The organism is Ensifer sp. LC11 (assembly GCF_001695835.1).
Classification (GTDB): domain Bacteria; phylum Pseudomonadota; class Alphaproteobacteria; order Rhizobiales; family Rhizobiaceae; genus Ensifer.
In genome coordinates this window covers 1-115343 of sequence record NZ_MBSO01000045.1, presented here as the reverse complement: position 1 = coordinate 115343, position 115343 = coordinate 1, and the positions used below count along the sequence as shown (strand labels likewise).

Sequence of the window (115343 nt, the reverse complement as noted above, 5' to 3'; positions counted from 1 at the left end):
TGTCTTGATCCTCCGCTCGAAGGCCATCGTAGTAGTCGATGAAATTCTTGTAATAGGCCTGATGGTCGCCAATCTCCAGGAACCTGCCGAAGGCCTGGTACTCGCGCGAAGCCAGTTGCGGCGACAGCCGATTGTTCCACTCGTCGCGCGTGAGCGGTGGCTGCCCTTCGGCCGCCTTCCGCGTCTGACTCAAGTAAAGCAGAGCATCGGCTGAAAGCGCGACGCGCGGCGTCGGATCGAAGAAGCTCGCCGCAAGCGCCTGTGCGGCCTGCTCGTCCTTGCCTGCGGCGCTCGCCTGACCGGCGTTGCGTCCTGCAAGATTATTCAGCCCGTCGCCCGATGCCGCAGCGGTCAGCCTGTTCGCGATCTGCATGTGCCGTCTCCGTCTACCTCACGAACTGGTCCCTGCCCACGCCGCAATAAAGCGACGACTCGCAGGCAGAACCTAATCCGCGCACGGCAGGCGTATGGCGCGAAGCTTGCGCGAGGCTGGATGCGATTAAGGATTTGTTAATACGAATGGCGCGAACGGCGACAGGCGGCCGCTAACCAAGGCGTTCAGCGGCTAAAGCACCCCGCAAGCAAGCGGAGGCACTGGAAGCGGAAGACGCTTTGGGATCGGAGTACTAGGACGTCCTTCGTGTGTTCGTCCGAACGCACGGCGTTCTAGAGAAACGACGCGAGCTGCGGCACGATCGCAAGGTAAGGCGCGTCGAACAGATCTTCGCGGTCGAAGCGACTGCCTGTCCGGTTGACACGAACAACCCGGCAATGGGTCTCGCTCATCATGATCGGAACCACCAGAGTTCCACCGGAAACGAGGTGATCGGAAAACATGCGTGGCAGGCTGTTGAAGGCGGCCGTGATCAGGATGCGATCGAAGGTGCCCTCGCCCGGCACGCCGGCGCTGCCATCCGCATGCCGGACGATGACGTTGCGAGTGCCTGCCTTTTCCAGGTTTTTCTGCGCCGAGGTCACCAGGGTCTGATAGCGGTCGATCGTCAGGACGCGTTCAGCCACGCGCCCCATCACAGCGGCCGTAAACCCGCTACCCGTTCCGACTTCGAGGATGCGTTGGCCGGCCTTGAGGTTCAGGCAATGCAGCAGACGCACCGCAAAATCGTACCCTTCCATGAACGAACCGCAATCGAGCGGGATTGTGCGCTGCGAATAGGCGTCAGCCTGGTACTGCGGTGGCGTAAAATGGCTGCGCGGCGTCTGTTCAACCGCCTTCAGCAGGTCATGGTTGACGATACCTTCGGCACGCAGCCGCAGCACCATCTTGGCAAAGCCTTCCTGTTCGGTCACGCGCGCGCTCAATCAACGGGCCCCTTCGCTGAGCGCCCGCACGAGACGATCCTGAACACTATAATCTGTCAGGTCGAGCTTGAGCGGGGTGACGGAGATCCGGTTCTCGCGCAATGCATGAATATCGGTGCCGGCACGAAAATCGCCGAAGCGCTCGCCGAAACGCAGCCAGAAATAAGGAAAACCACGGCCATCGGTTCGCTCGTCGATCGACAGGCCAAAGTCGAGCTTGCCTTGCGAGGTCACCTCGGTGCCATCGACCGCATCGGCCGAACAATTCGGGAAGTTGACGTTGAGCAGCGTGCCGTCAGGCAGATCCACCGCCATCAGCTTGCGGATCAGCGCCGGCGCGTGGGTCTCCACCACATCCCAAGCTACGGCTTTTCCCGCTCCGTGATGGTAGGCCTGACTGAGCGCGATGGAGCGGATCCCCTGCAAGGTTCCCTCAATGGCGCCAGCCACAGTCCCGGAATAGGTCACGTCGTCGGCCATGTTGGCACCGATGTTGACGCCGGAAAGCACAAGATCGGGCTTTCGATCCAGCACCTTGCGCACCGCCATGATGACGCAATCGGTCGGCGTGCCGCGCAGCGCAAAGCGTTTGTCCGCGATCTGCCGGAGCCGCAAGGGCTCTGAAAGCGTCAGCGAATGCGCAAGACCACTCTGGTCGGCTTCCGGCGCTACGACCCAAACGTCGTCCGAAATCGTCCGGGCGACCCTTTCGAGCACCGACAGGCCTTCCGCGTGAATACCATCATCGTTCGTCAGCAGGATGCGCATGATGATGTCCTTCCTCGGCGTCCGTTCAGGCTGCCTTTTCGATGCGCTTCTGGCCACCCATGTAGGGCACCAGCACGTCAGGCACCGAGATAGAGCCGTCGTCGTTCAGGTAGTTTTCGATGACAGCGATCAATGCCCGTCCGACCGCGACGCCGGAACCGTTCAACGTATGAACGAACCGGGTGCCCTTGTCTTCCTTGGTACGATAGCGCGCATTCATACGGCGCGCCTGGAAATCGCCACAGACCGAGCAGGACGAGATTTCGCGGAACGTATCCTGTCCCGGAAGCCAGACTTCGAGGTCGTAGGTCTTGCGGGCGCCAAAGCCCATGTCGCCGGTGCAAAGCGTCATCACGCGGTAGTGCAGGCCGAGACGCTTCAGCACCTCTTCGGCGCAAGCCGTCATGCGCTCATGCTCGTCGATCGAGGTGTCGGCGTCGGTGATCGACACCAACTCCACCTTGTTGAACTGGTGCTGGCGCAGCATGCCGCGGGTGTCGCGGCCGGCTGAGCCCGCTTCCGAGCGGAAGGACGGCGTCAAAGCCGTGAAGCGCAAGGGCAGCTTTTCGCCCTCGAGGATCTGCTCGCGAGCGATGTTTGTGAGCGGCACTTCCGCCGTCGGGATCAGCCAGCGGCCATCGGTGGTGCGGAAGAGATCTTCGGCAAATTTTGGCAGTTGCCCGGTGCCATACATCGCGTCATCGCGGACCAGAAGCGGCGGCTGTACTTCCGTGTAACCATGTTCCTGCGTGTGCAGGTCGAGCATGAACTGGCCAAGCGCCCGCTCGAGCCGCGCCAACTGACCCTTGAGGATCGTGAAACGCGAACCGGAAATGCGAGCGGCACCCTCGAAGTCCATCAGGCCCAGCGCTTCGCCAACCTCGAAATGCTCGCGCGGCTGATGGTTCCAGCTTGGCTTGGCGCCGACGACGCGCGTGACGACGTTGCCGGTCTCGTCTTCGCCAACCGGCACATCTTCTAGGGGCACGTTCGGGATGCGGGAGAGTGCGTCGTTGAGCTCTGCCTCGACCTTGCGGCTGTCCTCTTCAAGCGCCGGCATGGCGTTCTTGAGCTCGGCCACCTCGGCCTTCAGCTTTTCGGCAAGCTCGGCGTTCTTCTGCGCCATGGCCGCGCCGATATCCTTCGAGGCGGCATTGCGGCGCGACTGCATGTCCTGCAGCGATTGAAGGATCGAGCGGCGGCGTTCGTCGAGAGTGATCAGCGATGCCGACAAAGGCTCCGCGCCCCGCTTCGCCAGCGCGGCGTCCAGCATCTCGGCATTCTCACGGATCCATTTGATATCAAGCATTGTCGTTCCACGCGTTGGTCAGATCACGGCGCGAAATCTCGAATGCTCAGCCCTTGGCGGGACCGACCTCTCCGGAAGTTTCTTCCTGCGACTCGGCAACCTCGCTCTTGAGCGCGTCTGCTGCCCGCTGTCTTTCGACGAGTCGCGCCGTATAGATCGAAATTTCGTAGAGAAGGATGGCGGGCAGTGCAAGGCCGATCTGGGAAACAGGATCCGGCGGCGTGAGTACAGCCGCCACGATGAAGGCGATCACGATCGCGTACTTGCGCTTTTCCGCGAGGCCCTGCGAGGTAACGAAACCGACACGCGCGAGAAGCGTGGTGACCACCGGGAGCTGGAAGACGAGGCCGAAGGCGAAAACCAGCGACATGATCAGGCTCAGATACTCCGAGACCTTCGGCAGCAGCTGGATGGCCACCTGGCCTTCGCCACCGCCCTGCTCCATCGCCAGGAAGAACCACATCACCATCGGTGTGAAGAAGAAATAGACGAGCGCACCGCCGAGCAGGAACAGGAGCGGCGACGCCACCAGGAACGGCAGGAATGCAGCGCGCTCGTTCTTGTAGAGACCCGGAGCGACGAACTTGTAGATCTGCGCGGCGATCACCGGAAAGGCGATAACCAGCGCGCCGAACATCGCCACCTTGATCTGAGTAAAGAAGAACTCCTGAGGAGCGGTATAGATCAGCTCGACGTTGCGATGGCTGAGGCCGGCCCACCCCACCGCCCACTTGAACGGCAGCACCAGGAGGTTGAACAGGCCCTTGGCGAAGTAAAAGCAGACGAGGAACGCGACGAAGAATGCTCCGACGGCCCAAATCAGGCGCCTGCGCAATTCGATCAGATGCTCGATCAGCGGCTGCGGCCGATCCTCGATATCGCCGCTCATGCTTCACCTTTCTTGCGCGCAGTCGCGCGGGGCTTGGACGTCTTGGCAAAAGGTTCTTGCGCCGCTGACGTTGCCTTGCTCTTTTCGGCGACCGGCGTTGCGGGCACCTTTGCAGAAGAATTGGGGGCCGCAGTCTTGGGGGCCGCAGACTTGGCGGCGGCCGCGGCTGCCTTCGGCGCGGCGGTTTTCTTGGCTGCCGGCGCCGCATCGACCTTGGCCCTTGACGCACGCTTCGGCTTTTCGGCCGGCGCAGCGACTACCTCGGAGCGCTCCATCTGGCGATTGGCCGAACCGATCGCGGCGGCGGCGACCGTATCGGATGGCTTCGCCTCGACAGTCGCCACTGGAGCTGCAGCAACCGGTTCCGCTGCAGTCACAGGCTCAACACTGCTTGTCGGGGCGGGTCGGTCCGGCGTTGCCGCCTTCTGCAGGTCCGATTTGATCTCGTTGCCCATCTGGCGCAACGGATTGATCGCTTCTCTCAGGGCATTGGCCGGATTGAGGCTCTGCGCGTCGCTGATGGTTTTGCGGACCTCGTCGAGATCCGCTTCGCGCAGCGCCTCATCGAACTGGTGCCTGAACTCTGAAGCCATTCCGCGCAGCTTCGCAGTCATGCGGCCGAAAGCCCGCAGCATTGGCGGGAGATCTTTCGGCCCAACGACGACGATGAGAACGATTGCGATGACGACAAGCTCGGTCCAGCCGATATCAAGCATGCGATATGTCCTGCAAACCCGTGTGGAAGCCTATCCGTTCTTGGGAACGGACCGGCCCCAGTGACGCTAGAGCGTTAGCGAACTTCGTCAGACTTGTGGTCAACGGTCTTGCTGTCGAGCGTCTTGTCGGCTGCAGCCGCTTCGTCGTCGGTCATGCCCTTCTTGAAGTTCTTGATGCCCTTGGCGACATCGCCCATCAGTTCGGGGATCTTGCCGCGACCGAACAAGAGCAGCACCACGACCAGAACGATCAGCCAGTGCCAAATGCTAAAGGAACCCATGCTCTTACTCCTCTGAGCCTTCCCCGATTTAGGCTCTATCACATGTCAATTTTCAGGCGCGCTTCAAGCACGCATTTTCGTCGCGACAGAACCTAAGATGCAGAACCGCTTTTTTCAAACAGTAATATATCCCGCTCGTTAACTGAAAGCATTACATCGCGCAATCCATGCGGCAATCGGTCCGCGCGGATACGAGCCCGAACCACTTCTTCACAACCCGGCACAGCGAGCTCCAAAAGCTCGACCACCCCGATGAACCGCCTGGAGAGAATGCGGGCGGGTATGTCGCCATCCTCCTCGCCGACACGTACGCCGGAAAGTCTGACGGCGACCGACAGGCGCTCCCCGTCGCGGTGAGGACCGGCCGCCACGCTTCCAACCGGCGTGTCAACACGACCGTCGCGAACCTGCGCCTCGAAGACATTGATCTCGGAAAAGAAGCCCGCAGCAAAGAGATCCTTCGGTTGGCGGTAAAGCTCGTCGGCCGTGCCGACCTGCACCAGCCGCCCGTCTTTCAAGAGCGCAATGCGGTCGGCCATGCGCATGGCCTCTTCCGCGTCATGGGTGACGACGATCGCCGTCGCTCGCGTCTCGCGCAGAATGGCGAGCGTGTCGGCGCGGATCGAATCCTTCAGACGGGAATCAAGCCCCGAGAACGGCTCGTCCATCAAAAGCACCGCCGGACGCGGCGCGAGCGCGCGGGCAAGTGCGACACGCTGCTGCTCGCCGCCGGAAAGCACGTGCGGATATTGGTCGGCATAATGCGACAGCCCGACGCGCTCCAGCGCCGCGTCAGCCTGGACGAGGCCTTCCTTTTTGGGGATTGCGGTCAGGCCGAAGCGAACATTGTCGCGGATCGTCATGTGCGGAAACAGCGCGAAGTCCTGGAACATCAATCCGACGCCGCGCTTTTCCGGCGGCAGGAAAACCGAGGGGCCGGAGATCTCCTGGCCGTTGAGCATCAGTCGCCCGGCACTCTGGCGTTCAATCCCGGCGGCAATGCGGAGCAGCGTCGTCTTGCCCGAGCCCGAAGGGCCAAGCAAGCATAGGACCTCCCCCGCCTTGGCCGCCAGGCTGACGCCCTTGATCGTTTCCTTCGCGTGGTAGCTGTGGTGGATATCGTCGAAGGTCAGGCTCGCCGCAAAGGATACGCCGGCCGTCCGTCGCGTCGTCATGACGGGGGCGTCCTGCGGATATGAAACCATGCTCTTGCATTCCTTGACACCGGTGGCGCAAAGCCAGCTGGCCCGGCGCCACGGAAAGCCGATATCTCTAATCAGGTTTTTCTAATCGGCTTCTTCGCCCTTCGGTGTCAAGAGCCCCAACTCCTCCAGGTCGAACTGGGTAATGGGATCCTCATTCTCGGCAAGCTCGTCTTCGCCCACGGGCACGGGAATGTTGAGGTTCGACGGTACGCGGCCGGAGAGCAGGCCCGCCCCCTTCAACTCCTCGATACCCGGCAGATCGCGCAGTTCCTCCAGGCCGAAATGATCGAGAAAATCGCGCGTCGTGCCGAAAGTTACGGGCCGTCCAGGCGTGCGCCGGCGCCCGCGGAAGCGCACCCAGCCCGCCTCCATCAGCACATCCAGCGTGCCCTTCGAGGTCTGCACGCCGCGGATATCTTCAATTTCGGCGCGGGTAACCGGCTGGTGATAGGCGATGATGGACAGAACCTCGAGGGCGGCACGCGAAAGCTTGCGGACCTCGGGCTCGTCCGTCTGGACAACAAAAGAGAGATCAGCCGCGGTGCGGAAGGCCCAATGGTCAGCCACCTGAACGAGATTGACACCGCGCGTCGCGTAGAGCGCCTTCAACCGCAACATGATCCGGTGAACATCGGCGCCGCGGGGCAGCCGGCTTTCGATGTAGGCCTCAGACACCGGTTGGGCCGATGCGAAGACCAGGGCTTCAGCGATCCGTTCAGCCTCCTGCTCCAACCGGGAGTCCAGCAGTGCCTCTTCGATTTCGTCGTCCTCGTCGGGGACCCCCGGCAGGTACTTCTGGGCTTCAGCCACGGGCTGCCTCCATGTCGGCAAGCGTCTCGGCATCGATCGGGTTCGGTCCACGCCTCAGATAGATCGGCGCGAAGGCCTGCTCCTGTCGGATCTCCAGCCGGCCTTCACGGACCATTTCAAGCGACGCGGCGAAAGAACTGGCGATGGCCGTCGCCCTCTCTTTCGGGGTCGTCATGTAGCGGATCAGAAAATGATCAAGCGCGGTCCAGTCTTCGAGGTCGCCGATCATGCGGGCAAGGATCAGCCGCGCGTCGGACAGCGACCAGACATGGCGCTTCTCGATCGTAACCTGCGTGATGGCCTGTCGTTGGCGCAGGCTCGCATAGGCGCTCAGGAGATCGTAGAGCGACGCGTCGAAACCAGACGTCTTCTCGGCAACAATATGCTCTGGTGCACCCCGGACGAAAACGTCCCGACCAAGCCGGTTTCGATTGATGAGCCGCGTTGCCGCCTCGCGCATCGCTTCCAGGCGTTTCAGCCGGAAAGCCAGTGCCGAGGCCATCTCCTCGCCGGTAGGACCGTCATCCTTGGCCTGTTGCGGGATCAGCAGCCGCGATTTCAGGTAGGCGAGCCATGCCGCCATGACGAGGTAGTCGGCCGCAAGCTCGATCCGGATGCTGCGTGCCCGCTCGATAAAGGCGATGTACTGTTCGGCGAGCGCCAGGACCGAAATGCGCGACAGGTCGACGCGCTGGCTGCGGGCGAGATGGAGAAGCAGATCGAGGGGGCCTTCAAAGCCGGCGATATCGACCACGAGCGCTTCTTCGTGCAGCCCGCGCTCGGCAGTTTCATCCTGCCACAGCGGCTCCATCGGCGCCTTTGACGCAGGCTTGCCTTGTCTTTCGCCCGCATTGCTCACTGACGGTCTGATCCTTTCCTATCGGCCTCGCCTGCCCTAAACCGTTGCAAACAGACCGTTGAACTCGGCCCGCAAATCGTCTTCGTTCGCATCGTCAGGCACTCGGAATGCGGCCTCGGCCGCCCTTGCCCGGCGCAAGCTCTCACCGGCAAGAACCGGCACGACATCTGCGACGGCCTTCATTTCCTCCATTATGCCATGACAATGCAAGACGAGATCAAGTCCTGCGCCAATGATGTTGCGGGCGCGGGCCGTCATATCGCCGGCCAGCGCGTTCATCGAGACGTCGTCGGACATCAACAGACCATCGAAACCAATGTGGCCGCGAATGATCTCCTGCACGACCTTTGGCGAGGTTGTCGCCGGATTTTCCGGGTCGATCGCCGTGAAGACCATATGCGCCGACATCGCCATCACCTCGTCCTTCATCGCGACGAAGGGGAGGAAATCACTGGCTGCGAGTTCGTCGAAAGAGGCGCTGACAACAGGAAGATTGTGGTGCGAATCCACAAAAGTGCGGCCGTGACCAGGCATGTGCTTCATGACCGGCAGCATGCCGCCCGCCTTCAGCCCCTCGCCCATGGCGCGACCGATCGCCGTCACCGTCTCAGGGTCATGGCCATAGGCACGGTTGCCGATCACGTCGTGGCTGCCCGGAATCGGCACGTCGAGCACCGGCAGGCAATCGACGGTGATGCCGAAGCGCATCAGGTCGAACGCATGCAAGCGACCCATGAGCCAGGCAGCGCGCAGTCCCAGTCCCGCGTCGCGCCGGTAGATTTCGCCGATCGCAGCGCCATTTGGGTATTGCTGCACAAGCGGCGGCCGAATGCGCTGCACGCGCCCGCCTTCCTGATCGATGAGAACCGGCGCGTTCGGATTGCTGATGCTGTCGCGAAGTGCCGCCACCAGACCGGAAATCTGTTCCGCCTCGCCGATGTTGCGCCCGAACAGAATAAACCCCCAGGGACGCTCGCCCGCGAAGAACTCGCGCTCGTCGGTAGTCAGGGAAAGGCCTTTGCAGCCGGAGATAAATGCTTTTGATTCGCTCATGGAAAAAGCATAGAGCGCGCGCCGCCCGGCGCGAAGCCACAAAGACGGAGCCGGAGCCACTCATGCACAAGCTCATTGCAGACAAGGTCTCAATGAAGGCCCGAAAAGCAAAGGGCGCGGCTTTTGTACGCCGCGCCCTTAATGAATGCTATCGTAGATCCAGTTCTACTTGGTGACCAGGCAGCTGCCGCCCGCGCCCTTGTACTTGGAGCAAAGAGCGTTGGCCTCTTCCTTGGAGCCGGCCGGGATACGGACGCGATAGTAGGTGCCCTTGCCGGCGATCTCCGCCTTGCGGATATCGACGCCGCGGCCGCCGATGACGTTCGCAAACTTGTTGGAGAGGCTGTTGTAGGACTTCTGCGCCTCGGCTTCGGACGGCAGCGAAGCGACCTGGATGAAGTAGCTACCAGCCGGAACCGGTGCGGTTGCGACCTGCTGGGCCGGTTGCGTCTCGGCCGTGACCGCTGCCTGCTCTTCGGCCGGGCGGACATTCCCCTGATCCGTGACGGTGCCGACGACATTGGCCGGCTGCTCGGCAGGACGCGTCTGCGGCGTCGGCGCCTTGTCGCCACCGGCTGCCGTGGTCGTGACGTTGCGAACCGGAACCTGCTCGATATTGGCATTGCCTGTTGCAGCAAGCGCGACCTGCTCAGCGTTACCCGATGCCTGGCCGGCAGCAGCAACGTCGTTCGAAGGCGTCTCGGGCAACGGCTGCGTCGCGCCAGCGACGTCGGTCGCCGGGGCGGCAACCGGCTCTTCGCGAGCAACGAGCGTTCCGTCCGGCTTGACGATCATCGTGCGCACTTTCCTTGGCGCGACAGCCGGCGTCTTGTCGTCTTCCTGTGCTGCGGTCTCGCCATTGCCGCCGTCGGGCAGCAAGCGCTCGCCGGCCCCATCGGCGGGCAACGCCGTTTGCAGGCTTTCCGAGTCGTCGCTGCCTTCCAGCGGCAGAGTTTCCGGCGTCAGCGTTTTTTGAACGACATCCATCGGCTCCTCAGTTGAGGACACCAGGGCTTCCTGCTGCGGGGCTCCTGCCTGGGCACCGGCGACGCGGTCGTACACCGCCTTGTCCTGGTTCGGCACGGTCTTGCCGCCTTTTTCCTCGGGCACGACCTTTACCGGCGCCTTGTCGGCCAGAATGATTTTCGGGCCCTCCGCGGACGTCGCCGCATCACTACCGCCCATCCAGGCATAAACGGCCGCACCACCAAGAATGATGACGCCGGCAACACTGGCGGCAAGCAGCATCGTGCGCTGAGAGCGACGACCTGTGCCAAACTCACGATATTCGCCGCCATCTTCCTGGATCTGCGCCGCGGAAACCCTCTCTGCATCCCTCTTCACGGGCTGGCGCTCGACCATAGAGCGCCGGAAGTCCTCTTCCATCGCCTTCTCGAACTCGTCGAAATCAGTGAGCGCACCCGCTCCGAAGGACGGGCTCGCGTCCGCCGCGCGTGCGGGACGAACCGCCTCCGCCTTGTCAACGGCCGCAGGCCGCGCATCCTTGGCGGCAGGAACCGGCGTGCCGAAGAGCTGCGCCATTTCTGCGTCGATATCGAGGTCGTAGTCCGCAGGGTAAGCAGCGGGCTTTTCGGCCTCGATCACCGGCAATTGCGGCACGTCCATGTCGGCGATCGGCGCCACACCGTTTTCGGCTTCTGCAATCATCGTCGGATCGAAAGGCAACGCGCTTTCGATCGGCGCTTCCTGGGGTTCGACCGGAGCGGATGCTACGAAAGTTTCCTGGTAACGCTGCGGTTCCTGCACCTGCGACACGGCAAAGTCCTGCGGGACGAACGCCGGCCCTGCTGCTGGCTCTGCCGAGAGTTGCGGGGCGTCGACCACCGGCTGTTCAGCGGCGCCAAGATCCGAAAGATCGAGCTTCAAGGCAGCATCGGAGAGCTCCATTTCGAAGTTCTCGATGTCGAAACTCGGCTCGTGCTCAGGCTCTACGGTCGGCTGAGCAACCTCAGCCAACGGCATCGCGATCGGCGGCACAGCAACCGGGGAAGCAGCGACTGCCGGGGCAGACGCAGGCGTCACAACGGTGGCTACCGACGAGACCAGTGGTCCGGCGAAGGCGCGCTGTTGGCTGGAACCCGACGGCGAAGCGACCGGCGTGGCCCGACTAAAGGTCGGCGTGAACGGATAAGGGCTCTTTTTCACCGGCGCAGCGGCGATACTGGCCGGTGCAGCAGCGGGGGCGACCACTGGTTGCGCAGCGGCATGGAGAGCCGGGTGGGACTGAACGGCAGCCGCAACGATGGCACTAGCCGGCGGAACCGGGAAGCGCTCGACGTCTGCCAGCAGGTCGTCGCCACCAGGCTCTTGCGCGATTGCCGGGTTTACGTATGACACGTCGCCCAACCGCTCATCGGCGATATCAGGGCGCTCCTCAGCGAGGAGATCCAGGGCCGCAAGGTCGAAGCTCGGCTCCTCGTCAGTGGCAACCGGTTGTGCAACCCGGGCAGGCTCGATCCATGCAGATGACACGTCATCCCCCGGCGCCTGCCAGGCATCCACCGACATGTCCTGGGGCTGAGCGGCCGGCGTCTCTTGGGCATCGTCTTGCAGCAAATCGGCTTCGCCGAGCGACAGCTCGAGTTCGCGCTCCAAGTCGAAGGCGGGCTCGTCTGCGAACGACGTGATGGCCTGCTGTTCGGCAACCTGATGCACCGCCGAGAACGACTGCACCGCGGCGTATTCGTCAACAGCGACAGGATCTGGCAACGCTTCGATCGGCTCCGGCTGACGGAACACGGGCTCTTCCTGCTCGATCGCGACCGGCTCCGGCTGGCGAAACACAGGTTCTTCGAACTCGACCGCAGCTTCGGCTATCGGTTCGAACTTGGGCTCGTCGACGGGTTGTGGCGCCGGCTGCGGCACAGACCGCGGCGCATCATAGTTGTCGAAAGCGCGCAGAAGCTCGTCTTCGAGATCGAAGGCAGGGTCCTGACGGACCGCCTCCTGATGTCGTTGCAACTCCTGCAATTGCTGGACGGCCGGCCGGGCATCGTAACCGACGATCCGGGCGAGTTCGGCCAACGGATCATCGTCTGCCAATACATCGAATTCAGCCGGCCCGCTTCGTGCGAATTGTTTGTCTGCCATGCTCTCCACTCACAATTGCCTGTATCGCTGTGCCAGTGCATTGTGGGAAAATGGTGACAATACTTATCGCATTTCCTCCGGTGCGGAGGTGCCTGTAATAGACAGGCCGGATTTCAATACCGAAGCGACAGCATGCACCAGCCCGAGTCTGGCAGTACTTAATTCTCTATTTTTATCGTTAACAAAACGTAATTCCGGATTCTCTTTACCTTTGTTCCAGTGTCCGTGGAAGGCAGCGGCAAGATCATACAGGTAAAACGCGATGCGATGCGGCTCCTGGGCCAGTGCTGCGGCCTCGACGACGCGCGGATATTCTGCAAGCTTGGCGACGAGCTGAAGCTCGGCCGGATCGACGATCTGACCGTTGATTGCACCGGCAAGATCGAGTGATTCGACATTCAGGCCCGGGAAGGCCTCCGCGGCCTGGCGGAACACCGAACGGCAGCGCGCGTGCGCATACTGCACGTAGAAGACCGGATTGTCCTTGGACTGTTCTGTGACCTTGGCAAAGTCGAAGTCGAGCGGTTCCGAATTCTTCCGGTAGATCATCATGAAGCGAACCGGGTCGCGCCCGACTTCGTCGACAACATCGCGCAACGTGACGAAATCGCCGGAGCGCTTCGACATCTTCACCGGCTCGCCATCGCGGAAGAGCTTGACCAGCTGGCACAGGAGAACCGTAAGCTTCGACGAACCGCCGGAGACTGCCCGCGCCAAGGCCTCGAGACGCTTGACGTAGCCGCCGTGGTCGGCGCCGAGCACATAGATCATCTCGTCGAAGCCGCGGTCGAACTTGTCCTTGAAATAGGCAACGTCGGCGGCAAAATAGGTGTAGCTACCGTCCGACTTGATCAGCGGCCGGTCGATATCGTCACCGACTTCCGTCGAACGGAACAGCGTCTGCTCGCGATCTTCCCAATCCTCCGGCAACTGCCCCTTCGGCGGCGGCAGGGTGCCCTTGTAGACATGCCCCTTGAAGGTCAGGTCGTTGATCGCCGTGCGGATAGCAGCAGCACCATTGGCGTGGAGCGTACGTTCGGAGAAGAAAACGTCGTGATTGACGTTCAACGCCGCAAGGTCCTCGCGGATCATCGCCATCATCGCGTCGATTGTCCGGTCCTTGACGAGCGGCATCCACTTGTCTTCGGGCATCAACCGAAGGCTCGTACCGAATTCATCGGCAAGCGCCTCGCCGACCGGCACCAGATAGTCACCCGGATAGAGGCCCGGCGGAATCTCACCGACGTCCTCACCGAGCGCCTGGCGATACCTGAGGAACGCCGAGCGGGCGAGCACGTCGATCTGCGACCCTGCGTCGTTGATGTAATATTCCTTCGTCACCTGATAGCCGGAAAAGGCAAGCAGATTGGCGAGCGCATCGCCGACGACGGCGCCGCGGCAATGACCGACATGCATCGGGCCCGTCGGGTTGGCGGAAACGTATTCGACGTTGACCTTGCGGCCGGCACCGAGGGTGCTTCGGCCGTAATCGAGACCGGCACGCACCACCGTCGTCAGCAGCTTCTGCCAATAGGAAACCGACAGCCGGACATTGATGAAGCCGGGCCCGGCAACGGAGACCTCGACGACTTCCGGATCCTGCTTGAGCTTGTCGACGATGAGTTCGGCAAGCGCGCGCGGGTTCATGCCGAGAGGCTTTGCAAGCACCATGGCGGCATTGGTCGCGACATCACCGTGGCTCGGATCGCGCGGCGGCTCGACATTGACACGTCCGAAATCAAGTTCGGATCGCTTTTCTCGAACGCTTTCAAGCGTTTCGAGAATATCCTTAATTCTTGATTCGAAGTCCGTGAAGAGATTCATCTGATCCGTCCGCTTTTCCCGATCACATGTGATCGGTGCAAAACTCAAAAAGGAGGCTCGGTTCGGCCGAACCGCAAGCCTCCGGGCGGGGGGTCCCTACCGCAAATCCGGCGTATGGTCAAACAAGCGCTTGTGCACGCTGATCGCGAAGGTATCGGTCATGCCGGCGAGATAGTCGCCGACGTGGCGCGCCCGCGCCGGCTCGGCCATGCCGGCGATCTGATCGATCCAATAGTGCTCGCGCATCAACGACGGATCGTCCATGAAAGCCTGATAAAGGTCGCTGACGATCGAGGCGGCATTCTCCCGCACACGCATCACTTCAGGATGGCGATAGATCCGGGTCATCAGCAGCCGCTTGATCTGCTTGTCAGTCTCTCCCATTTCGCCCGAGAACGTCGCGATCACGGTGCCCGCCTGGCGCACGTCCGCTGCGCTCTGCGGGCGGATTGCGGCGATACGCTCCTGGGCAACACCGATCACGTCCTCGACCATTGCCGTGATCTGACGGCGCATGATCTCGTGGGTAAAGCGGCTGCTTTCGAGGCCCGGATAGCGATCATGGACCTCGCGCATCAGCGCGGCCAGAAACGGCACGTCTTCGAGCATTTCGAAGGTAAGATAACCCGCCCTCAGCCCATCGTCGATGTCGTGCGTGTTGTAGGCGATATCGTCGGCGATGGCGGCGACCTGCGCTTCAAGGCTCGCAAAACTCGCCAGCTCCAGATCATGAACAGCACAATAGTCGAGGATCGGCTGCGGCACCGGTCCATGGGTGCCCTGCCCGTCAGCCGTCAGCAGCGGACCATTGTGCTTGACCAAGCCCTCCAGGCTCTCCCAGGTAAGATTAAGCCCGTCGAACTCGGCGTAGCGGCGTTCGAGCTTGGTGACGATGCGAAGCGACTGGGCATTGTGATCGAAGCCACCATAGGGCTTCAGCATCTCGTGCAAAGCGTCCTCGCCCGTATGGCCGAAGGGCGTGTGGCCGAAATCGTGCACGAGGGCGACACCTTCTGCCAGGTCTTCGTCGAGCTTCAGCGCGCGCGCCAGGGCGCGGGCAATCTGCGCCACCTCGATCGTGTGCGTCAGGCGGGTCCGGTAGTGATCGCCGTCGGCGGCAATGAAGACCTGCGTCTTGTGCTTCAGTCGGCGAAAGGCCGTCGTGTGCACGATGCGATCGCGATCGCGCTGGAAGTCGGAGCGCGTGGCGCTCGTTGCTTCAGGGTAGAGTCGGCCGCGCGTCGCCCAGGGGTTCGACGCGAACGGCGCATGTTCACCATAACCGAAGCCCAGCGCATTTTTGTCGAATGTCATCTTCCACCTTATCGTCGTCCCATTGACGGGACATTCAGGCCTTCATACCTATAGTGAAAGCCACGGAAACGCGTCATGCAAGCATCGACCGATTCCGCAAGCGGAAGCAACGGCTTGGCCGCCGGTGCTGAAAGAAGCGCCGAAGCGTGACAAGCAAGTGCACCAGCACAGGACAATTCTCTCCGGATCTTGACCCCGGCAGGAGGCAGATATGACGAACGAAACCGTGACCCTCTCGGATGCAGCCGCAAAGCGGATCGCCACGATCCTGCGCTCCGACAGTCACAACAACGCCATGCGCGTTTCCGTCGAGGGCGGTGGCTGCTCGGGTTTTTCCTACAAGTTCGACCTGGTCGACAGTACCAATGAGGATGACCTGGTGCTGGAGAAAGACGATGCCAAGGTGCTGATCGACAGCCTGTCACTCGTCTATATGGGCGGCTCGGAAATCGACTTCGTCGACAACCTGCTTGGCCAGTCGTTTCAGATCAAGAATCCGAATGCGGTTGCAAGCTGCGGATGCGGAACGAGTTTTTCCATCTGACGCCAACCCGCTTGCCTGGCGGATTGACGGCGGATCTCCACGTCGCGACCGTCAAAGATATGGCGACCCTAGCCAGAGAAGACGGTTGGCCAGACGGTCAGCAAGAGACATCTTGCGCAATCCTTCGAGTGTAACTGGTTCGGCAGATGCAAGAACGTCGGCTATCGTACCGTTGATCGACTGGGCGAAACCGTGATCCAGCACCTCCAGATCGAATTCGAAATTGAGCCTTAGCGAACGCGGATCGAGATTGGTGGATCCGACATAGGACCAACGTTCATCGACCGTCAGAAGCTTCGAATGGTTGAAGGCGCCCTTTGCGCGCCAGACGCGGCAATGCCCTTTGAGTACCTGATCGAACTGCGCGGTCATCGCCCGGTCGACCAGAAGCAGATTGTTGACGGCGGGAACGATGATATCGACTTCCACCCCTCTGCGGGCAGCGGTGACGAGCGCGCTGATCAATTCGCGGTCCGGCAGGAAGTAAGGCGACATCACGCGGATGTTCTTCCGCGCGACCGAAAACGCACCCATCAGCATCCTGTGATTGGTCTCATTGGTGGCATCCGGCCCGGATGGCACGGCGCGCATCAGCAACGAGGATTCACCGGCCACGAGGGGCGCCTCTTCGATCCGCCATGCGGCTCCTGTCAGGACTTCACCGCTTGAAAACTGCCAATCCTCGGCGGAGACCTGGAAAATATCGGCCACCACGGGACCAACCATGCGAAAATGCGTATCCTGCGCCGGGGTCTGTTCGGCGATCTCGCTGGTAAAGCCGGCGCGGATGTTCATTCCGCCGGCGAAGGCGACCTGGCCGTCGATCACGAGAAGCTTGCGGTGGGTGCGCAGATTGGCATAGGGCAGCCGCAAGCCCATGATAATGTTGCCGTTGAAGACGGCGGTGGGAACGCCAGCCGCTTCCAAGTGACCGACAATGCTCGGCACTGAGTAGCGGGCACCAACCGCATCAATGAGCACGCGCACCTCAACGCCGCGAGCCACCGCCGCGATCAGCGCATCGGCGAAGCGCAGGCCGACAACGTCACGATCGAAGATGTAGCTTTCCAGAAGGATCGAACGTCGCGCCGCGGCAATCGCTTGCAACATGGCAGCGTAAGCCGCATCGCCTCCGGAAAGGATCGAGATCTGGTTTCCCGTGCACATGCGATGCCGGGAAACACGATCCCCGAGAATCTTCATTGCCGCAAAGCGTTCACCGAAGCGCCCACCGATGGTCGTGTCAGAAACGTCGAAGCGACCGAACTGATCGGGTCCCTGCCCGCGCAGCAGGGCGCGCTGTGATCCGATCGAGGACCGCCGGATGCGATTGATGCCAGCAACGGCGTAGATCAACGCCCCGACGACCGGCGACAGCAGGACGACGCCGACCCAACCGGCGGCGGCGCGAACATCGTCCTTTGTCATCGCTGCATGGATGGCCGCAGGGATGCCGAGCGCGAAAGACAAGAGCGCCAGAATATGCGGCCAATAGTTCTGCACGAGATCGATCATGGGCGGGACTATAGCCGGCCGCAGGGCGGAATCAATTCGATGCCCCACACCATATACCGTTTAGACCGACCCTTCGTGACACACCGCCGCCGATGCCCGTCGCCTGGCACGCCAGACACCCGCAGGTATCGGATTTGTCAAAAGAATCCGGAGCGGCTAGAAAAGATCCCACGCACGGACTCACCGATATGGAAGGGCTTTTCGAGCCATGAAGATTGCCACCTGGAACATCAATGGCGTCAAGGCGCGAATCGACAGCCTGCTGGCATGGCTGAAGGAATCCAGCCCGGACATCGTCTGCCTCCAGGAGATCAAATCGGTGGACGAAGGCTTTCCACGTCTCGAGATCGAGGCGCTTGGCTATCACGTCGAGACTCACGGTCAGAAAGGCTTCAATGGCGTCGCACTGCTGTCCAAATTGCGTCCGGACGAAGTCAACCGGGGCTTGCCCGGGGACGATTCGGATGAGCAATCACGGTTTATCGAAGGTGTCTTTTCCGTCGAAGGTGGTGTGATCCGCGTTTGCTCGCTCTACCTGCCGAACGGCAATCCGGTCGACAGCGAAAAATACCCCTACAAGCTTGCCTGGATGCGCCGGCTTGCTGCCTATGCGGAGCAGCGCCTGCTGCTCGAAGAACCGTTCATCCTTGCAGGCGACTACAACGTGATCCCGGAAGAACACGACTGCTGGGACATCAAGGTCTGGCAGAATGACGCCCTCTTCCTGCCGGAGACGCGGGCCGCCTTCCGCCGTCTGCGCAATCTCGGCTTCACCGACGCGGTGCGCGCGACAACCGATGCGGTGCCGCTCTATACGTTCTGGGATTATCAGGCCGGCTGCTGGCCCAAGAATTTCGGCATTCGCATCGACCATTTGATGCTGTCACCGGAGGCCGCCGACCGCCTGGTATCGACCTCGATCGACAAACATGTTCGTGCCTGGGAAAAGCCCTCGGATCACGTCCCCGTCCTTGGGACATTTCAGTTCGCACCGGCTTAGGCCCGGGCTTGGCACGCGACGCGTCCATTTCGATTGTCTCGATTTTGCCCCGAGCCAATGGCGGTCCGGGATTGCGCCGAGACGCGCCTAGTCGTCGTCGCCTTGCATGTGCAGGTTCTGCGACAGCGAGATCGCCGTGCGCCGATCGTCCTCGGTCGCGATGGAGAAGGCCTGCTCCTGCATCGACTGCAGCCACGGCCGATCCTTTGGCGAACACTGGTCAAGGGCTGCGGTCATATAGGCGAGACCGCGCACGGTCTGCCCCTCCTGGAAGATAACGTTGCCAAAGACACCCATGGCGCCGGCATGGCCGCTCTTGCGCGCCCGGTTGAGCCACTTCTTGGCCTGCTGCACATTAACGCTACCGCCCTCACCCGACAGCAGCATGCGCGCCAACTGAAACTGGGCCTCAGAGACCCCGAAGGTCGAAGCCGCCTGGAAATAGAGTTGCCGCGCCTGGGCCATGTCTGACTTGATCGGGCTATCGGGAATGCCACGGCGATAGTAGCCAGCCAACGAAATCAGCGCGTTGACGAAATAGCCGGTGTCCTCGGAACCCGGCTCCACACCCTGCTGGGCGATCTCGCTGTAGATTTTGAACGCTTCCAGGTCATTCTCGGCGACGCCGTCGCCATAGGCGTACATATTGGCCAGAGCCCAACGGGAACCGGTGTGGCCCTTCTCGGCGGCGTATTTGTAGGCTTCGACGGCCTCGTCCTTGCGGCCGTTCTTGTAGGCGGAAAAACCGAACTTGAAGAGGGCGAAGGGACCGGATTCCTTGGTGACGCCCGCACCGGGATCAAACGCATATACCGGCATGGCGATGGTCCCGCAGACCGCCAGCGACACGCCGAGTATCGCACACTTCAGTGACTTCAGTTCACCCGCAAGCATCACAGTCTATTTCTTCCGTTCCAGCCGGCCACGCCGAACTCATCACCGCTGCAAACACAAACGCCCGGACGGCCCGCCGCCATCCAAAACATCAACAACTCCGCCGACAATGTCGGCGCAACCTTCACCCAATAAAACTTCGACACGGCTTCCAGAACGATCAATTCAGCCAACCACTTGCGCCAAGGTGCCAAAGGTCACATCTGAAGTAACGGTCGACGGTCCAAGCTGCATTTCACTCCAAACGCTTACTTTGCTCGTTTGTCCCTACTATCGCTGCTCCCTGTTTGTGGCGGGAAATGGACATAGCCGGGACGAGTCTGATCCTAGCAAACTCTAGCATCAAAAGTGTTGCTGAATCGTCACATTGCGGGGCGCTACGGCCGCTTGGTTAAACGCCTCCACATCAAAAGAAAGGCCCGGTCGAAACCGGGCCTTGAGCAATCAGATAGACGAAGGATCAGAACTTGACCTTAAGCGACGTGGAGATGGCGCCGACGAAGTCGTCATCGAAATCATAGGACGCCCGGTTGCCGTAAGGGAGACCATCCTTGAAGACGGTGCCGGAATGCCCGCCTGTCAGGATGCCAACCGCGCCGGCCACGCGCCACTCGATGTTCTCTGTGGCTGCGTAGGAAACGCCAGCACCCAGGGTCCAAGTGTCCGTCTGCGTGCCGAGACCGGTGCTAGTGCCGCGGTCCCAGGTCAAACTTGCCGCACCGCTCCACTTTTCATTGAACTTATGTCCGACACCACCGGAGATCGTCCAACCATCACGATAAAGAAGGTCCAACGTCGTTGCCTCTACGGGGCTGCCTGCGCGGCACGCCATAATGCCACGGGTCGAGGTGGGGCAGAATGGCAAAATCTGAAGCTGGCTCCAGTCCGTCCATTTGACCGACCCGAAAACAACCCATCCTGGCGCGACGCCGGTTTGAATTTTCAGCTCCAGCGAGTCCGGCATATCGGCGGTGCCGTAAACATCCGTAACCCTGCCAGCCAAAGGGTTGCCGCCAAGCCCGAGCGGGAGCTGCCGCAAATCTAGCGTACCGGTTACGTCTCCAAGGTCGACAGCACTGTTGTACACAAGGCTTGCGCGAACCGCATATTCCGGAATTTCGTAGCCGACGCCGGCGCGCCAGCCCCATCCGTTGCCTTCAAGATCCAGGCGACCAATGCCCGACAAGCCCAAAAAGCCGGGCAGTTCCTGTACGAGGCGCTCTTTGAAGCCGCTCACTTCCTGGTAGAAGACACCGCCAATAACACGAAACTGACCCTTCCCCATATCCCACTTGTAGGAGCAGGTTGCCGCATAGTTGTCACTGTCGATCTTTGTCTCGGTGTTATCGTTGGCACCCGCCCAATTGACACCGGGCTTGGTATGCGCCCCCCAAGGCTGAGAGTAGTCGGCCATGCAGTCAACATTGCTGCCGAGCGCGGCCTTCACTCCGATACGCGGCACCCAATAGCTTTCCGTATCGCCGATACCGGAGTTCGGACGGCCGTTCAGGTTACCACCCCCCGCAGCATCCTGAACGTTGTTCAGTTCGCGCTGCGGATTGACGTAGGTCGCCGATGCTTCTGCGGCATAGTCCGACGGGTCGAACAGCAGGTCGATATTGTAACCGCCGCGCTCAAGACCGCCAGCGTGCGCGGCAGACGCAAACAGCAAACCAGCCGCCACTGCCAGGACGCCCCGCTTCAAATTCATATGAGCCATCCAGCTCCTCCCCTGCACTGCAAACTGCGACATTCCACCTCATGCCGCCTGTGCTGGGAGTATTCTCACGAACGCGTGAAATCGCAAACGCCAGATCTTGGGGTCCAACCGACGAATCCGCCACAGAATTTACGTAAGATTCTCATGATTTAGACACATTCGCGGAATTTCGAAATTAATTTCCCAACCAGACAGGATAAAACCCATGAATTTAGGACAATGTTCCAATCTAATGGAAAGCTGTGTCGCCAAGACAACAATATCGGTTTTTGCGATAGATCAGCGAAAACCGCCGTTGAAACTCGACAGGATGCCTACAGAGGAATTCAGAACGGACGAGAGGTTCAACTGAACGAATCGATGGGGAAACTCGGATGCAAAAGCCTATATAGTATTACTAAAATACAAGACCCACGGCATTTCTGCCGCGGGCTACAATCATTTGTCGCCAAGCGTTCCTTCGGCGCGAACGTTCAATTCGCGCCGAATTGCCGCTTTCAACCGGCTTCCGCCACACGCGTAAGAGCGACGCCGAGCGAGTCCTTCTGAAGATCAAGCTCGACAAGGCGCTCGCGCTCGGCCTCGACCAGCTCGGGTTTCGCATTGGCAACGAACTTTTCGTTGGCGAGCTTGCCAAGAATGCGTTCGCGCTCTGCCTCCACCTTGGCGATAGCCTTTTCCAGGCGTGCCTTTTCGGCAGACAGGTCGATCAGGTTGCCAAGCGGAAGGCAGGCCGTCGCCTCACCAACGACAATCTGCGCACTGCCGCGCGGAGCAACAGTGGCATGGTCGATGTGCTCGACACGGGCCAGACGACCGATGGCCTGGGCATGCTGCTGCAGGCGTTCGCGCGTCAGGTTGTTCGCTCCGACGACGATCAGGGGTGCGGTCGCTGCCGGAGGAACATTCATTTCCGAGCGAACCGAGCGGATTCCCGAAACAAGGTCGATCAGCCAGTTGATCTCGTCGGCGGCCGTATCATCGGCGTAGGACGGCGCCGGCCATTCCGCGTGGCAGAGCAGCGACGGGCGTTCCTGCCCCTCGCCTGACGTCTGCGCCCAGAGCTCTTCCGTCATGAACGGCATGAACGGGTGCAGCAGCTTGTAGATCTCATCGAGAACATAAGCGACGCAAGCCTGCGATTCGCGTTTGGCCGCTTCGTCCTCACCGCCGAAGACCGGCTTCAACAGCTCGAGATACCAGTCGCAGAACTGGTTCCAGACAAAGCGGTAAAGGCTTCCGGCCGCGTCATTGAACCGATAGGCCTCAAGCGCCTCGGTGACGTCGCGGATGGTGCGCGAAAGCTCCGTCAGGATCCAACGGTTGATGGTCAGCGAGGCAGCTTCCGGAATGAAGCCGTCACTGCTGCCGACGCCATTCATCTGGGCAAATCGTGTGGCGTTCCACAGCTTGGTCCCAAAGTTGCGGTAGCCGGCGATACGGGCCGGATCGAGCTTCACGTCGCGGCCCTGGGCCGCCATGATCGCCAGCGTAAAGCGCAACGCGTCGGCGCCATATTCGTCGATGAGCTCGAGCGGGTCGATGACGTTGCCCTTCGACTTCGACATCTTCTGGCCGTTCTTGTCGCGAACGAGCGCATGAACGTAGACCGTGTGGAAGGGCTCGACGGGCGTGCCGTCGGCGTCCTTCATGAAGTGCAGGCCCATCATCATCATGCGGGCGACCCAGAAGAAGATGATGTCGAAACCGGTCACCAGCACGTCGGTCTGGTAGTACTTTTCCAGTTCCGGCGTCTCGTTCGGCCAACCAAGCGTGGAGAACGGCCAGAGCGCCGAGGAGAACCAGGTGTCGAGCACGTCCTCGTCACGGGTCAGGATTTCGCCGGGCTTGAAGTTTTCGAGCAGATCCTCGACATAGGCCTTCATCGGGCCTTCATGCGCGAGATAGTGCTGGATCGCCGCGTGCAGCGCCTCTTCCTCGGTCTTTTCGACAAAGACCTGGCCATCCGGGCCGTACCAGGCCGGGATCTGATGCCCCCACCAGAGCTGACGGGAGACGCACCAGGGCTGGATGTTTTCCATCCATTCGAAATAGGTCTTTTCCCAGTTTTTCGGAACGAAGTTGGTCCGCCCTTCCTTGACGGCCGCGATTGCTGGCTTCGCAAGCGTCTTGGCATCAACGTACCATTGTTCCGTCAGACGCGGCTCGATCGGCACGCCACCACGATCGCCATGCGGAACCATGTGCTTGTGCGGCTCGATCTTGTCGAGCAGACCGGCCTCTTCAAAGATCCGGACGATAATCTTGCGGGCCTCGAAGCGATCCTTGTTTTCCAGTTCGTCCCACGCGCCGTGCAAGGCGGCCGGATCTGCGAGCCCTTCGAGGAAGTCCTCGTTGTCCTTGAGGGTGATGCGTCCATCGATCGTCAGGACGTTGATGGCGCGCAGGCCCGCGCGCTTGCCGACATCGAAGTCGTTGAAATCATGCGCAGGCGTGATCTTCACCGCGCCGGTGCCGGCGGTCGGATCGGCATAGCTGTCCCCGACAACGGGGATGCGGCGGCCGACGATCGGCAGGATGACGTGCTTACCGATCAGCGGCTTGTAGCGCTCGTCCTCCGGATTAACGGCGATGCCGCTGTCTCCGAGCATCGTTTCGGGGCGCGTGGTGGCAACGACCAGATAGTCGCGCCTCTCCCATTCGGTCGCCTTGCCTTGCTCGTCGAAGGCAACGGGGTGTTCATAGGTGACACCCGGCTCAAGCGGGTAGCGCAGGTACCAGAGATTGCCGTTGATCTCGTGCTGCTCGACCTCAAGGTCGGAGATCGCGGTCAGAAGCTTCGGATCCCAGTTGACCAGGCGCTTGTCCTTGTAGATCAACCCTTCCTTGTAGAGCGAAACAAAGACCTCCAGAACCGCGTCCGAGAGACCATCGTCCATGGTGAAGCGCTCGCGCGACCAGTCGCAGGAGGCGCCGAGCCGCTTCAGCTGATTGAAGATCAACCCGCCCGATTCGGCCTTCCATTCCCAGACTTTTTCGATGAAGGCCTCGCGCCCCATCTGCCGGCGATGCTGCTGCTGTTCCATCAGCTTGCGCTCGACGACCATCTGAGTGGCGATGCCGGCATGATCCATGCCCGGCTGCCACAACACGTCCTTGCCGCGCATGCGCTCGAAGCGAACCAGCACGTCCTGAAGCGTGTTGTTGAGCGCATGCCCCATGTGCAGCGAGCCGGTCACGTTCGGTGGCGGGATCACAATGCAGAAGCTATCGGCGCCGGGCTTGGCACCCGCCCCTGCACGAAACGCGTTTTCTTCGTCCCACTTCTTGGCGATACGCGGGTCGACGGATGCGGAATCGTAGGTCTTATCAAGCATTTTGGAGCCAATTTAGGAGAGTGATGTCTGCGTCTTGTAAACCGGAACGGCCGGTGCAAGTCAACATGAACGCAAAAAGCCGCGACAGTCGCGCGGCTTCTTTGATTAAGGTTTCGAATTTTAGCGGCGAGGACCGCGGGCCACGCGCTCGATTTCCTCGCGAACGAGCCGCTCGACAAGCGTCGGCAGATTGTCGTCCAGCCATTCCTGCAGCATCGGCCGAAGCATGTCCTCGGCAATTTCATCGAAGGAACGCCGGGTACCCTGGTCCACCGCGTGAGCAAGATCGCCGAAAGACTGCGCGACCTTCCGGCCGACCTCCGGCGAGACGATCGCGGCAAGCGCCCTCTCGGGCAATGGCACGTCCGCGACGACCGATGCTACCGGAGCCGGAAGAACGTCGCGGATCTCCGGCGCTGGCGAGGTTGGTGCAACATCCAGATCCTCGTGCACCTCGGAGGCTGCGACGGGCTGAAGTGCCGGCGGCCTCGGCGCGGAAACCGCAGCCATACGGGAGGTGACCACCGGGCTGTCCTGGATCGCCGCTGCCGACGCAACAGGCTGTGGGTCGCGCGCCGGAAAGCCCGTTGCATGACGTTCGGAGGCAGCGCGAACGCGCGCGGCGACGTCGGCGAGCGACAGCGGTGGCTGCGCTGCGGAATTCACTTCGGAGGGAATGGCCGCAACCTCGATGGCGGGCACAGCAGGCTGAGGTTTGGGCGCTTCACCGCGCTCGTCCCGCCGGGCGAATGCAATCGTCTCGATTTCGCTGTCGATGGTCAGTTCGATTTCGTCGGTCGCCTCGTCCTCGAAAAGTTCCTGCGGCGAAAGCCCGGCCTGACCGGGCTCGTTGCTCTCAATGATCTTGCGAATGGACGCCAGGATTTCATCCATCGAAGGTTCACGCGCGACATTGAGCTGTGCCATTTCCATCCTCGTTTGACGCGGCTGACATGTGTGCCAAAAACGGACATGCGCCGGTTACCGACAAACCTTAAGTGAGTTCGCGGGCGAAACATACGCCACGAATCAGCCACTCAGATTCTTGCACAGATTTGTTTTCAGGGGAAAAAATAGAAAACGCCCCGGGATGACCGGGGCGTTCGTAGGGAACAGCTGGAGCCGGGAGGGCGCTTCAGCGACCGTCGACGGTCCGCAGGCCGAACCACTTGTCCTTGACGGCCTCGTAGTGCTCCTCGGAGCGATACTCAGCAACTTGCAGCCCCTGATCCTTCACCGTCAGCCGTGCCGAAGCGGCAAGCAGCGAGTAACTGGCGACGACCGCATCGCGCTGCGCAAGCGCCAAGAGCTCCTGCGCCTGAAGAACGTCCTGCTGCGAATCAAGAACGTCAAGGGTCGTGCGCTGGCCGACCTTGCGCTCTTCGATGACGCCGTCCAGGGCCAGCTTGGCGGCAGAGATCTGCGCCTTGTTGGCGGAAATGCGCGCGATCGCTGCCTCGAGCTGTGCGTAGGCGGAAACGATGGTCTGCTGCACCGAAGCACGGGCGGAATCGACCAGGATGCGCTGCTGGCCGAGGCGTTCCTTCGCCTGCCGGATCTGGCCGTATTCGCGGCCGCCCTGGTAAATCGGCACCTCAAGGCGCGCCGTAATGCTGGAACTGTTGCTATCGAGGCCATCGGTGCCTGCATTGCCGGTGGTGCGGCCGACCTGGCCCTGCAGCGTCACACCGGGGAGCATCGTGCCTTCCGCCGACTTGACCTGGTAACCGGCCGAATCAACGGAGTACTGCGCCGAGAGAATGATCGGGCTTTCCCGCAGACCGGTCGCTACGGCCTGATCCAGCGTACGCGGCAGGCTCTTCGAGGCCGGCGAAGCCTGCTTGATACCCCTCGGCGCGTCACCGACGATCTGCACATAGGTCGCTTCGCTCTGCTTCAGCTGCGCGACAGCGACGATGAGCTGGGACTGCGCATTGGCAAGCGACGCCTCGGCAAGGCTGACGTCCGTACGGGTGCCTTCACCAACGTCGAGACGCGCCTTGGCAGCGTTCACCTGCTCCTGAAGAAAGGCGATGTTCTGCTTGCGGATCGACACGAGCTGCTGGTCACGCGCAATGTTGGAATAGATCGTCGCAGCCGAGAGCAGAATCGATATCTCGTTGGCGCGCAGCGATTCGCGGGTCGCGAACACGTTCGATTCGGCCGCGCGAACATTGTTCAGCGTCTGGAAGCCGTCAAAGACCATCTGGTTTACGGTGATGCCGACCTGTCCCTGGTGAAAGTCGGCGGAGGTGCTCTTCTCCCGGTCGATGGTCGAAAGCGTTCCTGAGGCGAAAGCAGCAACCTGGGGCCGAAAGCCGGACTTGGCGATCGGAACACTCTCATCGGTCGCCCGCAGGCCGGCCCGCGCCGCGTTCAGGTCCGGGTTGTTTGCGTAGGCTTTGGCCATTGCGCCGAATATCGTCTCGGCCAGCACTGCCTGCGGGGCAAGCAGCAAACTCGTCGAAACGGCGGCCATGAGGGCCGCTTTGCGGACAATCGACACCATTACTTCTCTCTCCGATCGGGGCGGCAAAGCCTGCCCTCTATTTCCGCAGCACGGTTCTTCAAGGAAAAACTGTGCTGCCTAGACACGGCGATGAAGCGCTCACACCGCCCACTGGTGAGCAAATCACTACCACTGCACTCTTTGAAACCCGGAATCAGGATTCCGACAACTGGGCACCCATACTCTGCGCAGCCATTTCAAAAAGAAACAAGTACCCCGTTGCGAATTGGCAACATTGTTATTTTAGCTGCGCATTCAATTGTTGAGATCCCTCAATAAGTGGAACCTCAAAAAACAAATTCCTGGCCACGTCGAAAGCCAGGAAGTGGCTTGACTGCGGTATTGAAATCGGGCCGCTCGGACGTCTTTCCGTGCTCGTGCACATAGAGTTTAGCGCGAGAAGCGTTGCCAAATCCTTCAACGACGACAAGCCTGCCGCCGTTACGCAATTGCTCGAACAAACCGACCGGCAGGACCTCCACGGCACCGTGAATGAAGATGACGTCGTAGGGCGCCTCGGCGGCATAGCCCTTTTCGAGTTCCCCGGTGACAACGGCGATATTGTCGTAGCCGAGACGGGCCAGTGTCTCTGTTGCAGTGGCTGCAAGCCCCTGATCACTTTCGAGGGCAACAACCGAACCGGCGACCTGCGACAGCAACGCGGATGCGTAGCCCGTGCCGCAACCAATCTCCAGCACCACATCGGACTTGGTGATTTCGGCAAGCTGGAGAAGCTTGGCGAGCGGCGACGGCTCCATCACGAAACGCGGCACTCCGCCATTGGCGGCGTCGAGCGCGATGTCGGTATCGATATAGGCGAGTTCCCGCATCTTGGCGGGCACAAATTCTTCGCGCGGCACGGTGAGGAATGCAGACAGGATCGAATGGGACGTGACATCCGTCGTCCGGATCTGATTGTCCACCATCTTGGTGCGCGCTGCTTCGAAATTCATGGTAGTGCCCTCGTGTCCGGATAGGCGCGGCGCCGGCCTCACGGACAAGCGCGCACGATCGTCTTCTGGCTCTCATCGGAAAGCCTTTGAGGTAAGCTCATAAATCGGCGCCCCGCTGGTTTCAAGCGACAGCGGCAAATTGCGCTGGAAAAACGGGAGGGAATTGCGTTACGGCAGAACAGTCACGCGGGCATCGGCGCGACTGCGGGGACCGTGTCAGCGGCCCGGCGCACCTTCCAGCCCGACAAGGGCGATCTTGGTGTAGCCGGCGTTCTGAATGAGGTTCATCACCGTCATCAGCTCACCGTAATCGACGGCCTTGTCCGCCCGCAGCAGAACACGCGTTTCGGTGTTGCCTTCTGTCAGGCGCTTCAATTCGTCAGCAAAGCTCTCCCGCGCCGTTTCCTCATTGCCGATCGCAAGCGCCAGATCGGCCTTCAACGTGACGAAGACGGGCTTGTCGTCACGCGGCGCGGGCTTGGCGGCCGATTGTGGCAGGTCGACCTTCATGTCCACGGTTGCAAGCGGTGCGGCGACCATGAAGATGATCAGGAGCACCAGCATGACATCGATGAAGGGCGTGACGTTGATCTCGCTGTTTTCGTCCAGATCACCGCCGCCGTCGCTTACTCTTCCGGCCATGGGTCACCCGATCCTTGCGATGGTTGTCTCCGCATGACCGAAGCCATCCTGACGGCGAGGCTGCGCCTTGCGCACCAGGCGGTGGTCGAGGTCACGGCTAACGAGCCGCTCCACGGCTGCTGCCGCATCAGCGAGGATCACCTTGTAGCCACCGACAGCGCGGGCGAAGTAGTTGTAGATCACTACAGCTGGGATCGCCGCAACGAGACCGATGGCCGTCGCCAGCAGCGCCTCGGCGATACCGGGCGCCACGATCGCCAGGTTCGTCGTCTGCGCCTTGCTGATACCGATGAAGGAATTCATGATCCCCCAAACCGTACCGAACAGGCCGACGAACGGGCCGACCGAACCAATCGAGGCGAGAATGCCGGTGCCGCTCGTCATGCGCTTGCCGGCGCGAACCTCGATGCGGGTCAGAAGCGATGAAACGCGCTCCTTCAGGCCGCCTGCGGGGGCATGGTCGATGACCGCTTCCGAGCGTGCCATTTCGTCGATCGCCGCGGCCACCATTTCGGAAGCCGGGCCCGACTTCCCGTCGAAGGCCGGCTTGACATCTGCCAGGCCATTGGCCGCCGAAAGAAGGCGGACCGCACGCGTGAGGCGCGCCTTCGCGCCCACGAGCTCCAGAAACTTAACCAGGAAGATCGCCCAGGTGGCGACGGAGGCGAGCGCAAGGCCGACCATCACGCTCTTCACCACCAGGTCGGCGGCCATGAACATGCCGATCGGCGAGAGATCGTGTGGCAGCACCGGGTTGGCGGCACCCTCGGCCGCGGCCGTTGCGTTATCGGCCGTTGCCGGTGCCATTTCAGTCATCACAGGAGCGCCTTCACCCGTGGCCGGGGCGCTTTCAACCGCAACTGGGGCACCTTCGGCCGGAGCGGGCTGCGGCGTCGGCTGTACCCGCGCCGTTGGCTCGATCGCCGGCACATTGCTTGCCACGCCCTGCCCCTGGACCACCGGTGTCGACGGCTGTGCTTGGCTGCTCTGCGCGCCGCCAGCGACGGGCGTCGTCGCCTGAGCGAGCGCTGCAGTGGGCGATGCCGCCGATGACAGGACCAAAATCGCGCCTGCCAGCAAGTTGATCGTCGATCGGGCTCGTTTCGGCATCTTGTTCCTCACGTACTGGTCCGTTTCGTCATTTCAGAGCGAAGGGTCGCCATCGTCTGCCACTTCCCTCGCACGCTTTTCGGCTCTTTACGCAAAGGGAAACGGAATGACAAGGATTTGTGGAGTTTATCAATCAAGAATAATTTCGCAACCTTCCATTGTCGGGGCAACGGACCGGCGCCGCCTCAAAAAGCTGGCGGATCGGCGATGAAAGCGCCGCTGCGCCAATCATAGGCGCGATGACGTTCCCACGGGCGGTCAAGCGCGGTGAACGCCGGACGAAACTGCATGGCGGGCGGGCCTTGCGCTTCCATCGGTTGCGCCCGAATTTCAACTGCACCGGTGCGGCGAAGCGTCTGCGCATCGATGATGCGGGCGCGGTTGGCCGGGCACAAATCGATGTCGACCCGAGCGGCAATCACAACCAGGTCTGCCTGGTCGCACAGGGCCTGAAAGAGACGAGGGTTCTCTAGCGTGATGATGGTCCAGCCAATGCCGGTGCGCGCCGCGCACCATTGCTTTTCCCGGCAAGCGAAGGCGCCCACCGCATTTTCCTCGATCGCCGTCGACAACTCCGCCCGAACGGCAGCCGCCTGTTCCCGATCGAGCGGCGGCATGCTCTTCACTGGCACGTCCCCAGCCGGATAAAGGCCTGGATTTGCGGAGGTCAACATCACCGGCGGCAGGTGCTTTTTCGCCGCGAGAGCCCGTTGCCATTGCGAAAACACGAAGTCCGACGGACGCGACCGGTTCGTTGCTATTGTCCCGTTCGTAACCACCCCGACGAGCCGGCCATCCTCAGCGATCACGATATCCGGCTGGCGACCATCCCCAAACGCCAGGCTGACAAGTCCGGCCACGACCAGCACTGCGCCCGACAATGCAAGCCAGGTGCGCAACACGCAAAGAAGGACGCCGCCAGCGGCGATCAGCACAAAGCCGAGGTGCCCAATACGGCCGGTCACAACCTCTCCGTCGAACGACGTTACGAAGCGAGCAACGTCGAGCATCCGGTCCAGGCCCCACGCCATCGCGACCAAGGGATAATGCTCGAGCCCGAATGGCATCAAGAGCATGGCGAACAAGCCGAACGGCATGACCACAACGCTGATCAGCGGCATGGTGAGAATGTTGGCGAGCAGGCCATAGGCCGGCAACCTGTGAAAATAGGCGATCGAATAGACAGCCGTCGCCAGGCCGCCGATGAGTGAGGTGACGAATACCCCCATTGCCACGCCGGCAACGAGGCGCCCTTTCGTACGCCCTCCTCCGACGTCAGTGTCGCCCGCACGCCGTTCGCGCCAGCGCGCATAGCCGGCAACGAGCGCCAAAGTCGCGGCGAATGACATCTGGAATCCCGGCCCCGCCACAGCCGACGGCGTGAAGGCCACAATGACGAGAGCTGCGAGCGCTACGTTGCGTAGGCTGATCGACATGCGGTCGAAGAACACCGCCACGAGCATGATGGAAATCATGATCCAGGCGCGCAGCGCCGATACCGCGCCACCGGAGATAAGAATATAGAGGCAGACCATCAGCAGCGCGCCGGCCGCGGCGATCTTCTTGATCGGCAAACGGGGGGCGAGGCCCGGAATCATGCTGAGCATCGTGCGGGCGCCGATGAGGAAGGTACCGGCGGCAAGCGCCATGTTGAGGCCGGAGATCGCCAGCACATGCGCAAGCCCAGCCTGCCGCAACACCTCGACCGTTTCCCGGCTGATTGCCCGCTCCTCGGCGGTCACCAGCGCGGCGGCAAGCGCACCCGTATCGCCGCCGATCGCCGCGCGGATCCTCTCGCCGACGGTCTCACGCATGGCAGCTATCTTGGCTGCGACCGCGGAGCGGATTGAAGTCGTGGCACCGCGCCCCTCAGTCGCGGCGTCTTCATATCGCTTGGGCGCGCCATAGAAGAATCCGACGGCGCCGATGCCTTTGAAATAGCTGTCGAAGGCAAAATCGTTAAGGCCGGGCAGCGCCGGTCCGGAGGGCGGAGACAGCCGCGCCCTGCCCTCGATCAGCGCACCGACGGGGAACGGGTCCCCGGAACCCCGCGTCACCAGCGTTACCTTCAACGGCTGGCGACGCAGGTGCGGCCTGCTCGTTTGCTGGACTTCAATCCCGTAGCGCCATCGGCCACGATCGTCCTGTTCGCGGGAAAGCACCGCGCCGCGCACATTTGTCGTCACCGGCGCATCAAGCACGATCGTATCGACCCGCGCCGTCTCGATCGCCATCAGCAGCATGCCGGCTGTAAGCAGCGTCATCGCGATCAGCGGCGCCCTCAGAAGAGCGAGCTTTCCCCTGCACGCCACCGCTGCCATTCCAAAAATGCAAAGCAGCAGTGCAAGTTTGGTGATTCCGGCATCAAACGGCAGGGCCAGCCACGCGAGCACACCGAAGGTCAGAAGCACCGGCACAAGCACGAAACCGTGGCCGAATGCCCGCTCCTCCTCGACTGCTGCGCGGAGCGAAACCATGAGCACCGGCAGCCGTCGGCGGATTGCCAGGCCTCGCGTTGCGCGTCGCAACCGCGCTGCAAACGCGGGGCGCGATGCGTTTGCAGGCAAGGCGGTCGTCGCATCGACAGCAACGGAACCACCCGGCATGAAGCTGCCGCGTTCCACGCCGTGAGACGCCTGCCCCATTTCGGTCTCGCTCATTGCACCCGCATTTTTACTCAGCAAATCTGCGATCGATCATGCAACCAACCTTACGCAACCGCAACCGGAACGCTATCTGCCGAAAAAAGCGGCAAACCTATATAGAATGGTACCGCATCATCGCTCGACGAGCTTATTGATCTGTTTGGACTTATTGCCGTAACATGCCATTGTTGCGTCGCCGTATGCACATTTTCGCATCGCACAATTTGCCTTTCGTACAGCTTGGCAGTCGAAAATAAATCATATAGCAAATTCGCAACGTTCATTTTCGTGGCACGTCTCTGTGCCACGTTGCCATAAGACGGAGGGTCCGATGACTGATAAAACCGCGGTTGTAACACTCGATGGAAAGTCGGCGGATCTTCCGGTGCGATCGGGGTCCATCGGCCCTGACGTTGTCGACATCGGCTCGCTCTACAAGCAGACGAAAATGTTCACCTACGACCCGGGCTTCACGTCCACGGCGTCGTGCGAATCCAAGATCACCTATATCGACGGCGACGAAGGCGTGCTGCTACACCGCGGCTACCCGATCGAGCAGCTCGCCGAACATGGCGACTTCCTGGAAGTCTGCTACCTGCTGCTCTACGGCGAACTTCCGACCAAGGCACAGAAGGCCGACTTCGATTACCGCGTCACGCATCACACCATGGTGCATGAGCAGATGTCGCGCTTCTTCACCGGCTTCCGCCGCGACGCACACCCGATGGCGGTCATGTGCGGCTGCGTCGGCGCGCTTTCGGCGTTCTATCACGACTCGACCGACATCACCGATCCGCACCAGCGCATGGTCGCTTCGTTGCGCATGATCGCCAAGATGCCGACGATCGCAGCGATGGCCTACAAGTACCACATTGGCCAGCCCTTCGTTTACCCGAAGAACGATCTCGACTACGCCTCGAACTTCCTGCGCATGTGCTTTGCCGTTCCGTGCGAAGAGTACGTCGTCAACCCGGTGCTGTCGCGCGCCATGGACCGCATCTTCATCCTGCATGCGGACCACGAGCAGAACGCCTCGACCTCGACGGTTCGCCTTGCTGGTTCGTCGGGCGCAAACCCGTTCGCCTGCATTGCGGCTGGTATCGCCTGCCTCTGGGGTCCGGCTCACGGCGGCGCCAACGAAGCGGCGCTCAACATGCTCGCCGAAATCGGTACGGCTGACCGCATTCCGGAGTTCATTGCCCGCGCCAAGGACAAGAACGATCCGTTCCGCCTGATGGGCTTCGGTCACCGCGTCTACAAGAACTACGACCCGCGCGCCAAGATCATGCAGAAGACCACGCATGAAGTGCTCGCGGAACTCGGCCACAAGGACGATCCGCTGCTTGAAGTCGCCATGGAACTCGAGCGTATCGCGCTGACGGACGAGTACTTCATCGAGAAGAAGCTCTATCCGAACATCGACTTCTACTCCGGCATCACGCTGAAGGCGCTCGGCTTCCCCACCACCATGTTCACGGTGCTGTTCGCGCTCGCGCGGACCGTCGGCTGGATCGCGCAGTGGAACGAGATGATCGAAGATCCGGAACAGCGTATCGGCCGCCCGCGCCAGCTCTATGTCGGCGCTCCGCAGCGCGACTACGTGCCGGTCTCCAAGCGCTGATCGGAACCAACGAAAACAAGAGCCCGGTCAGAAATGACCGGGCTTTTCTTATGGCCGCTGGGAACGACGGCTATGGTGTCCCGCCTCGGCTGTCACTGGCATGCGGTGGGCACCATGGCTTTTTGGCAAACGATTGAATTTGCGCCGAGCGGAACCTCCGCGCGCATGTCGGCAACATCAAATACGGAAGAAAGCCCTGGTGACGGGGCCTATGCCTTTTTCTTTTCGAGATAGCCAAGAACGATTTCAGCCGCCATCTCGCCGGGGGGCCTGTTTGTCGACATACGTTGCTGCACCTGTGCGTAGCCATCGAGCATTGAGGCCCGTTGTGCCGTCGCGCCGGAGAGCCGCTCCACCCAACGCGTCAGTGCGCCGGGACGGATCGCCTCATTGAAATACTCAGGCACGATCGGAAAGTCCGCGATCAGGTTTGGCAATGCGCCGCTCCAGATGCGAATTCGCTTGTGCAACAACTTGACCAGGAAATCAGGGGCATAGGTCGAAACGACAGGCACACCGGCCAGAGCCAATTCCAGAATAACCGTGCCAGAGGCAGCAATTGCCGCATCAGCGCGATCAAAGGCGGCCCATTTCTCCGCGGCGCCGACGGTAATCTCCGGCTGGATCGGCCAGGACGCCGTAATTTCCCGCACCAGCTTCTCCTGGCGCGCGACGGTCGGAAGCAGGAAGCGAATGCCCGGATGGCGACCGGCGAGCTCCTCGACCATCGCCCCGAATATCGGCAGAAGCCGGCCCACCTCGCTCGAGCGCGAACCCGGCAGGAGAAGGCACGTCGAGACGCGGCCGTCGCTTGCACCGGCGAGGCGCTGCTGGCGGCTTGCGCGGACCGCGAGCACATGCGCGTCGCTTGCAAGCCGGTGGCCAACATAGGTCGTCGGAGGACCTTGTAGCCGGTCCATCGCCTGAGGTTCGAAGGGCAAAACCGCGAGCACGTGATCGACATAGCCGCGCATGCGGGGTGCCCGCTCCGGCTTCCATGCCCAGACGCTCGGGCAGACATAGTTGATAACAGGCAGATCCGGCAGCGCCGCGCGGACCTTTCGCGCGACCCGATGGGTGAAATCGGGACTATCGATGATCAGCAATGCATCGGGCCGGGCCGCTATGATCGCGTTCGCCGTCTGGCGTATTCGCATGATCAGCTTCGGCAAACGCGCCAAAACCTGCGTAAAACCCATGATGGACAGTTCGGAATAATCGAAGAGCGAGCGAAGGCCCTCGGCCTCCAGCGCCTCTCCGCCGACACCGACGAGTTCGATGGCCGACGTGCTTTGCGTGCGAAGCGCCCGAACGAGGTCGGCGCCCAGAAGATCTCCGGAGACCTCGCCGGCGATGACGGCAAGCTTAAAACCAGAACCGCTCATTGTCCCGTTCCCTTGGACGAGCGCTCCACCCCGGCGACAAACAACCCTGCGCGGTTGGCGATCTCGATTGCTTCAGCGCGCTCCAGCACCAGAGCGCGACCCGCCTCGATGGCAATGCCGGCGAGCCCGGCCTTTTCGGCAAGCGCAACGGTGGACGGCCCAATCGACGGTAGGTCGGCGCGCAGATCCTGTCCGGGTTTGCAAAGTTTGACGAGAACACCGCGCCGGCGGGAAGAAACGCGTCCCTCCGCCTTCAGAGCGGCGACCCGTTCCAGCATCGCGTCCGTTCCCTCGGCGCCCTCCAGGGCGACAACACGCCCTCCAACCGCCACGGCGCCCTGCCCCACATCCAGCGTGCCGAGCGCGTTGGCAGCGGCAATGCCGACCTCAATGTCACGACGGTCGTCACCATCGGGCGTCACCGCGCCGATCGGCCCTAGCTCTGCCAAAAGATTGGGAACCACCTCGTGGACACCGATCACATGTGCGCCGCTCGCTTCGATCAGCTGCATGGCCATGCGCAGAACCGCATCGTCGCCGCCGGACACCAGCGTCTTCAGCACAGAGGGTATTTTTGCAAGTGTCCTGAGCGTCGGGCGGATGTCGCGCCATTCGGGCCGGCGGCGGACCCAGCCGGACAGGACGACACGGTCGATCCCCTCGTCCTGGAACGTCCGGCTGATGTTGGCGAAATCGCCGATCGCCAGCACCGAGTGATCGAAGTCAACCCAGTCGGCTTCCTCAGCTTCGCGCGACAGAGCAATGATGAAGGGGTTTTCGCCCCGCGCTCTGACGGCTTCGGCAACGTGATGGGGAAGCGCACCACCGCCAGCGATGATTGCGAGCCGGCCGCCGGTCGCCGCGCGGCTCGCAGCAGAAGACATCACGCTCAGGCCTTGCCACGCGATGGCGACGACAGTGCCCGGTCGCTCTCGGCAGTAATGAAGTCGAGAATTTCCACGACCGGTGCGCAATCCGCGTAGTCTTCACGGATGGCCGCAGCATTGGCCCGGATCGATTCAGGACCTTCGAAAATCTGCTTGTAGGCGCGGCGAACCACATGGATGGTGGCGCGATCAATGCCGGCCCGCGTCATGCCGACGACGTTCAGGCCGCTCAGAAGCCCAGGATTGCCGTTGAGCATGCCGTAGGGAATGACGTCATAGCTGACCGCGGACAGGCCGCCGACAAAGGCCTGGCGGCCCACACGTGTAAACTGATGAACGGCACAGCCGCCGCCGAGAATGACGCGGTCTTCGACCGTTACATGGCCCGCCAGCATCACATTGTTCGACAGGATGATGTTGTTGCCGAGCCGGCAATCATGTGCCACGTGCGAATTGGCGAGAAAGAGGTTGTTGTCGCCGACGACAGTCTGACCACCGTGTTCGACGGTCCCCGTGTTCATCGTCACGCCTTCGCGGATCGTGCAATTGGTACCGATGAGCAGCTCGGTATCGACAGCGCTGTGATGCACGCTTTGCGAATCGCCGCCGATTACCGCATTCGGAAAAATCTTCGTTCCCTTGCCGACGCTCGTGCGGCCGGTCACCACGACATGGCTCAGGAGCTCGATATCGTCACCCAGAACGACCTTCGGCCCGATGTAGCAGAACGGGCCGATCTTGACGTTCTCGCCGATCACAGCCCCGCTCTCGACAATCGAGGACGGGTGGATCTTCGCTGATGCTGCAATCATGTTCAGGCGTCTTCCTTGCTGACGATCATCGCGCCGATATCAGCTTCTGCGACAAGTTGCCCGTCAACTTTTGCGTCACAGTGAAATTTCCAGATATTGCCGCGCTGCTTCTGCTTCACGACATGGAATTCGACGCGATCGCCCGGAACGACCGGCTTGCGAAAACGCGCATTGTCGATGGTCATGAAATAGACCAGGTTCGTCCCGGTCCCGACCTTGCGGGCACAGATCGCGCCGGCCGTCTGCGCCATGCCCTCGACAAGCAGAACGCCAGGCATGATCGGCTGTTCGGGAAAGTGACCGGTGAAATGCGGTTCGTTCGCCGAGACGTTTTTGATGCCGATCGCCGAATTGTCGCCGTCGATCTCGATGATGCGATCAACGAGCAGAAATGGATAACGATGCGGAAGCAGCTTCAGGATTTCCTGAATATCTGCCGTACCGAGAACCGTTGCTGCTTCACTCATTCGTGCCGCCCTTCTTCTTTTTCTGTCTGTCGCCTGCCCGCATGGCCATTTCCGCAACGTCGCGCAGGAAATCGCGCATCGGGCGCGCTGGAATACCACCATACCGCTCGCCGGCGGGAACATCGGCCGCTACGCCGCTCATGGCTGCGATCTGCACGCCATCGCCGATCGTAATGTGACCATTCACGCCGCTGCCGCCGCCAATCATCACGCCGTCACCGATCTTGGTGCTGCCGGCAATGCCGACCTGGCTGACGATGCCGCAATAGCGGCCAATGCGTACGTTGTGACCGATCTGGACGAGATTGTCGATCTTGGTACCCTCGCCGATCACCGTGTCGTCCATCGTGCCGCGATCGATGGTCGTATTGGCACCGATCTCCACGTGATCCTGAATGATCACGCGTCCGACCTGAACGATCTTGATCATTCCGCCTTTCGGGCCCGGCGCATAGCCAAAGCCGTCCTGCCCGATACGGGCGCCGGGATGAATGATCACGCTGTTGCCGACCAGAGCACAAAGGATGCTCGCACCGGCTGCGATCGTGCAGTCACGACCGATGCGTACGCCTGGCCCGATGACAGCGCCGGCTGCGATACGTGTACCGCGGCCGATTTCCGCTCCGGCGCCGACAACAGCCGTCGGCTCGACCTCAACATCGTCCTCAAGCCGTGCGGTCGGATCCACGAACGCGCCCGGCGCGATGCCCTTGAGGCTCGTATTGCGCGCGGGACGCATCGCAATCTCGTGCAGCAACGTTCCAGCAAGAGCAAAGGCCGTATGCGGACGCGCTGTCAAAAGCACGGGGATGTGAGAAGGCACAAGAGGAGATATCGTCTTGTCGCAAATGATCGCCGACGCCTGACACGTTTCGAGTTCAGCACGGCTCTTGCGAGACAACATATAGCAGACGTCACCGGGCTTTGCCCGGTAGACCGGTGCTACCGAAAGGACGGCGCGGTCTGCGACCGCGGCATCCACCAATTCCGCCCCAATGCGATCCGCCAGGTCACCCAGGCGAATCCCATCATGGGGCGGAAAAAACCAGTTCTGTTCCATGGACACTCCAGAACGATCTTTTCTGGCAGTTCTGGACTGCTTTTTATCAGAACGACGAGGAAATACCGAACTTCAGGTTCTGAACCCGGTCGAAATCTTCCTTGGCAACCGGCCACGCATAGTCGACACGCAGCGGACCGAACGGCGAAGCCCAGATCAGACCGATACCAACCGAGGCACGCAGCGAAGCGTCGTTGCCCTGTACGGTTTCACCCGGAGCCATCGTGACCTTGTTGCTGTACAGCGTGCCGGCATCGGCAAAGACCGCACCACGGAAGCCGCTGTCACGCGGAATGCCCGGAAGCGGGAACGTCGCTTCGGCCGAAGCCGTGAAGTAGGTCGTGCCGCCAAGCGCATCGCCCGACGCCTGGTCGCGCGGACCGATACCGTTGCGTTCGAAGCCACGAATATCGTTGGTGCCGAGCTGGAACTGGTCAAAGACCTGCAGATCGCTGCCGGTTTCGAAGATATGGCCGGCGCTACCGCTAAGCGAAGCGATGATATCTGCTTCATCGTTGACGGTGTAGTACCACTTGGCCTTACCGGTCATCTTGTAGAAGTCAGAGTCGCCGCCAAGGCCTGCAAACTCGTGCGTAAAGGTCGCCAGAATACCTTCGTGCGGCAGCTGCGCATCGTCAAGCGTGTTATAGGTGATCGACTGCGATACCGACGAACGGAGCCAATCGCCTCCCAAAACTGCGCGCTGGTAGGGCGACGACAGCGCCGCCACATTGCCGCTCTTATAATCGAACTGCGTGAAGTTGTAGCGCAGCGTCGTCGACAGATTTTCGGTGATCGGCGCCGTCACGCGCAGGCTGAAGCCCTGATCTTCATAGCTATAGTTGTCGTCGTCGAAGTCGTTTTCGTTCTTGAAGACGTCAAAGCCGGCGGCCAGACGATAGCCAAGGAAATACGGCTCGGTGAACGACACATTATAGGTACGGCTTTCATCACCGCGACCGGCGGCGACACGAATGTACTGGCCGCGACCGAGGAAGTTCTTTTCTTCGATCGATGCTTCGACGAGGAAACCGCCGCCGCTGCCGGCAGAGTAGCCAGCACCGATACCGAACGACCCGGTCGACTGGTCCTGCACATCAACAATCACGACGACGCGGTCAGCAGCACTGCCCGGTGCGGTCGAGATGTTGACGCTCGCGAAATAGCCGAGGGCCTCGAGACGACGCTTGGCGCGCGCAACCATTTCCTGGTTGAAGGCATCGCCTTCACCCATATCGAACTCGCGACGGATGACGTAATCGCGCGTGCGGGTGTTGCCGCGGATTTCAATGCGCTCGACGTAGGCGCGCTCGCCCTGATCGACGAGGTAGTCGACAGCAATCGTGTGATTGGCGAGATCGCGGCTGCCGCGCGGTGTCACGCGAGCAAACGGGTAACCGGCCGAAGCGACGCGCTTCGAAATCTCGCTCATCGTGTCCTGAACGTCCTTGGCCTTATAGACCGAGCCCTGGCGGCTCTGGATAACGCCCTTGAGTTCTTCAGCATTGACACCTTCAACAGTCGATTCGACGTTAACGGCACCAAAGTCGTAGCGCGGACCTTCTTCAACGGTGATCGTCACCGTGTATTCGTTGGTCGCCTCATTGAGGCTTGCTTCCGACGAAACAACCTGGAAGTCGGCATAGCCGCGGTTGTAGTAGAACTGACGCAGCAGCTCTTCGTCGCCGCGCAGCTTGTCGGGATTGTAGACGTCCTTGCGCGTAATGAAGGAGAAGATGCCCGATTCCTTCGTCGCAATGATGGACTGCAGACGGCCGTCGCTATAGGCTTCGTTGCCGACGAAATTGATCTGGGAAATCTTGGTGCGCTCGCCTTCGTTGATCACGAAAGCAAGGTTGACGCGACCTTCGGCGACCGGAACGACCTGCGTCGTCACCGTGACATCGCCACGACCGATGGCGGCATAGGCATCCTTGATCGACTGAATGTCCGTTTCGACCGTCGCTTCGCTGTAAGGACCAAGCGGCTGCGTGCGCACCGCGCCCTGCAGCTTGTCGTCCTTGATCTTGCGGTTGCCGTTGAAGACGACCTGATTGACCAGCTGATTCTCGCTCACGCTGACGACCAGCGTACCACCGGAAACGTTGATGCTGACGTCGGAGAAGTAGCCGGTGGCATACAGGCGCTTCACCGAAGCGTCGATGTCCGCACTGCTGAAGGACTTGCCGGGAGCGATGGTGATGTTCGCACGAACCGTCTCAGCGCTGACGCGTGTAGCGCCGCGCACTTCGACACGATTGATGACCGCAGCTTCTGCAACGGACGCGCCTGCGAGCAACCCAACACCAGCGCCGGAAACAACAATGCTTGTTGACAGCGCAGCCGCCGACACCGCGTTCAAAAACCTTGAACCAGCTTTCATGTTCAAATCTTACCTTTTCCAAACGTCGCGCGGCAGTTTCGTGCCGACTCCGGTCACGGTTGCCGTTTTAACCGCTTTTCCCATACAAGCAAGCCAGCTCGTTAATTTCTGTTTACTTCAATTCGAACCGTGGCTTAACGGCCACTACAGCCTCGATTTATCGTAAACAAAACCTTGCCGCGCAGGCCGTTGAAAACCAATCGTTCACAGTATCCGTCGAATTCCCCCTCGCCGTTTCCTCGGCCGAACGCTAGCCGAAGAACATCGAAATGTCGTTCCAGGTGGCAAAAACCATGAGCATCAGCACCATGGCAAAGCCGATTCGGTAGGCGACATCCTGCGCGGCCGGGCCCACCGGCCTTCCGCGCAAGGCCTCAACCGCATAGAACATCAAGTGGCCGCCATCAAGCACCGGAACGGGCATGAGGTTAAGCAATCCTATGGAAACTGACAGGATCGCAGCGATATTCAGCACAAACGGAATTCCGAGCGTTGCCATCTGCCCTGAAACCTTGGCGACGCGGATCGGCCCTCCGATCTGGTCCGCCTTCATCCGTCCGGTGATCACATTGGCGAGATAGTCAAAAGTGCCCGTGACGACGTGCCAGCTTTGCAAGACGCCCTGCCCCACGGCCTCGATCGGACCATAGGTGACCGTGCGGAAGTTCCCGGCCTCCTGGTCGGTCAGGATACCGATGACGCCGATTTCCATCTTGTTGCCGAACTGATCCGTTAGCTCTGTTCGCTGGGGCACCATCGGCAGATCGAGCATCGCGCCGTCGCGTTCGATTCGGATCGTGATTTTCAGTTCGGGGCGCACGCTCACATAGCGGCGAACGTCATCGAAGGTGACGACAGGCGTGCCGTCGATCGAGATCAGGCGGTCCCCGGGAAGGACGCCGGCCTGCGCTGCGGCGCTATTTTCGTTCACGCGGGCGACCACCGGGTCGGCGACCTGACGCCCGTAGACAGAAAACAGAACGGCGAAGATGGCAATGGCGAGGATGAAATTCGCAATCGGTCCTGCGGCAACGGTCGCGGCCCGCTTCCACAGTTTGGCGCCAAGGAAGGTCCGGCTGCGCTCTTCCGGCGCAAGCGCTTCCAGCCGCTCGTAATTCGGCACGCTCGCCGCATCCTCGTCGCCGAAGAACTTGACGTAACCACCAAGGGGAATCGCCGACAGCTTCCACCGGGTTCCATGTCTGTCGGTCCATCCGACGAGTTCTGGCCCGAATCCAATCGAGAACGCAAGAATACGGATGCCAGACCAGCGGCCAACGAGGTAGTGCCCCATCTCATGCACGAACACCAGCAGCGTCAGCACCAGCAGGAAGGGGAGGACGTAGCCAGTCAGAATCTGAAGGGCATCGAAGAGGTATGTCATGAACGTTCCTTAAGCACCTGCGGCCAGGGGTCAAGGGCCGTACAGGACTGATCCGAAGGCGATCTGGCGCCCGTCGCTGACGAAATACTGGACCATGACCAGAATCAACGCCGCGACACATGCGAAAATCAACCCGTCGACCCGATCCATGACGCCGCCGTGCCCCGGAATGAGACGGCTGGAATCCTTCACCCCGAAGCGGCGCTTGATGAAGGACTCGAACAAGTCTCCGATCTGGCTGGCGACGGAAAGCACCAGGGCTATGATCGGGATACGGAGATCTTGCTGCGAAAAATAAGCCATAAAAACGGCAACACCAGCGACGATGCCGCAAATTGTGCCGCCAATGGCGCCCGACCATGTCTTACCGGGCGATATGCGCGGCGCAAGCTTGGGACCACCAATCGCACGGCCGGTGAAGTAGGCGAAGATATCGGTCGCCCAGACGACGGCGAAGACGAACAGCGTCGCCATCAGGCCAAGGTCGTCGGCGCCGCGAAGCGCCGCTAGCGAGATGCCGGTCAGTCCGGCGTAGACGACACCGCCCGGCAACCACCAGCTCGTCTTCTGCACAAATACCCACAGCATTGCCGCGACGACGAAGAAAGCCAGAACCGGCAGACTGTATCCGATGTAGCCGGTCACGATAAGGCCGGCGATCGTGGCAAGGGACAGCCACCCAAAGGCGTTACCCTGAAAATCCCGCTCCGCGAGACCCGTAATGGTCGACCACTCATAATAGACGAGCAGCGCGATGAGGGCCGATAGAAGCTGAAACGCGAAACCGCCGACCCAGGTCGCTATCAGAGCGACCGCCGCGAGCACCACTCCCGAAGCGATACGAAGCTTAAGTTCTGTTTGCATCAGGAACCAACCGCCAGCGTGGGCTCGCTCACACCGCCAAAGCGGCGCTCCCGGCAGGCGTATTTCTGGAGAGCAGCCAGAAACGTCTCGCGCGTGAAATCCGGCCACAGTTCGGGGACGAAAATCAGCTCTGAATAGGCGCCCTGCCACAAAAGAAAATTGGAGAGACGCTCTTCGCCGCTGGTGCGGATAATCAGGTCCGGATCCGGAATGCCTGAAGTGTCCAGTGTCGCCGCGATGCGTTCAGGGGTGATGTCTTCCGGCCGCAACCGTCCTTCGGCGACCTCCGTCGCCAGCCGCCGCATGGCTCGCGTCAACTCATCCCGCGCACCGTAGTTGAAGGCGATCACCAGAGTGATGCCGGTATTTCCGCTGGTCGTTTCTTCCGCTTCCACCAGCAGCGGCAGAATATCGCCTCTGAGGTTCGAGCGGTCGCCGATAACGCGGATGCGAACATTCTCGCGGTGCAGATCAGCGAGATCCCGCCGGATAAAGGTTTTCAGCAGCCCCATGAGGTCGCTCACCTCGGCCGCTGGCCTGCTCCAGTTTTCGGAAGAAAAGGCAAAGAGGGTGAGATAGCGAATACCCAGTTCGGTCGCCGTCTTGACGGCGTCGCGAACGGTCTCAACCCCCTTGCGATGCCCCATCGTGCGCGGCAATCCACGCGCGTTCGCCCAACGCCCGTTGCCATCCATGATGATGGCAACATGTTCCGGAACGGTCATGGAGGTGAGGTTTTGCATAAGGTGTCCGCGAAAGGAGACTCAGATCACGAGCAGATCAGACCTGCATGATTTCCTTTTCCTTCTCGACGAGCAAGCGGTCGATCTCGGAAATCGTTTCGTCTGTCATCTTTTGCACGCGCTCGGATTGAGAACGGCTGATATCCTGACCGATGTCGCCATCCTTTTCGGCTTTTTTCAGGTCGTCCATGCCGTCACGACGAACGTGACGCACCGCCACCTTGGCCTTCTCCGCATAGTCGTGTGCCACTTTGACCAGCGACTTGCGGCGCTCCTCGTTGAGCTCCGGTAGCGGAATGCGCAGGTTCTGGCCATCGATGATCGGATTGAGGCCGAGGTTCGATTCGCGAATGCCGCGGTCGACGGCGCCAACCATCTGCTTGTCCCAGACCGAAACAGACAACATGCGCGGCTCGGGAACGGTGATATTGGCGACCTGGTTAAGCGGCACCCGCGAGCCATAGGCTTCGACAGTCACCGGATCCAGAACGTTCGCCGACGCGCGGCCGGTACGAAGCGACGCGATATCACTCTTGAATGCGGAAATGGCGCCATCCATGCGACGCTTCAGTTCCTTCAGGTCAACACCTTCACTCATGGTCAAAACTCCCGTTCTAACATTCGCCGGCCGCAGGGGCCGCTTTGCAGCTTTTCAGTTGTCTGTGACGATGGTCGCGCGACCGCCGCCGGTCAATATTTCCGCGAAGCCACCCTTCTCGTGAATCGAGAAGACAACAATCGGAATGGCATTTTCGCGTGCAAGCGCGACAGCGGCAACATCCATAACCGCAAGACCCTTTTCAAGGACCTCGCTGTGTGTCAGCCGGTCGAAGCGCGTTGCGGTGGGATCCTTCTTCGGATCGGCGGAATAGATGCCGTCGACCTGGGTACCCTTGAAGATGGCCTGAGCGCCCATTTCCGCTGCGCGCAGGGCGGCAGCCGAGTCCGTCGTGAAGAAGGGGTTGCCGGTGCCACCAGCGAAGATCACGACGCGGCCAAGCGACAGGTGATAAAGGGTCGCGCGCTGGGAAAAGCTCTCGCAGATTTCCGGCATTGCGATTGCCGACAGGACGACCGTATCGATGTCGAGCTTGCGCAGCGACGTCGCCAGCGCCAAGGCGTTGATGACGGTCGCCAGCATGCCCATGTGGTCGCCGGTCACCCGATCGCCGCCCTTGGAAGCCACCGCTACGCCGCGGAAGATGTTACCGCCGCCGACAACCACGCCGACTTCGACGCCCATGGCGCGCGCTTCGGCGATGTCGGCAGCTATGCGATCTGCAACCGCCACATCGATGCCAAACCCCTGGCTGCCCATCAGGGCTTCGCCGGAGGCTTTGAGTAGAACGCGTTTGTAGAGTGGCTCGGCCGGCATCATCGCTCCTGAATAGATCGGCGCGCGTGCGCACGACAAGGGCGCACAGCGCATAAGGACACATTGCGCTATCCGGTTTCAACCGCTGCGGAATATTTTCCGGCGGGTCCGGCGCATTGACGAAGCCGGATACACGAAGGGCACCGCGTTGTCACGCGATGCCCCAAGGTTTTCCCAATATGGGTGAAGAAATCAGCCCTTGGCGACGGCTGCAACTTCTGCAGCGAAGTCGGACTCTTCCTTCTCAACGCCTTCGCCGAGCAGCAGGCGAGCCATGCCGGTAACTTCGATCGGCGCGCCAGCAAGCTTTTCAGCGTCCTTGACGGCCTGAGCGACGGTGATTTCCGGGTTCATGACGAAGGCCTGCGACAGCAGGGCAACTTCTTCGAAGAACTTGCGCATGCGGCCTTCCACCATCTTTTCGATGATGTTGTCCGGCTTGCCCGAGGCGCGCGACTGTTCGATGAAGACGTTGCGCTCGCGCTCGGCAACCGCCGCGTCGACTTCTTCGGAGCGGATTGCGAGCGGGTTGGTCGCAGCGATATGCATGGCAACCTGACGGCCGACCGAGTACAGCACTTCCTTGTCGCCGACCGACTTCAGCGCGACGAGAACGCCGAGCTTGCCGATGCCGTCGCCAGCAGCGTTGTGGATATAGGTCGCAACAACGCCGTCTTCGACCTGAAGCAGAGCCGCGCGACGCAGCGTCATGTTTTCGCCGATCGTGGCAATGGCGTCCTTGATCGTCTCGTCGACGGACTTGCCGGTTGCCGGATAGTTGGCCGCAGCAATGGCTTCAACGGTGCCGTCGGTGCCCAGTGCTACATTTGCAACGCCGCGAACCAGTTCCTGGAAAGCTTCGTTGCGGGCAACGAAGTCGGTCTCGGAGTTGATTTCGACGACGACGGCCTTGACGCCACCGCTGACGATGCCGACGAGGCCTTCGGCAGCCGTACGACCCGACTTCTTGTCGGCCTTCGCGATACCCTTGGCGCGCAGCCAGTCAATCGCTGCTTCCATGTCGCCGTTGGTTTCAGCAAGTGCCTTCTTGCAATCCATCATGCCTGCGCCGCTCTTTTCGCGCAGTTCCTTCACCATTGCTGCAGTCACAGTCATCTTTTTTGCCTCTTTGTCTGTTTGGCGGGGCATGCCCGCGCGTGGCGCAATGCCAGGAGGTTTGGCAGGGAATGGCTTTTCAATGTGACACCGTGATGACTGCATCATCGCGGTCGTTGCCCGGATCCAAGGATCCGGACGGATCGGCGCCACCCCTGGCTGAAAAGAACAAGGCCGTTCAGACTTTCATCACAAACGGCCTCGTCCCGACATTTCATTGGGGGCGGCAGAACTTATCTGCCGCCAGAGCCCGATCAGGCGTCGGAGGCCTCGTCGAGCGCCGGCTCGACCGGAGCTTCGGCGGATGCGCCGAGGTCACGGCCCGATGCGCCCTGCTGGCGCGCGATGCCGTCGATGGCTGCGCGAGCGATGAGGTCGCAGTAAAGAGCGATGGCGCGCGAAGCGTCGTCGTTGCCCGGGATCGGGTAGTCGATCTGGTCCGGATCGCAGTTCGAGTCGATGACGGCGACAACCGGGATGCCGAGGCGCTTGGCTTCGTCGATCGCGATCGATTCCTTGTTGGTGTCGATGATGAACATCAGGTCCGGGGTGCCGCCCATATCGCGGATACCGCCGAGAGCACGGTTCAGCTTTTCGCGTTCGCGCTCAAGGTTCAGGCGTTCCTTCTTGGTGAAGCCAGAAGCTTCCGAAGAAAGGATTTCGTCGAGCTTGCGCAGGCGCTGGATCGAGTTCGAAATCGTCTTCCAGTTGGTCATCATGCCGCCGAGCCAGCGAGCGTTGACGTAGTACTGGGCCGAACGCTTGGCAGCGTCAGCAATGATTTCCGAAGCCTGGCGCTTGGTGCCGACGAACAGAACGCGGCCGCCGTTGGCAACGGTATCGCTGACGATCTGCAGGGCGCGCGACAGCATCGGCACGGTCTGAGCGAGGTCGATGATGTGGACGTTGTTGCGATCGCCGAAAATGTACGGCTTCATCTTCGGGTTCCAGCGGTGCGTCTGGTGGCCGAAGTGAACGCCAGCTTCCAGAAGCTGACGCATGCTAAAATCAGGCAATGCCATGCCTTTTTCTCCTTTTCCGGTTGAACCTCCGCGAAGCGTCGAGCGTGGTCTTTCGACTGCCCACCGGCGGAACGATCCGGATTTCTCCCGAAACATCCCTTGCTTCACGTGTGGAATGGGCAGCCCCTTACCGGCAACTGCCCGAGAAATCAAGACGCCGAAGCCGCTTTTTGGCGGTATTGGCTATTTGCAGTCCTCGGATTTGAAGACTTCGAGGTCTGCGAGCTTGCCGCTGAGGACAAAATCGCCGTAGTCCATCGTCAGGTCCCGGGTGATGCCATTGTCGTAAAGCTTGAACGACATACGGTAGATCGGCAGCGCGTCGCCGCTCTTGTCGTCGTTGAAATAGGATATGGTCACCGGCCAGTAGCTTTCGCCGCTCAGCTTGCCCGCCTTGCCGGCATCCGGCTCGTCTGCGGTGGGCTTGCGCGACTTGCCGACGAAGGTCGAAGTGATCAGCGTCTTGTCGCCCGAATCGGAGCCGTCGAATATGCGCGCCTCAAAAAGGCTCTCCCCTTTTTTCGCCCGCGAGATCACTTCCATCATATGCGCTGTCGGGAAGCGGCTGGCCGCAAGCTCCACTTCGCGCTTGTCTGGCGCGGTGAGCTCCACCTTGACGCCGGCCTTTTCCTCATGCGCCGTGCCGCGCACTTCCTTGTCCAGCTTCTCGTCGGTGAACGAACGGGTCAGAAAACGAAAGTTGCCGGTTTTCAGGTCCTCGTAGGTCGTGGTCTGCTGGTCGGTCAGACGCACCTCCTCGCCCGTATCAACCTGGGTCACGAAGCGGAAGCTCACCGTATATCCTTCGCAGGCCGAACCATTGAATTCGTAGACCATGCGACCGTACATTCCGGCAATGCCCGAGCGATCGGAGGCGTCCTTGAGTTCCAAGTCATAGACGGCGCGGTGCGGTACAAGGACATTCGCGCTCGCAGTTGTGGTGCCTGTAGCCGTCACGACGGCGAAACCAACGCTGCCCAGAGTGACGAGGCCGAAGCCTTTGCGAAACATTCGTTTCCTCCTGTTGGACTCGCCGGCAATGCTATAAACAAGCGTTCGGCAGAAGCGAGGCGGCGCTTGCAGGAAAAAGTCGGCGCCCCGCCGCGATCCGGCCTGAATGCAGGATTTTAACACAAAAGACAACAATGGAGCTTTCCATGTCGGCAGAGATCGAAGCGCGCCTCAAGGAACTCGGCGTCACTGTCCCCCAGGCCGCGACCCCGGTCGCGAACTATGTGCCCTACGTTATCAGCGGCTCTATGCTCTACATCTCCGGACAGCTCCCGATGGAGGACGGCAAGGTCGCCGTGACAGGCATTGTCGGCAAGGATGTCGATGTTGCGCGCGCGCAGCGTGCAGCCGAGCTCTGCTCCATCAATATCCTCGCACAGGCCAAATCCGCGCTCGGCGGCGACCTCGGGCGGATCCGCCGACTGGTGAAGATCAACGGCTTCGTTGCTTCGACGCCGGAATTCACTGAGCAGCATCTGGTTATCAACGGCGCGTCCAACCTGCTCGCCACCGTGCTCGGTGAGGCCGGCAAGCACGCGCGCGCAGCGGTCGGCATGGCCTCCCTTCCCTTCAATGCCGCCGTCGAGATCGACGCCGTCATCGAGATCGCCTGATAGAGTGTCCGACATGGCTGATATTTCCTGGCTGAAGGCGCAACCGATCGCCCATCGCGGCTATCACGACATGAACAGAGACGTGTGGGAGAACACGCTTTCGGCCTTCTCCCGCGCGGTCGACGCGGGCTTCGCGATCGAGTGCGACCTGCAGTACACCGCCGACAGCATCCCGGTCGTCTTCCATGACGACGACACCGAGCGGCTCTGCGGCATCAAGGGCGACGTGCGGTCGCGCACCGCCGGCGAGCTCGGCCTGATGGCGATCGGCGGAACGAAGGACAAGGTGCCGACGCTGACGCAGATGCTGCGGCTTGTCGCCGGCAAGGTGCCGCTGGTCATCGAACTCAAGGGCCGCAAGGGTGACGACGAGGGTTTTGCCGCCGCCGTGCTGGAGACGCTCGAAGGCTACAAGGGGCACGTCGCGCTGATGAGCTTCGACCACTGGCTGCTGAAGGACCTGAAGGCGCTCGACGCGCCCTACCCGCTCGGCCTGACCGCGGAAGGTGCCAATCCGGAGACCTTCTTCGTGCACGAGGAAGCCATGCAGCTCGGGCTCGACTTCATCTCCTACCACTACGGCCACCTGCCGAACTCGTTCATTACCAAGGAACGGACACTCGGCAAGACGATCATCACCTGGACCGTGCGCGACCGGCAGGCAGAGGCTTATACTTTCGTCCACGCGGATCAGATGACCTTCGAGGGTTTCGACCCGCGGGAGGCCCTGGTTTCCTAAAGCGATGTCAGACGCTGTCACCATCCGAATAGCGCAATCCTTCGCCGAGATTCCGGCCGCGCGCTGGAACGCGCTTTCCGGCGCGTCGAAGGAACATTCCGGCAGCGTCTACAATCCCTTCCTCTCGCACGCCTATCTCTCCGCGCTTGAGGAGTCCGGATCGGCAACGGCAAAGACCGGCTGGCTCGGCCAGCACCTGCTGCTGGAGGGCGCCGGCGGCCAACTGCGCGGCGGCCTCGTCTGCTACCTGAAGAACCACAGCCAGGGCGAATATGTCTTTGACCACGGCTGGGCCGACGCCTTCGAGCGCGCCGGCGGGCGCTACTATCCGAAACTGCAAAGCTCCATTCCCTTCACACCAGCCACAGGGCCGCGGCTGCTGGTCGCGCCTGAGGAAGCGGAAAGGCCGGTGCAGGATGCGCTTGCCGCCGGCCTCAAGGAGCTTGCGCGCCGGCACGACGTCTCATCGGCCCATGCGACCTTCGTGCCGGAGGCGGAAATGCCAGCCTTCGAACAAGCCGGATTCCTGCACCGCACCGACCAGCAGTTCCATTTCACCAATGAAGGTTATGGCTCACACGCTGATTTCCTCGAGACCCTTGCCTCGCGAAAACGCAAGGCGCTCAAGAAAGAGCGTAGAGCCGCAACCGAAAACGGTATCTCGATCGACTGGCTGACCGGCCGCGACCTGACGGAAGCGGTCTGGGACCAATTCTTCGCCTTCTACATGGACACCGGCGGCCGCAAATGGGGGCGGCCCTATCTGACCCGCGCTTTCTATTCGCTGATCGGCGAACGCATGGCCGATGATGTCCTGTTGGTCATGGCACGACGCAATGGCCGCTATATTGCCGGCGCGATCAATTTCATCGGTGGCGACGCGCTCTATGGTCGGCACTGGGGTTGCATCGAGGATCACCCCTTCCTGCATTTCGAGGTCTGCTATCACCAGGCGATCGACTTTGCGATCGCCAAGGGCCTGAAGAGGGTCGAGGCTGGCGCGCAAGGTGAACACAAGCTCGCACGCGGCTACATGCCGGTAACCACGCACTCGGCGCATTTCATCACGCATCCGGGGCTTGCCCGTGCAGTGTCCGACTATCTCCAGCGCGAGCGCAGGGATGTGGAGGAAACCGGCGAATTTCTTGCCGAACACGGGCCGTTCCGCAAAGGTGAGCGGCAAGACGATTGATGGCCCCACGCCAATATACGAGGAAGACCAATGAGCTACGACGACAACAACATCTTCGCCAAGATCCTGCGCGGCGAAATTCCCTCGCACCGCGTTTACGAGGATGATGCGACGATCGCCTTCATGGATGTCATGCCGCAAGCCGAAGGCCACCTGCTCGTGCTGCCGAAAACCCCTTCTCGCAACCTGCTCGACGCCGATGCTGCGACGCTGCCGGCCCTGATCGCCACCGTGCAGAAGCTGGCGGTTGCTGCCAAGGAAGCCTTCGACGCCGATGGCGTCACGGTCATGCAGTTCAATGAGGCGCCGGCGGGGCAATCGGTCTTCCACCTGCATTTCCATGTCATTCCGCGGCGCGCCGGCGTGCCGCTGAAGCCGCATTCGGGCACCATGGAAGATGGCGCTGTGCTGGCGGCCAATGCGGAAAAGGTGCGTCAGGCGCTTTAGGCGCGCCTCCCTTCCATAGCCGACACGCCCAAGAACCGATTGAGCCGGCGCCATGCCGGCTCTCTTACGAAACGCGCCGGCCCGTTCCAGCTTCGGCTTTGCTCAAAAGCCCAGCCACCAGAGCCCGAGTGCCAGCGCCGCAATGGCGGTCGCAATGCCGACAGCCGGCTTTCGCCCGAAGAGGAAGAAGACGGCAGCGCCCAGTGCGACCGACCCCACGCGCAGCCAGAGGGGTGATTGTTCGAGCACGCCCGTCGGGTAGAGGATGAGCTTTGCGATGACTGCGGCGACCAGGGCCGTTGCGACCGCCCTCACCCAGTTCAGCGCTTCGGAATCTTCGCGCAGCTTGTTGCCGGCGACAACTCCGAGCCAGCGCCAGATGTCGGTTGCCAGCCAGCCGGCAATCGCAATGAAGGCATAGGCCCACCAACCGTCCTGCCAGGTCATGCGCCCACCTCCTTGCGGTGGCGCCAGAGGCGTTCAACGAACCAGGCAAGCGTGCCGCCGACAAGGCCGGCAAGCAGGATGTCGAATTCCGGAAGCAGCCAGTAGAACAGCGGCCCGCCGACAAGGCCAAACAGCAGTGCAACATAGACGACCGGGTGGCGGGCCGAATGCCAGATCGACGCCAGGAAGTAAACGGGCGTCAGGAAGAAGAGGCAACCGGCGGCGATCGGCGGAAAGTCCGCGACGAAATGATAGACGACTGCGACCAGGATCATGTTGGCCGCGACCAGCGTGATGCCGAAGCCCGCAAAGAAAACGACACGCCGCTCGCGCGGTACTTTCGGTACGTTCTCCATCGCAAACACCCAGGCGGTGATCGCGACGAAATGCGACAGGAAGAGGAGCAGCCAGGTCGGCGTGCGCGAAGTGCGCAGTTCCGGGACCAGCGCGGCCACCATCGGCATCAGCCGAACCGATGACAGCGACACCGCAAGAAAGGCCGCCGCGAGGCCTGCGCCACTCATCATCGAACTGACGAGAATGACCTTGGCTGGCAGCGCCCAAACCATGCCGGTCATGAAGACGACCTGTTGCACCGGAATTCCGGCCTGCGCGGTCAGCGAACAGAAGCCGACGAAAGACAGCATCAGGATGAAAGCCGGCAGGCTGAAGATGCCGCACATGCCCTTCCCGAACCAGGCGAGCGAGGATTGCTCGTCGTCTTCCCTATCCATCGGCGATTCCGGATTGTTTCGCTCACAATGATCTCGGATCGAATCGTCCCGAGCTCATTGTGAGCGAATATAGGTCATTAGAGCGGGATGCGGGCGAAAAACCGCGCGCACTTTTTCTCGTCCCGCTTGAGAAAAACGGTGCCGGATGGTTTGCATCCGGCACCGTCGAACGTGTCTTGCGGGGGCTACTTCTTGCGCGGCACCTTCGGCACCGTGCGGCCCTTTCTCGGAGCCGCGTCGCCCGCCCCGGCTTCGCCAACGGACGACGCCTTGGCGGAAGCCTTTTTCGGCTTGGACTTCGGTGCGGGCTCAGCCCCCACCTCTTCCTTGTCCTCGGCCTTCTTCGGTTTTGCCGTCCTCATCGCCGGGCGGGACACTTCCGCCTTCGGCTTGATCGGCGTCGTTTCCGGAACCGCATCCAGCAGCAGGCCCTTGGTGCCATCGGCCTTCATGCCGATCGTCACCCTGACGACGCCGCCCTTCTTGAGCTTGCCGAACAGGATCTCGTCGGCAAGCGGCTTCTTGATGTTCTCCTGGATGACGCGGGCGAGCGGCCGCGCGCCCATCTTCTCGTCGTAACCCTTCTCGGCGAGCCAGGCGATCGCGTCGGGCGCCAGGTCGAAGGTGACGTTGCGCTCTGCAAGCTGGGTCTCGAGCTGCATGACGAACTTCTGCACCACCTGGTGGATAACCGGGGTCGGCAGCGAAGCGAACGGGATCACCGCATCCAGACGGTTGCGGAATTCCGGCGTGAACAGGCGGTTCAGCGCCTCTTCGTCCTCGCCCGTGCGCTTGGAAGAACCGAAGCCGATCGCGGCCCGGGCCATTTCCGATGCGCCCGCATTGGTGGTCATGATCAGGATGACGTTGCGGAAGTCGATCTTCTTGCCGTTGTGATCGGTCAGCGAGCCGTGATCCATGACCTGCAACAGGATGTTGAACAGGTCCGGATGCGCCTTTTCGATCTCATCGAGCAACAGCACGCAATGCGGATGCTGATCGACGCCATCGGTCAAAAGGCCGCCCTGGTCGAAACCGACATAGCCGGGAGGTGCGCCGAGCAGACGCGAAACCGTGTGCCGCTCCATGTATTCCGACATGTCGAAGCGCAGCAGCTCGACGCCGAGCGAAGTCGCAAGCTGCTTGGCGACTTCGGTCTTGCCGACGCCCGTCGGACCGGAGAAGACATAGCAGCCGATCGGCTTGTTCGGTTCACGCAGACCCGCGCGCGCGAGCTTGATCGAGGAGGCGAGCGCCTCGATTGCCAGGTCCTGACCATAGACGACCGAGCGCAGCTCCCTCTCGAGGTTGGCAAGCACTGCCTCGTCGTCCTTCGAAACGGTCTTCGGCGGGATGCGGGCCATTGTCGCGATCGTCGCCTCGATCTCCTTCTCGGTGATCAGCTTGCGGCGCTTGCCGGCGGGCAGCAGCATCTGTGCCGCGCCGGACTCGTCGATCACGTCGATCGCCTTGTCAGGCAGCTTGCGGTCGTTGATGTAGCGGGCCGAAAGCTCGACGGCCGCCTTGATCGCCTCGTTCGAATATTTCAGGTGGTGATATTCCTCGAAATAAGGCTTCAACCCCTTCATGATCTCGATCGCATCGGCAATCGTCGGCTCGTTGACGTCGATCTTCTGGAAGCGCCGGACGAGCGCCCGGTCCTTTTCGAAGAACTGGCGGTACTCCTTGTAGGTGGTCGAACCGATGCAGCGGATCGCGCCGGACGAAAGCGCCGGTTTCAGCAGATTGGAGGCGTCCATGGCGCCACCCGACGTGGCGCCAGCGCCGATCACCGTATGGATTTCGTCGATGAACAGCACGGCGCCCGGATAGTCCTCGAGCTCCTTCACCACCTGTTTCAGACGCTCTTCGAAGTCACCGCGGTAGCGTGTACCGGCAAGCAGAGTGCCCATGTCGAGCGAGAAGATGGTCGCATCCTGCAGCGCTTCCGGCACTTTCTTTTCAACAATGCGCTTGGCGAGCCCTTCGGCAATCGCCGTCTTGCCGACACCGGGATCGCCGACGTAAAGCGGATTGTTCTTCGAACGGCGGCAGAGCACCTGAATGGTGCGGTTCACCTCGGCGTGACGACCGATCAGCGGGTCGATCTTACCGGACTTCGCCTTCTCATTGAGATTGACGCAATAGGCCGTGAGCGCGTCCTGCTGCTTCTTGGGGCTGTTTTCCTCGTTGTCGCGCGAGGGCTTCTGCTCGGATTCGTGATCGTCAGCGCCGCGCACCGGTCGCGACTCGGAACTGCCGGGCCGCTTGCCAATGCCGTGCGAAATGAAGTTGACCGCGTCGTAACGGGTCATTTCCTGCTCCTGCAGGAAATAGGCAGCGTGGCTCTCGCGCTCGGCAAAAATCGCAACCAGCACGTTGGCACCGGTCACTTCCTCGCGACCGGATGATTGGACGTGAATAACCGCACGCTGGATGACGCGCTGAAAGCCTGCCGTCGGTTTGGAATCCTCGTCGTAACCGGTCACCAGGTTCGAAAGCTCGTTATCGACGTAATCGGTCACGGTCTTGCGCAGCGTCTCAAGATTGACGTTGCAGGCCCCCATCACGGCCGCCGCGTCGGCATCGTCGATCAATGCCAGAAGCAGATGCTCGAGCGTGGCGTATTCATGGTGGCGCTCGTTGGCAAAAGTCAGTGCCTGATGCAGCGCCTTTTCGAGGCTGGGCGAAAATGTTGGCACGTTAGTTCCTCATTTCTTTTCCATGACGCATTGCAACGGATGCTGGTGCTGCCGGGCAAAATCCATCACCTGTGTCACCTTGGTTTCGGCGACCTCATAGGTGAAGACGCCGCATTCTCCCACGCCATGATTGTGGACGTGAAGCATGATGCGGGTCGCCTCTTCCGGATTCTTCTGAAAGAAGCGCTCCAGAATGTGGATGACAAATTCCATAGGCGTGTAGTCGTCATTCAAAAGCAGAACGCGATACAAACTCGGCTTCTTGGTCTTCGGCTTGGTACGCGTGATGACGGACGTGCTGCGATTGGGGCCGTTTCCTTCGTCATCGCTACCTTGTTGCATCCGGACCGGCATGGCGATCATTCTTGTCAGTTCCTTGTACAGCAGCGGACCCATCGCTCGTGGCCGCGGCCTGCTTGCCCTTTATCTAATGGTTCGTTTTCAGATTTTAAGACCGAACCAACGCACTGCAATCATAATCGCACGAGCGCGCGCAAGATTGATCAACTTTCTTTGGGCTGCGCACAGCTAAAGCGGAAAGCAAAAAGGCCGGCCGCAATTGCTGCGACCGGCCTTCAGAAACGGGTGAACCTTATAATCAGGCTGCTGCGGCAGCGGCCTTGACTGCTGCGGTCGCCTTGGCAACCGGCGCCTCGTAAGGCTTGTACGCATCCTTGGCGAGGTCGGCATACATTTCGGTGATCTTCGTCGCTTCAGCAACGAAACCCTCGTAGCTCGACTTTACAAAGTTGGTCTGCAGTTCGAACGCAGCCTCAACGCTCTTGACGCTGGTCAGCTTTTCAACATGCGCCACGCCTTCTTCGAAGGACTTCTTGGAATAGTCGGCGGCTTCGGTCGCGATAGCCTGGAGACCCTTGGTCCAAGCGGAATAGCTCTTCACAGCCACGTCAATGGCTTCCTTGCTCTTCTTGTTTGCATCATCGAAGTTGAACATCGGGTGTCTCCTTAGTGACGGCCTGATCTGGAGGCTTCAGTTTATGTGCGCTGCACAAAAAGTCAATACGAGTGTGCGCCGCAATAAAACACAACAGATGCAACAACTTGATGAAAAAATGCGCCACTGCGAAAAAATTCTTCCGGCGCAATGAAGAACCAAGATGAGCGGCGCGAGCAATTGCTCAGCGCGATGCATAAATCCTCACCAAAATAATAAACCCCGAAAATCTCAGGGGATTTTCGGGGTTTATTGTTTCCGGACGCTCTCGTCAGACTTAGAGGTCGATGTCGAGGATTGCCATGGAGAAGTTGTAGGAAAGCTCGCCATCTTCCTCATCGCGGAAGACGACACCGAGGAACTCGTCACCGAGATAGACTTCAGCGGACTCGTCCTTCTTCGGGCGAGCCTTAACGACCATCTGCTGATTGAAGGTGCGCTTGAAATAGGCTTCAAGCTTGCGGATTTCTTCGGGCTTCAAAACACGTCTCCGTAGCCGTTTAACTGTGCGGCGCTTCTCGCACGCTGCATCGCCGGGTGTAAACCCCTCGAAAGCGGCTACGCACCGGTTCCCTTCCGTTCAGATATCGAAGCTGCTCAGGATCTGGTCCATCTGACGCGACGGCTCGGAGCAACCGGCCTCGCCCACCACCTTCGCCGGCACACCGGCGACCGTCGTTTTCGGCGGCACCGGTTTCAACACCACCGATCCGGCAGCAATGCGCGAGCAGTGGCCGATATGGATGTTGCCGAGGATCTTGGCGCCAGCCCCGATCAGGACACCGTCGGCGATCTTCGGGTGGCGGTCGCTGCCTTCCTTGCCGGTGCCGCCGAGCGTCACGCCGTGCAGGATCGAAACATTGTCGCCGATCACTGCCGTCTCGCCGACGACAAGGCCCGTGGCATGATCAAGGAAGATGCCGCGGCCGATGCGGGCCGCCGGATTGATGTCCGTCTGGAAGACGCTCGATGCACGGCTCTGCAGATAAAACGCAAAATCCTTGCGGCCGCGCTTCAACAGCCAATGCGCCAATCGATGGGTCTGAATGGCATGGAAACCCTTGAAATAGAGCACCGGCTCGATGAAGCGGGTGCAGGCGGGATCGCGATCGTAGACCGCCTGAATATCGACGCGCAGAATGGTGCCCCATTCCGGCCAATCCTCCAGCATTTCCGAAAAGGTCTGGCGCAGGAGGTTCGCCTGAAGATCGGGATGATCCAGCCTCTCGCAGATGCGATAGATCACGCTTTCTTCGAGGGAGTGCTGGTTGACCACTGTCGAATAAAGGAAGGCTGCAAGCATCGGGTCCTGCTCGGCCGCCACGCGGGCTTCCTCGCGCAGGCTATTCCAGATCGGGTCCATCACCTTTAGTGCATCAGCTTGGCGAAGTTCGGTCTTGGCGACCATCGTCGCTCTCCTTCCTGTCCGTCCTTAAAGATCACTATAGGGGAAATCCCGCGTGACTTAAATGGCCCGACCATGGTTCCATCCTCGGTCGCGGAACGTCGTCACGCGCAATCACGTGCGGCATTTTTTACGACGACGCGAGGTTAGGCGTGGTCGACCTCTGCCAGAAATTCGAGCACGGCCTTCTTGAAAACCCGATCACCGACGGCAAGCATATGGTCGCGGCCCGGAATATCAAGCGCACGCGCATCGGGCATCAGCGCTGCCAATTCCCCAGGCGATCCGGCAATGTCGTCCTTCGTCCCTACGCCGATCAAGGTCGGCACATCGATACGCGCCATATCCTCGGGCGTCAGCAGATCGCGCGACGTCGAAATGCAGGCAGCAAGGGCCTGCCGGTCGCTTTTGGTCTGATCGGCAAAGGCGCGGAACATCCGGCCGCGCGCATGGGTCACGACGTCGAGCGAAGGCGCCACCAGGGCGTCCGCGATCGGGTCCCAATCCCCTACTCCGCTCACCATGCCGATGCCGAGACCGCCGAAGACCAGCGAACGCACGCGATCAGGATGGGCAAGCGCGAGGAAGGCCGAGATGCGCGCGCCCATCGAATAGCCCATGACATGCGCTTCGGCGATACCGAGATGCCCCAGAAGTGCGACGGCGTCACCCGCCATCTGCTGCGGATGGTACAAGGCGGGATCGTAGGGTTTGCTGCTCTTGCCATGGCCGCGATTGTCGAATGCGATCACCCGATAGCCCGCATCGCCCAGCGTTTTCAGCCAGCCGGGAAACACCCAGTTGACGTTGGCGCTGGAGGCAAAGCCGTGGATGAGCAGGATGGGCGCGCCGGACGGGTCGCCCTCGTCGAAAAAGGCGATCTCCAGACCTTCGTGGCTGAAGTGGGAATACGGCGGCGGAGTGAGGTCCATCTTGATCATCCTCGGGCGTCTCGAACGGGCGCAACCTAGTTCGTCGCCATGGCAAGCGAAACCCCGCCGAGGCAAAAACCACAGCTGCGGCGTGTTTGCCGCTACACTTTTGCAGCAAAGCTCACTATGGTGCCGGCAAATTTGAACTTAAGACTTGCATTCATCGGAGCACGACATGGCCGGCCACAGCATCCCGCATTTCCAGAACGACGGCGGACATCAGGCAATCGAAATCGGCGTCAAGGAATTCATGTGCACCGGCGCGTCCGTTCCCTACGATCACCCGCACATTTTCATCGACATGGGCGACGACAGCGAGAAGGTCTGCTCCTACTGCTCCACGCTCTATCGCTATAATCCGAAGCTGAAGGCAACGGAAACCAACCCGCCCGGCTGTCTCTTCGCCCACAAGGCTGCCTGACAAGCCACGATGTCGCGCCCGGTCGCAATCATCGGCGCCGGCATTGGGGGGCTCACCGCTGCCTTGTGCCTCGCCCGGCGGGGTTTCGAAGTCGATATCATCGAGCGGGCAACGGCGCTGACTGAAGTCGGCGCCGGCCTGCAATTGTCGCCAAACGCATCCCGCATTCTCATCGAACTCGGCTTGCTTGCAGAACTCGAGAGCTACTGGAGCGAACCCGAGCGCATTGGGCTCGTCGATGGCCAGACGCTGCGCCCTCTCGCCAGCGTGTCAGCCGGCGCCTTTGCGCGTCGCCGGTGGCAGGCGCCCTATGCCGTCATGCACCGCGCAAGCCTTCAGAAAGTCCTGCTTGCAGCGGTCGAATCGGAAGCTCGCTGCCGGCTCCATCTCGGATGCCCGATCGACGCTCCTGACGAGCAGGTGATCACGGCTGTGACGGAGCGCATCCCGGACATCATCATTGGCGCCGATGGTATCTGGTCGCGCCTGCGAAACAGCGTACCCGGCGCCGGCCGCGTGCGCTTTTCCGGCAATGTCGCCTGGCGCATGACGATTGCGCGCGATACCGCAGCAGGCCTTCTCGAGCCCGACCAGGTTACGGCCTTCCTCGGCCCCCGCGCCCATCTCGTCGCCTATCCTTTGCGTGAAGTCGAAGGCTACAATCTGGTGGCGATCATTGAGGGCAAGGAGACCGACGCGGTCTGGGTCGGCAAGGATTCGGACGAGCGCCGTCACGACTGCCTGAATGCCTTCTCCGGCTGGAACGCCGACATCCGCTCGCTTCTCGACACGGCGACCGCGCCCACCTATTGGCCGCTTTGCACCGTCGCCGACGGTGCCTGGCAGGATGGGAGAAAGATCGTCCTGATCGGCGACGCGGCCCATGCGATGACGCCTTTTGCCGCGCAGGGTGCGGCCATGGCCATCGAAGATGCGTTCGAACTGGCCGATTGCCTGTCAACGAGCATCGATGTCGCGATGGCCTTGAAAAAGTTCGAGACTGCACGCCGGCCGCGCATCGCCCGTGTCCGGCGACGGGCAGCGTTCAATCATTTCGCCTATCACGCTCGCGGCCCTCTTCGCATCGGCCGCGACATCGCTCTGAAGCTCAAGGGACCGGAAGCGCTCGCCGCCGATCTCGATTGGCTCTACGGCTACGGCGCTGCCAACCGCTGATCCATAGCCCCACGCCGCGCTCGCTCTGCGACGCGATAGGGGGCAAGGGCGCCACGGATGGCCGCGGCGCCCCAATTCGTCAGACGGCGTTCGCCGCCGCCAATCCCGCTTCGATGTCACGGCGGATGTCCGGCACATCCTCAAGGCCAATCTGCAGACGGATGACCGGACCTTCCGTCGGGGCCAGCGCCACCTTGCGGTCTGCGAGCCCGACGTGGAGCGCGAGGCTCTCAAAGCCGCCCCAGGAATAGCCGAGCCCGAACAGCTTCAGCGCGTCGAGGAAAGCATGCGCCTTGGCCTTGAAGCGGTCAGGGCTTTCCGCCTTCAAGACGAAGGAGAAGATGCCGCTTGCACCGGTGAAGTCGCGCTTCCAGAGTTCGTGACCAGGGAAGCTCGGCAGCGCCGGATGGAGAACACGGGCGACCTCGTCGCGCGTTTCGAGCCATTTCGCAAGCGTCAGCGCGCTTTCCTGGTGGCGTTCGAGGCGGATGCCCATGGTCCGGAGGCCGCGCAGGATCTGGTAGCTGTCGTCCGGCGAAACGCAGACGCCGAGCGTCACCATCGCCTCGGTCAGGGCCGGCCAGTGGGTAGCGTTCGCCGATACCGTACCCAAGAGAACGTCCGAATGACCGGACGGATACTTGGTGGACGCATGGATAGACACATCGACGCCGTGATCGAGCGGCTTGAAATAGACAGGCGTCGCCCAGGTGTTGTCCATGGTTACGATACAGCCGTGACGATGCGCGACATCGGCGATTGCGCGGATGTCCTGCATTTCGAACGTGTTCGACCCCGGCGCTTCGGTGTGGACCAGACGTGTGTTCGCTCGGATCAGGCTTTCGATGCCGGCACCGATCATCGGATCGTAGTACTCGACGGTGACGCCAAGGCGCTTCAGCATCGTGTCGCAGAAGTGGCGTGTCGGGAAATAGACCGAATCGACGATCAGCGCGTGGTCGCCTGCAGACAGATAGGCGAGGAAAGGCACCGTGACGGCTGCAAGCCCCGAGGGCACGAGAATCGTCCCTGCCGAGCCTTCGAGCTCGTTGATCGCATCGCAAAGCGCGTCTGTCGTCGGCGTTCCGCGCGTGCCATAGGTGTATTTCTGCGCGCGCGTCTCCATCGTCCTGGCGTTCGGGAACAGCACGGTGGACGCATGCACCACCGGTGGATTGACGAAGCCGAAGTAGTCGGAGGGATTGTTGCCGCTATGGGCCAGCCGGGTGTTGATTCCCGCCTTACCGTTCACATTGCCACTGTCTGCCATTGCAAGGTCCGCTTTCAAATTTCGAAAGCGAAACTCTTCGAACGAGCCACAACCGCGGTCAAGTGGCAAAAATCACGAAGCGCCGTTTTGGCCGCCGCCGACAGGCATTTGGCGATTTTTCGCCCATCGCCTGCCCGCCTCTGCCGAAAACTGCCTAACTTTCTGGCTTGTTTCGAGTTTTTCACATGCAAAACCAGAAAATTGGCGGCCTCTCTTGACCCCCATGGAAATTGAGCATGAGATAGCCGGCACTCGCGCCAGGAGGGTGGCGGAGGCTGCACGCGCCAGGAGACGCGCCGATGCAGACGGGAACTAACGACAACAGAAAAAGGTTCTAAAAATGGCAAAAAGAATTCTGACAGCTCTCGTTGGCGCTGCTGTCATGGGGATTGGCACACAGGCGGCTTCTGGCGCTACTCTTGATGACGTGAAAGCCAAGGGCTTCGTCCAGTGCGGCGTCAACACTGGTCTTGCCGGCTTCGCCGCACCGGATGCCTCGGGCAACTGGAGTGGCTTCGACGTCGACTACTGCAAGGCAATCGCCGCCGCGATCTTCGCGGATGGCAGCAAGGTTAAGTACACGCCCACCTCCGCCAAGGAACGCTTCCCGGCGCTGCAGTCGGGCGAAGTCGACGTCCTTGCTCGTAACACCACCTGGACGATCAACCGTGACACCGCGCTCGGCTTCAATTTCCGCCCGGTCAACTACTATGACGGCCAGGGCTTCATGGTTCGCAAGAGCCTGAACGTCAAATCGGCCCTCGAGCTTTCGGGCGCGGCCGTCTGCGTGCAGACCGGCACGACCACCGAACTCAACCTTGCCGACTACTTCAAGTCGAACAACCTGCAATACAACCCGGTTGTCTTCGAGAAGCTCGAAGAGGTCAACGCCGCCTATGACGCCGGCCGTTGCGACGTCTACACGACCGACCAGTCGGGCCTCTATTCCCTGCGCCTGACGCTGTCGAAGCCGGACGATCACATGATCCTGCCGGAAATCATCTCGAAGGAGCCGCTCGGTCCGGCCGTTCGCCAGGGTGACGACCAGTGGTTCGATATCGTCACCTGGGTGCACTATGCGCTGATCCAGGCCGAAGATTTCGGCATCACCCAGGCCAACGTCGAAGAAATGAAGAAGTCCGCCAACCCGGACGTTCAGCGCTTCCTCGGCGTCGAAGCTGACAGCAAGATCGGCACTGACCTCGGCCTCACCAACGAATGGGCCGTGAACATCATCAAGACCGTCGGCAACTACGGCGAAGTCTTTGACCGCAACATCGGCGCTGGCAGCCCGCTCAAGATCGAGCGCGGCCTCAACGCCCTGTGGAGCAAGGGCGGCATCCAGTACGCCCCGCCGGTCCGCTAAGCGTCTATCCAAGACTGGGGAAGCGGGTCACCGCTTCCCCATCCCAACGATAAAAACACCCAAAGGGTGACAAAGGGGAAAGAGGCATTGCATGGCGATTGGCGTCACAACTACGCCTGAAAAAAGCAAACCGTCCGGGTCGATCATCAACGACCCGCAGGTCCGCGGAATCTTTTATCAGGTCATCACCCTCGTCGTTCTCGCGGCGTTCGTTTATTGGGTGGCCGACAATACGATCGAGAACCTCAAACGGGCGAATATCGCTTCCGGTTACGACTTCCTGAATGGGCGCGCCGGTTTCGACGTCGGACAGTCGCTGATCGCTTATACCAGCGATTCGACCTATCAGAGCGCGCTCGTCGTCGGCCTGCTCAATACGCTGCTGGTTGCTGTGTGCGGCATTTTCACCGCCACCATCATCGGCTTTGCGGTCGGCATCGGCCGCCTGTCGCACAACTGGCTGATCGCCAAGCTGTCGCTCGCCTATGTTGAGATCTTCCGCAACATCCCGCCGCTGCTCGTCATCTTCTTTTGGTACAGCGGCGTCCTGGCGATCCTGCCGCAACCGCGCGAATCTGCGGCACTGCCGCTCAACATGTTCCTCAACAACCGCGGCCTTGCCTTTCCCAAGCCAATCTTTGGCGACGGTTCGCTGTATACGGTTCTTGCCTTTGTCCTCGCGATCGTCGCCAGCTTCCTGGTGGCGCGCTATGCGCGCAAGAAGCAGGAGGCCACCGGACAGCGCTTCCCGGTTCTTTGGACGTCCCTCGGCCTGATCATCGGTCTGCCGTTGCTGACCTTCCTCGCCACCGGCTCGCCGATCACCTTCGACGTCCCCATTGCCGGCAAGTTCAACCTCACCGGCGGGTCGGTCATTGGGCCGGAATTCCTGTCGCTGTTCCTGGCGCTCTCGTTCTATACTGCAGCCTTTATCGCCGAGATCGTGCGCGCCGGTATTCGCGGCGTATCCAAGGGGCAGACGGAAGCTGCGCATGCGCTCGGCATCCGGCCCGGTCTGACGACTCGCCTCGTCGTCGTCCCGCAGGCGCTCCGGATCATCATTCCGCCGCTCACGAGCCAATATCTGAACCTGACCAAGAACTCGTCGCTCGCCGTCGCGATCGGTTATGCCGATCTTGTGGCCGTCGGCGGCACGATCCTCAACCAGACGGGTCAGTCGATCGAGATCGTGACGATCTGGATCGTCGTCTACCTGTCCCTCAGCCTGGCGACGTCGCTGTTCATGAACTGGTTCAACGCCCGCATGGCCCTGGTGGAGAGATAAGACGATGAGCACACACCAGGCAACTTTTGTCCGCGCCTCGATGATCGAGGCTTCAGCTCCCCCGGTCGCGGAAGGCGGCATCGTCCATTGGCTGCGCGAGAACCTTTTCGCCACGCCGAAGGATACCGTACTCACAATCATCGGCGCGCTCGCGCTCGCGTGGTTGCTGCCGCCGGCAATCCAGTGGCTGTTCCTCGATGCCGCCTGGACCGGCGGAGGCCGTGGCGTCTGCGCCACGGTTGCACAGGGCGGCTCGCAGCCGGAAGGCTGGAGCGGCGCTTGCTGGGCCTTCGTCAACGCGAAGCTCGACCAGTTCGTCTACGGCCGCTACCCGCTCGATGAACGCTGGAGGCCGACGCTGGTCGGCATCCTCTTCATTCTTTTCCTCGTGCCTATGGCGATACCGAAGGTCCCCTACAAGGGCATCAACGCCATCCTGCTTTTCGCCGTTCTGCCGCTCATCTCCTTGATCCTGCTTCCGGGCGGTTGGTTTGGACTGACATTCGTCGAGACGCCACTCTGGGGCGGCCTGATGGTGACGCTCATTCTCTCGTTCGTCGGCATCGCCGTGTCGCTGCCCCTCGGCATTCTTCTGGCACTCGGCAGGCGATCGCACATGCCGGTGATCAAGATGCTCTGCACCGCCTTCATCGAGCTGGTGCGCGGCATTCCGCTGATCACCGTCCTGTTCATGGCGAGCGTCATGCTGCCCCTGTTCCTGCCGCAGGGCGTCACCTTCGACAAGTTCCTGCGCGCACTGATCGGCGTTTCGCTCTTTGCCTCGGCCTACATGGCCGAAGTGGTGCGCGGCGGTCTGCAGGCCATTCCAAAGGGACAGTATGAAGGAGCCGATTCCCTCGGCCTCAGCTTCTGGCAGAAGATGAACCTCATCGTGCTGCCACAGGCGCTGAAGCTCGTCATCCCGGGCATCGTCAACACCTTCATCGGCCTCTTCAAGGACACGTCGCTGGTTTCGATCATCGGCATGTTCGACCTGCTCGGCATCGTTCGCTTCAACTTTACCGACGCCAACTGGGCCTCCTCGGTCACGCCGATCTCGGGCCTAATTTTCGCTGGCTTCATATTCTGGCTTTTCTGCTTTGGTATGTCGCGCTATTCAGGTTTCATGGAACGCGTGCTCGACACGGCCCATAAACGATAAAATGAGGGGAGGATCGCATGGCAAACGCAGCCACTGCTTCCAAAATGACTGTTTCCGCAACGGACGTCGCAGTCGAAATTACTGGAATGAACAAGTGGTACGGGGACTTCCACGTCCTTCGTGACATCAACCTGAAGGTTATGAAAGGCGAGCGCATCGTCATCGCCGGCCCGTCGGGCTCCGGCAAGTCGACGATGATCCGCTGCATCAATCGCCTCGAAGAGCACCAGAAGGGCAAGATCGTCGTCGACGGCATCGAGCTCACCAACGATCTCAAGAAGATCGATGAGGTGCGCCGCGAGGTCGGGATGGTGTTCCAGCACTTCAACCTCTTCCCGCACCTGACGATCCTCGAAAACTGCACGCTTGCGCCGATCTGGGTTCGTAAGATGCCGAAGAAGCAGGCCGAAGAAATCGCGATGCACTTCCTGAAGCGCGTCAAGATCCCGGAACAGGCAAACAAGTATCCGGGCCAGCTCTCGGGCGGCCAGCAGCAGCGCGTGGCGATTGCCCGCTCGCTGTGCATGAAGCCGAAGATCCTGCTGTTCGATGAGCCGACCTCGGCACTCGACCCGGAAATGGTCAAGGAAGTGCTCGACACCATGGTGTCGCTCGCTGAAGAAGGCATGACCATGCTGTGCGTGACCCATGAAATGGGCTTCGCCCGCCAGGTCGCCAACCGCGTGATCTTCATGGACCAAGGCCAGATCGTCGAGCAGAATTCGCCGGCCGAGTTCTTCGACAATCCGCAGCACGAGCGCACCAAGCTTTTCCTCAGCCAGATCCTCCACTGATCGGCCGACTTCACAAAGAACCCGCCTCACGAGGCGGGTTTTTTGTTGTCACGCAGCCGGCATATCGGCCTATTCGACGCGATAGCGCAGCGTGCCGACGGACCAGCGAATGCCGCGACGGTCAAGATCGTCCGTCCAGGTCTTCTGCAGGCGGGCGACAATGTCGCTTAAGGCTTCCCGTGCATTCAATTCGATCTTCAGGCCCCGGGCCTTCGGCGCGACCTCGCTCAGATCGACCGCGTCGCTGACGACAAGCGCAACGAAGACGCTTTCGCCGTCGCCCGACGCTTCGAAATCGAAGCCATAATAATCGTCCGGCAGTGTCAGCGGCACCCCCGGAGCAAGCGGCGTGATCTTCTGCGCCAAATCGTTCGGGAAGATCTGCATTGCCTTGCCCAGGTTGTTGACGTCGAAGAGCAGCAGAGTACCACCCGTCCGACTGGTGATCGTCAGCTTGAAGACGTCGCCAGCCTTCATCTTCGTTGGCCCATCGATGGAGAGCCTGACGTCGCCCGTCTCGGTTTTTCCGATGATGTCGCTCGCCGCGTTGACTGCGTCGGCATCCTGATAGGCCGGGTGGGCCACATTCTGGTTGCCCACCTTCTGGTACGTCCCCTGCCAGTTGCCGCTAGCATCGCGTTTTTCCGGCAGCACCGCGCTATCGCCGAGCGCTTGCGGCTGGGTCTCCAGCTGCGGATCGAGATTGCCGCACTTGTCCTGCAAAGCACAATAAGCGGCCGATTGCGCCTTCACGTATTCAAGCAATTCGGCATTGCTCGTCAATCCGTTGCCGTTGGCATCCGCGACATTGCCCGCCTGGCCGGCGACGAAAGCAGCCGTAAACACACCGTGCCTTTCGGCGACGGGAAGCCGAGCGTCTTCCCAGGCCACCTGGTAGGGTGCCGCCGCGCTCCATGCGGTGACGCCCGCTTCAACCAGCTTCGGCTTGTCCACGAGAGCGAGATCGATCCTCAGCCCGCGGGTCGACGCCTGGTCAACGGGCCCGGCATTCGGGCGCGGCAGGAAGCGGGCGCCCTCGACGCCTGTGCGAGCATCATCGGACAGCGACCGCGAGATTGTGCCGGAATGGCAGGCGTCGGTCACCATCGTGACGGCCCGTCCCTCCAGACGCTCCAAAACCTGGTCGACTTCATCATCCAGGATCGCTCCCTCCCAATCCGTCGCACCTTCCGCGATATCGAATGGCGCCAGTGCTTCGTCCAAGCCGTCTTCCTCATCGCCGTCGTCATCCTTGACCTGGAGGCCGTGGCCGGAAAAATAGAGGTAGACCCGGTCGCCGGGCCCGGTCGCATCGACAAGCCATGTGTTCAATGATGAGAGTATTTCTGCCCGCGTCGCCTGTTCATCCTCAAGGACGCGGATGGACGACGCGTCGAAGCCGAGCTTGTCGGTCAGCAACGTCTGCATCGCCGAAAGATCATTCTTCGGACCGTTCAGCACAAACTTTGGCGGCAAGCTCTGGTAGCTGCCGACGCCAACGAGCAGAGCCCGATCACCAGCCGACGCCGGCGCGCCAAGCAGTGCCGTGCAAGCCAGTGCAAAAAACGCAGAACACCACGATTTGCGGCGAATGCTCATTGGCCCCGATCCCTCGTGTAGAGCGGCTGGATCGCTACTGTGCTGTCGCTGCCCTCCAAGCGCGCTTCGAGCAAGCGCAAAAGCGCTGCCGGATCGACGCCCCCACTGGAGAAGGCAGCCGCGATGGCATCTACGGGCGCATTTGTCGAAATCACCACCAAATGATCGGCGCCGAAGGGTTTTACCACCTCCAAGTCCCGAAGCTTGAAGGCATGGCTGGCCGTCCCGGAAATCTGCACGTCGAGAAGCTGCGCTTCGCCGGTATTTGCGAGGTTGAACACCAGCATGTTGGCGTAGTCGCCCTGCGAAGCCTCGAAATTCAGGCGATCTCCGGCCGAATAGATATCCCTGACAGGTGTGAGCGATGCGGTACCGGGGCTCTGTGCCGCCATGGCCTTCAGGAAATCAACCAGGATGAACTTGTCGACGACCCCTTGCACCATGTCCGGCGCGATGTGCTCGCCGGCGACATCTCCGTTCGGCGTATGAAAGACGCCTGATGCCGCATCCCATCGATAGGGCACGCCATCGCCACCGACGCTGGCAAGGGTTGGCATCGTACCGGAAACGCTCAGCGCCAACTTACCTGTCCACCCCATTTCACGCGGCGACTTCAGCTTCGGTCCCGCGCCGCCGGTCGCGCCCGCGCCGCCAATACTGGCACTGCGCGGCAGGGACAACACGATCTCCTTGTCGGACCGCGGCAACTGCGGGGTGAAGTTCGGCACCTGCAGGGCTTCCGATTGAAGTTTGACGTTGGAGAAGACGTAGTCCTCGAGTTCGACGCGCGAAATCCGCCCATCGCCGTCACGATCGGCAGCCCCCTCGAGTGCGCGGGCAAAGCTCCAGCTCAAGGCGCCACGCGGCTCGCCGCCGATAACCACTTCCGGCGTCGGCTGGCTCTCGAGCGATGCGGCGAGGATGGTCACTTGAGACAGGTCAACGTCCCTTACCTTGGCGCCAGCAACCGCCTCTTCCGACGGCGGCGGCACCTTCGCACGGACCATCGGCGCAAGCCGCGTCTTACCAGAGATGGATCGGTTCATGCCGCCGGAGTAACAACTGTCGGAGACAAACAGCACCTGCACGCCCTTGGCCTCCGCTTCGGCAAACCAGGCGCTGAGTTCGTTGTCGACGATGATTTCCTTGGCCGTTTGCTCCGCACGGGCGCGGTCGAAGCCCGGCAGTTCCAGGAATTCGTCCAGCCCGTCTTCCTCGTCGCCCGCGACCAATTCCGGCATCTGTGCACCATGCCCGGCATAGGTGAACACGATCGTATCGCCGCGCGTGGCCGCAGCGACCAGCTCGGCCCAGGCGGATCGGATGGCGTCCTTCGTTGCCTGCTCATTGATGAACTGCCGCATCGTGCCGATATCAGCAGCCTTTAGCGCTTGCGTGACATCGAGTGCATCCCGGACCGCGCCGTCGAGGCTCACTTCATGGGGATATTTATCGATCCCGACGACGAGGGCCGCGGTGGCAGCGATCGCGAGAGGCGCGGAAAAGACGAACAAAGCCGTGGAAAGAAGGATCCTGCGCAGCACCGCTAATTCCCCACATCCACTTCGACCCGCCGATCAAGCTGGTGCAGCATCGTCTCGTCATAGGCGCTCGGATCATCCGGCTTGAACGGCTCCTCTTCGCCCCTGCCGACAACAGTCCAGGTGCCCGGGTAACCGGCGCCGACGAGGTAGCGCGCAAGCGCGTCGGCACGCGCTATCGAGAGCGCCATATTGGCCTCGGCGGTACCGACCGGATCCGTGTGGCCGATCAAGGTTATGGTGGGCGGCTTTGCAGATTTCAGGCACTCGAAAAGGTCGTTTGCCGACTGCAGCCCCTCGGGCGTGAATTCCGCAGTGCCGAAGACATAGCGAACCGGCGTCGCCTTCTTCCGGATCGAGACGCCGCGATAGGAGAATTTGCAGGCACCGCGCATCGCGAGTTTGACGGGCGCAGCCGCAGCAAGCCGCATCTCCGATGCCAGCCGGTCCAGCCGCAGGATGTAGTCCTTGTCCGGCGCCATCCAGTCGGGCGTCAACGCTTCGTTGGCGGCATCTTCCAACGCCTGCTGATAGTAGGCCGCGGCTGCTTCGTAGTCCTTGCGCTCCCGGCTGATGTCGCCAAGGGCATCGAGGATTTGCCAGGGACCGCCGGCATCCCTGCTTGCCGCCGTCAAGTCGGGCTCGAAGCTTTCGAGCTTCGCGCCCTGCCCCACGGCCGCCGCGACACGATTGAACGTTGCCAGCGCCACAACGCGTCGCGTCAGCGCGATTTCGCTTGCCGAGCAACCCGTGATCCGTTCTGGGCTAACGGCTGCACGGGCGCCGGCTTCGTCGCCGCGGTTCAGCGCCTCCGACGCCTGACGAAGGCCATCGCAAGCAAAAGCTGGTGTCGAGAGTGCCGCCATGACAGCCGCGGCGAGAAGAAATGTTCGTACCTGAACCATTGCCCGTCAGTTCCTGATCTCGAACGTCACCATCTGAACGCTGCTGGCGCCGGCGTCGGCCTGCGCCTGTTTGGCGAGGTTGACCGCCAATCCCCGGGTCGGAGGCAATTTCGACTTCGCCACATAGTCACGCGCTTTCTCTACCGTCAGCTTCTGATCGCCAAGCCCGCCTGCGCGGCAGAAGGCCAGCATCGTCTCGGCCGGTGCCGGTGTGTCGAAGGTGAGCGTCCCCGTGCCCGGTTGCGGGATCAGGCGCCGCTCACCCGGCTGCAGCGTGGGATTGCCGATCATCACATCGGGAATTACCTCGACATTACCGTTCTCCTCGACATAGAGGATCTGCAGCTCGCAAGCCTGGTTGGCGCTGAGCTCGAAGGAAAGCTCGTCACCGACCTTCGCTGTTGTCGACTTCACATTCAGCGCAAGCTCAAGCCTGTTGCCGGAAGCAGCGTCCTCCTTGCGATACTCGGGCACGGCGGCCGCGATCGACTGTGGCTTCGCGTCCACGGGCTGCTCGGCACCGGCAACGACGATCGCTGCAGTATCCAGCGGGCGACGCTGGAGCAAGGGGTCCAGTAACAGGGCATATTGCTGCTCGACTTCGTTGCGCGGAATGGTTCCACCCGCTTCCAGTGTCGTCACCCAGTCGAGCCCCAGGCGCAGGACATCTGTGTTCGTTACCCGCTTGATCGCATCGGAAAGTTGCTTGGGCGTCATGTCGAACTCGGCTGCCAAGGCGTCAAAGTCGAGCTCGTCCTCGTACTTGTCCGCGAAATAGGTGATGATCTCGGCCTCCCCAGGCGCGTGCTTGCTCTGGAGACCGCCATCCGGCGTCGGCTCGGTGATGCCGAGCGCCTTCAGCGCCTCGACGAAACGCTGGCGGTCCTTGCGATAGGTTTCGTCCAGTTCCTCCTGCTTCACATACATGGCAAGCAGCACGTCCTGCTGGTCCTTGCTGAAGAGCGTCGATGTCTCGATCTGCTCTCGCAACTGATCGCGCTTCGACAGTATGCCGTCGGCATGGCAATCGACGCAGGAGCGCGCGTTGATGATCTCGACCCCCTTGCCGATCGGGCGCTTGCGGAACGACACGATGGTGGTCGGGCCGACGTCAAGCTGCTTGCCCGCGGCGTTCGAGAGGTAGTAGCCCTGCAGGCCGTTGGGGAGCGAGAAGATCATCTCGCCGCCGTCGTGTTCGAAAGGCACCAGTCCGGCGTCGAGCGGTGCCAGCTCCTTCGGCCCGTGCGGGAAGCGCTTTAGGACCTGTTTGCCGACATCGCCACCGAAATCATAGGACTTCCAGTAGTAGCCGCCGAACGGCATGTCGTGCCGTTCCAACATGCGGTTGTGGTCGGAAACGCCCGATGAGCCATCGGCGAAGCCTGCCCGCAGGACGTTGCGGCGGCGTATGTTGTCGGCCACATCGATCTTGAAACGCTTTTCGAGTTCGCTGATCTCCGTCGGCAGCTTCATCAGCCGATTATAGATTTCCGGCCGTGCGCCATTGCTCATGAACCAGTCGATCCGCATGATCGGCAATTGTGTCGCCGTTTCCTTGGACAGAGCCGAAAGCGATGCGTCGCTTTGCGGATCGACGCCATAGAAGTAGCGCTTGATGAGGAAGTCGTAGTCCGCGGCTTCCCATTGCAACTCGCGCAGATCGACGCGCACCAGCAGGCCGTTGGTGCCATCGACTTCCGTCGGCAGAACCAGTTTCGGACCGTAGGAGAGTGAGTTCAGCAACTTCTTGAAGCCACCGGCAAGCACATCCATGCGCTTCATGAAGGTCTGATCGTCTTCGCATCCCATCATGCCGTTGTATTGGTCGCGATAGGAGAAATAGCGCATGAACGGACGATCGAGCGCGTTGACTGTCGCAATGTCCTTGAGCGCGGCCTCGACGAACTGGACATAGGTCAATATCGGGCGCGAGCGGTCCGGCTTTGCCGCGGCCGTTTGCGGCAGGTTCTTCTCGCTCAGCGCATTGATCCAGTCCTCCAGAACCTTGATTTCCTCCGCAGACGGTCGCTTGCCGAGCGGCATGCGACCGCTGACGACTGTCGTGTAGAGGCGCGACTTCGCCGCATCGCCAGGCACCACAAAGTTGGCATCTGCGGCGATCGACGCAAGATCGCCGGCCGGATAGCTTCCCTGCGAGCTTTCCCCCGGTCCGTGGCAATTGCGGCAGTATTTGCCGATGAAGGCATCGGCCTGTTGCGCCAACGCCGCATTGTCCCCGCCGAGCGCTTCCGTCGCGGTGTTTTCCTTGCAGACGGCAGTGACCGATTGCGCCACTGGCGCCGGCGCTTTCACTTCCCGATCGGAAAGGAAGGCATAGATCGCACGGCGATCGTCCTCCGACAGAGCGCTCAGTCCCTTGGCGAGCCGTCGCATGACCGGATCGCTGATCGGCGCACCTGACAGTTTCTTGCCTTCATCGATCAGCCCCTTGGTGAAGACCTCCGGCGAAGCAAGCCCGGCCATCTTCGCCTTGCTGATGTCCGGGGCGACGGCACCCGTCAGATCCTTCTCGCCCTGGTATGCCCGTTCCAGATCGAGCCCGTAGGTGGTGGTGCGCGGAGTGTGGCAGTCGCCGCAGCCGCCGACATTCTCGACCAGATAGCGGCCACGCTCCATCTGCGTGTCTTCGCGCGGCTGGTAGGCGGGCACCGTGAAGTGGCTGCGCTTCCAGAGCGTAATCGTGGTCTGCCGGCTGAAGGGGAAGGCGATCTCGTGGTCCTTCGAGGCGGCATCCGATTGTGGCAACGTCTCGATATAGGCCTTGATGTCGAGCGCATCCTCCGGCTTCATCCCGCCATAGGAGGTGTAGGGCATAACCGGGTAGAGGTTGTTGCCCTCCCGGTCGAGGCCGACCAGCACGGCATTCAGGAACTGCGCATTGCTCCAGCCGCCGATGCCATTTGTGTGCGGCGAAATGTTCGGCGCATAGAAGGTGCCGATCGCCGTATTCATCTCCATGCCGCCGGAAAGCAGTTCCATGTTGTCGCCGGATCCATGGCAAGCGCCGCAACCTGCGGCGTTGAACATGTACTTGCCGTTGTCGACATTTGCCTTGTGGGTCGCAAACGCGTCATCGGCGAAAGCGTCGCGCGCCGAGGCTCCGGTGGGACAGATGCAGATGGCGAGCAACGCCATCAACGAGAATACCGGTGTCCTGCGACCAACGCGGCCCCACGACGAAGCACCCTCTCGTTTTGCCTGCAGACCGCGCATGAAAACCTCTCCCTAAAACAATAGAATTGCTACTGAAAATCTGCTGTTCATCGAAACTGAAACTGCTCGAATTCGACCCGTCGCGGCCCTTTGCCAATGTCTTTCAAGCCCTTCACGATCGCCTCTCTCAGCGCCGGCGGACCGCAGAACCAGAGATCGGCCTCTGCCGGATCGATCGCGCTTCCGGCTGCCAGCTTGGTCGCGTCCAGACGCCCGTCGGCGGAGGAATCATGCAGGACAAAGCTGAAGTTTCCGAGTCTTTCGGCCTGCTTCTGGAAGGTTTCGAGCCCAATGGCCTCGCGCCGATCGCGGACGCAATAGACCATATGAATCTCCTGACCTTCGTCGCCGGTCAGATGCGCGGCCATAGCCAGGAACGGCGTCACGCCGATGCCGCCGGCAAGCCAGATCTGCTTCTTGCCTCCGCGGCGATGATTGAAGCGCCCGTACCCTCCTTCGAGCTTCAGCCGGTCGCCGACAGCGACACCTTCCCGCAGTGCCTGCGTGTAATCGCCAAGTGGCTTGATCGCGAAGCGCACGATACCGTTGGCGTCTATGCCGGCGATCGTAAACGGGTGCGGCTCGCGCAGGCCCGATTTCAGCACGCGCAGGAAACCGAACTGTCCTGGCTTCGCGCGCAGAGGTCGCCCCAGCGGCCGGGCCGCAATCACTGTCGCACCGTCGTGTCTGGCCACATCGAATATTTCGTAGCCGCGCGTTCGCAGCCACGGCAAAAGCTGGGTGTAGGCGTAGCTCAAGATGCCGAGAGCCGCGAAGGCGTTGAGATAGGCGGCCAAAAGTGCCGTGCCATCATAGGGACGCTTGATGAACATCTGATGGAAGGCGACCAGAACGAAGAGCAGGCCGATAAGGCGGTGCGTGTAGCGCCAGAGATGGTAGGGGATCTCGATCTTCGTCCTTGGTACGATTTTGACGATGCTGAGCACGAGCAGGACGACGAAACTATAGAAGGCGTATTTCCCGGCGGAAGCAGCCAGCTGGTTCAAGCCGCTGGTCAGTGCCAGGCCCTTGAAGTCGGGCTTCAGGAAGTAATGGATGAGGATGAGAATCAACACGGAAATGCCGATCCTGCGGTGGAAGTGGTAGACGCGATCGAGACCGCCGAACAGGGTTTCGAGGAACGGTGGACGCGCGGCCATGAACTGCGCGATGCCCATGCCGACGAAGGCAGCGGACGAGGCCATCAGCGAAAATGTCGTCAGTGCATTGGTGTGACTGACCGCCGGCACGGCCAGCAGCGCCGCAATTGCCATCAGCGACCAGACCAGAAACGCGCCCATTCGCATCTTGCGCCCCTCAACGCCGATGTCAGACGGTTGTTACCTCCTGCACGTTGTTCAATCCCAGCCGATTGAGAAAACATGCAACTATTCCAAGTCTTGCACCGGCCCCTGTGCGCCTTGCGACGCACGGCCCTGCAAGGAAGACTGACAAGCGCCTCTGCGTTCGTCAACATCATTCCCGTTAGAAACGTCTCATGAGCTTTCTTTATTCATGCCTTTGAAATTCGTGATTTTTGAGCAACTGCTTATTAAACGTGATCAAGGCTGGTATCAGCTTCACAGGGATAGCGAAACACAGTAATCGCCTTGCTTGCCTCACAGTGAAAAATTGTGCAAGCTACTGATATATCAGAAGCGAAGGAACGGCATGTCATCGCAATCCCAGGCTCATCTCGCCTATCTCGCGCTCGAACGCCTGATCGTCACACTGAAGCTCGAGCCCGGTGCCTTGGTAACCGAGAGACAACTGATCGAGCTTGCGGGCCTCGGCCGAACGCCGGTTCGCGAGGCTATCCAGAAACTCGCCTGGCAGGGCCTCATGGACGTCCGCCCGCGCGTCGGCCTGCAAATCACGACGATCCGTCCCGACGACCAGGTTCACGTCATGCAGACACGGCAGAAACTGGAACCGCTTGCCGCCGCGCTGGTCGCGACGCATGCAAGCGCGGACGCGCGCAACGCCATGAAGACCTGCGCCGATGAGATGACTGCGTGCGCCAGCGCCGACGACATGGAAGGCTTTCTGGTTGCCGACAAGGTGTTCGACGAACTTATGGAGGAAGCTTGTCCAAACCGCTTCCTGACCGCAGCACTCGCACCGCTGCAGACCCATGCCCGCCGTATCTGGTTCGCTTCGGCCTCCATCGAGAAGATGAACGGATCAGTCGGTCGTCATGTCACCGTGATCGACGCGATCGAGAGGGCCGACGCTTCGGCCGCCTCATCGGCAATGGCGGATTTGATGAACTACCTTTCGGACGCCTGAAACCTCCTTGCGACGCGAAGAAATCGCAGCAACTATTTGCTTTTCCTGAGGCATTGCTGCCCTTCGTCGATCCTTACGTGGCGCCTCACATGGCCGGCATCATGCTGCCGGTCGGGGACACGATAGTCCCTGCAGACCTCACGCGGCACGCAGAAGGGGCAGGGCGGGCCTGCCGGAAACGCATGGCTCCGCAATATTCTGGCGCAAACGACGAAGGGCGCACCCAAGGCGCGCCCTTCAAAGGTTAAGACTGCCCAAAAAAGATCAGCCGACGAAGGCCCGCTCGATAACGAATTCGGCCGGCTTGTTGTTGGCGCCTTCGGTCAGGCCGGCGGCCTCGAGGATTTCCTTGGTGTCCTTCAGCATCGCCGTCGAGCCGCAGATCATGCCGCGGTCGATCGCCGGATCAAGTGGCGGCATGCCGAGATCGGAGAAGAACTTGCCGTTGACCATCAGGTCAGTGACACGGCCTTTGAAGGGATAGTCCTCGCGCGTCACCGTCGCATAGTGGCGCAGCTTGTCGCCGACAATCTCGTTCAGGAATTCGTGGTTGCGGATCTCATCCACAAGGTCGAAGCCGTATTTCAGCTCCGCGACGTCGCGGCACGTATGGGTGAGGATCACTTCCTCGAACTTCTCATAGGTCTCGGGATCGCGGATCAGGCTGGCGAAAGGCGCGATGCCCGTGCCGGTCGAGAACATATAGAGCCTGCGGCCGGGAACCAAAGCGTCGAGCACCAGCGTGCCTGTCGGCTTCTTGCGCATCAGCACCTTGTCGCCCGGCTTGATCGCCTGGAGATGCGAGGTCAGCGGGCCATCCGGCACCTTGATCGAGAAGAACTCGAGCTCCTCGTCCCAGGCAGGGCTGGCAATCGAATAGGCGCGATAGACCGGCTTGTCGCCGACCATCAGACCGATCATTGCGAATTCGCCTGAGCGGAAGCGGAATTCCGCCGGGCGGGTCATGCGGAAGCGGAAGAGCCGATCCGTATAGTGCTCAACACTCGTCACCGTCTCGACGTAAACGCCTGCCGGTACCTGGATCGCGAAATCTTCCGTTTTTGCCGGAGCATTCATCTGGCTAAAGTCCTGTAATGATGACCCTGTTTATCAACAATGATCGGATATTCCAAGCCACGCGCATTGGGAAGGAAATCCCTTCCAAATATAGTCGCTTTCGGGGATTTCAGCGTGCTTCACACTGTCGCGGCTGATCCGGCCCAATTCTTGCCCAACGTCAGACGCAAAACCGCTTCACGCTTCTCCTGGCTTTGCTTCACGAGACCCGCCGCCAGCTATAGGACTTGGCATCGGCGGAAGGCTTGGCGGTCGGCTGATAGTGGACGGCGATGCCCGGCAGGCGCCCTTCCGAAAGACGCTTGAGCGCCGTCGCATTGCTGACCGCGAAGCTTTCGACGCCACAGCGCAGCATCAGCGGGATCTGGTCAATCAGCACGTCGCCCACCGCCCTCACCTCGCCGGCAAAGCCAAGGCGCGCACGCAGCAGCGACGCGTGGCTGAAGGCGCGGCCGTCGTTGAAGGCCGGGAACGCCACCGCGACGAGGGCAAGACGGTCAAGATAAGGCGCAAGCTTGGTCACGTCATCCGCCGGAGCAATGACGACGCCCAGGCCGGTCTCGTCGCTCTCCTCGACCTTGGCGAGGAACGCGTTGAGGCCGACAATCGCCTTTTCGTTCGAACCGGCCTTCGTTTCCTCAGTCTCGATGACCCAGGGATCATCGCCCACGAAACCGGTTTCCTTCCAGATTTTCGTCATGTCTGTTCCTTGCGCCTCAGGCAGCTTCCTGCGCGCTGCCGTAGAGCGCATCCTTGAAGGGTTGCGGGCCGACGCGGCGATAGGCTTCGAGGAAAGTCTCTTGCCTGTCGCGGCGCAGTCCCAGATAGGTGTCGACGATTGTCTCGACCGCGTCAGTGACCTTCTCCGGCTCGAAGCCGCGGCCGATGATTTCGCCAATCGACGTGTTCTCATCTCCGGAGCCGCCGAGCGTGATCTGATAGAGTTCTGCACCCTTCTTCTCGACGCCGAGCAGGCCGATATGGCCGACATGGTGGTGGCCGCAGGCATTGATGCAGCCAGAGATCTTGATCTTCAGCTCGCCGATCTCGGCCTGGCGTTCGGGCGCGCCGAAACGGGTCGAGATCTCCTGCGCCACCGGAATGGAGCGCGCATTGGCAAGCGCGCAGTAGTCGAGCCCCGGACAGGCAATGATATCGGTGATCAGGCCGGCATTGGCGGTGGCAAGACCGGCGACAACGAGCGCACGATAGACCGGCTCGACGTCGGCCAGCGCCACATGCGGCAGGATCAGGTTCTGCTCGTGGCTGACGCGGATTTCGTCGAAGGCGTATTCCTCGGCGATATCGGCGACAGCGTCCATCTGCGCGTCGCTGGCATCGCCCGGAATGCCGCCGATCGGCTTCAGCGAGATCGTCACCATGCCGTAGTCCGGGTGCTTGTGAGGCTGTACGTTCTGCTGCACCCAGCGGGCAAAGTCGCTGTCGGTCTTCTTCCACCGTGCCAGGCTCTCCCAGCCTTCAGCCCGGTTTTCGAGAGCGGGCGGTGCGAAATAGGTGGAAATCGCCTGGATATCGGCTTCCGGCAGCTTCAGCTCAGTGTCCTTCAGCGCCGCAAACTCAACCTCGACCTGGCGCGACAGTTCTTCAGCGCCGGTCTCGTGCACGAGGATCTTGATGCGCGCCTTGTACTTGTTGTCGCGGCGGCCATGCAGGTTGTAAACGCGCATGATCGCGGTGGTGTAGGACAGGAGATCCTCCTCCGGCAGGAAGTCGCGGATCTTCTTGGCGATCATCGGCGTGCGGCCCTGGCCACCGCCGACATAGACGGCAAAGCCAATGCGGCCGTTCTCGTCCTTCTTCAGGTGCAGGCCGATGTCGTGCACCTGGATCGCGGCACGGTCACGCTCAGCACCGGTCACGGCAATCTTGAACTTGCGCGGCAGGAACGAAAATTCCGGATGCACGCTCGACCATTGTCTCAAAATCTCGGCGTAAGGCCTTGGATCGGCGACCTCATCGGCGGCGGCCCCTGCGAAATGATCAGCCGTGACGTTGCGAATGCAATTGCCCGACGTCTGCAGCGCGTGCATCTCGACACCAGCCAGTTCCTGCAGAATATCCGGCGTGTCCGACAGGCGCGGCCAATTGTACTGGATGTTCTGACGCGTCGTGAAATGGCCGTAGCCGCGGTCATACTTGCGCGCGATATGGGCAAGCATGCGCATCTGGCGGCTCGACAACGTGCCATAGGGAATGGCAACGCGCAGCATATAGGCATGAAGCTGCAGATAGACGCCATTCATCAGGCGCAGCGGCTTGAACGCGTCTTCGGCGAGTTCACCGCTCAGGCGGCGCTCGACCTGGTCGCGAAACTGTTCGACGCGGGAGGAAACGAAGGCGTGGTCGAATTCATCGTAACGGTACATCGGGTATCGGTTCCTCAGGCAGCGTGTTTCGGGCCGGAAAGGCCATTGTAGCCGGCAGCATAGGGGATCGACGGGCCTTCCGCGCGGATACGCTCGCGCATGCGCAACGGCCGAAGCGTGCCGTTGACCTCCTCGACGTCGACGACGTTGACGTCGACGACCTTGTTGTCCTCAAAAGCCTGTTTGCCCGTGGCTTCGAGCGCCGTCACGGCCTCGGCATGGCGGGCGATGAAGGCGTCCTGAAGCTGCTCGACCCAGTTGCCCGCGGCATCCAGCCAGACGGAAATGCCGTCCGAAAGTCGATTTGCCGTCAAAACCTTGCTCACCATGACCTCTTCCTCAGTTCAAAATCTGTTCGTCACGCCCGAAGGCGACTTCAATGGTTCTGTCGGCCCGGCGCTTGTGGCCGACAACGAGCGGCTCGGAGCGCTCGAAATTGGCGCCGGCAACGGCATCACCGATGATGACCATTACCGGGCCGGAAAGCTCGGTGCGGTTTTCCAGGTCCGGCAGATCCTTCAAGGTGCCGTGCAACAGGCGACGATCCGCGCGGCTGGCATTTTCGATGACGGCAACCGTCGTTTCCGCCGGCAGCCCCGCCTGCATCAAGCGGCCGGCGACGGAGGCCGCAACCGTGCGGCCCATGTAGACGGCGATCGTTGCGCCCGACACCGCAAGCCGCGCCCAATCGGGCAAAACCTCACCGGTCAGATCGTGCCCGGTGGTGAACACCAGCGACGACGCGACGCCACGGAGCGTCAGCGGCAGTTCGAAGTCAGCGGCAGCGGCAAAGGCCGAGGTGATACCCGGGACGATCTCATAGCTCATTCCCGCCTCGCGCAAGGCCGCCATCTCTTCGCCGGCGCGGCCATAGACGAGCGGGTCTCCCGACTTCAGGCGAACAACGCGCTTGCCTTCGGCGGCGAGCGTCACCAGCAATTGATTGATCTCGTCTTGAGACTTCGAGTGGCAGCCCTTGCGCTTGCCGACCGAGAGACGCTCGGCATCGCGGCGGCCCATATCGACGATCGCCTGCGGCACCAGCGCGTCATAGACGATCGCATCGGCTTCCATCATTACGCGCTGAGCGCGAAGCGTCAGCAGATCTTCAGCACCGGGACCGGCACCGACGAGCCAGACGTGGCCGGCTGCCTTTTCGGGCGCGTCCAGCAGGCGCGAGACCTCGCGGCGCGCTGCCGCCAGATCACCGCCGGCGACCTTATCGGCGACCGGGCCCTGAAAGAACCGGCGCCAGAACAGACGGCGCGCCACGCCACGCGGCACCAGGCGATCAACGGCCTCGCGATAGCTCGCGGCAAGCGAGGCGACGACGCCAAGCGAAGGGGAAAGAAGCTGGTCGATCTGGGCGCGGATCATCTGGGCGAGTACCGGCCCTGCGCCTTCCGTGCCGATGGCAACGGCAACCGGCGCGCGGTTGACCAGCGCGGGTGTGAAGAAGTCGCAATAATCGGGTTGATCGACAGCATTGGCTGGGATCTTGCGCTCGCGCGCGGCGATCACGATGCGCTGATCCTCTTCGGCGTTGCCGGTGGCCGCGAACACGAGCACGGCACCTTCGAGCTGCGTAGCAGCAAACGCGGCCCGAACGTTTTCGATAGAACGATCAGCGAGATACCTGGCGAAATCTGCTTCCGGCGCCTCGGCGAAGACGATGATCGACGCTTCCGTGTTCAGCAGCAGCCGCACCTTCGCAAAGGCCTCGTCGCCATTGCCGAACACCGCCACGCGCTTCTGCGCGACGCGAAAGAATGCGGGGAAAACGGCGAGTTGCTGCGTCATGGTCTGGCAAACGGTTCCTTCTACAGGCTGCGGCGAATATCCCTTATGGGGCACAACAATTGAAGGAACAGAAATTTCAATGCCTTTCCGGTCCCGTATTGTTTTGCTCGGCGGTGCATCATTTTGAGCAAATATCTCCGGGCCCGCTAAAACGCCGACCTTTGCGCAGCCATTGCGCCCGAAGGGCAACCTCCGTTAAATGCCGACACCGACCTGCCGGAGACAGATGACATGACCCAAGCGGAACTCGCCGAACGGCTGCTGACCGTGATCGAAAACGATATCCTGCCGCTCACCGAAAAGGGCGTTGCCGCCGGCAACAAGGTGTTCGGCGCCGCGATCCTGCGCAAGTCCGATCTGTCGCTGGTTCTTGCCGAAACCAACAACGAGACGGAAAATCCGCTCTGGCACGGCGAGGTCCACACGCTGAAGCGATTCTACGAAATGGCCGAGAAGCCTGATACGCGCGAACTCATATTCCTGTCGACGCACGAGCCCTGCTCCATGTGTCTTTCGGCTATCACCTGGGCCGGGTTCGATAATTTCTATTATTTCTTCAGCCATGAGGATTCGCGCGACAGCTTCGCCATCCCGCATGACCTGAAGATCCTCAAGGAAGTCTTCCGGCTGGAGCCGGGCGGTTACGCGCAGGACAACGCCTTCTGGCACTCGGCCGCCATCGCCACTCTGACCAAGGGCGCCGATCCCGAAACCCGTGACCGGCTCACCGCCCAGGATGCCCGCATTCGCGCACGCTACCAGAGCCTTTCCGACAGCTACCAGTCCGGCAAGGACGAGAACGCCATTCCGCTGAACTGACACCCATGGAACCTTCAAGCGACATTCAACGCCTGCTCGACATCATGACGGCTCTCCGCCAGCCGGAAACCGGCTGCCCATGGGACGTCGTCCAGACCTTCGAGACGATCAAGCCCTATACGATCGAAGAGGCCTATGAGGTCGCCGACGCCATCGAGCGCGGCGACATGCACGACCTGTGCGACGAGCTCGGCGATCTCTTGCTGCAAGTCGTCTTCCACGCCCGCATGGCGGAGGAAGCCGGTGCGTTCACCTTCGGTGACGTCGTCGAGGCGGTAACGCGCAAGATGATCCGCCGCCATCCGCATGTCTTTGCGCGCTCAGATGCCGATACGCCCGAGGCGGTCAAGCTGCAATGGGACGCGATCAAGCAAGCCGAGAAAGCGGAGCGACAGGCCAGGCGAGCGCACCGCGGTCTTGCAACGGATGCCGCAGCAAACCACCTCGGCTCGGTGCAGCGATCGTTTCCGGCGTTGGTCGAAGCGCTGAAGCTTCAGGAACGCGCTGCGAAGGTGGGCTTTGACTGGTCCGAACCCGAACCGATCCTCGACAAGATCGAAGAAGAGATCGGTGAATTGCGCCAGGCGCTGCGCGAGAAAGATCGCGCCAAGGTCAGCGACGAACTGGGTGACTTGATTTTTGCGGTGGTCAATATCGGTCGTCATGTCGGGACCGATCCGGAGATGGCGCTGCGCGGCACCAACACCAAGTTCCGCCGCCGCTTCGCCCATATCGAGCGCGAGCTCGAGGCCGGCGGCGAGACACTGGATGGCGCAACGCTGGAGCGGATGGAAGAGCTTTGGCAGGCCGCCAAGGCAATCGAACGGCAGCTGGGATGAGGCAAGCAGAGGCGCTGCAACAGCGCCCATCGCATTGCCGAGATCGATAGGCGGCCTCGCTGAGACAAGCTCTGAGGCCTACCAGTCTTCCTCGATCGGCTTTGGTCCGTTTCCGAGACGACGCTCCAGATCGGAGGCTTCGTTTTCGGTCAGCCTGAGATCAAGGCTCACACGCCCGTCCTCCAGATCCTCGCGACCATCAACGATGGCGTGCTGGTAGACCCAGGGCAGAAGCTGCAGTTGGTCGATGCCGAGCACCACGGTGCATTCGGTCAGAACGCCCGAAAGGCGTCGGCCAATCTCCGCAAGCAGTTCGTCAACGCCGTCACCGGTGATCGCGGAAACGGCGACCGTGTTGTCGGATGTTGCCGCCTTGCCGCGCAGTGCTTCGCGTGATTCGCCATCGAGCCGGTCGATCTTGTTCCAGACCTCGATGAGCCGCTCCGAGGCTTCCTTCTCGTCGATCCCGAGATCGGCCAGAATCCGAAGGACGTCGCTTGCCTGTGCCTGGTTGTCCGGATCGGAGAGATCGCGCACATGCAGGATGAGGTCCGCTTCCAGCACCTCTTCAAGCGTCGCGCGGAACGCGGCGACGAGATGCGTCGGCAGGTCGGAAATGAACCCGACGGTGTCGGACAGGATGACCATCCGGCCATGCGGCAGCTTCAGGCGCCGAAGCGTCGGATCGAGCGTCGCAAACAGCATGTCCTCGGCCAGAACCCCTGCCCCGGTCATGCGGTTGAACAGCGTCGACTTTCCGGCATTGGTGTAGCCGACGAGCGCGACGATCGGATGCGGCACCTTCTTGCGCTTGGAGCGATGCAATTGCCGCGTGCGGCGCACCTGCTCCAGCTCGCGCTCGAGCTTGACAATGCGGTCCTGCAGCAGGCGGCGGTCCGCTTCAATCTGGGTTTCGCCCGGACCACCCATGAAGCCACCGCCACCGCGCTGACGCTCAAGGTGGGTCCAGCTTCGGACCAGACGGCCCTTCTGGTAATTGAGATGGGCAAGATCGACCTGCAGCGTGCCTTCCTTGGTGGAGGCGCGGCGACCGAAAATCTCCAGAATGAGGCCGGTTCGGTCGATGACCTTGGCGTTCCATTCCTTTTCGAGGTTGCGTTGCTGCACCGGCGTCAAGGGATGGTCGACGATGACCAGGCCGGCATCGAGCTCAACGAGAATGTGGCCGATTTCCTCGATCTTGCCGCTGCCGAGCAGTGTGCCTGGCTTCGGCTGCGACACCGAAACGATCGCGCCGTGCACGACTTCCAGGTCGATTGCCATCGCCAGGCCGGTCGCCTCTTCGAGGCGGCTTTCATCCGAGCGTGTCGTCGTGGTCGAGAGGATCTCGGCAGACTGCCTTCCGGTCTTCTTCAAGACCGGAACGATGACGACCGCGCGCATGTCGTCGCGGAGCTTCTCGAGCTCCGGAATGATCGACGACGACTTTGAATCTCGCTTGGTAATGTGCCTAACGTCCCGTCAGGATGCAGCTTCTTCGTTCTCGAACATCTGCAGCGGCTGGCCGGGCATGATGGTCGAGATTGCGTGCTTGTAGACCAGTTGCGAATGGCCATCGCGACGCAACAGGACGCAGAAATTATCAAAAGACGTCACGACGCCGGTGAGTTTGACACCGTTGATAAGAAAAATTGTCAATGAAATCTTTTGCTTGCGGACCGTGTTGAGAAAGAGATCCTGCAAGTTTTGAGAACGTTCCGCCATCGCGCCGCTTCTTTCTTATTTGCCGACGTTTCGCGCCGGTGCATTTTTGTCAAATTTCGCAATCAGAGGCGCCATAAGTGCCTTCCCCGACACCTCCTGAGAGTTTGGTATCAAATCAATGTCTTTTCCGCAACGCCGAAAAAGGCTTCGCGAATATTCTGTGCTATGCTTCCGGGATGGCCGTTGGCGATAGGCTTACCATCCACCGAAACGACCGGAAAGCAGATGCTCGTCGCGGCGGTAATGAAGACCTCGCGGGCTGCGAGCATTTCCTCAATCGAGAACGCTCTCTCCTCGATCTTGAGCCCAAGCGGTTCGGCAACGTCGATCAGAGTCGTGCGGGTAATACCTCTTAGAATTCCGTGCTCGGCCGGGCGTGTGCGCAAGGTTCCGTCGCAATCAACGATCCAGACATTGGTCGCGGCGCCCTCCTTCACCGTACCATCTGCATCGACGAAAATCGCCTCCTGTGCGCCCTCCTCCTTCGCCTTCTGGCGGGCGAGCACGTTTGGAAGAAGGCCGACGGATTTGATGTCGACCCGATCCCAGCGGTTCTCCGGCACGGTAATCGCCGCAATTCCATGCGTCGCCTTCCTGGCGATGGCTGCCGTATCGGTGCGTTTCGCGGTCACGACGATCGTCGGCATCGTCCCCTCTGCCGGGAAAACATGGTCCCGGCGCGCGACGCCGCGTGTCACCTGCAGATAGAAAAGGCCGTTTCGGACCCGGTTTCGCCGGAGCACCTCGCGAATCACGTGCACGAGTGCTGCGCGGTTCATCGGCCACCCGATGCGCAGTTCCCCAAGCGAGCGATCGAGACGATCGAGATGGCGATTGAGATCGACAATGTAGCCATGGCGCACCTCGCAGACTTCGTAGACGCCGTCAGCGAACTGGTAGCCGCGATCCTCGACGTGGATGCCGGCGCTCGCGTGCGGCACGTAGGCACCATTGACATAGGCAATTCTGGGCATCGTCTCGGCCTTAGAAATACTGGATGCTGACGCGGAAAAGTTGCTCGACATGCCGCACCGCATCGGCAGCGGCAAACAGCACGACGCGATCCTTCGCCTTGATCTTCGTGCCGCCGTCGGGGCGAATGAACATCTTGTCCCGGTAGAGTGCGCCGATGCGGATGCCATCGGGGAGCTCGAGGTCCCGCAAGGCCTTGCCGACGAGCGGTGAGGTCTCAAGCGCTTCTGCCTCGATGACTTCGGCCATGCCCTTCTGCACGGCGTACACAGAGCGGATACGGCCCTTGCGGACGTGCTGAAGCACCCGCGAAATGGTCACGGCGCGCGGGTTCACATAGGCATCGACCCCGGCGGTGCCGGCAAAATCCTGATAGGACGGCTCGTTGATCAGGACGAGTGTCGATTTCGCGCCCAGCCGCTTGGCCATCATGCTGCCGAGGATGTTGATCTGGTCGTTGTTGGTGAGCGCCACAACGAGATCGGCATCCTGGACATCGGCCTGCGTCAGGATACGCTGGTCCATCGCGGAACCGTTGAGAACGACCGTGCTGCTCAGCTTGTCCGCCATCATCACCGCCCGGTCGCGATCGCTCTCGATCAACTTCACCCGCGTTCTCGGCTGATGCTCCTCGATCGCCTTGGCGACGAAATAGCCGACATTGCCGCCACCGAAGATGATGATGCGCCGTGCTTCCTGCTCCTCATGACCGAAGAGCGCCAGCGTCCGGCGGGCATGATCCCGATCGCAGACAACATAGGCGATGTCGCCGGCCTGCAACTGATCGTCGGAATGGGGCACGATCACCCTGCCATTGCGGAAAATGCCGGTGACGGTCGCAAGCAGATCGGGGAACAGTTCGCTCAGTTGCTGCAGTGGCGTGCCGACCACCGGGCAATCTTCCAGGCATTCGAACGCGACCATCGCAATGCGGTCGTCGGCAAAGCGCACGACGTCGATCGCACCGGGAAAGGAAATGCGCCGCAGCACCAGCCGACCGACCTCGACTTCGGGCGAGATGGTGACGTCGATCGGCACGTTCTCGCGCGAGAACAGGTTCGAGTATTCGGGCGCGAGATAGCTCTGCGCCCGGATGCGCGCGACCTTTGTCGGCACGTTGAAGATCGCATGCGCCACTTCGCAGGCAACGATGTTGACCTCGTCGGACAGCGTGACGGCAATCAGCATGTCGGCCTGATCGGCACCGGCCTTCGCCAGCACATCCGGATGCGCGCCGTGCCCGACGTAGCCGCGCACGTCGAGACTCTCGGTGATGTTGGCGATCAATGCCGCCGAGGTATCGATCACCGAAACGTCGTTGTCTTCCTGTGCCAGCCGCTCGGCGATGCCGTATCCGACCTGGCCCGCGCCACAAATGACTACCTTCATGTCGTACTTTCACCTGTGAGCGCTGCCGCGACGGCCGGGAAAATGGCTCAGACGCCCAGCGACTTCAGCTTGCGATGCAGAGCCGACCGCTCCATGCCGACAAATTCCGCCGTGCGCGAAATGTTGCCGCCGAACCGGTTGATCTGCGCGATCAGATAATCACGCTCGAACATTTCGCGAGCCTCGCGCAATGGCAACGTCATGATGTGCTGATCACCCTGCGCGGAGATCTTTGGCAGGGTATCGCCCACCTCCGTCGGCAGCATGTCGGCGGAAATCGGCGTGTCGGGACCGTCGCTGCGGGCAAGGATCATCAATCGCTCGATGTTGTTGCGAAGCTGGCGGATGTTGCCGGGCCAATCATGCGCCTGAAGCACGGCCAGCGCATCGTCGCCGATCTTGCGCGGGCGGATGCCAGCCTGCTCGCTGACCTGGCGCATGAACATGTCGACGAGAAACGGAATATCCTCGCGCCGTTCAGCAAGCGCCGGTACACGAACCGGGATCACGGCCAGCCGGTGGAACAGGTCTTCGCGGAACAGCCCCTCGGAAATCATATTCTCGAGGTTGTAGGCGGTCGATGAGATGATGCGGACATCGACCTTGACGCGCTTGGTGCCGCCGACACGCTCAAACTGCTGGTCGACGAGGACGCGCAGAATCTTGTTCTGGGTCTCACGCGGCATTTCGCCGATTTCATCAAGGTAGAGAATACCGCCATGGGCCTCTTCCAAAGCACCGGTGCGGCGTGGCTGCCCCGGCGTTCCCTCGGTGCCAAACAGCGCGATCTCCATGCGGTCCGGCGTGATCGCCGCAGCGTTGAGCGCCACGAAGGGGCCGGTCGAGCGGGTCGACTTGCGGTGAATCATCCGCGCGACCAGTTCCTTGCCGGACCCTGACGGACCCTGAATCATGATGCGGCTGTTGGTCGGTGCAACCTTCTCGATCGTCTGACGAAGCTGCGACACGGCCACCGAAGTGCCAATCAATTCAACGGGGTCGCCGGACTTCTTCTTGAGTTCGGAGACCTCGCGCTTGAGCTTCGAGTTTTCCAGCGCCCGCTCGGCGATCAGGATCAGACGGTCCGCCTTGAATGGCTTCTCGATGAAGTCATAGGCGCCGCGCTTGATGGCGTTGACGGCGGTCTCGATGTTGCCGTGACCGGAAATCATGACGACGGGAAGATCGGGATGTCGCCCTTTGATCTCGTCGAGCAGCGCCAGGCCATCGAGACGACTTCCCTGCATCCAGATGTCGAGGAACACCAGACGCGGCACACGATCGCTGATCGCCGCCAGCGCGCTGTCGCTGTCGAAGGCGGTGCGGGTCTCGTGTCCCTCATCGGACAGGATACCCGACACGATCTCGCGGATATCTTCCTCATCGTCCACAACCAGAATATCAGCGGCCATCGCTCGCACCCTTATCCTTCAAACTGTCTTCGCCTGCGGTCTCTCCGGCAGGCGGCAGGATCACGCGGATCATCGCTCCGACACCGCCGTCGTAATCGGCTGGCGCGTCGTGCAATTCCAATTGTCCGCCATGGTCCTCGATGATCTTCTTTACGATGGCGAGACCGAGGCCCGTGCCCTTCTCGCGCATCGTCATGTATGGCTCCAGAATACGGTGCCGGTTTTCCGTCGGCAGGCCCTTGCCGTTGTCGATGATGTCGACGACGAAACGGCCGGTCGTCACATCGGTTCGTGCGCGCGCAACCACCATCGGCTGACTGCGAACCGCATCGGCCGGCACTGCCTCGATCGATTCGACGGCGTTCTTGACGATGTTGCCGAAGGCCTGGCCAAGCATGCGCCCGTCAAACAGGCCCTCCAGCGGCTCATCGCCGAGGTCCCGCACGAAATTGATATGGTTGTTGCCCATCTCGCGCAGGAACACCGCATCCTTCAGGATAGCGCGGAGATCTGCCTTCTCCTTCGTCGGCTTCGGCATGCGCGCGAAGGCCGAGAACTCATCGACCATGCGGCCGATATCTTCCACCTGGCGAACAATGGTGTCCGTACATTGGTCAAAGACGGCCTTGTCGTCCTGGTTGATCTGCTTGCCGTAACGCCGCTTCAGGCGCTCTGCAGAAAGCTGGATCGGCGTCAGCGGATTCTTGATCTCATGCGCGATGCGGCGCGCCACATCCGCCCAGGCGGTGGAGCGCTGGGCGATGACGAGGTCGGTGATGTCATCAATGGTGATGACATAGGATTCGTTCGCCTCGCCGCCCTCTTCTCGCGTCACCTGAACGTTCAGCGTCCGTTCGGTTCCGCCGCGCATGACGTTGATCTGCTTGCGGTAGTCGTTGCGATGACGGCTTTCGGCCTCGAGCAGGACCTCTTCGATCTCGGGCGCGACCTTCCTCAAGTCGGCACCGAGAAGGTCGGGCGCCGCCTTCTTCATGAACTCTTCGGAAGACGGGTTCGCGATGGTGATCTGTCGGTCACGACCGACGCCGATGACCGCCGCGGTCACGCCTGAAAGCACCGCTTCGATGAAGCGGCGGCGATGGTCGACTTCGTCCTTGGCCTCCAGGATCTGTTCCTGCTGGCTGCGGATCTCCGAGACCATCTTGTTGAACGTGCGCGACAGGTTGCCGACGTCGCCGTCGACAGCGCGAACCGGCACGACAACATCGAGATTGCCCGAGGCGACGCTGTCGGCAGCGCCGATCAACTGGCGAATAGGCCTTACGATGCGGTCGGCAACGGCAATGGCTGTCCAGATCGCAGCCAGGAGAACGATGAGGGCAAAGCCGATATAGAGGACACCGAAGGCGATCTGGGTGAAGGTTCGCCCTGCCTCAAGCATCTTGTACTCGGCAGTGTTCTCTTCCATCAGCCGGAGCGAGCGCATCACCTCCGGATCGACATTGCGCACCGTGTAAAGGAAGGTGCCGGGAATGTCGTCCAGCGGTATGACGGCTCCGACGAGGTTGGTAATCCCCGGTGGGATCAGGGTCGGCTGACCAGATATCGAACTCTTCAATGCATCCGGCGGGATCGCCGGCAACGGCCGATCGGTCGAGATGTTGGCCTGCACGATGGCGCTGCCATCGGCGCGCACGAGGAAGGCGCCAAGCATGCCGCGCCCACGCGCCTGGCGGGTCATCAGTTCCGCAAAGCCTGTACGGTCAAGGCTGTAAAGCTGGCGGTTGCGCTCCAGGTCGTTCGCCATCGACACGGTCTGACCCTGCAGATAGCTGGCATTCTCGAGCACATAGGCCTGCGCGACGTTGATCGACGAGCGAACGATCGCCTGCGTCCGCAACGAAAACCAGCGGTCAAGGCCGACATCGAGGGTGATACTGGCAAAAATCGCCACGAGAACCGCAGGCGTGATCGCCACGATCGAAAACAGCGCAACGATGCGCACGTGCAGCCGTGCGGCCGCGCGGCCCTTGTGGCGCGCGCGCAGGAGCCGCAGAATTTCACGGGCGATCAGATAGATGAGGCCGACAACGAAGAGGCTGTTGATAGCCGCGCAGGCGATGACGATGTTTCTCTCGAGCCGGATCGGCGTCAACCCGAGAAGCACGAGCAGCGAGACGGTTGCGCAGATCAAGGCGCCGGTCGCCAGCATGAGGCCCGGCAGGGCAAAGGACGCGCGCCGGTCCTGCGCCGCTAGTCCCTCATCTGTGCCCAGCGGCAAGGCCATTGCATCCACCATGAAAAGCGTTCCCCCCACCGGCGCCAGCCGGCGACGGCATCACTTGCTTGCATTCTCTGGTCAAAGGTTGACCTCACCACCCAAATGGGCTGCCGCGTTGCGGACCCAATCAATCGATTGGGTCAAATCGATTGAACGAGCGGGCAACGACGCGCGATTCGGCAGTCGTAACACGTTCAAGCAACGCATTGTGGCGAAAATGCAACGGTGGCGGTGGCCAAGTCAAGCGCTGCGTGAGCTGCGATAGACCGAAACGCCGAGTTCGCGGATCTTCTTGCGCAGCGTGTTGCGGTTGAGCCCGAGCAAATCCGCCGCCTTGATCTGGTTACCACGGGTTGCAGTGAGCGCTGCGAGGATGAGTGGATACTCCATTTCGGCAAGCACCCGATCGTAGAGGCCGGCGGGCGGCAAGGCATCGCCAAAGCTTGCGAAATACTGGCGCATGTTCTCTTCGACGGCCTGGGAAATCGTGAGCGAACCGGGGCGAGCGGCCGCCTTTTCGATTGGGCTGTCCGGTATTTCGGAGCGCAGTTCGTTTTCGATGATTTCGCGGGTGATGACGTCCTGTGGATAAAGTGCCGTGAGACGCCGTACCAGGTTTTCGAGCTCGCGCACGTTGCCGGGCCAGGGATGCGCCTTCATCAGTTCCAGCGCCTCGTGGTCGAAGCGCTTGACGTCAAGCCCCTCCTTTTCCGCCTGCTGGACGAAGTGGCGAACCAGATCCGGAATATCCTCGGCCCTATCGCGCAGCGGCGGCAGGCGCAGTGGCACAACGTTCAGGCGATAATAGAGATCTTCGCGGAACAGGCCCTGATTGATCGACTGCTTCAGATCCTTGTTGGTCGCCGCCACGATGCGCACGTCCGAGCGGATCGGCGTGCGGCCGCCAACAGTCGTGTACTCCCCCTGCTGCAACACCCGCAGCAGGCGGGTCTGCGCATCCATCGGCATATCGCCGATTTCGTCGAGGAAGAGTGTGCCACCCTCGGCCTGCTCGAAACGCCCGGTCGAGCGCATCTGCGCCCCGGTAAAGGCACCCTTCTCGTGGCCGAAGAGCTCCGATTCGATCAGATCGCGCGGGATCGCAGCCATGTTGATCGCAACGAAAGGACCATTGCGGCGCTTGCCGTAGTCGTGCAGCGCCCGGGCAACCAGCTCCTTGCCGGTACCGGATTCACCGGTGATCATCAAGGTCAGGTCCGTCTGCATCAGACGCGCGAGCACCCGGTAGATTTCCTGCATCGCCGCCGAGCGGCCGACCAGCGGCATGCCGTCCTGGGTATCGTCGTCCAGCTTCGCCGGGCGACGTTTGGGCTCGGCAAGCGCCCTGCCGATGATGCCGATCAGTTCGGTCAGGTCGAAGGGTTTCGGCAGGTAGTCGTAGGCGCCTTTCTCGGATGCCTTGATCGCCGTCATGAAGGTGTTCTGCGCGCTCATGACCAGCACCGGCAGGTCCGGGCGGGCCTTCTTGATGCGCGGCAGAAGATCGAAGGCGTTCTCGTCCGGCATCACCACATCGGTTACGACGAGATCGCCGTCACCGGCCGCAATCCAGCGCCACAGCGTCGCGGCATTCGAGGTAATGCGGACATCGTATCCGGCGCGGCTCAGCGCTTGATTGAGCACGGTGCGAATGGCTGCGTCGTCATCCGCGACGAGGATCGTGGCACCCGTCATGCAAGGTTTCCTTTTGTCATCGGCATGTCATCTTCGTCCGCCGCCCGCCCCTTGGAAGCCGGCATCAGGACGCGGAAAGTGGTTCGATTCTGCTGGCTGTCGCACTCGACGATGCCGCCATGGCCGCCGATGATCTTGGCGACCAGGGCAAGACCCAGGCCGGAACCGTTGGTCTTGGTGGTAATGAAGGGATCGAAAAGCAGCGGCAGAAGGTCGGACGGCACACCGGGGCCGTTGTCGTGCACGCAGAATTCCAGTGGCAGCGAGATTTTCTCGCGCGTTCCGGCGACCGACAGGCGAATGCCCGGCCGATAGGCCGTCGTCAGAATGATTTCGCCGTCGCTACGTTCGCCGATCGCTTCGGCCGCGTTCTTGATCAGGTTCAAGAACACCTGAACCAGTTGGTCACGGTTGGCATAAACAGGCGGCAAGGACGGGTCATAGTTTTCCGAAAACTTGATATGTCGGGCAAAACCGGCCTTGGCGATCGCCTTGACGTGATCAAGCACCGAATGGATGTTGAGCGGCACGCGGTCCACGGGGCGCTCGTCGGAAAACACCTCCATGCGATCGACCAGCGAGACGATCCGATCGGTCTCGTCGCAGATCAGCCGCGTCAGCGCCCGGTCTTCGTCATTGGCGGACGCTTCCAGCAATTGCGCTGCCCCGCGGATGCCCGAAAGCGGGTTCTTGATTTCGTGCGCCAGCATCGAGGCAAGCCCGGTCACCGAACGAGCGGCGCCGCGATGGGTGAGCTGCCTGTCGATCTTGTCGGCCATCGAGCGCTCCTGGAAGACGACGACGACGGAGCCTTGCTCGGAAAGTACGGGCGCGACATAGAGATCGACCAGCTTGTCGGCCCCAAGACGCGGCGAACTGAGGTCGACACGATACTCGTTGACCGGCGCCTTGCGTTCACGGACCTGATCGATCAGCGTCAGGAGCGGGCTGCCAAAGGGGATGAAAGCACTGATGTTATGACGCGCCAGATGCGTGGCGCTGGCGCCGAAGAAGGATTCCGCCTCCCAATTGGCAAAGGCCACGAGGCCATTCACATCGACCAGGATCACCGGGTTTTGAATGGCGTTCAGAACCGCCATCGACAAACCGTTGGCGGGCGCATCCGGGAGGCTCGATTTCTCGGTCATGCGGCGATTCCTTCCGCGGTCGCCTCGTTTTCCGTCTCGGCCGGACCTGCTTCGAGCATTGCGGCACGCGCTCTTTCACTGACAAAACGCGGATCGGCCGACGTCAGAATCGCTGCCTTGTCTGCGCCGGGAAGATTGGCGGCAAAACGGTCCAGGTACCAGGCGACATGCTTGCGGGCATGCCGCAAGCCAACCTCGACGCCATAGAATTCGAGCATCATCTCATAGTGCTCCGCGAAGATATCGGCGATCTCCGCCTGCTGTGGATGTTCGACGGCGCCAGCCAGAAACCCGATGTGCCAGGGGCGGCCCTGCGACGAGCGCCCGGCCATGACGGCGTCGGCGCCGGAACGACGGAGGATCTCCTGCGCGTCCGCAATCGTCTCGACGTCGCCATTGGCGACCAGTGGGACGGTGATGACCTCGCGAACGCGGCGAATGGCATCCCAATCGGCTTTGCCGTTGTAGAACTGCATGCGCGTGCGGCCATGCACGGTGATCGCCTTGACGCCGGCCTCTTCGGCACGCCTGGCGATTTGCGGCGCGTTGATCGAGTTTTCGTCCCAGCCGAGCCGCATCTTCAGCGTCACTGGCACATCGACCGCATTCACCGTTGCCTCGACGAGTGACAACGCATGATCGGGATCGCGCATCAGGGCAGAGCCGGAGTAACCGCCCGTCACCTTTTTGGCCGGGCATCCCATGTTGATGTCGATGATATTGGCGCCATTGTCGGCAGCAATCTTCGCCGCCTCCGCCATCCAGTGCGCCTCGCGGCCGGCAAGTTGGACGATATGCGGCTTGATGCCGGAATTCTTCAGCCGCGCCCAGGATTCAGACGCGTTGCCGACCAGCTCCCGGCTGGCAACCATCTCGGTCACAACGAAGCCCGCGCCAAAGCGCCAGGCAAGCCGCCGGAATGGGAGATCGGTGACACCGGACATCGGCGCGAGCGCGACCCTATTGCGGATGTCGACATTTCCGATTCGGAGCGGAGACGAGAGAGCCGGAATTGGCAATTGCATATCTTTCAGGCACATGTTGTTCCTGCATTATTTTTAGACATTGTTCTCAAGCTTGCCAAGCGATTTCGGCGCCCTGCACAAATTTCCCGGCTTACAGCATCGCGCGTCTGTCGAGACGCGGTACGGTCGCTGTAAGATTTTAGACCTGCTGCATAATTTTGCCCCTAGATCGATTCCGATCTAAGGAATTATGCAGTGCTGGCAAAGCACGACCCTTCGCGGTACATCACGGCGAAGATCGGCGAATGCGGGACCTCATACAGAAGATGCAGCCTCAAGAACAGCTTAAGTGCGGCGTGGTGATCGTTGCAGCGGGACGCGGCGAGCGTGCCGGCCAGTCCGCCGAGGGCCCGAAGCAATATCGAACCATCGGCGACCGCCCCGTTATCGCCCATACGCTTGACACTTTCGCGACATGGCCGAACGCCGGCCCGATCGTCGTCGTCATTCATCCGGACGACGAGGCCCTGTTCGACGCCGCACGCAAACGTTCAGCCGCCGGCGATGTAATCGTCGTGCATGGCGGCGCGACGCGGCAGATTTCTGTACTCGCAGGCCTCGAAGCCTTGGCCAATACCGGCGTAGGCCATGTGATGATCCACGACGCGGTGCGTCCCTTTGCCGACCATGCGCTGCTCTCGCGCTGCGCAGCCGCGCTCGGCGGCGACGTCAAGGCGGTATTGCCGGCGGTCGCGGTTGCCGACACACTGAAGCGTGCAGACATGGACGGCGCGGTCCTGGAGACGGTAGCGCGCGAGGGCCTCTACGGCGCACAGACACCCCAGACCTTTGATCTTCAGGCCATTCTTGCCGCGCACCGGGACGCGGCCAGGAGCGGCCGCACCGATTTCACCGACGACGCCTCGATCGCTGAATGGGCCGGCCACAAGGTGGTGCTGGTCGAAGGCACGGTCGACAACGTCAAGCTGACGCTCAGAAGGGATATCGCCATGGCCGATGAGAAATTGAAGCGGACCGCCCTGCCCGACGTGCGTACCGGCAACGGCTACGACGTGCACCAGCTCGTCGAGGGCGACGGCGTCACGCTCTGCGGCGTCTTTATTCCGCACACGAAGAAGCTCTCCGGACATTCTGACGCCGACGTGGCGCTGCATGCGCTGACTGACGCACTGCTTGCCACCTGCGGCGCCGGCGACATCGGCGACCATTTCCCGCCGTCAGACCCGCAGTGGAAGGGCGCACCGTCACGGATCTTCCTTGAGCATGCAGCGCGGATCGTGCGCGAGCGCGGCGGTATCATCACCAATGCGGACGTCTCGTTGATCGCCGAGGCGCCGAAGGTCGGCCCGCACCGCCAGACGATGCGCGAGAACCTTGCGGACATACTGGAAATCTCGCTCGACCGCTGCTCGGTCAAGGCCACCACCAACGAGCGCCTCGGCTTCGTCGGCCGCGATGAGGGCATTGCCGCGATCGCCACGGCGACCGTCGTCTACGGGAACCTTTCGTGATGTGGCCCGCCGAGATCGAAGTTAGAGCCGGCCAGATCATCGCACGGTTCACCGCGAAGGGCTTCAAGGTAACAACGGCGGAATCCTGCACCGGCGGACTGATTGCAGCTGCACTCACAGAGATTTCCGGCTCATCCGCCGTCGTCGATCGCGGCTTCGTCACCTATTCCAACGAGGCGAAGGTCGCGATGCTCGGCGTTGAGACGGCGACGCTCGTCGCCCATGGCGCCGTCTCGCGGCAGACTGCGATCGAGATGGCCCACGGCGCGGTCCAACAGTCGGCGGCGGACTTCGCGGTTGCGGTCACGGGCATAGCCGGGCCGAGCGGTGGATCGATGGAAAAACCCGTCGGTCTCGTGCATCTCGCAGCGGCAGGGCGAAACGGCACGATGCTGCATCGGGAGATGCACTATGGCGATGTCGGTCGCGGCAACATACGTCTCGCTACGGTCAGCACCGCACTCGACATGCTCGTGGAAATCGCTCAAGCCTGATAGATGTTGTCGGCGCGCTTTTCGAAGGCGTCGGAGAACATGCGGAAGGCCCGGTCGAACATCGAGCCCATCAGCGCACCGAGGATCCGGCTCTTGAATTCGTAGTCGATGTAGAAGTGCACGATCGACTGCCCCTCGCCCGAGGGCTCAAAGCGCCAGCGGTTGTCGAGATACTTGAACGGTCCGTCGATGTATTTGACGTCGATCATGCGCTCGGCCTTGTTCAACAGTACCTGCGTGGTGAAGGTCTCTCGGATCGCCTTGTAGCCGACGGTCATGTCGGCAAGCAGCAGAACCTTGCCGTCACGCTCCTTGCGCGAGCGCACTGTCAGCGCTTCGCAGAGCGGCAAGAATTCAGGATAATGCTCGACATCGGCAACGAGATCGAACATCTGCTCGGCGGTATGCTTGACGACGTGATTGGTTTCGAAATGCGGCATGATGGAGAGCTAGTCGTCCCACGGTATCTTCGCAAGTAGTGATGCCGTTTCCTTGTACGATTTCAACACCAGCACTGGCAGCTCCGCATACGAGGCCAACTGGGCCTCGATCTCGACCGCATCCCTGCGTTCGAAGTTCCAGATGTAGCGAAGGAAATCGAGATCGATCCTCTCCGGGCACTCGTCCGCCATGTCCGGGCGGGTCTTTTTCCAGTAGGCAAACCATCGAAAGACGACGCCGCGCAGCGACACCCAGCGAGGTGGCCGCATCCAGATCACCATATGCGCCCGCGGCAGCCTGAGGGCAGCGTCTTCGGGCCCGTGCCGTCCATGATCCATTTCTCGCCGGCCGCCGCCTTCGAGATCAAAGCGAGCATTTCGTGCCGCGGCCGCAGCCGCCATCCCGGCAGCCAGAAGAACTCGCGGTCCATGGCGAGATGCGGCAGGCCAAGCCGCTCGGACAGATTTCGAGAAAGCGTGCTCTTGCCGCTGCCGGAACAACCGATCACCAGCACGCGTTCAGCCGCGCCGAGATGCGACGCCGCCTCGTCCCAATTGTTGATGTATCGCGGCATCAGCGCCCCCGTCATCATGTTGGACATGCGGTAGGCGATCACATCAACGCACACAAGCGCTGCGCGCGTGTCGGGATGTCGTTGTTCGCTGATGCGATACGCATCGCCTGTCGGCCAAACAAAAACTCCGGCGCAAGCGCCGGAGTCGATCGTTTTCAAACGTCGCTTGCCGCTTTAGCCGGCCGCAACCTGCAGCTTCTTTTCGCGCGCCGCCTTGAGACGCGCGAAGTCGTCGCCGGCGTGGTGCGAGGAGCGCGTCAGCGGGCTCGAGGAGACCATCAGGAAGCCCTTGGTGTAGGCGACCGTCTCGTAGGACTTGAACTCCTCCGGGGTCACGTACTTCTCGACCTTGTGGTGCTTGCGGGTCGGCTGCAGGTACTGGCCAATCGTCAGGAAGTCGACGTCGGCCGTGCGCAGGTCGTCCATCAACTGCAGCACTTCGTTGCGCTCTTCGCCGAGGCCAACCATGATGCCGGACTTGGTGAACATCGTCGGGTCGAGCTCCTTCACGCGCTGCAACAGGCGGACGGAGTGGAAGTAGCGCGCACCGGGGCGAACCGTCAGATAGTTGCCGGGCACCGTCTCCATGTTGTGGTTGAAGACGTCGGGCTTGGCGGCGACGACGCGCTCCAGAGCGCCCGGTTTCTTGAGGAAGTCCGGCGTGAGGATCTCGATGGTCGTGGCCGGCGACGCCTCGCGGATCGCCCAAATGACTTTCTCGAAGTGCTCGGCGCCACCGTCTTCCAGATCGTCACGATCGACGGAGGTGATGACCACGTGGCTGAGACCCATCTGCTTGACGGCCTTGGCAACGTTGGCCGGCTCATCGAGATCCAGCGCATTCGGCTTGCCGGTCGCAACATTGCAGAAGGCGCAGGCGCGGGTACAGATCTCGCCCATGATCATGAAGGTGGCGTGCTTCTTGTCCCAGCATTCGCCGATATTCGGGCAGCCGGCTTCCTCGCAGACCGTGACGAGCTTATGCGAACGCACCAGCTCGCGCGTCTCCTGATACCCCTTGGACATCGGCGCCTTGACACGGATCCACTCCGGCTTGCGCATCACTTCCGTATCGGGCTTGTGCGCCTTTTCCGGGTGGCGGACGCGTTGCGCCCGGTCAGAGACGGCATCGAACACCGTTACCATACTGTCTTCCTCGTCGCGGCGGGCCCGGCATCAGGCCGGCTGACCCATTTTCGCTCTATATAGACGGCCCGACTGGAAATGTCAGGCCGTCTTAAGCAGATGCCCGACGGAAGCGCAGATGGCCCGGCAGGCTATCGTTTGACGGCGCGGCCAACGGCAATCAGCAGGCAGGCGCCGATGAAGCCGATGACCAGGTAGGCGACCCAACCGGCAAAGGCCATGCCGAAGGCCGCCAGGATGAAATTCAGCACCACCGCGCCGATGATGCCGAGCAGTATGTTCATGAACAACCCCATCTCGCTGTTCATGAACCTCTCCGCGAGCCACCCGGCCAAACCGCCGATGATGATCGCAGCCAGAATACCGACGCCGTTCACGCTCATTGTGATCTCCGTGCATTGAAAACGAGGCCGTTCTCAATGCCGAAGCCGCGTGAAAAGTTCCGCGACGACGCCACTTACGCGTTGAGCGCGCGGCCGTAAGCGTCGAGCACGCTTTCCTTCATCGTCTCCGAGATCGTCGGATGCGGGAAGATGGTGTGCATCAGGTCTTCCTCTGTCGTCTCGAGGTTCATCGCGACGACAAAGCCCTGGATAAGCTCGGTAACTTCGGCGCCGACCATGTGGGCGCCGAGCAGTTCTCCGGTCTTCTTGTCAAAGATCGTCTTGACCAGGCCCTGGTCTTCGCCAAGCGCGATCGCCTTGCCGTTGGCAACGAAGGGGAAACGGCCGACGCGGATGTCGCGGCCGAGCTCCTTGGCCCTGGCTTCGGTGAGACCAACGGAAGCGACCTGCGGGTGGCAGTACGTGCAGCCCGGGATCTTCAGCTTGTCCATCGGATGCACGTTCGGCAGGCCGGCGATCTTCTCGACGCAGATGACGGCCTCGTGCTCGGCCTTGTGGGCAAGCATCGGCGGACCAGCGACGTCACCGATCGCATAGACGCCGGGCACGTTGGTCTTGCCGTAACCGTCGATGACGATGCAGCCGCGATCGGTCTTCACGCCGAGTGTTTCGAGACCGAGGTTCTCGATATTGCCCTGGACGCCGACGGCCGAGATCATGCGGTCGGCGGTGATCTTCTCAACCTTGCCGTCTTTCATCTCGACATGGGCGGTAATCGAGTTGGCAGCCTTGTCGACCTTCGTCACCTTGGCCTGGAGATGGATCTTCATGCCCTGCTTTTCGAACTGCTTCTTGGCGATAGCAGAGATTTCGGCGTCCTCGACCGGCATGACTGTCGGCATGACTTCGACAACGGTCACGTCGACACCCATGGTGCGGTAGAACGACGCGAACTCGATGCCGATGGCGCCGGAGCCCATGACCAGCAGCGACTTCGGCATTTCCTCAGGCTTCATCGCCTCGAAATAGGTCCAGATCAGCTTGCCATCGGGCTCGATGCCCGGCAGCGCGCGCGGACGGGCGCCGGTCGCGATGATGATGTGCTTGGCGGTGTAGGTGCCCTCGCCCTTGGTATTCTTCGGCAACGGCGCCTGCGGCTGGACGACCGGCTTCGTCGACTTGCCGACGACGATCTCGCCCGGCTTCGTCAGCTTGGCTTCGCCCCAGATCACATCGACCTTGTTCTTCTTCATCAGGAAGCCGACGCCGCCGTTCATGCGCTCGGCAATGCCGCGCGAGCGGGCAACGATCGCCTTCAGGTCCGGCGTCACCATGCCGTCGATCTTGATGCCGTAGGCGCCCGGGTGCTGGGCGTAGTGGAGAACTTCGGCAGAGCGCAGCAACGCCTTGGTCGGGATGCAGCCCCAGTTGGAGCAGATGCCGGCCAGATGCTCGCGTTCGACGACCGCGGTCTTGAGACCCAACTGTGCCGCACGAATGGCGGCGATGTAGCCGCCCGGACCCGAACCGATGACGATGACGTCGTAATTCTCAGCCATGTGTTTCCTGCCTTTGTCTCAAGCGACCTTGCGGGTGAACAGCACCCAGTCGTGTTTCTTGCTTTCCTCAAAGAGCGGAACCGCCTCGACGCGCGCTGCCTCGCCGAAACCGTTTGCCCTGTATAGTGCCTGCGCCCTGTCGTTGTGGCTTTCGGTGATCAGGCTCACCGGCGCCGATCCGGCGCGTTCATATTCCTTTGCCAGAAGCGCCCGGCCGATGCCGCGGCGGCGCTGATGGCGATAGACGCCGAGACTTTCGATGAACCAGTGGCCGACGATCTGCCGTTGCAGCGCCAGCAAGGGCTCGAGAACCGGATGCCTGGCAACGATCTCCGACACGTCCGTGCCGATCGCATAACCGACCGACAGCCCGGCAATCTCGTCATCGACCTCCGCAACCAGAGCGTCCCGCCAGTTTCCAGGCCCCGGCTCTTCGCGCAGCTTGTTGCGGCCACGTTCGAATGCCGTATCCACGACGCCATGCTGGACGGCCCCGTACCAGAGCCAGGAGGCAAGACCATGCGCGGCGATGTCGACGAGGATCGCGAGCTCCGCCGCCTCACGTCTCTCCGCCGGACGAATGGTAACGCCGCCCACCACTTCTAGACCCCGAGCATCATCCGCACGACCGGTTCGAGACCCCGGCCGATCGCGCGCGTATTCTCGGCATCGAGATGCACGCCATCGAGCGGTGTCGTCACCGCCACCGATCCGGCATCGAAGAAGCCGCAATCGAGCTCATCGGCAAGGTCGCGATAGAGCGGCGCCAGCATCGCGGATTGCTCGATGCCGCCGGCAAACATTGCTGCGAACCCGGCATCGGCGGTTTCACATAGCACCGGCGGCGACACGATCAGGATCTCCGGTCCTTCTTCGCTCTCGACCGGCCAGTCGTGCCGGCGAATGAGATTGACCAGGCGCTGCACGCCCTTCACGGCACCGAAGGCAGTGCCATGGATGATCGGCTTCATATCGTTGGAGCCGAGCAGCAGAATGATGAGATCGAGCGGTGCGTGGGTGTGAAGAACCGTCGGCAGCACCTTCGCGCCGTTGCGGTCGCAATCGGCAAGATGATCGTCATAGGCGGTGGTGCGACCGTTCAGCCCTTCGGCGATGACCTGGACATCCGCGCCCAACGCCTTCTGCAGGACACTCGGCCAGCGATCGGCAAGCGCATGACGGCCGCCGTCGGTGGCATCGTAGCCCCAGGTCAGACTGTCGCCGTAGCAGAGAACTGTTTTCATCGTCCGGGCCCGCCTTCGGCTGCGCGACAAGGAACGGACCGGCCCGAAGGCCGGTCCTTATCCAACTCAGACCAGCATGCCCATCGGGTTTTCGATGTAGCGCTTGAAGGCTCCGAGCAGTTCGGCGCCGAGCGCGCCATCGACGCAGCGATGGTCGGTCGACAGCGTGACGGTCATGACATTGGCGATGACCATCTGCTTGTTCTTGACGACGACGCGCTCCTCGCCGGCACCGACCGCAAGGATCGTTGCATGCGGCGGGTTGACGACGGCGGCGAAGTCCTTGACGCCCATCATGCCCATGTTGGAGACCGCCGTGGTGCCGCCCTGGTATTCCTCGGGCTTCAACTTGCGGTCCTTGGCGCGCTTGCCGAGGTCCTTCATCTCGTTGGAGATGGCCGACAGGCTCTTCAGCTCCGCCTGACGAACGATCGGGGTGATCAGGCCGCCCGGAATGGACACGGCAACGCCGACGTCGGCGTGCTTGTGCTTGACCATGTTGCTGTCAGTCCAGGATACGTTTGCATCCGGAACATCGCGCAGAGCCAGCGCCAGCGCCTTGATCACCATGTCGTTGACCGAGAGCTTGTAGACCGGCTTGCCGTCTTTTTCAGGGGATGCAGCGTTGAGCTGTGCCCTGAGCGCCAGGAGCGCGTCGAGTTCGCAATCGACCGAGACGTAGAAGTGCGGGATCGTCTGCTTGGATTCGACGAGCCGCTTGGCAATCGTCTTGCGCATGCCGTCATGCGGCACGAGCTCGTAGGAGCCCGGCTCGAACAGCTTGAGAACGGCGTCTTCCGACATGCCCTTGGCAAGCGGCGCGGCGGCAGGAGCTGCAGCACCGGCAGCCGGAGCGGCGGCAGGCTTCGCCGTACCGCCGGCAACCGCAGTTTCGACGTCCTTCTTCACGACGCGGCCGTGCGGACCGGTACCGGCAATCGCCGACAGGTCGATGCCGGCATCCTTCGCCAGACGGCGAGCGAGCGGCGAGGAGAAGACGCGTGCGCCTCCCTCGGCCTTGGCGGGCTGCGATGCAACCGGAGCCGCCGGTGCAGGGGCAGGAGCGGCAGCCGGAGCGCTCGGCGCTGCCGCCGCGGGCGCTTCTGTCTTGGCGGCCGGAGCCGGGGCGGCTGCGCCATTGCCACCCTTGGCGGCAGCGGCGACATCCTCGCCATCGGCGGCGAGAACGGCGATCAGCGCGTTGACCTTGACGCCTTCGGTGCCGGCAGGAACGACGATCTTGGCGACGGTGCCTTCATCGACGGCCTCGACTTCCATGGTCGCCTTGTCGGTCTCGATCTCGGCAATCACGTCACCGGACTTGACCTTGTCGCCTTCCTTGACCAGCCACTTGGCCAGATTGCCTTCTTCCATTGTCGGAGAGAGGGCAGGCATTGTGATGTTGATAGGCATCGAAGGGCCCTCCCCTTATTTGTAGCAAACGGCTTTCACCGCATCGACAACCTCTGCGACGTTCGGAAGCGCCAGCTTCTCGAGGTTTGCAGCGTAAGGCATCGGCACGTCCTTGCCTGCGATCGTCAGGATCGGGGCGTCAAGGTAGTCGAATGCCTGCTGCATGACGCGGGTCGCGATCTCGGTACCAACGGACGACTGCGGATAGCCTTCTTCGACGGTGACAAGACGGCCGGTCTTCTTGACCGATTCGATGACCGTCGGCAGGTCCATCGGACGGATGGTGCGCAGGTCGATCAGCTCGACGTCGATGCCCTGGGCCTCGAGTTCGGCAACCGCCTTGACCGCATAGGTCATGCCGATGCCGAAGGAAACGACCGTTGCGTCCTTGCCGACCTTGTGGATGCGGGCCTTGCCGATCGGCAGCACGAAATCGTCAAGCTTCGGCACTTCGAAGGACTGACCGTAGAGGATTTCGTTTTCGAGGAAGATGACCGGGTTCGGGTCGCGGATCGCGGCCTTGAGCAGACCCTTGGCGTCGGCAGCCGTGTAGGGCATGACGACTTTCAGGCCGGGGATATGGCTGTACCAGGCGGCGTAGCACTGCGAGTGCTGGGCGGCCACGCGGGCAGCGGCACCGCTCGGGCCACGGAAGACGATCGGCGCGCCCATCTGGCCACCGGACATGTAGAGCGTCTTCGCAGCCGAGTTGATGATCTGGTCGATCGCCTGCATGGCGAAGTTGAAGGTCATGAACTCGACGATCGGGCGAAGGCCGGTCATCGCAGCGCCGACGCCGACGCCGGCAAAGCCGTGCTCAGTGATCGGGGTATCGATGACGCGACGCGAACCGAACTCCTGCAGCAGGCCTTGGGTGATCTTGTAGGCGCCCTGGTATTCGGCGACTTCTTCGCCCATGACGAAGACGTCGTCGCTGGCGCGCATTTCCTCGGCCATGGCGTCACGAAGTGCTTCGCGAACGGTCATCGTCACCATTTCGGTGCCGGTCGGAATTGCCGGGTCGGCCGCGACTTCGACCTTCGGCTGGGCTGCAACCGGTGCCGGCGCGGATGCGGCCGGAGCCTCGGCAGCGGCAGCCTTCGGCGCTTCGGCCTTCGGAGCGGCGATATCGCCCGCACCTTCGCCATCCTGCAGCAGCACGGCGATCGGCGTGTTGACCTTGACGCCTTCGGTGCCGGCGGCGATCAGCAGCTTGCCAATCGTGCCTTCATCGACGGCTTCGACTTCCATCGTCGCCTTGTCGGTTTCGATTTCAGCAATGACGTCGCCGGAGGAGACCTTGTCGCCTTCGTTCTTCAGCCATTTCGACAGCGTGCCTTCCTCCATCGTCGGGGAAAGGGCGGGCATAAGAATTTCTACTGGCATGTTTGTCCCTCCCCGGATCAAAGCAGGATGTCGGTGTAGAGCTCGGATACATCCGGCTCCGGATCGGCCTGGGCGAAATCGGCGCTGTCAGCGACGATATCGCGGACGTCCTTGTCGACCTGCTTCAGCTCGTCCTCGCTCGCCCAACCCTTTTCGGTCAGACGCGCCTTCACCTGCTCGATCGGATCATGCTCCGACCGCATCTTCTGCACTTCATCCTTCGAGCGGTACTTCGCCGGGTCGGACATCGAGTGGCCACGATAACGGTAGGTCTGCATTTCAAGGATAATCGGCCCCTTGCCGGAACGGCAATGCTCGACAGCCTCGTCGCCGGCAGCCTTGACCGCGCGAACATCCATGCCGTCGACCTGGAAGCCCGGAATACCGAAGGAAACGCCGCGCTGCGAGAAATCGGTCTGGGCCGAGGCACGCGACACCGCCGTGCCCATGGCGTAGCGGTTGTTCTCGATCACGTAGATCACCGGCAGCTTCCAAAGCTGCGCCATGTTGAAGCTTTCGTAGACCTGGCCCTGGTTGGCAGCGCCGTCACCGAAGTAGGCAACGCTGACATTGTCATTGCCGCGATAGCGGTTGGCGAAAGCCAGACCGGTGCCGAGCGACACCTGGGCACCGACGATGCCGTGACCGCCGTAGAAGTGCTTTTCCTTGGAGAACATGTGCATCGAGCCGCCCTTCCCCTTGGAAAGACCGCTGCGGCGACCCGTGAGTTCGGCCATGACGCCACGGGCGCTCATGCCGCAGGCCAGCATGTGGCCATGGTCGCGGTAGGCAGTGATGACCTGATCGCCCTCTTTCAGCGCCATCTGCATGCCGACGACGACGGCTTCCTGGCCGATGTAGAGGTGACAGAAGCCGCCGATGAAGCCCATGCCGTAGAGCTGACCGGCCTTTTCCTCGAAACGCCGGATCAGCAGCATTTCGCGGTAAGCCTTCAGATCATCTTCTTTGGAGAAGTCGGCGATGGTGCCGCCGTTGAAATCTTTCTTGGCCGGCTTTGCGGCACTCTTGCGGCTGGAAACGGACGCGGATTTTCGCGGAGCCATTCGTTCCTCCCAATGGTTAGCCTTTTGCGGTTACCATAGGGAAAGAAAGCGGACACAGCAATGCCATATTTGCATGGCTCGCATTCCACGCAAACGCTTGAATTTACTTTACAAATTTCAATTAACTGAATTCAGGTTAATTTGAGGCGCGGTGAAAAATAACGATCTCGTCACTTCGCGACATGTTGAGCGCGAGGCGAGCCTTCTCATCCAGCATGTCCCTTTCCAACGACCCGTCACTCATCAGCTGAACCTCCTTTTCGAGGATCATTCGCCGCTTCGTGAGCTCATCCAGCCGCGCCTGCCGCTCGACGATCTGGCGATCGAATTGCTCGGTCGCCTTCAGGCCATAGCCGCCGTGAATGGAATGATAGCCGAAGTAGGAGAGAAAGGCGACCGCGATCAGCGGCATCACCAGCCGACCCAGTTTCCGTTTCTTATGATGCCGTGTCCACATGCATTCACGCCCTGATACGCAGTACGGAAATCAGATTAGCGGCGATTGATTAACCGACCGTTGACCATGAATAGCAGGAAAATAGAAACCCGCCCACATGGGGATGTGGGCGGGCCCAGAAATCAGATGAGTTGATGCCGACGATCAGCCGCGCAGGATCGAGCGGCCGGCGTACTTGGCCTGCAGGCCGAGCTGCTCTTCAATGCGGATCAGCTGGTTGTACTTGGCGAGCCGGTCCGAACGGGCAAGCGAGCCGGTTTTGATCTGGCCGCAGTTGGTGGCGACCGCGAGATCGGCAATCGTCGCATCCTCGGTTTCGCCGGAGCGGTGCGACATGACGGCGGTGTAGCGTGCCTTGTGTGCGGTCTCGACGGCGTCGAGCGTCTCCGAAAGCGAACCGATCTGGTTGACCTTGACGAGGATCGAGTTGGCAACGCCCATCTTGATGCCGTCGCGCAGGCGCGCGGAGTTGGTGACGAACAGGTCGTCGCCGACGAGCTGGCACTTGTTGCCGATGAGGTCGGTCACAGCCTTCCAGCCGTCCCAATCGTCTTCTGCCATGCCGTCTTCGATCGAGAAGATCGGGTACTTGGCAGCCAGTTCCGCCAGGTATTCGGCCATCGCGCCCGGCTCCAGCGTGCGGCCTTCGCCTTCGAGAACGTACTTGCCGTCCTTGAAGAATTCGGTCGCGGCGCAATCAAGCGCAATGAACATGTCTTCGCCTGGCTTGTAGCCGGCCTTCTCGATCGACTTCATGATGAAGTCGAGCGCTGCCGGAGCGGAAGCGAGACCCGGAGCGAAGCCGCCTTCGTCGCCGACATTGGTGTTATGGCCATCGGCGGCAAGCTGCTTCTTCAGCGTGTGGAAGACTTCCGAACCCATGCGGACAGCGTCACGCATCGTGTCGGCGCCAACCGGAACGATCATGAACTCCTGGAAGTCGATCGGGTTGTCGGCATGGGCGCCGCCGTTGATGATATTCATCATCGGAACCGGAAGCACGTGGGCGTTCGGGCCGCCGACGTAACGGTAGAGCGGCAGACCGGCAGCTTCGGCAGCGGCTTTGGCGACGGCGAGCGAAACGCCGAGGATGGCGTTGGCGCCGAGGCGCGACTTGTTGGCCGTGCCGTCGAGCTCGATCATGGTCTTGTCGATCTGGATCTGGTTCTCGGCATCGAGACCACCGATCGCTTCGAAGATCTCGCCGTTGACGGCCTCGACGGCGCGCTCGACGCCCTTGCCGAGGTAGCGCGTTCCACCATCGCGCAGCTCGACCGCCTCATGCGCACCGGTCGAAGCGCCCGACGGGACTGCCGCACGGCCGAAGCTTCCGTCTTCCAGGTACACGTCGACCTCGACGGTCGGGTTGCCGCGGCTATCCAGAATTTCTCGGCCGATGATGTCGATGATTGCAGTCATGATCTCTTCCCTGCTTGAGGACGGTGGAATGGTCGGGGCCTGTCATACGCCAAGGCCTCGAAATTTCAATGGCGCGCAAGATGCAAAAACTCTCGCGCCATTGCAGTTCATGAAAATTTCACGAAGCGCCGCAGATGGCTTAACCCTTGGCGATCGCGTCAAAAGCGAGCAGCTTTTCGAGCAGCCGCGGCATGTCCTTCAGATGCACCATGTTCGGGCCGTCGGAAGGCGCATTGTCCGGGTCTTCGTGCGTCTCGACGAACAGGCCAGCGATGCCAACGGCGACGGCGGCCCGTGCCAAAGTCTCGACGAACTCACGCTGGCCGCCGGTCGAGCCACCCTGCCCGCCCGGCTGCTGCACGGAATGCGTCGCGTCGAACACGACAGGCGCGCCAAGCGAGGCCATGATCGGCAGCGAGCGCATGTCGGAGACCAGCGTGTTATAGCCGAAGGAGGCGCCGCGCTCGCAGAGCATGACGTTCGGATTGCCGCTGTCGGTGAACTTTGCCAGCACGTTCTTCATGTCCCAAGGCGCCAGGAACTGGCCCTTCTTGACGTTGATCGCCCGGCCGGTCTTGGCGGCTGCGACCAGAAGGTCGGTCTGGCGCGACAGGAAGGCGGGGATCTGCAGGATGTCGACCGTCGGGGCGACCTGAGCGCATTGCTCTTCGGTGTGCACATCGGTCAAAACCGGAAAGCCGAATTCCTTCTTGAGGTCGGCGAAGATTTCCATCGCCTTGTCGAGGCCGATACCGCGTTTGCCCGAAAGCGACGTGCGATTGGCCTTGTCGAACGAGGACTTGTAGACAAGGCCGATACCCAGCTTCTTGCAGAGTTCAGAGAGCGCGCCGGCCATCATGAAGGCGTGCTCGCGGCTTTCCATCTGGCAGGGGCCGGCGATCAGCGACAACTTCTCAGTCTGCGCAAAGGCAACCTGTTGGGCGCCCTCACCGACAACGACTCTGGCATTGGTTTTCATCATCAAGCTCCAAACGCGAAGATCACCCCTTGCCCCGGCATTTCGGGAACAATGAGGCGCCCGCCCATTTCTGCAAATTCAATGTCGTTCTCAGCAAACAGCGCGCGTGTTGCCTCGAGGTCGGCGACGCGGAAGACGATCGCCCGCCCGCGCAGGCCGCGCTCGGCGTTGCGCACGGAACGCCCGAAGAAGGCCTCCATCCCGGCGGCGTTCAGCACCGAGATCTTGGCGTTGGTTGTCGCAACGTCCATGCCGAAGGAGTGGGCCGCGACCTCGCGCTCATCGACCGCCTCTTGCAGGAGGTATTGAAAATCGGTCGGATTGGTTTCCGACAGAACCACCTCGGAGATCCCGATCACGCCGTTTTCATGACGCTCCAGGGCAGCCCGGTCGGTGGGCAAGGCGCGGACGCGCTGACAGCTGAAAAGGAAGAGATCCGGCGCGCGCAAATCGGCGGCAAAGGCAAGGCGGAAGGAGCCCAACCCTTCGCGGCCATCCGGCAGTCTCATCGGCCGGGAAAACTCCAGCATGTCGCCGCCCGAGATGCCGCGGGCACGAAAACGGATATGGTCGCTCGCCGCATCCTCGGTACCGAAGACCAGAGCCGACAGACCTTCGGGGCCCTGGCGGAAACGAAAGGCCTGGTCGCGTGCGACGAAGGCGTTGCCATCGAGCGCGGCAGCCTCGCATTCCTCGCGGGACGCAATTGCAAGCGGCTCTAGATAGATGCCATCGGCAAAGAAGACGCAGGCGTTTTCGGTGCCGAAGGGATGGCGGGCGTCTTCCGCGACCGTGAAGCCGAGATCATCGAGACGTCGCCGTGCCTGGGTAAGCGTATCCACCGGCAGCACGAGGTGATCGAGCGGGCGGGTGGTGCGCTTGGAGAGGCTCATGGCGTGTTCCCTGATGGTTCGCCGCTGTTTGCAACTTTTGGCCGGCGAATGCAAGTCGGGTGGCGGCCATGGCGACGATTGGCCCTTGCGCCCGAACGTCCGCCGCAAGCAAAAACGGTCCGCGCCCGCCGCAGACTCATGCTTGCCGGCAAGCGCCGGACTGTCGGAGCGTCAGTAGTACCCCGGAGCCGTCGTGGCGTTGGCCGTATTCGACGCCCCGAGACCGGGGGCGAATGTCTGCGGCTGCGTGTAGGTCGTATTGCTCGAGGACGTCGTGGTACAGCCCGAAAGCCCCAGTACGGCAATCGCCACAAACAACAAAGCTGTGAAGCGCATACGCATTGACCCTTTCCAGTTTCGCTCTCGAACAGGAAAGTACGAAACCGGTGATTTGGGGAGTACGTAACAGTAACGCGACGTAACAAGATGGCGCGGGGGCAAGCGCAGCGGCAACGTCGGCCGCTGCGCTTGCCCCCCGAACGGCGCGTTCGGGCCCTTCGGGTCAGAGACCAAGATCGCCTTTGATGGCGCAGGTCGCGATAAAGGTCGGCACGAAGCTGTCGATCAGGAAGCGCGGCGCAGGCTGCCAGTCTTCGTGGAAGCCCGCCAGCATGAAGCCGGCCCGCATCTGACCATCGATCTGTGCGACCAGGCTGTGCCCGAACACCAGCGCCTCGCCCCGTTCGACCTTGCTCCGCACCAAGTTGGGTGCGAGATGTTCTGCCTCGACAAAGGGGAGCCTGTAAGCGGGGCGAATGAGGCCCTGCTCAGCGTAGCGCGGGTCCCGATCGCCGACGAAAACGACCGGATTGTAGAAGCTGGCGAGCAGCAGCCCGCCCATCCTCAGCACCCGGTGGCATTCGCGCCAGACCGGCTGGATATCCGGAACATAGAGGTTCGAGATCGGGTGAAAAATGATGTCGAAACTGTCGTCGGGAAAAATCGAGAGGTCGCGCATGTCGCCCTGCACGATCGTCAACGGCAGGTCCTCGCGCTCCGCTACAAGCCGGTCCTGGTCGAGTTGCCGCTCGGAAAGATCAAAGACGGTGACTTCGGCTCCAGCGGCCGCGAGAATGGGCGCCTGTTGCCCGCCGGCGGACGCCAGGCACAGGATTTTCCTGCCCCTGATATCAGGCAGCCAGCCTTTGGGCAGGTCACCGGGCGTCAGCCGCGCCTGCCACTGTCCGGCACGCGCGGCAGCGATCAGTTCCGGCGTTACCGGTCGTGACCACGCGCAACCCTGGCTCGCCTGCCTGTCCCAGGCCTGTCTGTTGTGGTCGATGATATCGAGATCGGAGGGTCTGTCTTGCATAGTCGGTCCCTGGAAACGTGTCCAAATGTGACCGCCCACGAAGGGGAATAGAGATCTATGAGCAAAGAATGCTTCGGCGTCTGTCCGCTTGTTGCGGACCGAGCAATGCCATCGTCCATCCCCTCCGCGAGCGAAGTTGAGGCGAGTTCGGTTTTCACCGGGCATTACTGGCGCATTGAAGGACGCTCCTCTGTTGCCGCTGCAAGCTAGCGGGTGGATACAACCCGGTCAATGTCGACGACAGGGCATGCGCGATCGCAGACAGCGGCGTGACGTCGCATCTCTCTTGCGCGCCGTTCGCTTGCAGTCCGAATATATCGGCGTCCTTGCGCGTCATCCTGTTGGGTTTGATTGCGCGCGCTTGTGAAGCGGACGCAATCGCGTAAAATCGGTAGATACAGCCTGGGGTTACGTCAGGCGGAGGCTGAGGGGCAACGCTTGATCATTTCATTACAGGGCAAGAGACGGAGACAGGCGGGGCGAATCCTGGTGCCGGGCTGCGTATCGAGCGGACGCGCGCCGGCATGATCCACGATTTGATCGCCAAGCTGGCATCGATCGCCATCATGATGTTCGCTCGCGCACTCACGGCCGCCCGCGCAATCTGGCATGAAACAGGCCTGCCGCCGAGGCAGAGCATCTACTTCGCCAACCATTCCAGCCACGGCGACTTCGTGTTGATCTGGGCAGTGCTGCCCCCCTGGCTTCGGGCCCGTGCGCGGCCGGTAGCCGGCGCGGAATATTGGCTGAAATCGAAGCTTTCGACCTTCATCGGCCGCGACGTCTTTGACGCCGTGCTGATCGAGCGCGACCCTGCCGCCCGTACCCAGGATCCCGTCGAACTGATGGCGACCGTTCTCGGTGATGGCGCGTCGCTGATCGTCTTTCCCGAGGGAACGCGCAATCAGACCGAGGCGCGGTTGCTGCCGTTCAAGAGCGGGCTCTACCATCTCGCCTGCAAGCGGCCCGATGTGGCGCTCGTGCCTGTCTGGATCAACAACCTCAACCGCGTGATGCCCAAGGGAGAGTTCGTGCCGATCCCGCTCATCTGCACCGTAACCTTCGGCGAACCGATGCATCTGAAGGCTCAAGAGGCCAAGGACGAATTCATCGCCCGCGCCGAAGCCGCCCTGCTCCTGCTCGCGCCTCCAACGACGGAAGACGACGCATGAGCACCACCGCACTGGACATGCTGAAGCTGCTCCTGGGCGTGGGCGGCATCCTCGTGATCGCTTCGAGCACCGGCTATCTCCTGAAACAGAAGCTTTCGCCTGATGGTTCGAACGGGGCGATCGAAAACCTCAACGCCCGCATCAAGGCGTGGTGGGCGATGGTGTTTCTGATCGCCATTGCCTTTGTCGCCGGCCGCGTCGGCGTACTCGTGCTCTTTGCCTTCTGCTCCTTCGCAGCGCTGCGCGAGTTCATCACGCTCATCAACACGCGCCGCGGTGACCACTGGGCGATTGCCGCTGCATTTTTCGTCGTGCTGCCGATCAACTATTTCCTGTTGTGGGCCGAGCAGTACGGGATCTACTCGATCTTCGTGCCGGTCTATGCCTTCCTGCTGATGCCGATCATCGCGGTCCTGCGTGGCGATCCGCGCGACTTCCTGCTCAGGATCTCAGAGGTGCAGTGGGCACTGATGATCTGCGTCTTCTGCGCGTCACATGTGCCGGCGCTGCTGACGCTGCAGATCCCAGGTTATGAAGGGCGCAATGTGCTTCTCATTGCCTTCCTGGTCATCGTCGTCCAGTCGAGCGACGTGCTCCAATATGTCTGGGGCAAACTCTTCGGGCGGACCAAGATCGCGCCGACTCTGTCGCCGTCCAAGACTGTCGAAGGCTTCGTCGGCGGGGTCGCGAGCGCGACGTTGCTTGGCGCTTCACTCTGGTGGATCACGCCGTTTACGCCGGTCCAGGCGGCACTCATGTCGTTCGTCATCACCATGATGGGTTTCTTCGGCGGCCTTGTGATGTCGGCAATCAAGAGGGACCGCGGGGTGAAGGACTGGGGCCACCTGATCGAAGGCCATGGCGGCCTCATCGATCGGCTCGATTCCGTCGTCTTCTCCGCGCCGATTTTCTTCCATTTGACACGTTATTGGTGGTCACTGACATGACCGCGAAGCTGAAGGGACTGGCCGGCAACAGCGTCGTGCATGTGGCCTTTGCCTTTTTCGCGATGGGCGGCTGGGCGCTCGTCGCCAACCGACATCACCCGATGCCAAAGCCGCTTGTTGCGGCGGTCGTCCAAGGCACGCTTTCAGCCCTGCTGACGCTCTACCTGAAGACGGCGATCGACGCGCTCTCGAAGCGGGTCCGCGGCGCGAGGCGATTGTTCTTACCACCTCTCCTTGCCTGTCTCGGCTCGTCGGCACTCCTTGTCGCGATCCACGCCGCCACGGGCACGCCGGAGATCCTGAGGACGATCGCGGTGCCACTGGCGGTCTCGACCAGCTACGCCGCCCTCTACAACTATTCCATCAGCCGAGGAGAAGCTGGGCATGACCGAGACCGGTGACCGCAGGCCGCTCGCGAGCCGCAACAGCCACTGGGCGCAGGCGATCGCGCGCCGCCTGGCATCGATGAACGTCACGCCCAACCGGATCTCGCAGGCAAGCATGCTGGCGGCGGCCTTTGCCGGGCTTGCCTTCTGGTTGGCAGGAGAAACTGAGGATGGGCTGAGGGTCACGCTGTACATCGCCGCTGCCCTCTTCTGCCAGCTGCGCCTGCTCTGCAATCTCTTCGACGGCATGGTCGCCGTCGAGGGTGGCAAGGGCGAAGCGGACGGCCCTTTCTGGAACGAATTTCCCGACCGCATCGCCGACATTTTCATCTTCGTCGGCGCTGGAATTGCCGTCGGCGTTCCGGCTCTCGGCCTTGCTGCCGCGACTTTCGCGGTGCTGACGGCCTATGTGCGCGAGCTCGGCCGTGCCAACGGTGCCCCCAGCGACTTCTCCGGCCCGATGGCCAAACAGCACCGCATGGCGACAATGACGCTCGCCGCGGTGCTATCCGCCGCTGAAGGTCTTTGGCTTGGCGATGGCGAAGTCCTCTGGATCGCGCTGTTGTTGGTCTCGGTTGGCGCTGCGTTGACAGCCCTTCTGCGCGCCCGCCGGCAGATCGCCTGGCTGAGGCACAGGCCCGCCCGCGAAAGCTGACTTTCCCAACGTCCGAAGACATCCTGTCCAACAGGCTTCGCGACGCGCGAAAAGCCCGCGTCGCCCCTTGACGTTGCGTCATCAGTTATTAGATTGATTACTCTATCTACTAAATACTGCTCCACGGTACCTGGTGGAGCCCAAGCCCAAGCCTTCCAGGCGTCTGCGGCAGCGATCTCTGCAGCGGAGAAGAAATTCTAAATCAATCGGTTAGAGCGCGATCTTTAGGCGCCTGCCGTTACGGAGAACACACATGAACATCCAGGATCGCATCGACGACGTCGACGCACTGCGCGGTTTCGCACTGCTCGGTATCCTGCTCGTCAACAGCATGGCTTTCGCTTCGGCCTTCTATGGCCTTGAAATCGCAGACCCGGCCTTCGCCGGCACCACCGACAGCGCCGTCCACCTGGTGGTCGCGCTGTTCTTCGAAATGAAGTTCTACCTGCTGTTCTCGTTCCTGTTCGGCTACAGCTTCACCCTGCAGATGCGCTCGGCGGAAAAATCCGGCGAAGCCTTCGTGCCGCGGCTACTGCGCCGGCAGGCGGGGCTTTGGCTGATCGGGATCGCCCATGCGGTTCTCCTGTTCCATGGCGATATTCTCACGACCTACGCCGTGCTCGGCATCGTCCTTCTGATGCTGCGCAACCGCAGCGACTCAGCCCTCCTCCGGCTGGCAAGGTGGCTGGTGATTGTCGTCGCCATCGCCTGGGGCGCGCTCGGCATTGTCGCTACGCTGGAGCCAACACCACTGGATCGCCCTGCCATCCTTGCCGCGGCGGAGGCGGCTGAACTGGCGTTTGGAGGCGATTGGCAGGCGATCATCGCCCAGCACCTGGCAGAGCTTTCTTCGGTCTGGGTGATCCTCGGCCTGCTGCAGGCGCCTTGCGCACTGGCCATGTTTCTTCTCGGGCTGGTTGCCGGGCGCCAGAAGATGCTGGCGCGACCGCAGGAGAACCAACGGCTCTTCCGGCGTCTTGTTCGCTCCGGTCTCTGGATCGGCCTGCCCGGCGCGGTCATCTATGCCTATGCCAGCGTCGAGTGGATCGATTCGCCGCTCGCGATCACCGGGCTTGCGGTCGGGCTGATAACCGGGCCTTTCCTCACCGGCGCCTATGTCGGCGGCGTGATGCTGTTCTTCGGCACATCCATCGGCCAGCACCTGCGCAACCTGCTGGCGCCAGCCGGACGCATGGCGCTTTCCAACTACCTGATGCAATCGCTGATCCTAGCCTTCATCTTCCATGGCTATGGACTTGGTCTCATCGGCCAGGCTTCTCCCCTGGCCACCGCGCTGACCTCGCTCGGCATCTTTACGGCCCAGCTATTCCTCAGTCGCTGGTGGATGGCGCGTTTTGCCTACGGACCGCTCGAATGGATCCTGCGCTTCATCACCATCTGGCGGGCGCCGCAATGGCGCAAACCGGTCGAGGCCCGCTAACGGCCGCCGCTTTTAGGCGACGCACCGGCTCGCCGGACTGCCCAGGGATCAGGTTGGCACTGCCGGCACTTGTCATCAGCACCCGTCCGGTGCTTGCCGTAGCAACGATCGCCGCGATGCTGCTGCCGACCACGATCGCGACGCTCTACAGCTATCGCTTCGCCCGCAGGCGTTAACGGCGCAGGCGCACCGACCGCTGTCATACCGACCGCAGGGGACGCACTGACGCAAAAGTCATGACCTCCACCAGAGGTGGAGGTTTGAAACGCTGCGCTTGAACCGCTAGAAGCGGTTTTGCTATAGGTTAGTAGCTACGGTTAAAGAGGTCGGCAAAGTCGGAAGCTTTG

At 61.4% G+C, this 115343-nt stretch carries 108 protein-coding genes (1 of these 108 running past the window's edge); 24 read left to right on the top strand and 84 right to left on the bottom strand.

Annotation, left to right across the window (positions count from 1 at the left end; genetic code table 11):
* The 14 genes from BBX50_RS24530 to BBX50_RS24465 all read right to left on the bottom strand — a co-directional run.
* Positions 1–373: the 5' portion of a biotin biosynthesis protein BioC gene (locus BBX50_RS24530; protein ID WP_065777911.1), read on the bottom strand. The gene continues 272 nt to the left of window position 1, outside the view; only the first 373 of its 645 coding nucleotides appear in the window; the start codon lies at positions 371–373; its stop codon lies off the left edge, out of view.
* A gap of 293 nt (positions 374–666) precedes the next feature.
* Positions 667–1320: a protein-L-isoaspartate(D-aspartate) O-methyltransferase gene (locus BBX50_RS24525; protein WP_065777910.1), complete on the bottom strand. Its 654-nt coding sequence runs from the start codon at positions 1318–1320 to the stop codon at positions 667–669.
* Complete coding sequence (surE, locus tag BBX50_RS24520; protein ID WP_065777909.1) at positions 1321–2088, bottom strand: 5'/3'-nucleotidase SurE; 768 nt, start codon at positions 2086–2088, stop codon at positions 1321–1323.
* A 25-nt stretch (positions 2089–2113) separates the two neighbouring features.
* Positions 2114–3397 (bottom strand): serine--tRNA ligase, encoded by a 1284-nt coding sequence (gene serS, locus BBX50_RS24515; RefSeq protein WP_065777908.1) that lies wholly within the window; start codon positions 3395–3397, stop codon positions 2114–2116.
* A 46-nt stretch (positions 3398–3443) separates the two neighbouring features.
* The gene (tatC, locus tag BBX50_RS24510) at positions 3444–4286 is read right to left on the bottom strand and encodes a twin-arginine translocase subunit TatC (RefSeq protein ID WP_065777907.1); all 843 of its coding nucleotides are present in this window, start codon (positions 4284–4286) and stop codon (positions 3444–3446) included.
* On the bottom strand, positions 4283–5002 hold the full coding sequence (gene tatB, locus BBX50_RS24505) for a Sec-independent protein translocase protein TatB (RefSeq protein ID WP_065777906.1): 720 nt from the start codon (positions 5000–5002) through the stop codon (positions 4283–4285). Before tatB ends, tatC begins: the two co-directional genes overlap by 4 nt.
* A gap of 74 nt (positions 5003–5076) precedes the next feature.
* The gene (locus tag BBX50_RS24500) at positions 5077–5283 is read right to left on the bottom strand and encodes a twin-arginine translocase TatA/TatE family subunit (RefSeq protein WP_065777905.1); all 207 of its coding nucleotides are present in this window, start codon (positions 5281–5283) and stop codon (positions 5077–5079) included.
* A gap of 92 nt (positions 5284–5375) precedes the next feature.
* Complete coding sequence (locus BBX50_RS24495; protein ID WP_065777904.1) at positions 5376–6488, bottom strand: ABC transporter ATP-binding protein; 1113 nt, start codon at positions 6486–6488, stop codon at positions 5376–5378.
* 81 nt (positions 6489–6569) lie between these two features.
* Positions 6570–7298 carry an SMC-Scp complex subunit ScpB gene (gene scpB, locus BBX50_RS24490; protein ID WP_065777903.1) on the bottom strand — a complete coding sequence of 243 codons (729 nt, stop codon included), beginning with the start codon at positions 7296–7298 and terminating at the stop codon, positions 6570–6572.
* The gene (locus BBX50_RS24485; RefSeq protein WP_065778025.1) at positions 7291–8109 is read right to left on the bottom strand and encodes a ScpA family protein; all 819 of its coding nucleotides are present in this window, start codon (positions 8107–8109) and stop codon (positions 7291–7293) included. The genes scpB and BBX50_RS24485 overlap by 8 nt, the downstream gene beginning before the upstream one ends.
* Positions 8110–8193: 84 nt before the next feature.
* Entirely contained in the window at positions 8194–9210 is a 1017-nt protein-coding gene (nagZ, locus tag BBX50_RS24480) for a beta-N-acetylhexosaminidase (RefSeq protein WP_065778024.1), read from the bottom strand.
* Positions 9211–9375: 165 nt separating this feature from the next.
* On the bottom strand, positions 9376–12321 hold the full coding sequence (locus tag BBX50_RS24475) for an SPOR domain-containing protein (RefSeq protein WP_065777902.1): 2946 nt from the start codon (positions 12319–12321) through the stop codon (positions 9376–9378).
* A 63-nt stretch (positions 12322–12384) separates the two neighbouring features.
* Positions 12385–14145 (bottom strand): arginine--tRNA ligase, encoded by a 1761-nt coding sequence (argS, locus tag BBX50_RS24470; RefSeq protein WP_065777901.1) that lies wholly within the window; start codon positions 14143–14145, stop codon positions 12385–12387.
* A 96-nt stretch (positions 14146–14241) separates the two neighbouring features.
* A complete protein-coding gene (locus tag BBX50_RS24465; RefSeq protein ID WP_065777900.1) occupies positions 14242–15459 on the bottom strand; it encodes a deoxyguanosinetriphosphate triphosphohydrolase in 1218 nt (405 codons plus the stop codon).
* A 211-nt stretch (positions 15460–15670) separates the two neighbouring features.
* Between BBX50_RS24465 and erpA the strand changes: the two genes are divergently transcribed.
* Positions 15671–16003, top strand: a complete 333-nt coding sequence (gene erpA / locus BBX50_RS24460) for an iron-sulfur cluster insertion protein ErpA (protein ID WP_065777899.1) — start codon at positions 15671–15673, stop codon at positions 16001–16003.
* A gap of 51 nt (positions 16004–16054) precedes the next feature.
* Here erpA and BBX50_RS24455 read toward each other — a convergent pair whose 3' ends face one another.
* Positions 16055–17518 carry a phospholipase D-like domain-containing protein gene (locus BBX50_RS24455; RefSeq protein WP_065777898.1) on the bottom strand — a complete coding sequence of 488 codons (1464 nt, stop codon included), beginning with the start codon at positions 17516–17518 and terminating at the stop codon, positions 16055–16057.
* A 208-nt stretch (positions 17519–17726) separates the two neighbouring features.
* Here BBX50_RS24455 and xth point away from each other — a divergent pair, with 208 nt between their 5' ends.
* Complete coding sequence (gene xth, locus BBX50_RS24450) at positions 17727–18518, top strand: exodeoxyribonuclease III (RefSeq protein ID WP_065777897.1); 792 nt, start codon at positions 17727–17729, stop codon at positions 18516–18518.
* A gap of 87 nt (positions 18519–18605) precedes the next feature.
* On the opposite strand, the gene exoR is transcribed toward xth, so the two are convergent.
* From exoR to BBX50_RS24405, 10 genes are all read right to left on the bottom strand, one after another.
* Positions 18606–19412 (bottom strand): exopolysaccharide production regulator ExoR, encoded by an 807-nt coding sequence (exoR, locus tag BBX50_RS24445; RefSeq protein ID WP_065777896.1) that lies wholly within the window; start codon positions 19410–19412, stop codon positions 18606–18608.
* A complete protein-coding gene (locus tag BBX50_RS30340) occupies positions 19412–19585 on the bottom strand; it encodes a hypothetical protein (protein ID WP_161490889.1) in 174 nt (57 codons plus the stop codon). The genes exoR and BBX50_RS30340 overlap by 1 nt, the downstream gene beginning before the upstream one ends.
* A gap of 287 nt (positions 19586–19872) precedes the next feature.
* Positions 19873–21132 carry an OmpP1/FadL family transporter gene (locus BBX50_RS24440; RefSeq protein ID WP_065777895.1) on the bottom strand — a complete coding sequence of 420 codons (1260 nt, stop codon included), beginning with the start codon at positions 21130–21132 and terminating at the stop codon, positions 19873–19875.
* Between the two features lie 497 nt (positions 21133–21629).
* Positions 21630–24470 carry a valine--tRNA ligase gene (locus BBX50_RS24435; RefSeq protein ID WP_065777894.1) on the bottom strand — a complete coding sequence of 947 codons (2841 nt, stop codon included), beginning with the start codon at positions 24468–24470 and terminating at the stop codon, positions 21630–21632.
* Positions 24471–24590: 120 nt separating this feature from the next.
* Positions 24591–25397: a PopZ family protein gene (locus tag BBX50_RS24430; protein ID WP_065777893.1), complete on the bottom strand. Its 807-nt coding sequence runs from the start codon at positions 25395–25397 to the stop codon at positions 24591–24593.
* Between the two features lie 208 nt (positions 25398–25605).
* The gene (locus BBX50_RS24425; RefSeq protein ID WP_065777892.1) at positions 25606–26979 is read right to left on the bottom strand and encodes a TolC family outer membrane protein; all 1374 of its coding nucleotides are present in this window, start codon (positions 26977–26979) and stop codon (positions 25606–25608) included.
* Between the two features lie 287 nt (positions 26980–27266).
* Positions 27267–27932, bottom strand: a complete 666-nt coding sequence (locus BBX50_RS24420) for a protein-L-isoaspartate O-methyltransferase (protein ID WP_065777891.1) — start codon at positions 27930–27932, stop codon at positions 27267–27269.
* Positions 27933–28148: 216 nt separating this feature from the next.
* Positions 28149–28574, bottom strand: coding sequence for a TonB system transport protein ExbD (gene exbD, locus BBX50_RS24415; protein ID WP_065777890.1), 426 nt, complete (start codon positions 28572–28574; stop codon positions 28149–28151).
* 3 nt (positions 28575–28577) lie between these two features.
* The gene (gene exbB / locus BBX50_RS24410; protein ID WP_083213794.1) at positions 28578–29684 is read right to left on the bottom strand and encodes a tonB-system energizer ExbB; all 1107 of its coding nucleotides are present in this window, start codon (positions 29682–29684) and stop codon (positions 28578–28580) included.
* Between the two features lie 185 nt (positions 29685–29869).
* A complete protein-coding gene (locus BBX50_RS24405; protein WP_065778022.1) occupies positions 29870–32161 on the bottom strand; it encodes a ComEC/Rec2 family competence protein in 2292 nt (763 codons plus the stop codon).
* A gap of 499 nt (positions 32162–32660) precedes the next feature.
* On the opposite strand from BBX50_RS24405, the gene gltA reads away from it, so the two are divergent.
* Positions 32661–33950, top strand: a complete 1290-nt coding sequence (gltA, locus tag BBX50_RS24400) for a citrate synthase (RefSeq protein WP_034796688.1) — start codon at positions 32661–32663, stop codon at positions 33948–33950.
* A 209-nt stretch (positions 33951–34159) separates the two neighbouring features.
* Here gltA and lpxB read toward each other — a convergent pair whose 3' ends face one another.
* The 14 genes from lpxB to BBX50_RS24330 form a co-directional block, all read right to left on the bottom strand.
* On the bottom strand, positions 34160–35335 hold the full coding sequence (gene lpxB, locus BBX50_RS24395) for a lipid-A-disaccharide synthase (RefSeq protein WP_065777889.1): 1176 nt from the start codon (positions 35333–35335) through the stop codon (positions 34160–34162).
* Positions 35332–36219: an LpxI family protein gene (locus tag BBX50_RS24390; RefSeq protein ID WP_065777888.1), complete on the bottom strand. Its 888-nt coding sequence runs from the start codon at positions 36217–36219 to the stop codon at positions 35332–35334. The genes lpxB and BBX50_RS24390 overlap by 4 nt, the downstream gene beginning before the upstream one ends.
* Before the next feature lie 5 nt (positions 36220–36224).
* Positions 36225–37040, bottom strand: a complete 816-nt coding sequence (lpxA, locus tag BBX50_RS24385) for an acyl-ACP--UDP-N-acetylglucosamine O-acyltransferase (protein ID WP_065777887.1) — start codon at positions 37038–37040, stop codon at positions 36225–36227.
* Positions 37037–37501 carry a 3-hydroxyacyl-ACP dehydratase FabZ gene (fabZ, locus tag BBX50_RS24380; protein ID WP_034796695.1) on the bottom strand — a complete coding sequence of 155 codons (465 nt, stop codon included), beginning with the start codon at positions 37499–37501 and terminating at the stop codon, positions 37037–37039. Before fabZ ends, lpxA begins: the two co-directional genes overlap by 4 nt.
* Complete coding sequence (gene lpxD / locus BBX50_RS24375; protein ID WP_065777886.1) at positions 37494–38561, bottom strand: UDP-3-O-(3-hydroxymyristoyl)glucosamine N-acyltransferase; 1068 nt, start codon at positions 38559–38561, stop codon at positions 37494–37496. Before lpxD ends, fabZ begins: the two co-directional genes overlap by 8 nt.
* A gap of 46 nt (positions 38562–38607) precedes the next feature.
* Positions 38608–40944, bottom strand: coding sequence for an outer membrane protein assembly factor BamA (gene bamA, locus BBX50_RS24370; RefSeq protein WP_065777885.1), 2337 nt, complete (start codon positions 40942–40944; stop codon positions 38608–38610).
* A gap of 250 nt (positions 40945–41194) precedes the next feature.
* Positions 41195–42328 carry an RIP metalloprotease RseP gene (rseP, locus tag BBX50_RS24365; RefSeq protein WP_065777884.1) on the bottom strand — a complete coding sequence of 378 codons (1134 nt, stop codon included), beginning with the start codon at positions 42326–42328 and terminating at the stop codon, positions 41195–41197.
* A gap of 30 nt (positions 42329–42358) precedes the next feature.
* Entirely contained in the window at positions 42359–43192 is an 834-nt protein-coding gene (locus BBX50_RS24360; RefSeq protein ID WP_065777883.1) for a phosphatidate cytidylyltransferase, read from the bottom strand.
* On the bottom strand, positions 43192–43935 hold the full coding sequence (locus BBX50_RS24355; protein WP_065777882.1) for an isoprenyl transferase: 744 nt from the start codon (positions 43933–43935) through the stop codon (positions 43192–43194). Before BBX50_RS24355 ends, BBX50_RS24360 begins: the two co-directional genes overlap by 1 nt.
* A 37-nt stretch (positions 43936–43972) precedes the next feature.
* Entirely contained in the window at positions 43973–44533 is a 561-nt protein-coding gene (frr, locus tag BBX50_RS24350) for a ribosome recycling factor (protein ID WP_065777881.1), read from the bottom strand.
* Positions 44534–44587: 54 nt separating this feature from the next.
* Positions 44588–45310, bottom strand: coding sequence for a UMP kinase (pyrH, locus tag BBX50_RS24345; protein WP_043622205.1), 723 nt, complete (start codon positions 45308–45310; stop codon positions 44588–44590).
* 192 nt (positions 45311–45502) lie between these two features.
* Positions 45503–46426 carry a translation elongation factor Ts gene (tsf, locus tag BBX50_RS24340; RefSeq protein ID WP_065777880.1) on the bottom strand — a complete coding sequence of 308 codons (924 nt, stop codon included), beginning with the start codon at positions 46424–46426 and terminating at the stop codon, positions 45503–45505.
* A gap of 254 nt (positions 46427–46680) precedes the next feature.
* Positions 46681–47448, bottom strand: coding sequence for a 30S ribosomal protein S2 (gene rpsB / locus BBX50_RS24335; protein WP_034796710.1), 768 nt, complete (start codon positions 47446–47448; stop codon positions 46681–46683).
* A gap of 183 nt (positions 47449–47631) precedes the next feature.
* Entirely contained in the window at positions 47632–48459 is an 828-nt protein-coding gene (locus BBX50_RS24330) for a cell envelope integrity EipB family protein (protein ID WP_065777879.1), read from the bottom strand.
* Positions 48460–48605: 146 nt separating this feature from the next.
* Between BBX50_RS24330 and BBX50_RS24325 the strand changes: the two genes are divergently transcribed.
* From BBX50_RS24325 to BBX50_RS24310, 4 genes are read left to right on the top strand one after another with little or no spacing between them, the layout of a single operon-like run.
* Positions 48606–49073: a RidA family protein gene (locus BBX50_RS24325; RefSeq protein WP_065777878.1), complete on the top strand. Its 468-nt coding sequence runs from the start codon at positions 48606–48608 to the stop codon at positions 49071–49073.
* A gap of 13 nt (positions 49074–49086) precedes the next feature.
* Positions 49087–49812, top strand: a complete 726-nt coding sequence (locus BBX50_RS24320; RefSeq protein WP_065777877.1) for a glycerophosphodiester phosphodiesterase — start codon at positions 49087–49089, stop codon at positions 49810–49812.
* Between the two features lie 4 nt (positions 49813–49816).
* Positions 49817–51004, top strand: a complete 1188-nt coding sequence (locus BBX50_RS24315) for a GNAT family N-acetyltransferase (protein ID WP_065777876.1) — start codon at positions 49817–49819, stop codon at positions 51002–51004.
* A 30-nt stretch (positions 51005–51034) separates the two neighbouring features.
* Positions 51035–51451: an HIT family protein gene (locus tag BBX50_RS24310; RefSeq protein WP_065777875.1), complete on the top strand. Its 417-nt coding sequence runs from the start codon at positions 51035–51037 to the stop codon at positions 51449–51451.
* A 102-nt stretch (positions 51452–51553) separates the two neighbouring features.
* Here BBX50_RS24310 and BBX50_RS24305 read toward each other — a convergent pair whose 3' ends face one another.
* From BBX50_RS24305 to BBX50_RS24270, 8 genes are all read right to left on the bottom strand, one after another.
* Positions 51554–51898: an AzlD domain-containing protein gene (locus BBX50_RS24305; RefSeq protein ID WP_065777874.1), complete on the bottom strand. Its 345-nt coding sequence runs from the start codon at positions 51896–51898 to the stop codon at positions 51554–51556.
* Complete coding sequence (locus BBX50_RS24300) at positions 51895–52632, bottom strand: AzlC family ABC transporter permease (protein WP_065777873.1); 738 nt, start codon at positions 52630–52632, stop codon at positions 51895–51897. Before BBX50_RS24300 ends, BBX50_RS24305 begins: the two co-directional genes overlap by 4 nt.
* 185 nt (positions 52633–52817) lie before the next feature.
* The gene (gene clpA, locus BBX50_RS24295; RefSeq protein WP_065777872.1) at positions 52818–55334 is read right to left on the bottom strand and encodes an ATP-dependent Clp protease ATP-binding subunit ClpA; all 2517 of its coding nucleotides are present in this window, start codon (positions 55332–55334) and stop codon (positions 52818–52820) included.
* 9 nt (positions 55335–55343) lie between these two features.
* On the bottom strand, positions 55344–55697 hold the full coding sequence (gene clpS / locus BBX50_RS24290) for an ATP-dependent Clp protease adapter ClpS (RefSeq protein ID WP_065777871.1): 354 nt from the start codon (positions 55695–55697) through the stop codon (positions 55344–55346).
* 235 nt (positions 55698–55932) lie between these two features.
* A complete protein-coding gene (locus BBX50_RS24285) occupies positions 55933–56289 on the bottom strand; it encodes a phasin family protein (protein ID WP_065777870.1) in 357 nt (118 codons plus the stop codon).
* Positions 56290–56566: 277 nt separating this feature from the next.
* Entirely contained in the window at positions 56567–56770 is a 204-nt protein-coding gene (locus BBX50_RS24280) for a DUF3126 family protein (protein ID WP_034796738.1), read from the bottom strand.
* 99 nt (positions 56771–56869) lie between these two features.
* Complete coding sequence (gene cysE / locus BBX50_RS24275; RefSeq protein ID WP_065777869.1) at positions 56870–57697, bottom strand: serine O-acetyltransferase; 828 nt, start codon at positions 57695–57697, stop codon at positions 56870–56872.
* 143 nt (positions 57698–57840) lie between these two features.
* Complete coding sequence (locus tag BBX50_RS24270) at positions 57841–58626, bottom strand: alpha/beta hydrolase (RefSeq protein WP_065778021.1); 786 nt, start codon at positions 58624–58626, stop codon at positions 57841–57843.
* Positions 58627–58801: 175 nt separating this feature from the next.
* On the opposite strand from BBX50_RS24270, the gene BBX50_RS24265 reads away from it, so the two are divergent.
* Both BBX50_RS24265 and BBX50_RS24260 read left to right on the top strand, forming a co-directional pair.
* Entirely contained in the window at positions 58802–59047 is a 246-nt protein-coding gene (locus tag BBX50_RS24265) for a zinc-finger domain-containing protein (protein WP_043622135.1), read from the top strand.
* Positions 59048–59056: 9 nt separating this feature from the next.
* Positions 59057–60223, top strand: a complete 1167-nt coding sequence (locus BBX50_RS24260) for an FAD-dependent monooxygenase (RefSeq protein WP_065777868.1) — start codon at positions 59057–59059, stop codon at positions 60221–60223.
* Between the two features lie 79 nt (positions 60224–60302).
* Here the strand turns inward: BBX50_RS24260 and BBX50_RS24255 are convergent, their stop codons facing one another.
* Positions 60303–61493 (bottom strand): cystathionine beta-lyase, encoded by a 1191-nt coding sequence (locus BBX50_RS24255; RefSeq protein ID WP_065777867.1) that lies wholly within the window; start codon positions 61491–61493, stop codon positions 60303–60305.
* A gap of 340 nt (positions 61494–61833) precedes the next feature.
* Between BBX50_RS24255 and BBX50_RS24250 the strand changes: the two genes are divergently transcribed.
* From BBX50_RS24250 to BBX50_RS24235, 4 genes are all read left to right on the top strand, one after another.
* Positions 61834–62859 carry an amino acid ABC transporter substrate-binding protein gene (locus BBX50_RS24250; protein WP_065777866.1) on the top strand — a complete coding sequence of 342 codons (1026 nt, stop codon included), beginning with the start codon at positions 61834–61836 and terminating at the stop codon, positions 62857–62859.
* 91 nt (positions 62860–62950) lie between these two features.
* Positions 62951–64144, top strand: coding sequence for an amino acid ABC transporter permease (locus BBX50_RS24245; protein WP_065777865.1), 1194 nt, complete (start codon positions 62951–62953; stop codon positions 64142–64144).
* Between the two features lie 4 nt (positions 64145–64148).
* Positions 64149–65306, top strand: a complete 1158-nt coding sequence (locus BBX50_RS24240) for an amino acid ABC transporter permease (protein ID WP_065777864.1) — start codon at positions 64149–64151, stop codon at positions 65304–65306.
* Positions 65307–65323: 17 nt separating this feature from the next.
* On the top strand, positions 65324–66100 hold the full coding sequence (locus tag BBX50_RS24235; protein ID WP_064816988.1) for an amino acid ABC transporter ATP-binding protein: 777 nt from the start codon (positions 65324–65326) through the stop codon (positions 66098–66100).
* 69 nt (positions 66101–66169) lie between these two features.
* On the opposite strand, the gene BBX50_RS24230 is transcribed toward BBX50_RS24235, so the two are convergent.
* Genes BBX50_RS24230 through BBX50_RS24210 form a run of 5 tightly spaced genes read right to left on the bottom strand, consistent with a single transcriptional unit; the run spans position 66170 to position 74680 of the window.
* Entirely contained in the window at positions 66170–67699 is a 1530-nt protein-coding gene (locus BBX50_RS24230) for a caspase family protein (protein WP_065777863.1), read from the bottom strand.
* Positions 67696–69243 (bottom strand): caspase family protein, encoded by a 1548-nt coding sequence (locus tag BBX50_RS24225; protein ID WP_065777862.1) that lies wholly within the window; start codon positions 69241–69243, stop codon positions 67696–67698. The genes BBX50_RS24230 and BBX50_RS24225 overlap by 4 nt, the downstream gene beginning before the upstream one ends.
* 2 nt (positions 69244–69245) lie before the next feature.
* Positions 69246–70145 (bottom strand): OmpA family protein, encoded by a 900-nt coding sequence (locus BBX50_RS24220; protein WP_065777861.1) that lies wholly within the window; start codon positions 70143–70145, stop codon positions 69246–69248.
* A gap of 6 nt (positions 70146–70151) precedes the next feature.
* Positions 70152–73379 (bottom strand): c-type cytochrome, encoded by a 3228-nt coding sequence (locus BBX50_RS24215; RefSeq protein WP_139108430.1) that lies wholly within the window; start codon positions 73377–73379, stop codon positions 70152–70154.
* Between the two features lie 47 nt (positions 73380–73426).
* On the bottom strand, positions 73427–74680 hold the full coding sequence (locus tag BBX50_RS24210) for a ferric reductase-like transmembrane domain-containing protein (RefSeq protein ID WP_244513214.1): 1254 nt from the start codon (positions 74678–74680) through the stop codon (positions 73427–73429).
* Between the two features lie 370 nt (positions 74681–75050).
* Here BBX50_RS24210 and BBX50_RS24205 point away from each other — a divergent pair, with 370 nt between their 5' ends.
* Positions 75051–75668: a GntR family transcriptional regulator gene (locus BBX50_RS24205; RefSeq protein WP_065777858.1), complete on the top strand. Its 618-nt coding sequence runs from the start codon at positions 75051–75053 to the stop codon at positions 75666–75668.
* A 264-nt stretch (positions 75669–75932) separates the two neighbouring features.
* Here the strand turns inward: BBX50_RS24205 and BBX50_RS24200 are convergent, their stop codons facing one another.
* From BBX50_RS24200 to cysG, 5 genes are all read right to left on the bottom strand, one after another.
* A complete protein-coding gene (locus BBX50_RS24200) occupies positions 75933–76745 on the bottom strand; it encodes a ferredoxin--NADP reductase (protein ID WP_065777857.1) in 813 nt (270 codons plus the stop codon).
* Positions 76746–76944: 199 nt separating this feature from the next.
* Positions 76945–77445: a DUF934 domain-containing protein gene (locus tag BBX50_RS24195; protein WP_065777856.1), complete on the bottom strand. Its 501-nt coding sequence runs from the start codon at positions 77443–77445 to the stop codon at positions 76945–76947.
* 16 nt (positions 77446–77461) lie between these two features.
* On the bottom strand, positions 77462–79132 hold the full coding sequence (locus tag BBX50_RS24190; RefSeq protein ID WP_065777855.1) for a nitrite/sulfite reductase: 1671 nt from the start codon (positions 79130–79132) through the stop codon (positions 77462–77464).
* 14 nt (positions 79133–79146) lie between these two features.
* A complete protein-coding gene (locus tag BBX50_RS24185; protein WP_065777854.1) occupies positions 79147–79461 on the bottom strand; it encodes a DUF2849 domain-containing protein in 315 nt (104 codons plus the stop codon).
* Between the two features lie 10 nt (positions 79462–79471).
* Complete coding sequence (cysG, locus tag BBX50_RS24180) at positions 79472–80932, bottom strand: siroheme synthase CysG (RefSeq protein ID WP_065777853.1); 1461 nt, start codon at positions 80930–80932, stop codon at positions 79472–79474.
* 231 nt (positions 80933–81163) lie between these two features.
* On the opposite strand from cysG, the gene BBX50_RS24175 reads away from it, so the two are divergent.
* Together BBX50_RS24175 and mazG are read left to right on the top strand one after the other, a co-directional pair.
* Positions 81164–81751: a nucleoside deaminase gene (locus tag BBX50_RS24175; RefSeq protein WP_065777852.1), complete on the top strand. Its 588-nt coding sequence runs from the start codon at positions 81164–81166 to the stop codon at positions 81749–81751.
* Positions 81752–81756: 5 nt separating this feature from the next.
* A complete protein-coding gene (mazG, locus tag BBX50_RS24170) occupies positions 81757–82590 on the top strand; it encodes a nucleoside triphosphate pyrophosphohydrolase (protein WP_065777851.1) in 834 nt (277 codons plus the stop codon).
* A 78-nt stretch (positions 82591–82668) separates the two neighbouring features.
* Here mazG and hflX read toward each other — a convergent pair whose 3' ends face one another.
* The 9 genes from hflX to dusB all read right to left on the bottom strand — a co-directional run bounded on the left by hflX (position 82669) and on the right by dusB (position 94213).
* Positions 82669–83994 (bottom strand): GTPase HflX, encoded by a 1326-nt coding sequence (hflX, locus tag BBX50_RS24165; RefSeq protein WP_065777850.1) that lies wholly within the window; start codon positions 83992–83994, stop codon positions 82669–82671.
* Between the two features lie 78 nt (positions 83995–84072).
* The gene (gene hfq, locus BBX50_RS24160) at positions 84073–84315 is read right to left on the bottom strand and encodes an RNA chaperone Hfq (RefSeq protein WP_003535434.1); all 243 of its coding nucleotides are present in this window, start codon (positions 84313–84315) and stop codon (positions 84073–84075) included.
* A gap of 110 nt (positions 84316–84425) precedes the next feature.
* Complete coding sequence (locus BBX50_RS24155; RefSeq protein WP_065777849.1) at positions 84426–85289, bottom strand: D-amino-acid transaminase; 864 nt, start codon at positions 85287–85289, stop codon at positions 84426–84428.
* Between the two features lie 10 nt (positions 85290–85299).
* Positions 85300–86676, bottom strand: coding sequence for a Trk system potassium transporter TrkA (gene trkA / locus BBX50_RS24150; RefSeq protein ID WP_065777848.1), 1377 nt, complete (start codon positions 86674–86676; stop codon positions 85300–85302).
* Between the two features lie 47 nt (positions 86677–86723).
* Positions 86724–88088, bottom strand: a complete 1365-nt coding sequence (gene ntrX, locus BBX50_RS24145; protein ID WP_065777847.1) for a two-component system response regulator NtrX — start codon at positions 88086–88088, stop codon at positions 86724–86726.
* The gene (locus BBX50_RS24140) at positions 88078–90348 is read right to left on the bottom strand and encodes a PAS domain-containing sensor histidine kinase (RefSeq protein WP_065777846.1); all 2271 of its coding nucleotides are present in this window, start codon (positions 90346–90348) and stop codon (positions 88078–88080) included. The genes ntrX and BBX50_RS24140 overlap by 11 nt, the downstream gene beginning before the upstream one ends.
* Positions 90349–90570: 222 nt before the next feature.
* Positions 90571–92025: a nitrogen regulation protein NR(I) gene (ntrC, locus tag BBX50_RS24135; protein ID WP_065777845.1), complete on the bottom strand. Its 1455-nt coding sequence runs from the start codon at positions 92023–92025 to the stop codon at positions 90571–90573.
* Positions 92022–93173 (bottom strand): nitrogen regulation protein NR(II), encoded by a 1152-nt coding sequence (locus BBX50_RS24130; protein ID WP_065777844.1) that lies wholly within the window; start codon positions 93171–93173, stop codon positions 92022–92024. The genes ntrC and BBX50_RS24130 overlap by 4 nt, the downstream gene beginning before the upstream one ends.
* A complete protein-coding gene (gene dusB / locus BBX50_RS24125) occupies positions 93170–94213 on the bottom strand; it encodes a tRNA dihydrouridine synthase DusB (protein ID WP_065777843.1) in 1044 nt (347 codons plus the stop codon). Before dusB ends, BBX50_RS24130 begins: the two co-directional genes overlap by 4 nt.
* A 251-nt stretch (positions 94214–94464) precedes the next feature.
* Between dusB and BBX50_RS24120 the strand changes: the two genes are divergently transcribed.
* The gene (locus BBX50_RS24120) at positions 94465–95670 is read left to right on the top strand and encodes a bifunctional 2-C-methyl-D-erythritol 4-phosphate cytidylyltransferase/2-C-methyl-D-erythritol 2,4-cyclodiphosphate synthase (protein ID WP_320410513.1); all 1206 of its coding nucleotides are present in this window, start codon (positions 94465–94467) and stop codon (positions 95668–95670) included.
* Positions 95670–96164: a CinA family protein gene (locus tag BBX50_RS24115; RefSeq protein ID WP_065777841.1), complete on the top strand. Its 495-nt coding sequence runs from the start codon at positions 95670–95672 to the stop codon at positions 96162–96164. Before BBX50_RS24120 ends, BBX50_RS24115 begins: the two co-directional genes overlap by 1 nt.
* On the opposite strand, the gene BBX50_RS24110 is transcribed toward BBX50_RS24115, so the two are convergent.
* The 17 genes from BBX50_RS24110 to BBX50_RS24040 form a co-directional block, all read right to left on the bottom strand.
* Positions 96155–96604 carry a type II toxin-antitoxin system RatA family toxin gene (locus BBX50_RS24110; protein WP_065777840.1) on the bottom strand — a complete coding sequence of 150 codons (450 nt, stop codon included), beginning with the start codon at positions 96602–96604 and terminating at the stop codon, positions 96155–96157. The two genes, BBX50_RS24115 and BBX50_RS24110, sit on opposite strands and share 10 nt — an antisense overlap.
* 9 nt (positions 96605–96613) lie before the next feature.
* Positions 96614–96874, bottom strand: coding sequence for a hypothetical protein (locus tag BBX50_RS31040; RefSeq protein ID WP_348272275.1), 261 nt, complete (start codon positions 96872–96874; stop codon positions 96614–96616).
* Positions 96875–96879: 5 nt separating this feature from the next.
* Positions 96880–97206: a hypothetical protein gene (locus BBX50_RS31035; protein WP_348271503.1), complete on the bottom strand. Its 327-nt coding sequence runs from the start codon at positions 97204–97206 to the stop codon at positions 96880–96882.
* 147 nt (positions 97207–97353) lie between these two features.
* Positions 97354–98325 carry a lipoyl synthase gene (gene lipA / locus BBX50_RS24100; RefSeq protein WP_065777839.1) on the bottom strand — a complete coding sequence of 324 codons (972 nt, stop codon included), beginning with the start codon at positions 98323–98325 and terminating at the stop codon, positions 97354–97356.
* Positions 98326–98456: 131 nt separating this feature from the next.
* Positions 98457–98708, bottom strand: coding sequence for a GlsB/YeaQ/YmgE family stress response membrane protein (locus BBX50_RS24095; protein WP_058320579.1), 252 nt, complete (start codon positions 98706–98708; stop codon positions 98457–98459).
* Between the two features lie 74 nt (positions 98709–98782).
* Positions 98783–100228 (bottom strand): dihydrolipoyl dehydrogenase, encoded by a 1446-nt coding sequence (gene lpdA, locus BBX50_RS24090; RefSeq protein WP_065777838.1) that lies wholly within the window; start codon positions 100226–100228, stop codon positions 98783–98785.
* 18 nt (positions 100229–100246) lie between these two features.
* Positions 100247–100828 carry a GNAT family N-acetyltransferase gene (locus tag BBX50_RS24085; protein WP_065777837.1) on the bottom strand — a complete coding sequence of 194 codons (582 nt, stop codon included), beginning with the start codon at positions 100826–100828 and terminating at the stop codon, positions 100247–100249.
* 2 nt (positions 100829–100830) lie between these two features.
* Complete coding sequence (locus tag BBX50_RS24080; RefSeq protein ID WP_065777836.1) at positions 100831–101472, bottom strand: SGNH/GDSL hydrolase family protein; 642 nt, start codon at positions 101470–101472, stop codon at positions 100831–100833.
* A 66-nt stretch (positions 101473–101538) separates the two neighbouring features.
* The gene (locus BBX50_RS24075; RefSeq protein WP_065777835.1) at positions 101539–102885 is read right to left on the bottom strand and encodes a pyruvate dehydrogenase complex dihydrolipoamide acetyltransferase; all 1347 of its coding nucleotides are present in this window, start codon (positions 102883–102885) and stop codon (positions 101539–101541) included.
* Between the two features lie 15 nt (positions 102886–102900).
* Positions 102901–104271 carry a pyruvate dehydrogenase complex E1 component subunit beta gene (locus tag BBX50_RS24070; RefSeq protein ID WP_065777834.1) on the bottom strand — a complete coding sequence of 457 codons (1371 nt, stop codon included), beginning with the start codon at positions 104269–104271 and terminating at the stop codon, positions 102901–102903.
* 17 nt (positions 104272–104288) lie between these two features.
* Positions 104289–105335, bottom strand: a complete 1047-nt coding sequence (gene pdhA / locus BBX50_RS24065) for a pyruvate dehydrogenase (acetyl-transferring) E1 component subunit alpha (protein WP_065777833.1) — start codon at positions 105333–105335, stop codon at positions 104289–104291.
* 136 nt (positions 105336–105471) lie between these two features.
* Positions 105472–105792: a septum formation initiator family protein gene (locus BBX50_RS24060; protein ID WP_065777832.1), complete on the bottom strand. Its 321-nt coding sequence runs from the start codon at positions 105790–105792 to the stop codon at positions 105472–105474.
* 144 nt (positions 105793–105936) lie between these two features.
* Positions 105937–107211 (bottom strand): phosphopyruvate hydratase, encoded by a 1275-nt coding sequence (gene eno / locus BBX50_RS24055; RefSeq protein ID WP_065777831.1) that lies wholly within the window; start codon positions 107209–107211, stop codon positions 105937–105939.
* Between the two features lie 139 nt (positions 107212–107350).
* Positions 107351–108193, bottom strand: coding sequence for a 3-deoxy-8-phosphooctulonate synthase (kdsA, locus tag BBX50_RS24050; protein ID WP_201723518.1), 843 nt, complete (start codon positions 108191–108193; stop codon positions 107351–107353).
* Positions 108193–109083 (bottom strand): VOC family protein, encoded by an 891-nt coding sequence (locus BBX50_RS24045; protein ID WP_065777829.1) that lies wholly within the window; start codon positions 109081–109083, stop codon positions 108193–108195. The genes kdsA and BBX50_RS24045 overlap by 1 nt, the downstream gene beginning before the upstream one ends.
* A gap of 171 nt (positions 109084–109254) precedes the next feature.
* Complete coding sequence (locus BBX50_RS30335; RefSeq protein ID WP_161490890.1) at positions 109255–109419, bottom strand: hypothetical protein; 165 nt, start codon at positions 109417–109419, stop codon at positions 109255–109257.
* A 166-nt stretch (positions 109420–109585) separates the two neighbouring features.
* Positions 109586–110395, bottom strand: a complete 810-nt coding sequence (locus BBX50_RS24040) for a class I SAM-dependent methyltransferase (RefSeq protein WP_065777828.1) — start codon at positions 110393–110395, stop codon at positions 109586–109588.
* Between the two features lie 524 nt (positions 110396–110919).
* Between BBX50_RS24040 and BBX50_RS24035 the strand changes: the two genes are divergently transcribed.
* The 6 genes from BBX50_RS24035 (at position 110920) to BBX50_RS30995 (ending at position 115172) form a co-directional block, all read left to right on the top strand.
* Entirely contained in the window at positions 110920–111567 is a 648-nt protein-coding gene (locus tag BBX50_RS24035) for a lysophospholipid acyltransferase family protein (protein WP_065777827.1), read from the top strand.
* On the top strand, positions 111564–112514 hold the full coding sequence (locus BBX50_RS24030; protein WP_065777826.1) for a phosphatidate cytidylyltransferase: 951 nt from the start codon (positions 111564–111566) through the stop codon (positions 112512–112514). Before BBX50_RS24035 ends, BBX50_RS24030 begins: the two co-directional genes overlap by 4 nt.
* Entirely contained in the window at positions 112511–112915 is a 405-nt protein-coding gene (locus BBX50_RS24025) for a hypothetical protein (RefSeq protein ID WP_065777825.1), read from the top strand. The genes BBX50_RS24030 and BBX50_RS24025 overlap by 4 nt, the downstream gene beginning before the upstream one ends.
* A complete protein-coding gene (locus tag BBX50_RS24020) occupies positions 112899–113555 on the top strand; it encodes a CDP-alcohol phosphatidyltransferase family protein (protein WP_065777824.1) in 657 nt (218 codons plus the stop codon). The genes BBX50_RS24025 and BBX50_RS24020 overlap by 17 nt, the downstream gene beginning before the upstream one ends.
* 253 nt (positions 113556–113808) lie before the next feature.
* Entirely contained in the window at positions 113809–114996 is a 1188-nt protein-coding gene (locus BBX50_RS24015; RefSeq protein ID WP_065777823.1) for a DUF418 domain-containing protein, read from the top strand.
* Positions 114997–115049: 53 nt separating this feature from the next.
* A complete protein-coding gene (locus tag BBX50_RS30995; protein ID WP_274534039.1) occupies positions 115050–115172 on the top strand; it encodes a hypothetical protein in 123 nt (40 codons plus the stop codon).
* Positions 115173–115343 lie beyond the last annotated feature (171 nt).

Coding starts and splice junctions, on each gene's coding strand:
- surE (WP_065777909.1), bottom strand. CDS start 2,088: ATGCGCATCCTGCTGACGAACGATGATGGTATTCACGCGGAAGGCCTG.
- serS (WP_065777908.1), bottom strand. CDS start 3,397: ATGCTTGATATCAAATGGATCCGTGAGAATGCCGAGATGCTGGACGCC.
- tatC (WP_065777907.1), bottom strand. CDS start 4,286: ATGAGCGGCGATATCGAGGATCGGCCGCAGCCGCTGATCGAGCATCTG.
- tatB (WP_065777906.1), bottom strand. CDS start 5,002: ATGCTTGATATCGGCTGGACCGAGCTTGTCGTCATCGCAATCGTTCTC.
- BBX50_RS24500 (WP_065777905.1), bottom strand. CDS start 5,283: ATGGGTTCCTTTAGCATTTGGCACTGGCTGATCGTTCTGGTCGTGGTG.
- BBX50_RS24495 (WP_065777904.1), bottom strand. CDS start 6,488: ATGGTTTCATATCCGCAGGACGCCCCCGTCATGACGACGCGACGGACG.
- BBX50_RS24485 (WP_065778025.1), bottom strand. CDS start 8,109: ATGGAGCCGCTGTGGCAGGATGAAACTGCCGAGCGCGGGCTGCACGAA.
- nagZ (WP_065778024.1), bottom strand. CDS start 9,210: ATGAGCGAATCAAAAGCATTTATCTCCGGCTGCAAAGGCCTTTCCCTG.
- BBX50_RS24475 (WP_065777902.1), bottom strand. CDS start 12,321: ATGGCAGACAAACAATTCGCACGAAGCGGGCCGGCTGAATTCGATGTA.
- argS (WP_065777901.1), bottom strand. CDS start 14,145: ATGAATCTCTTCACGGACTTCGAATCAAGAATTAAGGATATTCTCGAA.
- BBX50_RS24465 (WP_065777900.1), bottom strand. CDS start 15,459: ATGACATTCGACAAAAATGCGCTGGGCTTCGGTTATGGTGAACATGCG.
- erpA (WP_065777899.1), top strand. CDS start 15,671: ATGACGAACGAAACCGTGACCCTCTCGGATGCAGCCGCAAAGCGGATC.
- BBX50_RS24455 (WP_065777898.1), bottom strand. CDS start 17,518: ATGATCGATCTCGTGCAGAACTATTGGCCGCATATTCTGGCGCTCTTG.
- xth (WP_065777897.1), top strand. CDS start 17,727: ATGAAGATTGCCACCTGGAACATCAATGGCGTCAAGGCGCGAATCGAC.
- exoR (WP_065777896.1), bottom strand. CDS start 19,412: ATGCTTGCGGGTGAACTGAAGTCACTGAAGTGTGCGATACTCGGCGTG.
- BBX50_RS24440 (WP_065777895.1), bottom strand. CDS start 21,132: ATGGCTCATATGAATTTGAAGCGGGGCGTCCTGGCAGTGGCGGCTGGT.
- BBX50_RS24435 (WP_065777894.1), bottom strand. CDS start 24,470: ATGCTTGATAAGACCTACGATTCCGCATCCGTCGACCCGCGTATCGCC.
- BBX50_RS24430 (WP_065777893.1), bottom strand. CDS start 25,397: ATGGCACAGCTCAATGTCGCGCGTGAACCTTCGATGGATGAAATCCTG.
- BBX50_RS24425 (WP_065777892.1), bottom strand. CDS start 26,979: ATGGTGTCGATTGTCCGCAAAGCGGCCCTCATGGCCGCCGTTTCGACG.
- BBX50_RS24420 (WP_065777891.1), bottom strand. CDS start 27,932: ATGAATTTCGAAGCAGCGCGCACCAAGATGGTGGACAATCAGATCCGG.
- exbD (WP_065777890.1), bottom strand. CDS start 28,574: ATGGCCGGAAGAGTAAGCGACGGCGGCGGTGATCTGGACGAAAACAGC.
- exbB (WP_083213794.1), bottom strand. CDS start 29,684: ATGCCGAAACGAGCCCGATCGACGATCAACTTGCTGGCAGGCGCGATT.
- BBX50_RS24405 (WP_065778022.1), bottom strand. CDS start 32,161: ATGGTTTCGCTCCGCGCAGCAGTCGAGGAGGAGCGGGCATTCGGCCAC.
- gltA (WP_034796688.1), top strand. CDS start 32,661: ATGACTGATAAAACCGCGGTTGTAACACTCGATGGAAAGTCGGCGGAT.
- lpxB (WP_065777889.1), bottom strand. CDS start 35,335: ATGAGCGGTTCTGGTTTTAAGCTTGCCGTCATCGCCGGCGAGGTCTCC.
- BBX50_RS24390 (WP_065777888.1), bottom strand. CDS start 36,219: ATGTCTTCTGCTGCGAGCCGCGCGGCGACCGGCGGCCGGCTCGCAATC.
- fabZ (WP_034796695.1), bottom strand. CDS start 37,501: ATGAGTGAAGCAGCAACGGTTCTCGGTACGGCAGATATTCAGGAAATC.
- lpxD (WP_065777886.1), bottom strand. CDS start 38,561: ATGGAACAGAACTGGTTTTTTCCGCCCCATGATGGGATTCGCCTGGGT.
- bamA (WP_065777885.1), bottom strand. CDS start 40,944: ATGAAAGCTGGTTCAAGGTTTTTGAACGCGGTGTCGGCGGCTGCGCTG.
- rseP (WP_065777884.1), bottom strand. CDS start 42,328: ATGACATACCTCTTCGATGCCCTTCAGATTCTGACTGGCTACGTCCTC.
- BBX50_RS24360 (WP_065777883.1), bottom strand. CDS start 43,192: ATGCAAACAGAACTTAAGCTTCGTATCGCTTCGGGAGTGGTGCTCGCG.
- BBX50_RS24355 (WP_065777882.1), bottom strand. CDS start 43,935: ATGCAAAACCTCACCTCCATGACCGTTCCGGAACATGTTGCCATCATC.
- frr (WP_065777881.1), bottom strand. CDS start 44,533: ATGAGTGAAGGTGTTGACCTGAAGGAACTGAAGCGTCGCATGGATGGC.
- pyrH (WP_043622205.1), bottom strand. CDS start 45,310: ATGCCGGCCGAGCCACTCTACAAACGCGTTCTACTCAAAGCCTCCGGC.
- tsf (WP_065777880.1), bottom strand. CDS start 46,426: ATGACTGTGACTGCAGCAATGGTGAAGGAACTGCGCGAAAAGAGCGGC.
- rpsB (WP_034796710.1), bottom strand. CDS start 47,448: ATGGCATTGCCTGATTTTAGCATGCGTCAGCTTCTGGAAGCTGGCGTT.
- BBX50_RS24330 (WP_065777879.1), bottom strand. CDS start 48,459: ATGTTTCGCAAAGGCTTCGGCCTCGTCACTCTGGGCAGCGTTGGTTTC.
- BBX50_RS24325 (WP_065777878.1), top strand. CDS start 48,606: ATGTCGGCAGAGATCGAAGCGCGCCTCAAGGAACTCGGCGTCACTGTC.
- BBX50_RS24320 (WP_065777877.1), top strand. CDS start 49,087: ATGGCTGATATTTCCTGGCTGAAGGCGCAACCGATCGCCCATCGCGGC.
- BBX50_RS24315 (WP_065777876.1), top strand. CDS start 49,817: ATGTCAGACGCTGTCACCATCCGAATAGCGCAATCCTTCGCCGAGATT.
- BBX50_RS24310 (WP_065777875.1), top strand. CDS start 51,035: ATGAGCTACGACGACAACAACATCTTCGCCAAGATCCTGCGCGGCGAA.
- BBX50_RS24305 (WP_065777874.1), bottom strand. CDS start 51,898: ATGACCTGGCAGGACGGTTGGTGGGCCTATGCCTTCATTGCGATTGCC.
- BBX50_RS24300 (WP_065777873.1), bottom strand. CDS start 52,632: ATGGATAGGGAAGACGACGAGCAATCCTCGCTCGCCTGGTTCGGGAAG.
- clpS (WP_065777871.1), bottom strand. CDS start 55,697: ATGATCGCCATGCCGGTCCGGATGCAACAAGGTAGCGATGACGAAGGA.
- BBX50_RS24285 (WP_065777870.1), bottom strand. CDS start 56,289: ATGTTCAACTTCGATGATGCAAACAAGAAGAGCAAGGAAGCCATTGAC.
- cysE (WP_065777869.1), bottom strand. CDS start 57,697: ATGGTCGCCAAGACCGAACTTCGCCAAGCTGATGCACTAAAGGTGATG.
- BBX50_RS24270 (WP_065778021.1), bottom strand. CDS start 58,626: ATGGACCTCACTCCGCCGCCGTATTCCCACTTCAGCCACGAAGGTCTG.
- BBX50_RS24265 (WP_043622135.1), top strand. CDS start 58,802: ATGGCCGGCCACAGCATCCCGCATTTCCAGAACGACGGCGGACATCAG.
- BBX50_RS24260 (WP_065777868.1), top strand. CDS start 59,057: ATGTCGCGCCCGGTCGCAATCATCGGCGCCGGCATTGGGGGGCTCACC.
- BBX50_RS24255 (WP_065777867.1), bottom strand. CDS start 61,493: ATGGCAGACAGTGGCAATGTGAACGGTAAGGCGGGAATCAACACCCGG.
- BBX50_RS24250 (WP_065777866.1), top strand. CDS start 61,834: ATGGCAAAAAGAATTCTGACAGCTCTCGTTGGCGCTGCTGTCATGGGG.
- BBX50_RS24245 (WP_065777865.1), top strand. CDS start 62,951: ATGGCGATTGGCGTCACAACTACGCCTGAAAAAAGCAAACCGTCCGGG.
- BBX50_RS24240 (WP_065777864.1), top strand. CDS start 64,149: ATGAGCACACACCAGGCAACTTTTGTCCGCGCCTCGATGATCGAGGCT.
- BBX50_RS24235 (WP_064816988.1), top strand. CDS start 65,324: ATGGCAAACGCAGCCACTGCTTCCAAAATGACTGTTTCCGCAACGGAC.
- BBX50_RS24230 (WP_065777863.1), bottom strand. CDS start 67,699: ATGAGCATTCGCCGCAAATCGTGGTGTTCTGCGTTTTTTGCACTGGCT.
- BBX50_RS24220 (WP_065777861.1), bottom strand. CDS start 70,145: ATGGTTCAGGTACGAACATTTCTTCTCGCCGCGGCTGTCATGGCGGCA.
- BBX50_RS24215 (WP_139108430.1), bottom strand. CDS start 73,379: ATGCGCGGTCTGCAGGCAAAACGAGAGGGTGCTTCGTCGTGGGGCCGC.
- BBX50_RS24210 (WP_244513214.1), bottom strand. CDS start 74,680: ATGGGCGCGTTTCTGGTCTGGTCGCTGATGGCAATTGCGGCGCTGCTG.
- BBX50_RS24205 (WP_065777858.1), top strand. CDS start 75,051: ATGTCATCGCAATCCCAGGCTCATCTCGCCTATCTCGCGCTCGAACGC.
- BBX50_RS24200 (WP_065777857.1), bottom strand. CDS start 76,745: ATGAATGCTCCGGCAAAAACGGAAGATTTCGCGATCCAGGTACCGGCA.
- BBX50_RS24195 (WP_065777856.1), bottom strand. CDS start 77,445: ATGACGAAAATCTGGAAGGAAACCGGTTTCGTGGGCGATGATCCCTGG.
- BBX50_RS24190 (WP_065777855.1), bottom strand. CDS start 79,132: ATGTACCGTTACGATGAATTCGACCACGCCTTCGTTTCCTCCCGCGTC.
- BBX50_RS24185 (WP_065777854.1), bottom strand. CDS start 79,461: ATGGTGAGCAAGGTTTTGACGGCAAATCGACTTTCGGACGGCATTTCC.
- cysG (WP_065777853.1), bottom strand. CDS start 80,932: ATGACGCAGCAACTCGCCGTTTTCCCCGCATTCTTTCGCGTCGCGCAG.
- BBX50_RS24175 (WP_065777852.1), top strand. CDS start 81,164: ATGACCCAAGCGGAACTCGCCGAACGGCTGCTGACCGTGATCGAAAAC.
- mazG (WP_065777851.1), top strand. CDS start 81,757: ATGGAACCTTCAAGCGACATTCAACGCCTGCTCGACATCATGACGGCT.
- hflX (WP_065777850.1), bottom strand. CDS start 83,994: ATGCGCGCGGTCGTCATCGTTCCGGTCTTGAAGAAGACCGGAAGGCAG.
- hfq (WP_003535434.1), bottom strand. CDS start 84,315: ATGGCGGAACGTTCTCAAAACTTGCAGGATCTCTTTCTCAACACGGTC.
- BBX50_RS24155 (WP_065777849.1), bottom strand. CDS start 85,289: ATGCCCAGAATTGCCTATGTCAATGGTGCCTACGTGCCGCACGCGAGC.
- trkA (WP_065777848.1), bottom strand. CDS start 86,676: ATGAAGGTAGTCATTTGTGGCGCGGGCCAGGTCGGATACGGCATCGCC.
- ntrX (WP_065777847.1), bottom strand. CDS start 88,088: ATGGCCGCTGATATTCTGGTTGTGGACGATGAGGAAGATATCCGCGAG.
- BBX50_RS24140 (WP_065777846.1), bottom strand. CDS start 90,348: ATGGTGGATGCAATGGCCTTGCCGCTGGGCACAGATGAGGGACTAGCG.
- ntrC (WP_065777845.1), bottom strand. CDS start 92,025: ATGACGGGTGCCACGATCCTCGTCGCGGATGACGACGCAGCCATTCGC.
- BBX50_RS24130 (WP_065777844.1), bottom strand. CDS start 93,173: ATGACCGAGAAATCGAGCCTCCCGGATGCGCCCGCCAACGGTTTGTCG.
- dusB (WP_065777843.1), bottom strand. CDS start 94,213: ATGTGCCTGAAAGATATGCAATTGCCAATTCCGGCTCTCTCGTCTCCG.
- BBX50_RS24120 (WP_320410513.1), top strand. CDS start 94,465: ATGCAGCCTCAAGAACAGCTTAAGTGCGGCGTGGTGATCGTTGCAGCG.
- BBX50_RS24115 (WP_065777841.1), top strand. CDS start 95,670: ATGTGGCCCGCCGAGATCGAAGTTAGAGCCGGCCAGATCATCGCACGG.
- BBX50_RS24110 (WP_065777840.1), bottom strand. CDS start 96,604: ATGCCGCATTTCGAAACCAATCACGTCGTCAAGCATACCGCCGAGCAG.
- BBX50_RS31040 (WP_348272275.1), bottom strand. CDS start 96,874: ATGCGGCCACCTCGCTGGGTGTCGCTGCGCGGCGTCGTCTTTCGATGG.
- BBX50_RS31035 (WP_348271503.1), bottom strand. CDS start 97,206: ATGTCCAACATGATGACGGGGGCGCTGATGCCGCGATACATCAACAAT.
- lipA (WP_065777839.1), bottom strand. CDS start 98,325: ATGGTAACGGTGTTCGATGCCGTCTCTGACCGGGCGCAACGCGTCCGC.
- BBX50_RS24095 (WP_058320579.1), bottom strand. CDS start 98,708: ATGAGCGTGAACGGCGTCGGTATTCTGGCTGCGATCATCATCGGCGGT.
- lpdA (WP_065777838.1), bottom strand. CDS start 100,228: ATGGCTGAGAATTACGACGTCATCGTCATCGGTTCGGGTCCGGGCGGC.
- BBX50_RS24080 (WP_065777836.1), bottom strand. CDS start 101,472: ATGAAAACAGTTCTCTGCTACGGCGACAGTCTGACCTGGGGCTACGAT.
- BBX50_RS24075 (WP_065777835.1), bottom strand. CDS start 102,885: ATGCCTATCAACATCACAATGCCTGCCCTCTCTCCGACAATGGAAGAA.
- BBX50_RS24070 (WP_065777834.1), bottom strand. CDS start 104,271: ATGCCAGTAGAAATTCTTATGCCCGCCCTTTCCCCGACGATGGAGGAA.
- pdhA (WP_065777833.1), bottom strand. CDS start 105,335: ATGGCTCCGCGAAAATCCGCGTCCGTTTCCAGCCGCAAGAGTGCCGCA.
- BBX50_RS24060 (WP_065777832.1), bottom strand. CDS start 105,792: ATGTGGACACGGCATCATAAGAAACGGAAACTGGGTCGGCTGGTGATG.
- eno (WP_065777831.1), bottom strand. CDS start 107,211: ATGACTGCAATCATCGACATCATCGGCCGAGAAATTCTGGATAGCCGC.
- kdsA (WP_201723518.1), bottom strand. CDS start 108,193: ATGATGAAAACCAATGCCAGAGTCGTTGTCGGTGAGGGCGCCCAACAG.
- BBX50_RS24045 (WP_065777829.1), bottom strand. CDS start 109,083: ATGAGCCTCTCCAAGCGCACCACCCGCCCGCTCGATCACCTCGTGCTG.
- BBX50_RS30335 (WP_161490890.1), bottom strand. CDS start 109,419: ATGCGCTTCACAGCTTTGTTGTTTGTGGCGATTGCCGTACTGGGGCTT.
- BBX50_RS24040 (WP_065777828.1), bottom strand. CDS start 110,395: ATGCAAGACAGACCCTCCGATCTCGATATCATCGACCACAACAGACAG.
- BBX50_RS24035 (WP_065777827.1), top strand. CDS start 110,920: ATGATCCACGATTTGATCGCCAAGCTGGCATCGATCGCCATCATGATG.
- BBX50_RS24030 (WP_065777826.1), top strand. CDS start 111,564: ATGAGCACCACCGCACTGGACATGCTGAAGCTGCTCCTGGGCGTGGGC.
- BBX50_RS24025 (WP_065777825.1), top strand. CDS start 112,511: ATGACCGCGAAGCTGAAGGGACTGGCCGGCAACAGCGTCGTGCATGTG.
- BBX50_RS24020 (WP_065777824.1), top strand. CDS start 112,899: ATGACCGAGACCGGTGACCGCAGGCCGCTCGCGAGCCGCAACAGCCAC.
- BBX50_RS24015 (WP_065777823.1), top strand. CDS start 113,809: ATGAACATCCAGGATCGCATCGACGACGTCGACGCACTGCGCGGTTTC.